At 52.5% G+C, this 115343-nt stretch carries 103 protein-coding genes, 16 tRNA genes, 2 rRNA genes, 2 pseudogenes and 1 riboswitch (1 of these 124 only partly in view); of the genes and pseudogenes, 90 read left to right on the top strand and 33 right to left on the bottom strand.

What is annotated here, in order from left to right:
• Positions 1 to 217: 217 nt before the first annotated feature.
• Positions 218 to 385, bottom strand: a complete 168-nt coding sequence (locus PBOR_RS36515; RefSeq protein ID WP_039309270.1) for a DUF1328 domain-containing protein — start codon at positions 383 to 385, stop codon at positions 218 to 220.
• Between the two features lie 187 nt (positions 386 to 572).
• Between PBOR_RS36515 and PBOR_RS30445 the strand changes: the two genes are divergently transcribed.
• From PBOR_RS30445 to PBOR_RS30400, 10 genes are all read left to right on the top strand, one after another.
• Positions 573 to 1079 carry a DUF948 domain-containing protein gene (locus tag PBOR_RS30445; RefSeq protein ID WP_042217670.1) on the top strand — a complete coding sequence of 169 codons (507 nt, stop codon included), beginning with the start codon at positions 573 to 575 and terminating at the stop codon, positions 1077 to 1079.
• 64 nt (positions 1080 to 1143) lie between these two features.
• Positions 1144 to 1680 (top strand): hypothetical protein, encoded by a 537-nt coding sequence (locus tag PBOR_RS30440; RefSeq protein ID WP_052429710.1) that lies wholly within the window; start codon positions 1144 to 1146, stop codon positions 1678 to 1680.
• A gap of 91 nt (positions 1681 to 1771) precedes the next feature.
• Complete coding sequence (locus PBOR_RS30435) at positions 1772 to 2119, top strand: YflT domain-containing protein (protein ID WP_042217668.1); 348 nt, start codon at positions 1772 to 1774, stop codon at positions 2117 to 2119.
• A gap of 217 nt (positions 2120 to 2336) precedes the next feature.
• On the top strand, positions 2337 to 3509 hold the full coding sequence (locus tag PBOR_RS30430; protein ID WP_042217666.1) for a SpoIIE family protein phosphatase: 1173 nt from the start codon (positions 2337 to 2339) through the stop codon (positions 3507 to 3509).
• Positions 3506 to 7174: a response regulator gene (locus PBOR_RS30425; protein WP_042217665.1), complete on the top strand. Its 3669-nt coding sequence runs from the start codon at positions 3506 to 3508 to the stop codon at positions 7172 to 7174. Before PBOR_RS30430 ends, PBOR_RS30425 begins: the two co-directional genes overlap by 4 nt.
• An 82-nt stretch (positions 7175 to 7256) precedes the next feature.
• A complete protein-coding gene (locus PBOR_RS30420; RefSeq protein ID WP_042217664.1) occupies positions 7257 to 8126 on the top strand; it encodes a CheR family methyltransferase in 870 nt (289 codons plus the stop codon).
• Positions 8127 to 8143: 17 nt separating this feature from the next.
• Positions 8144 to 9814 (top strand): response regulator, encoded by a 1671-nt coding sequence (locus PBOR_RS30415; protein ID WP_042217663.1) that lies wholly within the window; start codon positions 8144 to 8146, stop codon positions 9812 to 9814.
• Between the two features lie 96 nt (positions 9815 to 9910).
• Positions 9911 to 10249: an STAS domain-containing protein gene (locus PBOR_RS30410; RefSeq protein WP_042217661.1), complete on the top strand. Its 339-nt coding sequence runs from the start codon at positions 9911 to 9913 to the stop codon at positions 10247 to 10249.
• Positions 10250 to 10267: 18 nt separating this feature from the next.
• Positions 10268 to 10720, top strand: a complete 453-nt coding sequence (rsbW, locus tag PBOR_RS30405) for an anti-sigma B factor RsbW (protein WP_042217660.1) — start codon at positions 10268 to 10270, stop codon at positions 10718 to 10720.
• Positions 10717 to 11487 (top strand): sigma-70 family RNA polymerase sigma factor, encoded by a 771-nt coding sequence (locus tag PBOR_RS30400; RefSeq protein WP_042217658.1) that lies wholly within the window; start codon positions 10717 to 10719, stop codon positions 11485 to 11487. Before rsbW ends, PBOR_RS30400 begins: the two co-directional genes overlap by 4 nt.
• A gap of 168 nt (positions 11488 to 11655) precedes the next feature.
• On the opposite strand, the gene PBOR_RS30395 is transcribed toward PBOR_RS30400, so the two are convergent.
• Both PBOR_RS30395 and PBOR_RS30390 read right to left on the bottom strand, forming a co-directional pair.
• The gene (locus PBOR_RS30395; protein ID WP_042217656.1) at positions 11656 to 11988 is read right to left on the bottom strand and encodes a DUF5665 domain-containing protein; all 333 of its coding nucleotides are present in this window, start codon (positions 11986 to 11988) and stop codon (positions 11656 to 11658) included.
• Between the two features lie 258 nt (positions 11989 to 12246).
• Positions 12247 to 12702, bottom strand: a pseudogene (locus PBOR_RS30390) (YtxH domain-containing protein); the annotation flags it as partial.
• A 359-nt stretch (positions 12703 to 13061) separates the two neighbouring features.
• On the opposite strand from PBOR_RS30390, the gene PBOR_RS30385 reads away from it, so the two are divergent.
• On the top strand, positions 13062 to 13781 hold the full coding sequence (locus tag PBOR_RS30385; protein WP_042217654.1) for a pirin family protein: 720 nt from the start codon (positions 13062 to 13064) through the stop codon (positions 13779 to 13781).
• 120 nt (positions 13782 to 13901) lie between these two features.
• Here the strand turns inward: PBOR_RS30385 and PBOR_RS30380 are convergent, their stop codons facing one another.
• Positions 13902 to 14126, bottom strand: coding sequence for a DUF1128 domain-containing protein (locus tag PBOR_RS30380; RefSeq protein ID WP_042217652.1), 225 nt, complete (start codon positions 14124 to 14126; stop codon positions 13902 to 13904).
• Between the two features lie 123 nt (positions 14127 to 14249).
• Between PBOR_RS30380 and yyaC the strand changes: the two genes are divergently transcribed.
• Positions 14250 to 14801, top strand: a complete 552-nt coding sequence (gene yyaC, locus PBOR_RS30375; protein WP_052429709.1) for a spore protease YyaC — start codon at positions 14250 to 14252, stop codon at positions 14799 to 14801.
• An 87-nt stretch (positions 14802 to 14888) separates the two neighbouring features.
• Positions 14889 to 15674, top strand: coding sequence for an alpha/beta fold hydrolase (locus PBOR_RS30370; protein WP_042217650.1), 786 nt, complete (start codon positions 14889 to 14891; stop codon positions 15672 to 15674).
• 76 nt (positions 15675 to 15750) lie between these two features.
• On the opposite strand, the gene PBOR_RS30365 is transcribed toward PBOR_RS30370, so the two are convergent.
• Together PBOR_RS30365 and PBOR_RS30360 are read right to left on the bottom strand one after the other, a co-directional pair.
• On the bottom strand, positions 15751 to 17058 hold the full coding sequence (locus PBOR_RS30365) for an MFS transporter (RefSeq protein ID WP_052429708.1): 1308 nt from the start codon (positions 17056 to 17058) through the stop codon (positions 15751 to 15753).
• Positions 17059 to 17625: an ArsR/SmtB family transcription factor gene (locus tag PBOR_RS30360; RefSeq protein WP_052429707.1), complete on the bottom strand. Its 567-nt coding sequence runs from the start codon at positions 17623 to 17625 to the stop codon at positions 17059 to 17061.
• A 328-nt stretch (positions 17626 to 17953) separates the two neighbouring features.
• Between PBOR_RS30360 and PBOR_RS30355 the strand changes: the two genes are divergently transcribed.
• From PBOR_RS30355 to PBOR_RS30345, 3 genes are all read left to right on the top strand, one after another.
• Positions 17954 to 18616 (top strand): DUF6483 family protein, encoded by a 663-nt coding sequence (locus tag PBOR_RS30355; RefSeq protein ID WP_042217649.1) that lies wholly within the window; start codon positions 17954 to 17956, stop codon positions 18614 to 18616.
• A gap of 46 nt (positions 18617 to 18662) precedes the next feature.
• A complete protein-coding gene (locus PBOR_RS30350; protein ID WP_042217647.1) occupies positions 18663 to 19856 on the top strand; it encodes a class I SAM-dependent methyltransferase in 1194 nt (397 codons plus the stop codon).
• A 979-nt stretch (positions 19857 to 20835) separates the two neighbouring features.
• On the top strand, positions 20836 to 23532 hold the full coding sequence (locus tag PBOR_RS30345) for an O-antigen ligase family protein (RefSeq protein ID WP_052429706.1): 2697 nt from the start codon (positions 20836 to 20838) through the stop codon (positions 23530 to 23532).
• Between the two features lie 104 nt (positions 23533 to 23636).
• Here PBOR_RS30345 and PBOR_RS30340 read toward each other — a convergent pair whose 3' ends face one another.
• Positions 23637 to 24293 (bottom strand): SdpI family protein, encoded by a 657-nt coding sequence (locus tag PBOR_RS30340; RefSeq protein WP_042217646.1) that lies wholly within the window; start codon positions 24291 to 24293, stop codon positions 23637 to 23639.
• 128 nt (positions 24294 to 24421) lie between these two features.
• Positions 24422 to 24694, bottom strand: a pseudogene (locus PBOR_RS30335) (autorepressor SdpR family transcription factor); the annotation flags it as partial.
• Between the two features lie 253 nt (positions 24695 to 24947).
• Here PBOR_RS30335 and uptA point away from each other — a divergent pair.
• The 18 genes from uptA (at position 24948) to PBOR_RS30245 (ending at position 39687) form a co-directional block, all read left to right on the top strand.
• On the top strand, positions 24948 to 25562 hold the full coding sequence (uptA, locus tag PBOR_RS30330) for an undecaprenyl phosphate transporter UptA (RefSeq protein ID WP_042217644.1): 615 nt from the start codon (positions 24948 to 24950) through the stop codon (positions 25560 to 25562).
• Complete coding sequence (locus PBOR_RS30325; protein ID WP_042217642.1) at positions 25559 to 26125, top strand: thioredoxin family protein; 567 nt, start codon at positions 25559 to 25561, stop codon at positions 26123 to 26125. The genes uptA and PBOR_RS30325 overlap by 4 nt, the downstream gene beginning before the upstream one ends.
• A 5-nt stretch (positions 26126 to 26130) precedes the next feature.
• Positions 26131 to 26760, top strand: a complete 630-nt coding sequence (locus PBOR_RS30320; RefSeq protein ID WP_042220091.1) for an MBL fold metallo-hydrolase — start codon at positions 26131 to 26133, stop codon at positions 26758 to 26760.
• Positions 26761 to 26943: 183 nt separating this feature from the next.
• Entirely contained in the window at positions 26944 to 27150 is a 207-nt protein-coding gene (locus PBOR_RS30315; RefSeq protein ID WP_042217640.1) for a hypothetical protein, read from the top strand.
• A 56-nt stretch (positions 27151 to 27206) separates the two neighbouring features.
• Positions 27207 to 27749 (top strand): RNA polymerase sigma factor SigY, encoded by a 543-nt coding sequence (gene sigY, locus PBOR_RS30310; protein WP_042217639.1) that lies wholly within the window; start codon positions 27207 to 27209, stop codon positions 27747 to 27749.
• Positions 27739 to 28065, top strand: a complete 327-nt coding sequence (locus tag PBOR_RS30305; protein ID WP_042217637.1) for a YxlC family protein — start codon at positions 27739 to 27741, stop codon at positions 28063 to 28065. Before sigY ends, PBOR_RS30305 begins: the two co-directional genes overlap by 11 nt.
• Positions 28062 to 28289 (top strand): hypothetical protein, encoded by a 228-nt coding sequence (locus tag PBOR_RS30300; protein ID WP_042217635.1) that lies wholly within the window; start codon positions 28062 to 28064, stop codon positions 28287 to 28289. Before PBOR_RS30305 ends, PBOR_RS30300 begins: the two co-directional genes overlap by 4 nt.
• A 48-nt stretch (positions 28290 to 28337) precedes the next feature.
• Complete coding sequence (locus PBOR_RS30295; protein WP_042217633.1) at positions 28338 to 28529, top strand: PLD nuclease N-terminal domain-containing protein; 192 nt, start codon at positions 28338 to 28340, stop codon at positions 28527 to 28529.
• On the top strand, positions 28529 to 29443 hold the full coding sequence (locus PBOR_RS30290; protein ID WP_042217631.1) for an ABC transporter ATP-binding protein: 915 nt from the start codon (positions 28529 to 28531) through the stop codon (positions 29441 to 29443). Before PBOR_RS30295 ends, PBOR_RS30290 begins: the two co-directional genes overlap by 1 nt.
• Positions 29440 to 30210, top strand: a complete 771-nt coding sequence (locus PBOR_RS30285; RefSeq protein WP_042217629.1) for an ABC transporter permease subunit — start codon at positions 29440 to 29442, stop codon at positions 30208 to 30210. Before PBOR_RS30290 ends, PBOR_RS30285 begins: the two co-directional genes overlap by 4 nt.
• 154 nt (positions 30211 to 30364) lie before the next feature.
• Complete coding sequence (locus PBOR_RS30280; RefSeq protein ID WP_042217628.1) at positions 30365 to 30748, top strand: hypothetical protein; 384 nt, start codon at positions 30365 to 30367, stop codon at positions 30746 to 30748.
• 630 nt (positions 30749 to 31378) lie between these two features.
• Positions 31379 to 31666, top strand: a complete 288-nt coding sequence (gene gatC / locus PBOR_RS30275) for an Asp-tRNA(Asn)/Glu-tRNA(Gln) amidotransferase subunit GatC (protein ID WP_042217626.1) — start codon at positions 31379 to 31381, stop codon at positions 31664 to 31666.
• Between the two features lie 25 nt (positions 31667 to 31691).
• A complete protein-coding gene (gene gatA, locus PBOR_RS30270; protein ID WP_042217624.1) occupies positions 31692 to 33149 on the top strand; it encodes an Asp-tRNA(Asn)/Glu-tRNA(Gln) amidotransferase subunit GatA in 1458 nt (485 codons plus the stop codon).
• Between the two features lie 95 nt (positions 33150 to 33244).
• Positions 33245 to 34690 carry an Asp-tRNA(Asn)/Glu-tRNA(Gln) amidotransferase subunit GatB gene (gatB, locus tag PBOR_RS30265; protein ID WP_042217621.1) on the top strand — a complete coding sequence of 482 codons (1446 nt, stop codon included), beginning with the start codon at positions 33245 to 33247 and terminating at the stop codon, positions 34688 to 34690.
• 102 nt (positions 34691 to 34792) lie between these two features.
• Positions 34793 to 35266, top strand: a complete 474-nt coding sequence (locus tag PBOR_RS30260; protein ID WP_042217620.1) for a GNAT family N-acetyltransferase — start codon at positions 34793 to 34795, stop codon at positions 35264 to 35266.
• A 37-nt stretch (positions 35267 to 35303) separates the two neighbouring features.
• Positions 35304 to 37229 (top strand): DUF4097 family beta strand repeat-containing protein, encoded by a 1926-nt coding sequence (locus tag PBOR_RS30255; RefSeq protein ID WP_245647947.1) that lies wholly within the window; start codon positions 35304 to 35306, stop codon positions 37227 to 37229.
• 125 nt (positions 37230 to 37354) lie between these two features.
• Positions 37355 to 37786 (top strand): peroxide-responsive transcriptional repressor PerR, encoded by a 432-nt coding sequence (perR, locus tag PBOR_RS30250; protein WP_042217618.1) that lies wholly within the window; start codon positions 37355 to 37357, stop codon positions 37784 to 37786.
• 179 nt (positions 37787 to 37965) lie between these two features.
• Positions 37966 to 39687, top strand: coding sequence for a glycosyl hydrolase family 18 protein (locus tag PBOR_RS30245; RefSeq protein WP_042217616.1), 1722 nt, complete (start codon positions 37966 to 37968; stop codon positions 39685 to 39687).
• Between the two features lie 109 nt (positions 39688 to 39796).
• Here PBOR_RS30245 and PBOR_RS30240 read toward each other — a convergent pair whose 3' ends face one another.
• Positions 39797 to 40162: a DUF2614 family zinc ribbon-containing protein gene (locus PBOR_RS30240; RefSeq protein ID WP_042217614.1), complete on the bottom strand. Its 366-nt coding sequence runs from the start codon at positions 40160 to 40162 to the stop codon at positions 39797 to 39799.
• Positions 40163 to 40293: 131 nt separating this feature from the next.
• On the opposite strand from PBOR_RS30240, the gene PBOR_RS30235 reads away from it, so the two are divergent.
• From PBOR_RS30235 to PBOR_RS30145, 19 genes are all read left to right on the top strand, one after another.
• Positions 40294 to 41169, top strand: coding sequence for a nucleotidyltransferase-like protein (locus tag PBOR_RS30235; RefSeq protein ID WP_042217612.1), 876 nt, complete (start codon positions 40294 to 40296; stop codon positions 41167 to 41169).
• A 437-nt stretch (positions 41170 to 41606) separates the two neighbouring features.
• Positions 41607 to 43164: ribosomal RNA gene (locus PBOR_RS30230) — 16S ribosomal RNA — on the top strand.
• 335 nt (positions 43165 to 43499) lie between these two features.
• A 23S ribosomal RNA gene (locus PBOR_RS30225) occupies positions 43500 to 46425 on the top strand.
• Together the 16S and 23S rRNA genes with 16 tRNA genes alongside form the textbook arrangement of a ribosomal RNA operon.
• Before the next feature lie 62 nt (positions 46426 to 46487).
• Positions 46488 to 46563: transfer RNA gene (locus PBOR_RS30220), tRNA-Asn, on the top strand.
• A gap of 3 nt (positions 46564 to 46566) precedes the next feature.
• Positions 46567 to 46656, top strand: a tRNA-Ser gene (locus tag PBOR_RS30215).
• 51 nt (positions 46657 to 46707) lie between these two features.
• A tRNA-Glu gene (locus PBOR_RS30210) sits at positions 46708 to 46779 on the top strand.
• Between the two features lie 5 nt (positions 46780 to 46784).
• Positions 46785 to 46860 (top strand) — tRNA-Val (locus PBOR_RS30205).
• Positions 46861 to 46893: 33 nt separating this feature from the next.
• Positions 46894 to 46970 (top strand) — tRNA-Met (locus PBOR_RS30200).
• A 4-nt stretch (positions 46971 to 46974) separates the two neighbouring features.
• A tRNA-Asp gene (locus tag PBOR_RS30195) sits at positions 46975 to 47052 on the top strand.
• Between the two features lie 128 nt (positions 47053 to 47180).
• Positions 47181 to 47256: transfer RNA gene (locus tag PBOR_RS30190), tRNA-Phe, on the top strand.
• Between the two features lie 20 nt (positions 47257 to 47276).
• A tRNA-Thr gene (locus PBOR_RS30185) sits at positions 47277 to 47352 on the top strand.
• A gap of 5 nt (positions 47353 to 47357) precedes the next feature.
• Positions 47358 to 47443, top strand: a tRNA-Tyr gene (locus tag PBOR_RS30180).
• Positions 47444 to 47448: 5 nt separating this feature from the next.
• Positions 47449 to 47522 (top strand) — tRNA-Trp (locus PBOR_RS30175).
• A 27-nt stretch (positions 47523 to 47549) separates the two neighbouring features.
• A tRNA-His gene (locus PBOR_RS30170) sits at positions 47550 to 47625 on the top strand.
• Between the two features lie 48 nt (positions 47626 to 47673).
• Positions 47674 to 47749: transfer RNA gene (locus tag PBOR_RS30165), tRNA-His, on the top strand.
• An 18-nt stretch (positions 47750 to 47767) separates the two neighbouring features.
• A tRNA-Gln gene (locus PBOR_RS30160) sits at positions 47768 to 47842 on the top strand.
• 6 nt (positions 47843 to 47848) lie between these two features.
• Positions 47849 to 47923: transfer RNA gene (locus tag PBOR_RS30155), tRNA-Gly, on the top strand.
• Between the two features lie 10 nt (positions 47924 to 47933).
• Positions 47934 to 48007: transfer RNA gene (locus tag PBOR_RS30150), tRNA-Cys, on the top strand.
• 36 nt (positions 48008 to 48043) lie between these two features.
• Positions 48044 to 48122: transfer RNA gene (locus PBOR_RS30145), tRNA-Leu, on the top strand.
• Positions 48123 to 48277: 155 nt separating this feature from the next.
• Here PBOR_RS30145 and PBOR_RS30140 read toward each other — a convergent pair.
• Positions 48278 to 49198, bottom strand: coding sequence for an aldo/keto reductase (locus PBOR_RS30140; protein WP_042217611.1), 921 nt, complete (start codon positions 49196 to 49198; stop codon positions 48278 to 48280).
• A gap of 155 nt (positions 49199 to 49353) precedes the next feature.
• On the opposite strand from PBOR_RS30140, the gene PBOR_RS30135 reads away from it, so the two are divergent.
• The 4 genes from PBOR_RS30135 (at position 49354) to lacZ (ending at position 55853) form a co-directional block, all read left to right on the top strand.
• Positions 49354 to 49734 carry a MerR family transcriptional regulator gene (locus PBOR_RS30135; protein WP_042217610.1) on the top strand — a complete coding sequence of 127 codons (381 nt, stop codon included), beginning with the start codon at positions 49354 to 49356 and terminating at the stop codon, positions 49732 to 49734.
• Positions 49735 to 50152: 418 nt separating this feature from the next.
• A riboswitch (purine riboswitch) is annotated at positions 50153 to 50256 on the top strand.
• A 159-nt stretch (positions 50257 to 50415) separates the two neighbouring features.
• Positions 50416 to 51828, top strand: coding sequence for an allantoinase AllB (gene allB, locus PBOR_RS30130; RefSeq protein WP_042217608.1), 1413 nt, complete (start codon positions 50416 to 50418; stop codon positions 51826 to 51828).
• A 19-nt stretch (positions 51829 to 51847) separates the two neighbouring features.
• Entirely contained in the window at positions 51848 to 52408 is a 561-nt protein-coding gene (locus tag PBOR_RS30125; RefSeq protein ID WP_042217607.1) for a cysteine hydrolase family protein, read from the top strand.
• A gap of 379 nt (positions 52409 to 52787) precedes the next feature.
• Complete coding sequence (gene lacZ, locus PBOR_RS30120) at positions 52788 to 55853, top strand: beta-galactosidase, LacZ type (RefSeq protein ID WP_042217605.1); 3066 nt, start codon at positions 52788 to 52790, stop codon at positions 55851 to 55853.
• Positions 55854 to 55900: 47 nt separating this feature from the next.
• On the opposite strand, the gene PBOR_RS30115 is transcribed toward lacZ, so the two are convergent.
• The gene (locus PBOR_RS30115) at positions 55901 to 56782 is read right to left on the bottom strand and encodes a helix-turn-helix domain-containing protein (protein WP_042217602.1); all 882 of its coding nucleotides are present in this window, start codon (positions 56780 to 56782) and stop codon (positions 55901 to 55903) included.
• Between the two features lie 171 nt (positions 56783 to 56953).
• On the opposite strand from PBOR_RS30115, the gene PBOR_RS30110 reads away from it, so the two are divergent.
• The 4 genes from PBOR_RS30110 to PBOR_RS30095 all read left to right on the top strand — a co-directional run bounded on the left by PBOR_RS30110 (position 56954) and on the right by PBOR_RS30095 (position 62293).
• Positions 56954 to 58342 carry an MATE family efflux transporter gene (locus PBOR_RS30110; protein WP_042217601.1) on the top strand — a complete coding sequence of 463 codons (1389 nt, stop codon included), beginning with the start codon at positions 56954 to 56956 and terminating at the stop codon, positions 58340 to 58342.
• A gap of 458 nt (positions 58343 to 58800) precedes the next feature.
• On the top strand, positions 58801 to 59667 hold the full coding sequence (locus PBOR_RS30105) for an ABC transporter permease (RefSeq protein WP_425415555.1): 867 nt from the start codon (positions 58801 to 58803) through the stop codon (positions 59665 to 59667).
• Positions 59668 to 59682: 15 nt separating this feature from the next.
• Entirely contained in the window at positions 59683 to 60576 is an 894-nt protein-coding gene (locus tag PBOR_RS30100) for a carbohydrate ABC transporter permease (RefSeq protein ID WP_042217600.1), read from the top strand.
• Between the two features lie 115 nt (positions 60577 to 60691).
• On the top strand, positions 60692 to 62293 hold the full coding sequence (locus PBOR_RS30095; RefSeq protein WP_042217599.1) for an extracellular solute-binding protein: 1602 nt from the start codon (positions 60692 to 60694) through the stop codon (positions 62291 to 62293).
• 936 nt (positions 62294 to 63229) lie between these two features.
• Here PBOR_RS30095 and PBOR_RS30090 read toward each other — a convergent pair.
• From PBOR_RS30090 to PBOR_RS37845, 9 genes are all read right to left on the bottom strand, one after another.
• On the bottom strand, positions 63230 to 65461 hold the full coding sequence (locus PBOR_RS30090; protein WP_042217597.1) for a helix-turn-helix domain-containing protein: 2232 nt from the start codon (positions 65459 to 65461) through the stop codon (positions 63230 to 63232).
• A 186-nt stretch (positions 65462 to 65647) separates the two neighbouring features.
• Positions 65648 to 66298, bottom strand: a complete 651-nt coding sequence (locus PBOR_RS30085; protein WP_042217595.1) for a DUF1989 domain-containing protein — start codon at positions 66296 to 66298, stop codon at positions 65648 to 65650.
• Between the two features lie 24 nt (positions 66299 to 66322).
• Positions 66323 to 67006 carry a cyclase family protein gene (locus tag PBOR_RS30080; protein ID WP_042217593.1) on the bottom strand — a complete coding sequence of 228 codons (684 nt, stop codon included), beginning with the start codon at positions 67004 to 67006 and terminating at the stop codon, positions 66323 to 66325.
• A 33-nt stretch (positions 67007 to 67039) separates the two neighbouring features.
• Positions 67040 to 68854, bottom strand: a complete 1815-nt coding sequence (locus PBOR_RS30075) for an adenine deaminase (RefSeq protein WP_042217591.1) — start codon at positions 68852 to 68854, stop codon at positions 67040 to 67042.
• A gap of 3 nt (positions 68855 to 68857) precedes the next feature.
• On the bottom strand, positions 68858 to 69139 hold the full coding sequence (locus tag PBOR_RS30070; RefSeq protein ID WP_042217589.1) for a EutN/CcmL family microcompartment protein: 282 nt from the start codon (positions 69137 to 69139) through the stop codon (positions 68858 to 68860).
• Positions 69140 to 69155: 16 nt separating this feature from the next.
• Positions 69156 to 69908 (bottom strand): hypothetical protein, encoded by a 753-nt coding sequence (locus tag PBOR_RS30065; protein WP_042217586.1) that lies wholly within the window; start codon positions 69906 to 69908, stop codon positions 69156 to 69158.
• 8 nt (positions 69909 to 69916) lie between these two features.
• Positions 69917 to 70198, bottom strand: a complete 282-nt coding sequence (locus PBOR_RS30060) for a BMC domain-containing protein (protein WP_019908484.1) — start codon at positions 70196 to 70198, stop codon at positions 69917 to 69919.
• A 240-nt stretch (positions 70199 to 70438) separates the two neighbouring features.
• Positions 70439 to 70867: a BMC domain-containing protein gene (locus PBOR_RS38670; RefSeq protein WP_081972253.1), complete on the bottom strand. Its 429-nt coding sequence runs from the start codon at positions 70865 to 70867 to the stop codon at positions 70439 to 70441.
• 67 nt (positions 70868 to 70934) lie between these two features.
• The gene (locus tag PBOR_RS37845) at positions 70935 to 71657 is read right to left on the bottom strand and encodes a hypothetical protein (RefSeq protein WP_042217584.1); all 723 of its coding nucleotides are present in this window, start codon (positions 71655 to 71657) and stop codon (positions 70935 to 70937) included.
• 59 nt (positions 71658 to 71716) lie between these two features.
• On the opposite strand from PBOR_RS37845, the gene PBOR_RS37840 reads away from it, so the two are divergent.
• Positions 71717 to 71983, top strand: coding sequence for a hypothetical protein (locus PBOR_RS37840; protein ID WP_157764168.1), 267 nt, complete (start codon positions 71717 to 71719; stop codon positions 71981 to 71983).
• 44 nt (positions 71984 to 72027) lie between these two features.
• Positions 72028 to 72327: a hypothetical protein gene (locus tag PBOR_RS37835; RefSeq protein WP_042217581.1), complete on the top strand. Its 300-nt coding sequence runs from the start codon at positions 72028 to 72030 to the stop codon at positions 72325 to 72327.
• Between the two features lie 714 nt (positions 72328 to 73041).
• On the opposite strand, the gene PBOR_RS30040 is transcribed toward PBOR_RS37835, so the two are convergent.
• The 3 genes from PBOR_RS30040 to PBOR_RS30030 form a co-directional block, all read right to left on the bottom strand.
• Positions 73042 to 73308 carry a BMC domain-containing protein gene (locus PBOR_RS30040; RefSeq protein ID WP_042217579.1) on the bottom strand — a complete coding sequence of 89 codons (267 nt, stop codon included), beginning with the start codon at positions 73306 to 73308 and terminating at the stop codon, positions 73042 to 73044.
• A gap of 51 nt (positions 73309 to 73359) precedes the next feature.
• On the bottom strand, positions 73360 to 74703 hold the full coding sequence (locus tag PBOR_RS30035) for a UbiD family decarboxylase (RefSeq protein WP_042217577.1): 1344 nt from the start codon (positions 74701 to 74703) through the stop codon (positions 73360 to 73362).
• 293 nt (positions 74704 to 74996) lie between these two features.
• Complete coding sequence (locus PBOR_RS30030) at positions 74997 to 75752, bottom strand: helix-turn-helix domain-containing protein (protein ID WP_042217576.1); 756 nt, start codon at positions 75750 to 75752, stop codon at positions 74997 to 74999.
• A gap of 327 nt (positions 75753 to 76079) precedes the next feature.
• Here PBOR_RS30030 and PBOR_RS30025 point away from each other — a divergent pair, with 327 nt between their 5' ends.
• The 6 genes from PBOR_RS30025 to PBOR_RS30000 all read left to right on the top strand — a co-directional run bounded on the left by PBOR_RS30025 (position 76080) and on the right by PBOR_RS30000 (position 83340).
• On the top strand, positions 76080 to 77216 hold the full coding sequence (locus tag PBOR_RS30025) for a BMP family ABC transporter substrate-binding protein (protein ID WP_042217575.1): 1137 nt from the start codon (positions 76080 to 76082) through the stop codon (positions 77214 to 77216).
• 132 nt (positions 77217 to 77348) lie between these two features.
• Positions 77349 to 78911, top strand: coding sequence for an ABC transporter ATP-binding protein (locus PBOR_RS30020; RefSeq protein ID WP_042217573.1), 1563 nt, complete (start codon positions 77349 to 77351; stop codon positions 78909 to 78911).
• Positions 78904 to 79950 carry an ABC transporter permease gene (locus tag PBOR_RS30015; protein WP_042217571.1) on the top strand — a complete coding sequence of 349 codons (1047 nt, stop codon included), beginning with the start codon at positions 78904 to 78906 and terminating at the stop codon, positions 79948 to 79950. The genes PBOR_RS30020 and PBOR_RS30015 overlap by 8 nt, the downstream gene beginning before the upstream one ends.
• A complete protein-coding gene (locus tag PBOR_RS30010; protein ID WP_039307290.1) occupies positions 79947 to 80882 on the top strand; it encodes an ABC transporter permease in 936 nt (311 codons plus the stop codon). The genes PBOR_RS30015 and PBOR_RS30010 overlap by 4 nt, the downstream gene beginning before the upstream one ends.
• A 100-nt stretch (positions 80883 to 80982) precedes the next feature.
• On the top strand, positions 80983 to 81939 hold the full coding sequence (locus tag PBOR_RS30005; RefSeq protein ID WP_042217569.1) for a nucleoside hydrolase: 957 nt from the start codon (positions 80983 to 80985) through the stop codon (positions 81937 to 81939).
• Positions 81940 to 81942: 3 nt separating this feature from the next.
• Complete coding sequence (locus PBOR_RS30000; protein ID WP_042217567.1) at positions 81943 to 83340, top strand: ADP-ribosylglycohydrolase family protein; 1398 nt, start codon at positions 81943 to 81945, stop codon at positions 83338 to 83340.
• Between the two features lie 104 nt (positions 83341 to 83444).
• Here the strand turns inward: PBOR_RS30000 and PBOR_RS29995 are convergent, their stop codons facing one another.
• Both PBOR_RS29995 and PBOR_RS29990 read right to left on the bottom strand, forming a co-directional pair.
• Positions 83445 to 83999, bottom strand: coding sequence for a UbiX family flavin prenyltransferase (locus PBOR_RS29995; protein ID WP_042217565.1), 555 nt, complete (start codon positions 83997 to 83999; stop codon positions 83445 to 83447).
• A gap of 192 nt (positions 84000 to 84191) precedes the next feature.
• Positions 84192 to 84542, bottom strand: coding sequence for a hypothetical protein (locus tag PBOR_RS29990; RefSeq protein WP_081972252.1), 351 nt, complete (start codon positions 84540 to 84542; stop codon positions 84192 to 84194).
• Between the two features lie 210 nt (positions 84543 to 84752).
• Between PBOR_RS29990 and PBOR_RS29985 the strand changes: the two genes are divergently transcribed.
• The 11 genes from PBOR_RS29985 to PBOR_RS29940 all read left to right on the top strand — a co-directional run bounded on the left by PBOR_RS29985 (position 84753) and on the right by PBOR_RS29940 (position 97302).
• Positions 84753 to 86294, top strand: a complete 1542-nt coding sequence (locus PBOR_RS29985; RefSeq protein WP_042217562.1) for a response regulator transcription factor — start codon at positions 84753 to 84755, stop codon at positions 86292 to 86294.
• A 108-nt stretch (positions 86295 to 86402) separates the two neighbouring features.
• Positions 86403 to 88220 (top strand): cache domain-containing sensor histidine kinase, encoded by a 1818-nt coding sequence (locus tag PBOR_RS29980; RefSeq protein WP_042217560.1) that lies wholly within the window; start codon positions 86403 to 86405, stop codon positions 88218 to 88220.
• 3 nt (positions 88221 to 88223) lie between these two features.
• On the top strand, positions 88224 to 89768 hold the full coding sequence (locus PBOR_RS29975; protein ID WP_042217558.1) for a response regulator: 1545 nt from the start codon (positions 88224 to 88226) through the stop codon (positions 89766 to 89768).
• Between the two features lie 114 nt (positions 89769 to 89882).
• A complete protein-coding gene (locus PBOR_RS29970; protein ID WP_042217556.1) occupies positions 89883 to 91574 on the top strand; it encodes a type 2 periplasmic-binding domain-containing protein in 1692 nt (563 codons plus the stop codon).
• 91 nt (positions 91575 to 91665) lie between these two features.
• Positions 91666 to 92643, top strand: a complete 978-nt coding sequence (locus tag PBOR_RS29965) for an ABC transporter permease (protein WP_042217554.1) — start codon at positions 91666 to 91668, stop codon at positions 92641 to 92643.
• Positions 92644 to 92690: 47 nt separating this feature from the next.
• The gene (locus PBOR_RS29960; RefSeq protein ID WP_042217552.1) at positions 92691 to 93605 is read left to right on the top strand and encodes a carbohydrate ABC transporter permease; all 915 of its coding nucleotides are present in this window, start codon (positions 92691 to 92693) and stop codon (positions 93603 to 93605) included.
• A gap of 63 nt (positions 93606 to 93668) precedes the next feature.
• Positions 93669 to 94685, top strand: coding sequence for an endo-1,4-beta-xylanase (locus PBOR_RS29955; RefSeq protein ID WP_042217550.1), 1017 nt, complete (start codon positions 93669 to 93671; stop codon positions 94683 to 94685).
• A 113-nt stretch (positions 94686 to 94798) separates the two neighbouring features.
• A complete protein-coding gene (locus tag PBOR_RS37235) occupies positions 94799 to 94996 on the top strand; it encodes a hypothetical protein (protein ID WP_157764167.1) in 198 nt (65 codons plus the stop codon).
• Positions 94974 to 95735, top strand: a complete 762-nt coding sequence (locus PBOR_RS29950; protein ID WP_081972250.1) for a methionine ABC transporter ATP-binding protein — start codon at positions 94974 to 94976, stop codon at positions 95733 to 95735. The genes PBOR_RS37235 and PBOR_RS29950 overlap by 23 nt, the downstream gene beginning before the upstream one ends.
• A complete protein-coding gene (locus PBOR_RS29945; RefSeq protein ID WP_042217548.1) occupies positions 95728 to 96390 on the top strand; it encodes a methionine ABC transporter permease in 663 nt (220 codons plus the stop codon). The genes PBOR_RS29950 and PBOR_RS29945 overlap by 8 nt, the downstream gene beginning before the upstream one ends.
• 87 nt (positions 96391 to 96477) lie before the next feature.
• Positions 96478 to 97302: a MetQ/NlpA family ABC transporter substrate-binding protein gene (locus PBOR_RS29940; protein WP_042220086.1), complete on the top strand. Its 825-nt coding sequence runs from the start codon at positions 96478 to 96480 to the stop codon at positions 97300 to 97302.
• A gap of 103 nt (positions 97303 to 97405) precedes the next feature.
• On the opposite strand, the gene PBOR_RS29935 is transcribed toward PBOR_RS29940, so the two are convergent.
• The 6 genes from PBOR_RS29935 to PBOR_RS29910 all read right to left on the bottom strand — a co-directional run bounded on the left by PBOR_RS29935 (position 97406) and on the right by PBOR_RS29910 (position 102949).
• Positions 97406 to 98437, bottom strand: a complete 1032-nt coding sequence (locus PBOR_RS29935; RefSeq protein ID WP_042217546.1) for a metallophosphoesterase family protein — start codon at positions 98435 to 98437, stop codon at positions 97406 to 97408.
• A 41-nt stretch (positions 98438 to 98478) separates the two neighbouring features.
• Positions 98479 to 98820, bottom strand: coding sequence for a DMT family transporter (locus PBOR_RS29930; protein WP_042217545.1), 342 nt, complete (start codon positions 98818 to 98820; stop codon positions 98479 to 98481).
• A complete protein-coding gene (locus tag PBOR_RS29925; protein WP_052429704.1) occupies positions 98817 to 99725 on the bottom strand; it encodes an HAD family hydrolase in 909 nt (302 codons plus the stop codon). The genes PBOR_RS29930 and PBOR_RS29925 overlap by 4 nt, the downstream gene beginning before the upstream one ends.
• Positions 99726 to 99786: 61 nt before the next feature.
• Complete coding sequence (locus tag PBOR_RS29920) at positions 99787 to 101133, bottom strand: ABC transporter substrate-binding protein (RefSeq protein ID WP_042217543.1); 1347 nt, start codon at positions 101131 to 101133, stop codon at positions 99787 to 99789.
• Positions 101134 to 101167: 34 nt separating this feature from the next.
• Positions 101168 to 102004, bottom strand: coding sequence for a carbohydrate ABC transporter permease (locus PBOR_RS29915; RefSeq protein ID WP_042220084.1), 837 nt, complete (start codon positions 102002 to 102004; stop codon positions 101168 to 101170).
• Positions 102005 to 102043: 39 nt separating this feature from the next.
• Positions 102044 to 102949 (bottom strand): carbohydrate ABC transporter permease, encoded by a 906-nt coding sequence (locus PBOR_RS29910; RefSeq protein WP_174479835.1) that lies wholly within the window; start codon positions 102947 to 102949, stop codon positions 102044 to 102046.
• Positions 102950 to 103147: 198 nt separating this feature from the next.
• Here PBOR_RS29910 and PBOR_RS29905 point away from each other — a divergent pair, with 198 nt between their 5' ends.
• The 4 genes from PBOR_RS29905 (at position 103148) to PBOR_RS35840 (ending at position 106597) form a co-directional block, all read left to right on the top strand.
• Positions 103148 to 103711, top strand: coding sequence for a GbsR/MarR family transcriptional regulator (locus PBOR_RS29905; RefSeq protein ID WP_042217540.1), 564 nt, complete (start codon positions 103148 to 103150; stop codon positions 103709 to 103711).
• Between the two features lie 644 nt (positions 103712 to 104355).
• Positions 104356 to 104808, top strand: coding sequence for an Lrp/AsnC family transcriptional regulator (locus tag PBOR_RS29900; RefSeq protein WP_042217538.1), 453 nt, complete (start codon positions 104356 to 104358; stop codon positions 104806 to 104808).
• Between the two features lie 4 nt (positions 104809 to 104812).
• Positions 104813 to 105784 carry an EamA family transporter gene (locus PBOR_RS29895; RefSeq protein ID WP_042217536.1) on the top strand — a complete coding sequence of 324 codons (972 nt, stop codon included), beginning with the start codon at positions 104813 to 104815 and terminating at the stop codon, positions 105782 to 105784.
• Between the two features lie 27 nt (positions 105785 to 105811).
• Complete coding sequence (locus PBOR_RS35840; RefSeq protein ID WP_052429703.1) at positions 105812 to 106597, top strand: helix-turn-helix domain-containing protein; 786 nt, start codon at positions 105812 to 105814, stop codon at positions 106595 to 106597.
• A 306-nt stretch (positions 106598 to 106903) separates the two neighbouring features.
• Here the strand turns inward: PBOR_RS35840 and PBOR_RS35835 are convergent, their stop codons facing one another.
• Positions 106904 to 109228 carry an exosporium glycoprotein BclB-related protein gene (locus tag PBOR_RS35835; RefSeq protein WP_052429702.1) on the bottom strand — a complete coding sequence of 775 codons (2325 nt, stop codon included), beginning with the start codon at positions 109226 to 109228 and terminating at the stop codon, positions 106904 to 106906.
• Complete coding sequence (locus tag PBOR_RS36500) at positions 109225 to 111078, bottom strand: glycosyltransferase (RefSeq protein ID WP_081972249.1); 1854 nt, start codon at positions 111076 to 111078, stop codon at positions 109225 to 109227. The genes PBOR_RS35835 and PBOR_RS36500 overlap by 4 nt, the downstream gene beginning before the upstream one ends.
• A 290-nt stretch (positions 111079 to 111368) precedes the next feature.
• On the opposite strand from PBOR_RS36500, the gene PBOR_RS29875 reads away from it, so the two are divergent.
• The 6 genes from PBOR_RS29875 to PBOR_RS29850 form a co-directional block, all read left to right on the top strand.
• Positions 111369 to 111668, top strand: a complete 300-nt coding sequence (locus tag PBOR_RS29875; RefSeq protein ID WP_042217534.1) for a LiaF transmembrane domain-containing protein — start codon at positions 111369 to 111371, stop codon at positions 111666 to 111668.
• A 47-nt stretch (positions 111669 to 111715) separates the two neighbouring features.
• Positions 111716 to 112393 (top strand): PspA/IM30 family protein, encoded by a 678-nt coding sequence (locus tag PBOR_RS29870; protein WP_042217531.1) that lies wholly within the window; start codon positions 111716 to 111718, stop codon positions 112391 to 112393.
• Positions 112374 to 112874 carry a PspC domain-containing protein gene (locus PBOR_RS29865; RefSeq protein WP_245647945.1) on the top strand — a complete coding sequence of 167 codons (501 nt, stop codon included), beginning with the start codon at positions 112374 to 112376 and terminating at the stop codon, positions 112872 to 112874. Before PBOR_RS29870 ends, PBOR_RS29865 begins: the two co-directional genes overlap by 20 nt.
• 3 nt (positions 112875 to 112877) lie before the next feature.
• A complete protein-coding gene (locus tag PBOR_RS29860) occupies positions 112878 to 113585 on the top strand; it encodes a PspA/IM30 family protein (protein WP_042217526.1) in 708 nt (235 codons plus the stop codon).
• Positions 113586 to 113780: 195 nt separating this feature from the next.
• Positions 113781 to 114428, top strand: coding sequence for a cell wall-active antibiotics response protein LiaF (liaF, locus tag PBOR_RS29855; RefSeq protein ID WP_039307347.1), 648 nt, complete (start codon positions 113781 to 113783; stop codon positions 114426 to 114428).
• Between the two features lie 46 nt (positions 114429 to 114474).
• Positions 114475 to 115343: the 5' portion of a sensor histidine kinase gene (locus tag PBOR_RS29850; protein ID WP_042217523.1), read on the top strand. The gene runs 166 nt beyond the window's last position; only the first 869 of its 1035 coding nucleotides appear in the window; the start codon lies at positions 114475 to 114477; its stop codon lies beyond the right edge, outside the window.

Below are 115343 nucleotides of genomic sequence, written 5' to 3'. Positions count from 1 at the left end.
GTCCGGATGAAATATTTTAATTTTGTTTTATGCCAGACTGCACATTGCTCTGATTCTGAGGCAAGTGACAACCTGAGAGGAAAGGCCTATACTTTCTGAAGGGTGAATAGGATATATCAAGCGGAGTAATGTGCAGACATGGAAATAAGCCCGGGGCTTCTCGTGGAAGCTCCAGGCTTAGCAGCACCGCTTGGGCTAAAGTTGGCTGAATGAAAGGCTACATTGACCGTCCCCTGCGTCCCATAAAGAGCGAAACAACGAAGAGAATCAGGAAGATGTAGAACAATACTTTGGCGATGCCTACAGCGGCCGCCACAATATTGAAGAAACCGAAGATACCGGCAATCAGAGCAACTACCAGCAGAATTACTGACCATCTTAACATGAGATGTCATCCTTTCTGTGTGGTGATGTAGTCATTGTTTAAACGGTGCCTATCATTTTGAAACAAATAGAAGGGGATGGTCATTAAGGCGCTTGACAATTTGTTTCGGCCTAATTCCGTAAGGGTAACTATGCAGTAACAGGCAGAGCCAAACGACATTATAAGACATTCGGAAGGGGTTATGGAAATGATCATTGAACTTAGCGTAGCACTAGTTGCTGTTGCATTCGCAGTCCTCGTATTCTTCTTAATTAAAACCTTGAAATCAGCGAAGGAATCCCTCGATAAGGTCAGTCAGACTCTGCAGGAAGTGCAAAAGACCATTGATGAGCTTACCTATGAAGTGAAAACAACGGTCAGACATGCCAACGATATCACTGCCGATGTTCAGGGCAAGATTCAGAAGATTGATCCTATTGTCGATTCTGTGAAGAACCTCGGTGACGTGATGAATGAACTGACACTGACCGTGAAGCAGGTTTCGGTAACCGTCATTGAGAAATTCCGCAAATCGCGTGAACTTAAGGATAAGGCCAAAGCTGTATCCATTGAAGAAGTTCCGCTTACTCCGTCCGAAGAAAGAACAATTCAATCCTATGATGCGGTAAATGCAAGCAAGTCCAAGGGTAAAATAGCAACAGCGCTTAAGGGCGTGGATGCTGCAGCCGCCATCTGGCAGAAGTTCCGCCATTAATCAGGTTAAGTAGCGCAGGGTTCAGGCCAAGGGCAATTACAGCTTATGAGAGGCGGGAGTTCACATGAAAATCGTTATTCTTTTGCTTAGTCTGCTTTCTCCCTTTATCACCATTCCGCCGCAAGCTGAGACTGTCCCTGCCGCTTCTTTCACTGCCGTGCAGCCACCGGTAGTACTCGCTTTCGAGCATAGTTTCAATACAGTTCCTTACATAAGCAGCTTTGAATCTCTGGCCGGGGTTACTCTATACATGCCGGAAGAAGCGCTGCTGCAGACCAAAGGTACCCCGCTGGAGATTACTCCGGACCCTTGGGGAGATTGCCTGGAATATCAATACGCTGACGTCTCCGCCGGTGTATGTGAGGGCATAGTCCTCTATGTACATGCTTCACCTTCCCAGGCAGAACAGTTCGGCCTGAATCTTAACGGCCAGGAGCTGAATCCCGTGACAACCAGCCTGCAAGAGACATTGGGGGCACCGGATTTTGAAGCCGAGGACGGCGATGTATATATAAGAGGAAGCGCTGCGCTTAAAGTCTACCGCAATATGAACACCGGAGAATGGGATGGTATTGATTTATTTGACGGAAATTCTTTCTGAGGCTGTTTCAAGGGCGGCAATTCAGGTTAATGAATGCTCAGTCATCTTTTATCTGCGTTGCCCTCTTAAACAATACAAGGAGAGTGATTTCATGGATTCAATCGGTACACAGGCGTATGCCAAGTTGCTGGAGAATGGTGTTCAGGCGATAGAAGAAGTGAATCGGCTGCGTAGCAGCGGTTATACAAGAGATGACCTCTACGTGATTAGTCACGATGAAGACCGCGAAGGCCGTATCGTGGATGCTGCAGACGTAAATGAGGTCGGGCTCAGCGAGGAAGGATTATTTGGCGCGATTGCCAACCTTTTCCGTTCACGCGGCGACGCCCTCCGTTTCAAGATTACTTCGCTGGGCTTCAGCGCGGCGGAAGCGGCATTTTATGAGAAAGAGCTCGATTTGGGTAAAGTTCTCGTTATTGCCAAAAGAAATCCGAAATAATTGCCGGTCAGCCTTGTTGGGTGACCTCTATAGTCCAATAGCGTAACCTCCAGCCCCACTACAAGCAGTGGGGCTGGAGGTTACTTTGTTGAAGACGAGGGCCTGATTCTCTTCCAATATCTTGATATATGGAAACAGGCTGTTCAAATATCGTATGATAGAGTGATAGAATTGCAGATTTTACGGTCCTAATACTATTCGTGTGAGGTGAGGGAGCTTGAGAATTTTAATCGTAGATGACAATCCGACCAATGTAATCATTATCCGTGAAATCCTGAAAAAAGAAGATTACCGGAATTTTATAACGGCCTCGTCCGCTAAAGATATGTTGAAGCTGCTCGGTGTGGGTTCAGGAGCGGATGTGAAGCATCCCAAGCAGTCGGATGTGGATTTAATACTGCTGGATATGATGATGCCGGAGATGGATGGCATTGAGGCTTGCCGTGTGGTTCAACAATACGAGCATCTGAAGGACATTCCTATTATTATGGTTACCGCTGTCGGAGACTCCAAGAAGCTCGCAGAGGCACTTGATGCTGGTGCTGTAGATTATGTTACTAAACCGATTAACAAAGTAGAACTGATGGCCCGCATCCGTCTGGCGCTGCGGCTGAAACGCGAGAAGGACTGGCATAAGGAGCGGGATCAGCGCATCCAGGATGAGCTGAAGCTCGCTGCCTTAGTGCAGAATGCAGTACTCAGCTTACCGCTTACGGATGAGACGTTTGAGGTGCATGCTATTTATCAGCCTTCCTTTGAGCTGGCCGGTGATTTATACGCCTGGTACCCGCTGGGTGACGGGCGTTATGCCGTCATTCTGCTGGACATGATGGGACACGGCATCTCTTCATCGCTGTTCTGTATGTTCCTGGCTTCGGTATTGAAGGATACTGTGACTACCTATGTTGAGCCGGAAAAGGTTATTCAGGAACTCAACAGGCGCTTCAACCAGCTCTATATTGAGAAGCAGCTGGTCCAATATTACTTTACGGCAATCTATCTTGTGATTGATACGCGGATGAAGCGGATTGATTATGTGAATGCCGGGCACCCGCCGGCGCTGTTGTTCGAAGGAGAAGCTACAACTCCTGTTCTCCTGGAGAGCAATTGCCACCCTGTAGGGCTGTTTGACCGGATTGATATTCAGCCGCAGAGCCTCAGCTATGAGGAAGAAGGTCATCTGGTGCTGTTTACGGACGGCTTGCTGGAGATGGTTGAGGGAGAGCAGGCAGAACAGCTCGATTTCATGATCGGGCATTTGAATGCCGGCCATGACTGGCAGGAAGAGGTTATGCGCACTGCTTTCCTGAATGAGCCTGTTAATCAGGAGCGCGATGACGATAAGTGTCTGGTATGGATCACGCTGAAGAAAGGAACAGATCGGGAATGAAGATAAAGGCTAAACTGCTAATCGGCTTCAGTGCCATGCTGGCCATTATGCTGGCTCTTACCATGATCGGGTATGACCGGCTTCATTATATGAGCGGCCAGCTTGACAGCTTCCAGGAGAGATACAGCAAAGGCCGTTCCTCTTCAGGGCTTCGCGGTGAAGTGAATGATATGGCGCGGATATTAACCACTTCGATGCTTAACGCGGATACGCTCTCTGTGGATGCCCAGAAGGCGGAAATTAACAGCAAGGTTCTTAAAGCTGAGGAACACCTGAAGAATATACAGGACTCCATGAAGACTACAGAAGAATTGCAGATGTTATCGCGGATTGAGGCTTCTTATTCGGCGTATAAGAATTATCAGAATAAAGTGCTGGAGATGCTCACTGCCGGGTACTTCCAGAATGCCAATACTTACCGTAATACAGAAGGACAAGATATACAGAACGAGGTACTGAACAGTCTGAATGCACTTTCCGATTATAATGCCTTCCGGATGACGGATGAGACCGCCAAAGCCAAGGAGGCTTCCGAACGTTCGATTCAGATGGTAACCCTGATTATGATTGTGGGACTGCTGCTGGGACTTGGGGTGATCCTGTGGGTCATCCCGAGTATTACGCGCGGTCTGAGTGTCGTATCCATGATGATTACCAGCTTTGGCAACGGCAAGATGCGGGCTATCCGGCGGATCAAGGTCAAATCCAAGGATGAGATTGGGGATGTAGCCCGCGTGTTCCAGCGGATGGCCGAGGATATTGAACAGAAGCAGCAGCTTGAAAGATCGTATGCCCAGGCGCAGAGTGATCAGGCTTGGCTGAATGCGAACATAGCCCGGGTAACAGAACTGCTGCGCGGTGTCAGTTCACTGGATCAGGTGTCACAGACTTTTATCAGTGAGTTCACACCGGTGCTTGGAGCCCAGTACGGTGCTGTGTATTTGAAAGACCAGAATAACCCGAATCTGCTGGTCAGCAGCGCTTTCTATGCCGGTGAGGAGGGCGTCAAACCGAAGGAGAGCTTTGAAATCGGTCAGGGACTGGTTGGCCAAAGCGCCTTGGATAAGCTGCCGATTAGGCTGACGGAGGCTCCTGATAATTATATTTCAATTTCCTCCGGATTCGGGGAATCACATCCGAGTTACATTTCTATCCATCCGCTTTTATTTGAAGATGAGCTTATGGGGGTAGTGGAATTCGCCTCCTTTACTCCTTTTTCGGTGCTGCAGAATGAGCTGCTCCATCAGCTTTCGAATAATCTGGGTATCATTCTGAATAATATCGGCCGCAGGCTTGTCGTTGAAGATTTGCTGCGGGAATCGCAGGCGCTTACCGAAGAACTGCAATGCCAATCTGAGGAGCTGCAGACCCAGCAGGAAGAACTCCGCCGTTCCAACGAGAATCTGGAGGAACAGACGGATGCGCTTAAGCGTTCCGAGGAGCTGCTTCAGCGGCAGCAGGGGGAACTGGAGCATTATAATACAGAGCTGGTGGCCAAGACCAATGCCCTGCAGGATCAGGTGCAGGAGGTCGAAGAGAAGAAGGATGAGATTGAGCATGCACGTCTCCAGCTTGAGAAGCAGGCGATGCAGCTTGCCGTCACCAGCAAATATAAATCCGAGTTCCTCGCGAATATGTCCCATGAGCTGCGGACTCCGCTGAACAGCCTGTTAATCCTGTCCCAGCTTCTTACGGAGAATAAAGAAGGGAATCTGACTGACAAGCAGGTGGAGTTTGCCCATACCATCTATATGTCCGGTGCGGATCTGCTCAAGATGATTGATGAGATTCTTGATCTGTCCAAGGTGGATGCCGGCAAAATGGAGCTTAATTATGAAGAGATTCCGCTTACGGAGCTAAAGACCTTCGTGAAGCAGAACTTTGCTCCGCTGGCCAGTCAAAAAGGCCTGTCGCTAAGGCTCTCCTTCGAAGAGCCGCTGCCGGACAATGTGTTCACAGACAGCCACAGACTGAAGCAGGTGCTGCGCAATCTGTTGTCCAATGCCTTCAAGTTTACCAGCGAAGGACATGTGGAATTCTCTGTCAGCCGGGCGGACACCAAACAGCTGCCTTCCTATCTGCCGCATGAATTTGAGTACATTGCACTGTCCGTTAAGGACAGCGGAATTGGCATTCCGTCCGACAAGATGGATATTGTCTTTGAGGCCTTCCAGCAGGTCGACGGGACAACCAGCCGTAAGTATGGCGGTACAGGGCTCGGGCTGTCCATCAGCCGCGAGCTGGCCCGTCTGATGGGCGGAGCGATTGGACTGGAGTCGCGTGAAGGACAAGGAAGCATATTCACTCTGTATTTGCCGATCAAAGGGAATTACAGCCTGCTGCCGGGAGTAGCAGAGGCAGCCGCCGCACGGGATACCCTGACGCTTGAAGAGTACCGGGAGGAACGTTCATGGGATGAATCCGGCGATGTGGCACCTACGCCTCCCGTGCCGGTTGTTGTGGAAGACGACCGTGAATCACTGGCTGCCGGCGACAAGGTTCTGCTCATTATTGAAGATGACGAGAGCTTTGCCAAAATACTGCTCGGCATGGCCCGCGGCCGCGGCTTCAAGGGACTGGTCGCTCTTCAGGGGGATATCGGCCTGCAGATGGCCAAGATCTATTTGCCGGACGCGATTATTCTCGACATTCAGCTGCCGGTAATGGACGGCTGGTCGATACTCAGGGAACTTAAGGGTGCTTCCCAGACCCGTCATATCCCTGTGCATGTGATCTCCGTGAACGATGAGATTAAGCAGGGCCTAATGATGGGTGCGATGGCCTACTTAAGAAAGCCGTCTTCTCGTGAGGCGCTGGAACGGGCATTCTCGCAGATTGAGAACTACACCGCCAGTACCTTGAAGCATCTGCTCATCGTAGAAGACGATGATGTACAGCGCCGCTCGATCATGGAACTCATCGGACATGACGATGTAGCCATCACTGCGGTTTCCACCGGACATGAGGCGCTCAGCGAACTGCGCAAGCAAAGATATGACTGCATGGTTCTCGACCTTATGCTGGATGATATGACCGGGTTCGAGCTGCTGGATCAGATCCGCGATGATGAAGAGCTGAATGATCTGCCGATCATTATTTATACCGGTAAGGATCTGGACAGCAAAGAAGAGACGCAGCTGCGTAAATATGCTGAATCAATCATTATCAAGGATGTCCGCTCCCCGGAACGCCTGCTGGATGAAACTACGCTGTTCCTGCACCGGGTAGAGGCTAATCTTCCGGAAGATAAGCGTAAAATTCTGCAAAAGCTGCACAATAAAGAAGAATTGTTCGACGGCAAGAAAATATTGCTCGTCGATGATGATATCCGCAATGTCTTTGCCCTCTCCAGTGTTCTCGAAGGATATCACATGGAAGTGAAATTCGCCGAGAATGGCCGGGAAGCGATTGATATGCTGGTGGAGCAGACGGATTATGATCTGGTGCTGATGGATATGATGATGCCGGAAATGGATGGATATGAAGCGATGCGCCGTATCCGGCAGATGCCGCAGTATCAGAAATTGCCAATTATTGCCCTTACCGCCAAAGCGATGAAGGAGGACCGGGCGAAGTGTATTGAGGCCGGAGCCTCCGATTATATGAAGAAACCGATCAGTACAGATCAGCTTCTTTCTTTAATGCGTGTCTGGTTGTATTCGTAAAGGTGATTTCGGGGTAATAGCTATACAGTACCATTTGGAACGAGTCCGGAAATAAGGCTTATGCAAGGGAGTATTGATAACAATGACAGCTATGGAACGCGGATATGAGGAGCAGGTTATTCAGGCAGGAAGCAAACAGGAGCTTGAACAGATTGAAATTGAGCTGCTTCTTAACGGGGTACACCGTCTATATGGATATGACTTCAGGAATTATGCGCTGCCTTCACTGAAACGGCGCATCTGGCACCATGTCCATGCCGAGAATGTGCCCAGCATATCCGCCCTGCAGGAGAAGGTGCTGCATGACCGTGCCTGCTTTGAAAGGTTTGTGTACAGTCTCTCGATCCCTGTAACGGAAATGTTCCGCGATCCGGGACTCTTCCTGACCTTCAGGCAGAAGGTCATCCCGCTGCTGAGGACCTATCCCTATATCCGGATCTGGCATGCCGGCTGTTCGACAGGCGAAGAGGTATACTCCATGGCTATTATGCTGCATGAGGAAGGGCTCTACGATAAAGCGCGGATTTATGCAACAGATATGAACGCCCGATCGCTGCAGCAGGCCAAAGAAGGCGTGTACGAGATCGGGAAGATGAAGCAATATACCAAGAATTATCTGGAGGCGGGTGGTACACGCGCGTTCTCCGAATACTACACAGCGAAGTATAATTCAGTGATTCTGCAGCCTTACCTGCGCAAGAACATCATTTTTGCAGAGCATAATCTGGCGACAGACACTTCTTTTAATGAATTCAATGTTATTTTTTGCCGCAACGTAATGATCTATTTCAACGATGAGCTCCGCGATCATGTGCATGGCTTGTTTCACGAAAGTCTCAGCCGTTTCGGAGTGCTGGTCCTTGGTTCCAAGGAATCCATTCATTTCACGAGATACAGTGACAGCTATGAGGCTCTGGACAGGGTAGAAAAAATATACCGCAAGAATAAGTAGCGGGTAAGGAGGGGCCTATGGGGGTTCAGGAACCGATTCATATACTGCTGGTTGACGACCGTCCCGAGAATCTGCTGGCACTGGAAGCAGTGCTTGAGAGTCAGCATTACAAGCTTGTCAAAGCCAATTCTGGTGAAGAAGCACTGCGGTGCTTATTAAGATATGAGTTTGCAGTTATCGTACTGGACGTGCAGATGCCGGGTATGGACGGAATCGAAACCGCCAAATTAATCAAAGCCAGAGAGAAAACCAAGGATATTCCGATCATTTTTATCTCTGCCAACAGCAAAGAGGCGGAGCATCTGTTCGCGGGTTATTCTGCCGGTGCGATTGATTATATGGTCAAACCATTTATTCCGCAGATTCTGAAGTCCAAGATCGAAGGCTTTGTAAATATGTATCTGACCAGCAAGAAGCAGCAGCTCCAGTCAATGCTTCTGCAGCAGAAGACGCAGGAACTCGAGAGAATTAACGGGGAACTGATCAAGGCCAAGGAAGAGGCGGAGATTGCCGCTAATGCCAAGACCGAATTCCTGGCGATGATGAGCCATGAGATCCGTACGCCGATGAACGGGGTAGTGGGTATGATCGATCTTCTGATGGAGACGGAGCTTGCTCCTGAGCAGAAGGAGTACACGGAGATCATCCGTAAAAGTGCAGATACTCTGATTACGGTCATTAACGATATCCTTGATTTCACCAAGATGGAATCGGGCAAAATGGAAATGGAAGAGCAATTGTTTGAGCTACAAACCACCATCCAGGAGGTATTTAGCTTATTTTCTGCGGAAGCAGGCAAAAAGAACCTGGAGCTGGCCTATTTTATCGACCAGAAGCTGCCGAAGCTCATTTACGGGGATATGGCCCGTTTACGCCAGGTGTTAATCAATCTGGTGGCCAATGCGGTCAAATTTACCAACCAGGGCGGCGTATATTTGGTTGCGTCCAGCCTGCCTACAGCTGATAATAAACTGGTAGTAGAATTTACTGTTAAAGATACAGGCATTGGGATTTCGCCGGAGAAATGTGACCGGCTGTTCCAGCCATTCTCCCAGCTTGATTCCTCCATGACCCGCAAATACGGAGGGACGGGCCTTGGGCTCGCCATCTGCAAATCGCTTGTCGGGATGATGGGCGGAGATATCCGTGTGGAGTCGATGGAAGAGAAGGGGGCTACATTTGTATTCACGATACAGGTAGCTGTCCCGGAGGATGAACTGGCAGGCGGTTGCCAGGAGGAACAATGTACGGGTAAAGTGATAGACCGCCATTGGCGGAGCAAGGTGCTTGTTGTAGATGACCACCCGATCAACCAGCGCCTGATGGTAAGCATGCTGGACAAGCTGGGCTATAATGCTGAGGTGGCCGAGGATGGGAGCCAGGCTGTAGAGATGGCACGTAAATCTGCTTATGATTTTATTTTCATGGATCTGCAGATGCCAGTGATGGACGGGCTTGCAGCGACCTCCCGGATCCGCGAGAACAGCGTTGGTTCACCCGACAAGACTATTATCATTGCTATGACTGCAAATGTCATGGAAGGCATTCAGAACCGCTGCTCTGCTGCCGGAATGGATGGCTATATCAGCAAACCGCTCAAGCTAAGCAGCATCAAACAGATTATTTCCCGTTATTCAGTCAAGGATAACCCCGCTGAACAGCGGAATACATCACTTTTCAATGCTTGATCCATTAATTACCATAGTCGCGAAGTCCCGTTTATTGTTTCAACAGTGTGCCATTAGGGTTATTGGTAAAGAAAACATTTATCAGGAGAGTTGTCTATGAATACACATAAAAGCGAAAAGTTCCACGCAAAAACCGAAACAGAAGGCACAGTATGTACCGTTTATCTGATTGGAGAGCTTGATTTGTCTGTGGCTCCTGATTTCCGTCTGGTCATGGAACCGCTGGTGGGAGATACGGGACTTGATCTCGTGATTAATCTTAAGGATTTGAGATATATTGACAGCACAGGAATCGGGATTTTGTTGTCGATTCTCAAAGCAAGACATGGAATGGATGTTAAATTTGCCGTCGAGGAAGTTCCTCCACAAATACAGAAATTGTTTGACATGACCGGCATTTCCAAGTTTTTTGCCCCCCAAGAGAATTCCCACTAGGAAAGGATCGAACTAAGGATGAGTGATGACGTGCAAAGAGTAGTTCTTCAGTTACCCGCCAGTGCAGAGTATGTCGATATCGTCAGACTTAATTTATATGGCATTGCCTCTAAGATGGGTTTCACGTATGAAGATATTGAGGATATGAAGGTAGCGGTCTCGGAAGCCTGTAACAACTCCGTGCTTTACGCTTACGGGCAGGAAGACGGTTTGGTTGATGTAATCTTTGAAGTAGGATCAAGTGCCTTGTCCATTACTGTCAAAGATGAGGGGGAGAGCTTTGACGGTTTGGATTCGTCCGATGAACGTATGACGCTGCATGACAAGGAGCTGAATGATGTTCAGGTGGGCGGACTGGGATTTTATCTAATGCAGGCGCTTATGGATGACGTTAGCGTCATCAGCGAAGCAGGGAAAGGGACAGTCGTTACCCTGACTAAGCGGCTTAATTTCAGCGAGGAGAAAGTATGAACGACAAAGTGACTCCCCCAGAGTCCATGAATGAAGCAGTAACCCTGATCTGGGAATACCAGCAGAGTAAAGACAATGAAATAGCTACAGTGCTTATCCGTAAATACGAGCCTATGGTGAAGATGGCAGCCGGCAAAATTGCCCGTAACCGTCCGGATCTCTATGAGGATCTGTACCAGGTAGGGCAAATGGCGCTGATCCGGTTATTGCAGCAGTATGATATCAGCCTCGGGATACCTTTTGAGCCTTATGCGATGAAAAGCATGATCGGACATATGAAGAATTTCCTGCGTGATAAATCCTGGTACATACAGGTTCCAAGACGGATCAAAGAGAAGGGCGCACTTGTACAGCAGGCCATTGATGAGCTAACCATTAGATTGGAACGTTCCCCTGCGGTGGAGGAAATTGCCCACTATCTGGATCTTACTGTGGAAGAAACCGTGGAAGTACTGGCCGGCAGGGAATGTTATCATTATGTTTCCCTTGATTCACCGCTCTCCCAAGAAGAGACGGGGGCTACACTTGGCGAATTAATCAGCTCAGATGCCAATGATTATGAGACTGTGGAGAAGCGAATGGATCTCCAGCAGGCGCTGGGACAACTCAAGGAACAGGAGCAGCAGGTACTGCTGCTGGCGTTCCAGGATGGCCAGTCACAGCGTGCCATTGCCCAGAAGCTCGGAGTATCGCAGATGAGTGTTTCCCGTATACAGAAGCGTGCTACCGAGAAGCTGAAGCAGATTATGGCGAATTCCTCTTATTAAGCTAAACGCATGCCCATATATTGAACAGCAGGACAAGCCCTTCCCCGCCGGGATAGGGCTTGTTTTGTTGCAGGCCCGGCGAATTTACCTTTGATTCCACGAGCAACACCCCTCCTGCAGTCTATTCTGGAGGGAGTAGGCTGCAGGAGGGGTGAGCGGGAAATTTATTTAGCTGTTGGCATCAATGTATTTTTTGATTTCTCCAAGATATTCCCCGATAACCGGTACATTAAGAAACAAACTGAGTATATAACCCAGTAAACCGAGGATAACGAAAGTGCCAAGGGAAAGCCCGAGGCCTCTGGATATCCCGGCCATCAGATTGGTAATGATCCGCTTCTTGGGGTCCGTATAATTCTCCAGGATATCCTTGAATTCAGATTTTTCGAGTGATTCTGCGATTTTGTCGAGCCGTGCATTCAGGCGTTTGACCTCATGCCGCAGCTCGAAGGGATGCTCATCAACTTCATAAGCTTTGGTTCTGCTGTCCGCTTCTCCCATAAGGCGTACCTGCTTTCTATAGCCTGGAACAGGCTTTATTGAGAATATAAGGGTATGATCCATTCCGGCGTAATGTGGAGGTAGAAGCCTAAAAAAGGCATGCATAAATAGAGAGCAGCCAGCTACGGCGAGCTGGCTGCTCTCTTTACTGCCTGTTCAGGCCGTATATCGCCGTGTTTAATAACTGGATTTGTAAGAGGATTTAACTTCCTCTTTAGCATCCTTGGCCTCGTCAGCTACGTCTTTGGAAGCATCCTTAGCCTTATCGGCTACCTCTTTTGAGGTGTCCTTGGCTTCATCAGCCACATCTTTAGAGGCATCTTTAACGTCGTTAGCTACATCTTTGGAGGCATCACTAACGGTTTCTCCAATCTTTTTGCCTGTTTCCGACAGGGTGGCCGCAATTTGTTGTTTGCTGTCACTGACTGTTGTGAAGATGTCGGAGGCTTTAGCAGATACTGTACCTGCCAGATCGGTCGCTTTTTCGCTGACTGTAGTTGCCAGCGTTTTAGTCTTGTCTGTTACAGCTCCTGCTACCTCTTTGGTTTTATCAGTGGCAATCGAGAGCTTGTCCGACAAATCACTGCGCATTTCACGACCGGGTTTCGGTGCGAACAACAGTGCCGCCGCTGCTCCGAGCAGACCGCCTATGAAAATTCCTTTGAAAAATGTGCCGCCGCTTTCTACTGGATATTCCGTTTCTGCCTTATTCATCACCAATCACTCCTCATTAGATTATTGTGATTTGAACTCCGGCTGCTATGCTGCCTGCCGTCATTCAAATTCAGGATAGCCTGAAGTATCTTACTTCGTATATAAACGTAGGGGTATGTACTGAAACAGTTGGAGAGCATGGGAAAGATTGCCGGAGTATAGGGAAGCATCCGGGCAATAAAGGGTCTTTTCTATATATAAACGGCCACATTCACGGCTTTACAAACGGTTGATTGATGAAGAATGGAAGGGGGTAAGAGATACTAAATCACAGCGCCTATATACATCTCATATAAGGAGCATTTATCCCCTGTTTAAGATATGGAGAAGGTTCCAACATCTATGGAGGTGCAAAGTTTATGATAAAAGTAGTTACAGCAGCAGAGCGTCATACTTCGAATAGAGAATGGATACACAGTGAATTCAGCTTTTCTTTTGCCGATTACGATGACCCCAGCAATGCCCACTTTGGCGCGCTGCTGGCCCATAATGACAATGAATTGAAGCCGGAGCAAGGCATGCATGAGCATCCGCATCATGATCTGGAGATTATCACTTATGTAGTTTCCGGAGTCCTGAAGCATCAGGATGATCTGGGTAATCATGCCGATCTGCAGGCCGGAAGTGTACAAATGATGAGCGCGGGTACAGGCATCAATCATTCGGAGACGAACCCGTCCCTAAGCTCGGATGTGCGTTTTCTGCAAATCTGGCTGCTGCCGGACCGTCCGGGAATGACGCCGAGATGGGATGCCAGATTCTTTCCGGAAGAGCTTAAGCTGAACAACCTGCTTCCTGTTGCTTCCGGATCAGCGGACAAGGGAGCGCTGAAGCTGGGCGAGGATGTTACGGTCTATTTGTCCCTTCTGCAGACGAACCGGGAGCTGCATTACCCGCAGCAAGAGGAGCGCCGCACCCATATTTATCTGATTTCCGGCAATCTGGAGATTAGCTGCTCAGACGGCGTGTTTCAGCTTCAGCAGGGAGATGCGGCGCGTATCCGCAAGAGCTGTGATCTGACCATTAAAGGGACAAGCAATGGCGGAGATGCAGAGTTCATCCTGATTGATCTGCCGTAAATACCTGACGCAGCAGTCACGCCGATAACGGAGCAATGACGCACAAAAGCCCTTCATCTCCACTGTCCATTCCTGCGGACGGTTGAGAGAGAAGGGCTTTTATCATGCCGGCTGGCTGGATTACTTCTTGCGCAGGCGTCCAAGTTCAGAGACAAGCGCCTCCACCTGTGAGATGCTGAGCCTGTCGCTGCCCATGGCAACCTCATAAATATCCAGAATGTCCTCGTAATGCTCCACCGAGAAAGCCGAGGCCTGCATAGCCGCAGCACTGGCCATTTTCAGCTTATTTTTGATACCTTCAATCATATACTCCACATTTTCCTGGCTTGGGTTCGATAAATCCATGAGGTATAACAGTCCTCCCTAAGTGATAGTTCAAGTATTTTATCATGTTTGGATAGTGAAAGACCATTTTTTTGTCCGCATCACAGAAAACATGTTAAATTAAAGGGAATAAATCGCAGATAAATGAATGGAGGGGGAGAGAAGGCTTTGGCAATCAGAGAAGAAGAGAGCAGAAAACGCCGCAAAATGGATGCTGACGGGCTGGCTTCTTTCTTCCGGGAAATCGCCGCCTTGCATCCGGCAGAGCAGCTGACTTTTCTGTGCATCGGAACGGACCGTTCCACAGGTGATGCCCTGGGACCGCTTACTGGCAGCCGGCTGCAGGAATATGGTTTCCCCCATGTTACCGGTACGCTGCCGGCGCCATGCGATGCTAATAATCTGGTCCAGCGGATAGCAGAGATTCCGGAAGGGCAGATTATTATCGCTGTGGATGCCTGTCTGGGGCCTTCCGCGGCGCTTGGGTATTACTTCACGGCTGCAGAGCCGCTGCGTCCTGCACAGTCCGTCGGGCTGTTCCTGCCTGCGGTCGGAAACTACAGTCTGGCAGCGATTGTCGATGTGAACAGTCCCCGGCCTTACCGTACACTGCAGACCACGCCGCTGCATAGGGTGATCATAATGGCTGAGCAGATTGCCCGCGCTGCCGCGCAGGGATTCGGACTCACGGGCTGAGAGCGTTTCAAAGGTACCTGTTCTAGCTTAATAATAAAGACAAGCCGCGTCTTCAACCGGATACTACATAGAAAGAAGGAAGCAGCCATGGAAAATGTTCGATGCGAAGGAAGCAACATTTGTTACAGTGATCAGGGTAAAGGTGATGTAATTGTGCTGCTGCATGGATTCTGCGGAAGCTCTGAATATTTCGAGAAGGTTATTCCGGGCTTAATTGCCAATTACCGGGTCATTGCCCCTGATTTGCGCGGACACGGATCTTCAGATGCTCCGCTCGGTGCATACACGATCGAACAAATGGCCGATGATGTTCTTTCGCTGCTGAATGCACTGGAGATTCCTGAATGCTATTTGCTTGGACATTCCCTGGGAGGCTATATTACCTTATCTTTTGCCCAGCGCCATGCCTCCAGGCTGAAGGGCTTCGGACTGATTCATTCCTCCGGTTACCCGGATAGTGAGGAAGCCAGAGAGAACCGGCTGAAAAGCGTGAGCACTATCCAGAATGAAGGGATCTTTGCTTTTGTGGATCAGCTGGTACCCGGACTCTTTGCTCCTGGAGCAGCACCACAGCTTCTGGAACGTGCGAAGGAGATTGGCTACAAGACGCCTCCGCAAGGAGCAGTAGGTGCAGCCATGGCTATGCGTGAGCGTCCGGACCGCCGGGATGTCATCTCCGCAACGGCGCTGCCGGTGCTGCTGGTGGCCGGAGCGGAGGATTCGAAGGTGACTCCAGAGCGGACCTTCACCTCGGATAATCCGAATATCACCAAGGTAACGATATCGGGTGTGGGCCATATGAGCATGTTCGAAGCACCGGAGCAATTGTCACAGATTATTAAGGATTTCGTACACGCGCCTGTGCAGAAATAATTCATATCGCATAGAAAGAGGCAGCAACCGCCGGATAGCGGAGTGCTGCCTCTTTCTATTGGCCGCGCAGCGGCTTTTACTGAAATTTGCGGATAGCCGGAACGCAGAGCACGAGAGCGACACAGGTCAGTCCCAGACTGGAGAAGATAATTATGGTCGGAACCCCGCCAATCAGGTCGGCCAGCCAGCCGACAAAGATATAGCCGACCGGCAGGAGGGCGAAGGAGCCGAATAAATCCAGACTGGCGACCCGGCCGAAGGCTTCCTTCGGAACCAGCTCCTGCAGGCTGATCTCCCAGATCAGTCCGAAGATCATCAGCCCGAAGCCTTCGAGGGCAAAGAAACCGATGGCTGCAGCCGGACTGCCCGCAAACGGCATCAGCAGCAGAGCCACACCACCCAGCATAGCGCCGCCGTAGGCCATAATACCGCGATTTTTCCATTTCGGCCGCAGTCCGAACAACAGGCCCGCGATAATAGCGCCTACTCCCGAGAAAGTGACGGCAAGCCCGTAGACATAAGGAGGCCAGCCGTGATGGATTTTGAAGAGCCAGGGAAGAAGTACACTGCTGATCCCTGCATAACAGATGTTGATGAAGCAGAAGGCCAGGATCGTAATCCACAGCCAGGGGTGGCTGCGCAGAACGGAGATTCCCTCGATGAAATCATCTTTCCAGTTAGGCGTGTCAGAGGTTTCCGGTACAGGCATAACGGAGGCTGCGGAATCTGCGGCGGGTCCGGGCAGCAATTTGCCAATCAGTACTCTGCGCAGGTAGACAAGGCAGATTAGGGAGATCAGATAAGTGAAGGCATCAAGACCGAAGCCGACACCTGCGGACAGGCGGGTGATCAGCAGACCTCCTAGCGCGGGACCGATCAGACGTACCGACTGGGTAGTAATTTGGGTCAGTGAGTTCGCAGCTACCCGGATGTCTGAAGTGAATACTGTAGCCCGGACTGCAGCATAGGCAGGCTGAAATAAGCCGTCGAGCAGTCCATAGAAAGCTACTAGAACATAAAGCAGCGGAATGCTGAGAATTCCGGTCAGCGCCAGAACTGCCGTTATCATCATAACGGCGAAGCGGGCGATATCGGCCAGCATCATAATCCGCACACGGTCGTAACGGTCCACGATATGTCCGGATACCGGAAGCATGACTACATTTGGCAGCATATAGGCGGCCATGACCAGACCCATCGTGGTGGTTGATCCGGTTAGGGAATAGACAAGGACGGGCAGAATGACCATCGTCACCGAACTGCCGAGGAACGAAATTAAATGTCCCAGCCACAAATAGGGGAAGGCGCGTGACTGGACAAAGGGAGCAGCGAAACCCTGCAGCGGATTGCGCCTTTCTTGTCCGGAAGGAGCGGCGGTATTCATCTAGTCCTGTACCTCCGTATCTGTATCCGGCTCCGGTGCAGGATCAGCAGGCTGCAGACGTCCCATCACGATCTCAACACCATATTCGTCACCGGCAGTAACTTTGGATTCCCAGGCGGTGATCAGCTCCAGCATCTCCTGATGGAATTTCGCAAGCTCCGGAGGAGAGAGGGTGAGTCTGGTAATGAAATGCTCCACCTGGTCTTCTTTGCGGAAGTGGAAGCTGCTAAGCTGTTCCGAACGGAACATCGTCCCTTTGGAGCGGTAGAATTTCTGGATGATGCCCCCTGCTGCTTCGGTGCGGACAAGCTCCAGAAGCCCGCCCTCATACAGCTTGACAATGTGGTAGTGGATGTTCCCCGGTGTCTTGTTCAGCTTCCCGGCAACCTGCTTGGACGTGAGGGGTTCCCCCGACAGCGTATGCATGATCTTAATCCGCAAGGCGCTTTCCAGCAGCTTATCCTGTTCCGGGGTGACCTTCAAAGGCTGGATGTTTTCTTCTAGTTGGGACTTGCTTGAAGCAGCTGCTTCAAGCGGGCTTTGCCCGGGGTCAGCGGGTTGTGACATAGAATTTCCTCCAATATGTAATTTAGATTAACGGATATTATCAATAGTAATTCCATGGATAATGTATTTTCAGGAGCCATTCGATCTGCATAATAGTATGATCTGGATTACAGATCGAGTATTTGTATTGTATTCGGGCCGGCTCTTTTATGTCAAGGATTATTGATTGCAGGCATAGCAGAGATGGGCTGATGTTCTGGTACTGAACAAGGTGGCGCTGCCGCATGAAATGGCTTAAGATTAGTCCAAAGACTATAGACTTAGACGATGGCCAGCTTTTGGCGGGATTGTAATAAATGTGGGTGCGGATACGAAAGGGTGAGCAAACATGTTCCGGAGAGATTATATCGTACGCATGATCGAGGATATGACGGCAATGGTTGCCAAGGTAATGACCTTGAAGCAGGATAAAAAAACAACAGAAGCCCTGTGGGAAGTGGACGAGCTGCTGATGCGGCATTTCCGCATAAATTCCCGTCTGCTCAATTCGCTGTCCGTAGAGGACATTATTGATATGTTTCGTCTCGGCGGTGTGCTGGAGTCCGATAAGCTGCAAGGGGTAGCCCGGCTGCTGAAGGAGGAAGGCGGTATTTACGCGGCAAAAGGGGATCAGGATCAAGCCCTGTTCAGGGCGATGCGGTCCTTGCATCTGTTCTTGTATGCGGATCTGCATGGTGCTGGCCGTGAGCTGCTGAACATGACGGAAGATATCAAGGAGCTATTGGAAGAAGTAGAGCCTTACCGCCTTCCGGCCAAAACGGAACGTCTGCTGATGGCCTACCAGGAATCCTTGGGGCATTATGCCAAAGCGGAGGACAGTCTGTACCGGCTATGGGAGCAAGGGGAGGATGTTGCGGCAGAGGGCAGGGAGCTGTACGGGCGGCTGCTGCTGTTGAGTCCGGAGCTGTTAACCCAGGGTGGTCTTCCACTAGAGGAAGTGCAGCAGGGCGGGGAAGAATGGAGCAAGCTTACTGTTAATGCTATAATATAACGATATTCAGGAGACAGCGTGCTCTATTTATAAATTCGAAAGTGAGATGTACCCAGTGGAATCTTTGAAAGCATTGCTCGAACAAGTCATTACCGGCCGTACGCTGATTACGGCTACACTAAGCCAGCTGCGCAGCAAAGGTGGGGTCACCTACAGCAAAGTGCAGATCAAACCTGTTGAATTAAAAGGCAAGCTGCACTATCAGTTCGCCTACTATATCGGCCCCAAGGTCGAACACCGCAATATTCCGGCAGAGGATGCCGCTGAAGAAATGCTGACTTTGCTGAGAGAGACCTTCCGCCAAGGCCTGCTCTGTACCGCCAGTGCCGACTACCAGGTGCTAATCAGCAAAAAATACAAGGTGTCCATTCTGACCAAGTCCGCCAGCAAACAGGAAGCGCCGGACCTGGCGCATAACCGCCGGAAGCAGTATGTCCTGGACGAAGGGGAGCCGGTGCCGTTTCTCGTAGAGCTGGGCATTATGAACAGCGAAGGCAAAGTGCTGGCGAAGAAATACGATAAATTCCGCCAGATCAACCGGTTCCTTGAGATGGTCCAGGATGTGCTCGGTGATCTTCCGGCAGGCCGTCCGCTGACGATTGTTGATTTCGGCTGCGGCAAATCCTATCTGACCTTTGCCCTGTACCATTATCTGGCCGTCCGTGAGCAGCGGGAGCTGAATATTGTCGGTCTAGACCTGAAGGCTGATGTCATTGCGCACTGCGGTGCGCTCGCTGCCAAGCTGGGCTACGACCGTCTGCGGTTCCTGGTCGGCGATATCGCGGACTATAATGAACTGGATCAGGTGGACATGGTCGTTACGCTGCATGCCTGTGATACAGCGACAGATGCCGCTCTGGAGAAGGCGGTACGCTGGGGCGCATCAGTCATCCTCTCGGTGCCTTGCTGCCAGCATGAGCTGTTTGCGCAGGTGCAGAGCGATGTGCTGAGCCCGCTGCTGTCGCACGGAATCCTGAAGGAACGGTTCTCGGCCCTGGCCACGGATGCGATCCGGGCCAAGTTGCTCGATCTGATGGGCTACCGCAGCCAGCTGCTGGAATTCATCGACATGGAGCATACGCCGAAGAACATTCTAATCCGTGCCGTGCGGAGCGACAGCGGCGACAACGCCGCCAAATGGCGCGAGTACAGCGCGTTCCGCGATTTTCTCGGCGCGGAGCCTTATCTGGAGCGCGTCTGCTCCGATCTGCTGACGGCGGGACAACCGGAGCTTAGTTAATCCGATTAATAGTTCAGGGTTTGACAAGACAGCTGCTTCCTGCGGGAGGCAGCTGTTTTTTGTGCGGATATAAAAATTTATATGTTCCACATGATAACTTATCCTTTAAAAGGACGGTAATGACGTTCCGCTTGGGATTGCATTTGGAAGCTTCGGCCGCTATTGAGGTGCTGCTGTGGTGGTGATGTGGTGCTGGTGTGGTGCTGACTGTGGTGCTGATGTGGTGCTGATTGAGTGCTGATGTAGTGTAGCTGTGGTGCTGACTGTGATGCTGATGTAATGCTGCTGTAGTGGTGATGTGGTGCAGCTGTGGTGCTGGTGTGGTGCTGATTGAGTGCTGAAGTAGTGTAGCTATGGTGCTGACTGTGATGCTGATGTGGTGGTGCTGTAGTGGTGATGTGGTGCTGGTGTGGTGCAGACTGTGTTGCTGGTGTGGTGGTGCTGTAGCGGTGATGTGGTGCAGCTGTGGTGCTGATGGAGTGCTGACTGTGTTGCTGATGTTGCTGGTGTGCGTGGTGCTGATGGAGTGCTGATGTGGTGCAGCTGTGGTGCTAATGTGCTGCTGGAGTGAATTCGTATTGTTAGTGCTATTTTAGTGCTGCTTTCGTGCTGTTTTCGTGCTATTGCAGGGCCTTCTGTGATGCCCTGAATTAAAATCCTGCACCAAATACAACATTTCCTTCATTCCGCTGCCTCTAATCGGAAATTGTTGTACAAAAGGCAACATTCCCCCTCCTCCAAGCCGATTTATGGAACTAATCTTGTATTTTGTACAACAATCCATCCAAACACCCAAGTATTTCTGAAGCAAAGTTGTAATACTTACAACATTTTGAACGATCACGTTTGACCACCAGCCATTCTTCGGTTATTTAGCTGATTGCAGTCTTAGTGGTTCATGTTTATATATCTATTTTCTTTTGCTTTGCGATAGATATGGGAAGAATGTTAAGCAACAAGAGGAATAGGGGATTTAGGAATGCGGATGAATCGGGTTCAGCGGTACGGGGAATCGGCGGTAGGTGTGGTTAGCGGCTTGGCATTAATTGCGGCGGCAGCAGCGGCATGTGTGCTGAGAGGATTCTTTTTTGCCGGAGAGATGTATCTCTTCCTGACCGTATGGTTTGTACTGTGCGGGGTTCTGGCGATAGCGGGACTTGTCCTGTATGCCACCTCCGGCTGGGGGAAGAGGCCGAAGCTGGTGGCGGCGCTGCCGGGGAGTGCGGCGAAAGCGCTGGCGTTGCCTGGAGGCGTCCTGAAGAATGCGTCAGCGGAGGGTGCAGTTGAGGCGATGACGGGAAGCGGCCGGTTGATGACTGGTGATGCTGGGAAGAGTGAGGTAGCGGAGGCGGCAGTAGGGGAGTTGACGGGGAGTGTCCGGTTAATGAGTGGTGATGTTCTGATGGTTGCGGTAGCGGAGAAGGCAGTAGGGGAGTTGCCGGGAAGCGGCCGATTGATGACTGGTGATGCTGGGGAAGGTGCCATAGCCGAGGCGGCAGTTGGGAAGTTGACGGGAAGTGGCTGGTTGAAGACTGGTGATGCTGGGGAGATTGTAGCAGCGGAGGCGGCAGTAGGGGAGTTGCCGGGAAGCGGCCGATTGATGACTGGTGAAGCTGGGGAAGGTGCCATAGCCGAGGCAGCAGTTGTGGAGTTGCGGGGAAGCAGCCGGTTGATGACTGGTGAGGCAGGGATGGGTGCAGTTGAGGTAGTGTCCTGGAGCGGAGTGTTGGCTGGCAGAAGCCTAATGGTGAAAGCGGCTATTTTGATGTTGCCCGGCTTCAGCGTTGTAATCTTTATCCTGTATGGTATTCATGCGCTACGTCAGCCTATATCCTCGCAAGGTACGCTGAATGAGTTGCTGCGCTGGGGATTGTATGACAGCTTTGCATTGTTTGCCTTGCTTGCGGCCGGAGCCCGCCGGGGAGGGGCCATTCTTGCAGCAGTCTGGCATCTTCTGGGTCTCGTGATCAGCCTGTCTGCCTTATTGGCAGTATGCGGAGGCCTGCCTATTCCCTATGCGGTATCCTACAGCCAGTCGCCTGAGGTCAGTGCCACTGGGGCCCGGCTGGCCGGACTGCTCCAGTATCCGAATACCTTTGGTGCGGTGATGGCTGTGTTTCTGCTGGAGCGGTTATTTGCGGCTGCTTATGAACCAGAGCTGAAGGAGGGAAAAGGAGCAGAACCTGCGGGGAGCGGACCCGCAGGGCTCTGGCTAACAGCGGCGCGCTTGCTGCCGCTGTTCCCGTATGCGGCCGCGCTGTTGCTCAGCGAGTCGCGCGGCGCATGGCTGGCTGCGGCTGCCGCCGGCGCCGCAGCCCTGCTCTGGAAGCGGCAGCTGTCCGCGCCGCTTCTGCTGGCCGGCGCCGCGCCCGTGGCCGCCGCGGCGCTCCTGTACCGCCAGCTGGCCCGCACCGGGCTGGCGGTAGAGCCCTTGCCCGGCCTGCTGCTGCTGGCCGGGTTCTGGGCCGGCGCGCTGCTAGCCGGCCTATGGCTTCACCGCCGCAGCAGCCGCGCGGCGGGCTGGCACCGCGCCGCCATGCTGGCGCTGGCGGCGGGGGCCTGGACGGCGGCGGCCAGCGCCGTCCTCCTGCAGGTACGCGCGCGGATTACCGGGCCGTCACCGACGGCCGCCGCGCGCGGGCTCTTCTACCGCGATGCCTGGAAGCTCGCGGCAGAGGCGCCCTGGCTGGGGCGCGGGGGGGAGACCTGGCGGCATGCGTACCTCGCCGCCCAGTCCCGCCCCTATGTAGGCAGCCAGGTGCACAGCGGTTATCTCGACATCCTGCTCAATCTGGGGACAGCCGGTCTGGCAGCTGTCCTCCTGCTGCTGCTGTCCGCAGGCTGGCTCGTATTCAAGGCGTCACCAAGGCTGCTTCCGCCTCTGCTCGTCATCCTTCTGCATAGCGCAGTTGATTTTGATTGGAGCTACGGATTGATATGGCTGCTGCTCCTGCTGCTGCCTGCATGGGCTCTTGCTGAAACCATAGATCAGCCAGTGGCGGAGGATACCGCCATCCTTACAAGGCTGCGGCGATCATGGCCGTATGCAGGAATCGCCGTTCTCTGCGCCTTGACCCTCATGCTCAGCATCCTTTCATTTCAGATGACGAGAGGAGCCGATTTGTACAAGGAGGCCGCCCGCGTAAGCGGTGATCCTGCTGCACAAACTGCACTGCTGCAGCAATCGCTGGAGTGGAATCCAAGAGAGCCGCAGACCGCCGTCGCTTTGTCCCGGCTGCTTGCACAGGAGCAGGGGACTGACTTATTGCAGCGCAGTTTGAAATATTCACCGGGGAGTGCTGCGCTGCACTGGGAGCTTGCAGGACGTTATCTGCAAGGCAGCGATCCTGGAGAGGCGCTGTACTGGGTCCGCCGCAGTCTGCAGGCGGATATATTTAACGCCGCCAAAAGAATGGCGGCGATAGAAGGGATGCTTAAAATGGCCGAACGCGGTTTGGCGGAAGGGGACCGGCAGAGGTCGGCAGACAGCGCGGCTGCCGGACTGGAGCTGCTGCGGCAATACAGCCTGCTTGCCGGTAAAGAGCTTAGCATAGGAAGGCAGCACAATGACCGCGGCTTCAGAATCAATAAAGAAGCCGAAGCTGCTTACCTTCGGCTGAGAACTTTGCAGGCACTGGCCATACTGGAGGAGCTGCTGAAGCTAGTGGCCCGCTGAACGCTGAAGCTCTAAGCAGGCACTCTTTCCGGCGGGATTCATTGCATGTGCATCTCCAATAGCGTTTTTTCTGAATTTCGGTGCAGGGCTGCGGCCGGTTTCATTCAGGCCTTGATCCCCCGCGAGATCAGCCACGAATACACATAGGGCACGATAGTAGCGATGACCAGGGCGGTAATGATCATGCTGATGGACAGAGCTTTTGGCATAAAAGCTCCAAGCGCAATCAGCAATCCGCCAATTACCCACATGATCCCGGAGAGACGGTGGGTCTTCCGCCACACCTCAGGGTTAGCCAGCGTCCAAGGCGTGCGCACTCCGGTGAAATAGTTGTCCCTGATCTGCGGCATGAAGTTTCCGATTACTATGAACAGCAGCCCGAGACTTACAGTAGCCCACTTCCCGGCGGCAAAATGCTCATTGAGACCGTAAGTGACCGACAGCACAAGTGCAGCATCGCATATAATGCCCACTGCCAGGCGGATCATTTTATAAGCGCTTTGAAACTTATTGTAGTTCTCTCTTTTGGGATCGATTTTACGCATGAACTGCATGGCCAAAGGGAAAATAGTTCCCATAAAAAAGAGTAAGGCAATGACCGAGTTCTTGCCCCAGTACGTGTTGACCTTGCCTGTAATGCTGAATTGGGCAGGCAGCTGATCCGGCAGCCTGCCGTAATTAAGCAGTGCGTAGCCGAGTGAGAACAATCCCAGAATCACAATCAGCGTGTCCTGCCACTTCCATTGGAAATCCTTCATCATGATTCACCCTCCGTGTCAAAATATCGCTCCCGGCCCCTGTTATCCTGTGAACTTTCGCCAGTTGAGCCGGATTCCTTCGAATTTGCAGCATCTTCAGCCGTTTCATCCGCAGCCGCATTACGTTCCGTACCGTCCTTGCCCTTACCCGTGCCGGTCAATTCCAGGAACCAGCCCAGCACCTCTTCGAGCACCGTGGAATCCAACGAATATAGAATAAACTGGCCTTTCCGTTCGTCCTGGACCAATCCCGCATGCTTCAGTGCATTCAGATGGTGGGAGATGCTGGGTTTGGACATATTGAAAAAATCGGCAATTTCTCCGGCGGTCCGGTCCTTTTCCCGCAGCAGGCGGAGAATCTGTCTCCGGGTCGGATCGGCCAGCGCCTTGAAGGATTCATTCAACTCCGCAACCTCCTTTCGATATTTAAATAATTATCTAAATGTATAATAGATCCCGATTCCACACTTTGTCAATGCTGGAATTCATACATTCAATACGGAGAGAAAGGAATGTCCATTTGCCATAAGTAGAAGTCGTAAGCCCGCATATGCTAGAATAGGCTAAGAGAAGCTGGATACATAGAGCGGACGAGGCTTTGGATTCTGCCAGCAGAGTGCCAGGCTGATTACGCAATACACGGGAGGAGAGCTGCAATTGCATTTTATATCTGAGCTGATTTCGCATTTATTTGAATGGATTCAGAGCCTGGGTTACTTCGGGATTATGATCGGCCTGATGATTGAAGTCATACCAAGTGAGATAGTATTGGCTTTTGGCGGTTATCTAGTTTCGCAAGGGGATATTAATTTTTTTGGCGCAGTTCTGTTTGGTACGGTTGGCGGTGTAGTCGCCCAGATTTTCGTATATTGGATCGGCCGTTACGGCGGCAGACCCGTACTGGAGAAGTACGGCAAGTATATTTTTATCAAAAAGAAGCATATTGACCATTCCGAAGAATGGTTCCAGAAATACGGGACCGGCGTTATCTTCACCGCCCGTTTTATCCCGGTTGTCCGCCATGCGATCTCTGTTCCCGCTGGTATTTCGCGCATGCCGCTGGCTAAGTTCACTATGCTGACCACGCTGGCTGTTATTCCGTGGAGTGCACTGTTTGTATATCTAGGATACACTCTCGGCGATAAATGGGAGACTATTGATGAAGTCGCAGCTAAGTATACGCATGAAATCATTCTTGCCGCACTTGCAGTTATTGTTCTGTATTTCCTGTTCAAGTGGTACAAATCCAAGAAGAAAGGTAGTGCAGTATGAAACAGAATGTAGCTTCTAAATTTGGCCAGGGATTGACCCCGCGCCAGTTCGTGGAAGGCATGACGAAGAACCAGCAGGCTTTTGAATCCTGGTATGAGAAGTTTGCCTGGGCAGATGAGAGTGACCGGGAATATTTCGAGAGCTTGAATCACCGGGATGATCTGCGGGTGCTGATTCTGGCTGCTGACTGGTGCGGAGATGTGGTACGTAATGTCCCCGTTGTGTTCCGCATCCTGGAGACGGCAGGCATTAAGACTGAAGTGCTGATTCTGGAAGAGAACCAGGATGTTATGGACAACTTCCTGACCATGGGCGGACGTTCGGTTCCGATCGTGATTTTTGCCGATACCGGCGGCTATGTGCTGGGCCATTGGGGACCGCGTCCGGAGCATGTGCAGTCACTGATGAGACAGTTTAAGCAGGAGAACCCGGACCGCGAAGCAGCGGATTACGAGGGCAAAATCACCGAAGTGCGCAAAGCCATGGGCCAAGCCTACGGAGAAGGAACGGAATCACACGCGGTTATTGCCAAAGAGCTGCGCAGTCTGATCTCCGGATTCTAATGCCGATGCTTAATATAAGGTCTTATAATCTTGGACCGCTTCAGACGAACGCTTATCTCCTGACAGGAGCCGACCCTGCCAAGGGGGTAATTATCGATCCCGGTGCGAATCCGGCTGCTCTTCTCCGTGCTGCTGAAGGCATGGAAATAGAGGCAATACTGCTGACTCACGCCCACTTTGATCATATTGCCGGACTGGATGAAGTCCGCAAGGCCAAGAAGTGCCCTGTGTATATACATGCTCTGGAGAGTGAGTGGCTGGGCAGTCCCAAGCTGAACGGCTCGCTGATGTGGCCTGAATCCTCTCCTCCGGTCAGTACAGATCCGGCAGAATACGATTTGGCCGAGGGCCAGATTCTGAAGCTGCTCGGACTAACCTTCCGGGTGCTGCATACACCTGGACATTCCCCGGGAAGTGTCAGCTTCCTGTGCGGAAATGATCTGTTCTCAGGCGATGTATTGTTCAAAATGGGAGTAGGACGCACCGACCTGCCCGGCGGCAGAGAACGTGACCTGTTCGACTCGATCCGCGGTAAGCTGTACCGGCTGGATGAAGAAGTGAAGGTTTATCCCGGACATGGACCTCGCACATCCATCGGGTTTGAGAAGCTGCACAACCCATATGTTCCTATGTAACGACGTGTTTATGCCCGATATGACATAAATCGGGAAATTAGAGATGGACAAGAAGATACAGAGTTGCTACAATAATATTAATTAAATGTAACATTTACCTCGCGAAGCACGCAGACTGTGGAATAATCCCGGTTTGCGTTCTTTTTTTTGTCTATATATCTCTAATTTCATGGGAGGAAGCCAATGAAGGAAGATATGCATTACCAACTGGACTATGGAGAACTGAGGGTGGATGGAGACGGCGTAGCGGAGCAGAATTCAGCAGAATACACTGCGGAGAATGGGGATAATAAGATTTCTCTGTTCTGGCGTTTCCCCAGAGGGAAGGGAGCCGTCCAGCCATGGAGGCGCAGGCTGTGGGAATTGCAGAATAATTCAGACCATGAATGAACGAACTACAATACATAACCGTATTACAGGTGTGAGGAAGAGAAAGAGGAGGGGCTATGGGCGACGGGATGCTGGAGAAGATCAGACTGGCGCAGCAGGGGGATGCTACAGCGATGGCCATGCTGCTGCGGGAGCATTATCCCTTTCTATACAAGTATCTGATTAAGGCCACAATGGATCCTTCGCTTGCAGAAGAGCTGGCCCAGGATACGATGGTCAGATGCATGGAGAAGATCGGGAGTTACAATGGAACCTCTGCATTTTCCTCTTGGCTGATTACGATTGCCAGCCGTCTTTACATCGACCGCAAGCGGCGGTGGAAGCGTGAGTTGAAGTGGCAGAAGGAGCAGACTCAGGAGCAGGGGAGCCGCAGTATCCGCTGGAGGTTCGAAAGCCGGAATATGGAATGGAGCGAAGTGCTGGATGCTTTGTCCCGGCTGTCTTCGGCCCAGAGAATGGCTGTACTGCTGAAGCATTATTACGGATATGGTTACGATGAAATCGGCGTGATGCTGCAGATCCCATCAGGCACGGCGAAATCGCGTGTAGCCTCGGGACTTAATCAACTGCGGAAGGAGCTGGACGAGGATGAGGTTTAACAGTGATGAAGAGCTGCTGAATAAGCTGTCAGCGGAATTGGAGAGTCTGGATCTGCAGTATGCCGATGTTACTTCTCCCTCTTTGCCGGAACTGGAGCAGCTTATTGCTGCAGAAGCAATCCGCCGTATGAAGCGGCAGCGTAAGGAGCTGCTGATATTCTGCCTGGTTGCTCTAGTACTGCTAAGCATAGTGCTGTCTATTCTTAGCTCTGCGCCAGCGCTGTATTGGGGCTTGCAGGCGTTGATTCCTCTGGCAGCGCTGGTCAGTATGGGAGCGGCGCGGATCAGGCTGCGGCGGGAGGAGGCGGAAGAGTGAAGGAACTGCAGGAGGCGCCTTTTTGGCTGTGGATTTTAGTGCCGGCTATACTGATGCTTCAGGGAACCTTGCTGTTCCGCAACGCTCAGGGCAGAGGTAAAGGGAAGATGGCCTGGTTCTGGGGAATCTGGGGTCTCACGGGTGCCCCCACACCGGCAGTTTGTTACCTGCTGTTTGTAATTCTCCCTGACAGACGGAAGGCCCGGAAGAAGTTTGCGCAGTAATTTGGAAGAGGGCTTAGACAAAAAAACTGGACTTTGGAGGCTGCAGGAATGGATAAAGTAAACTGGGGTTTGGTTTGGCCACTGCTGGCGCTGCAGATTCTGCTGGCGGTTGTGGGCCTGATTTCGCTGGCCAGGACAGAGCAGGTTCGCGGGCCCAAATGGATGTGGGTGCTGCTCCTGGTATTTGGCAACCTGCTCGGGAGTGTGGCTTATTTCACGCTGGGAAGGAAAGAACTCTGATGCCGCTGCTTGAGGTTACGGATCTGCGCAAGAGCTTTGGCGGTCATCTCTCCGTGGATGGCATTAGCTTCGGGACTGAAGCCGGGCGCTGCGTCGCTTTGCTGGGGCCCAACGGAGCAGGCAAAACCACCACACTGCGCATGCTTGCCGGTCTTCTGCCGCCCACTGGCGGGAGCATTTCCTTTGGCGGTGCTCCTCCCGGAACGGATTACCGCCGGCAGCTTGGTTATCTGCCGCAGTCTCCGGCTTTTTACAGCTGGATGAGCGGACTAGAATATATGGTCTTCGCCGCCAAGCTGAGCGGTATGGGCGCCAAAGAAGCTGCAGCGGTGTCGGGCGCGGTGCTGGAGCGCGTCGGGCTTGGTTCCGCGGCGCGCCGCAAGATCGGCGGATATTCCGGCGGTATGAAGCAGCGCCTGGGGCTGGCTCAGGCCTTGGTGCACCGCCCGCGTCTGCTGCTGCTTGACGAGCCGGTCTCCGCGCTTGATCCTATCGGGCGCCGGGAAGTGATGGAACTCCTGCGGGAGATGCGGGAAGAGACAACCGTAATTTTCTCAACCCATGTCCTGCATGATGCCGAAGAGATATGCGATGATGTCATATTGATGAACCAGGGGACAATTGCTGTGCAAGGAACCTTGGCCCGCCTCCGGGCAGAGTACAGTCTCCCGATTATCAGAATAACCACAGCGAAGGAAGACAAAGCGGCCCGGTGGCTGGAGGAACTTAGGCACAAAGCTTTTATTGAAGAGGCAAGAATTTCGGATGGCACTGCAGTCTTTAACGTAAGTGATGTCGGGCTCGCGCGCCGGGCGATTCTGCAGGAAGCGGCGGAGCTGGATATTCCGCTGGTGCAATTTGAAGCAGGTTCATCGACGCTGGAGGACCTGTTTATGAAGGTGGTGGGAACATGAGGAATCTCTGGACCCTATATTCAAAAGAGATGCTGGAGGCTATGCGCAGTTATAAGCTGATCTGGATACCTGTAGTGTTCATTATTCTGGGAATCATGCAGCCGCTGGTCACCTTTTACATGGCGGATATACTTGCAGCTTCTTCTAATGTTCCGGCAGGGTTTATGGACAGCTACGAGATGCCCGGCGCCGCTGCGGTAATGGCCCAGGCTCTGGGCCAATACGGAACGATTGGCATACTAATTCTGGCGCTGGGGACAATGAACAGTCTGGCCGGAGAGCGGGGCAGCGGTACAGCCGAGTTACTGATGGCCAGACCCGTCTCCCCTGTGTCCATCATTGTTGCTAAATGGGCGGCGAATTTCACAGTGCTGGTAATTGCACTGGTGCTGGGTGCTGCGGGAGCCGCTTATTATACGGTGCAGCTTATGGGGGATCTAGCTTGGAGCGCTGTTGCGGCAGCATCCGGACTCTATGCGCTTTGGCTGCTATGCGCGGTGTCTCTTACGCTGCTCTTCAGCGCCTGGCTTCGCGGACCAGCAGCAGCGGCTTTTGCTCTTCTGCTGGCAGCGGGAATGAGTCTCGTCCACAGCCTGCTGCCTTCAAGGACTAATTGGCTACCTGCAGCTCTGCCTGGAATGTCTGCCGGCGTGCTTGCAGAAGGCAGAGCAGCCAGCGGGCCGATGATCTCAGCAGCGGTGCTGATTATTATTTGTATTGCCGGAGCTTCGCTGCTCATTGGCAGGAAAAAGTTGCCAAATGGATGAAATTGCAATAGAATAGCACGTTTTCAAGAATTTTCAGAGTATTTTCTGCGAAAATTCATTGGACTACTCTCCTGCGGCTGGACAGCTCTATCTTTTTTTAGTAGACTGTTGAAACAAGCAGAACCATGATAGATTTTGGTCAGGAGGTAGGACGATGCTGCGTTTAGGAGAGAAGATTGTCATTGTCGCGGACGCTTTTGAGCAGAGTCTTCCTATCGGAGACTACGGCTACCTAATTGCTTACGACCGCAATCCAGATAATGCGTTTGATTATGTCATTCGTGTTCCCGAGGCCAATAGAAATTTCTATGTTACGGCAGAGGATATTGAGGCCGAAGAGCAATTGCTGGTACTAGAAGCTGAAAGAGCCACGCACGAAGCTTTGATAGATTATGCTCTATCGACGTACAACGAGAAGCTGTTCCATCATTTGATGAACGGTGAGGAAGTTGAAGCGGAAGAGCTGGAGACTACATCCAAAGAAGGTTTGTCCCAGGCGGATTTCATCAAACAGGTGAATCTACGCGCTTGGATTTAAGTAGAGCCGGCGAAAGCCGGCTTTTTGTTTTGTTATTAAGAGAATTATGGTATTCCAGGAATCCCTCTGATTTCGCCGGAAGTGGGCGGTATGGGGGAAATCAAAGGGAAAAATCCCTCTGATTTTCCTGGACGTTGACCCCGTTGGAGCAAATCAGGTGCAAAAGTGCCCCTGATATCCCCCAACTGCGGGCCGCATAAGCTCCGGCTGGATTCATCCTTCAGGGCGACTGGGTCCTGTCTACGGTCTGAAACGTTATGCGGACTGTAGACCTTGTACTTCGCGGATCCATACTTTTCGACTCCAATGTTCTCCGCTATCCGGCACTCTGCTCTACCCAAACTTCCCAGCACGCCGTTCCCGCCTTATCCGCACCCATCGCCACCCGTCCTGCACGATCCCAACGTCCCCAATCTCCGCCAACCAGGCTAAGCTCAGTTTAGCTCACCCGTACCGATGATTTATCTAACATAAGGCTTTAATAGGCCGTCTATAGTCACTCCATAAATTTCTCTCTACTTCATATATCTCCCTTCAATCGACAAGCGCATTGAATTGTAAGGCCGTCTACAATATAATTAAAAACGTTATCCGGGCGCTTTAGCCCTTTAAACAGGAGGGATATTCATTATGAGCATCACCGTCAAAGATGTGCAGCATGTGGCCAAGCTGGCCCGTCTGCAATTAAGCCCGGAAGAAGAGGCTACCTTCACCGAACAAATGAATGCTATTTTACAATATGCCGAGAAATTGAATGAACTCGATACTGAGAATGTTCAGCCGACCACTCATGTGCTGCAGGTCAGTAATGTGATGCGTGACGATGTGGTGAAGGAGAGCCTGTCCCAGGAGGAAGCTCTGCTTAACGCACCGGAAGATGAAGAAGGACATTTCAAGGTTCCCGCTGTTCTGGAATAACTAAAGCCTGAGAGGAGGAAGCAAGTTGAGCCTGTTTCAATATCGATTACCGGAAGTACATAACATGCTGCACAGTAAAGCGGTCTCGGTCAGTGAGCTGACTGAAAGCTCGCTGTCTGCCATTGCGGAGCATGACAGTAAGGTTCATGCTTTTTTGACGCTGAATGAAGAGGGGGCGCGTGCCACTGCACGCGTACTAGATGATAAGCTGGCGTCTGGAGCCGCGCGCGGTCTGCTGTTCGGACTTCCTGCCGGGATCAAGGATAATATTGTCACCAAAGGTCTGCGCACCACCTGTGCCAGCCAGTTCCTGACCAATTTCCAGCCGATTTACGATGCCACAGTAGTTTCCAAGCTGCGCCAGGCCGATGCCGTAACGATCGGCAAGCTGAACATGGACGAGTTCGCCATGGGCGGGTCCAATGAGAATTCCAGCTTCGGCGCTGTACGCAATCCATGGGATCTGGAGCGTGTTCCCGGCGGTTCGAGCGGCGGTTCGGCAGCGGCGGTTGCGGCCGGAGAGGTATTCTTTACCCTTGGTTCCGATACCGGCGGCTCGATCCGCCAGCCGGCTTCCTATTGCGGAGTGGTCGGCCTTAAGCCGACGTACGGGCTAGTGTCGCGTTATGGTCTGGTGGCATTTGCTTCCTCGCTGGATCAGATTGGCCCGATCACCCGCACCGTTGAAGATTCCGCATATGTACTTCAGGCTATTGCCGGCTATGATGCCCAGGACTCCACCTCGGCCAAGGTTAGCATTCCGGATTACCTGAGCTCGCTGACCGGCGATATCTCCGGTTTGCGTATTGCAGTGCCGAAGGAATATATCGGCGAAGGCGTAGACGCTTCGGTCCGCGAATCTGTGCTGTCTGCACTTTCAGTTCTGGAGGGTCTTGGCGCCGTATGGGAAGAAGTTTCTCTTCCGCATACTGAATATGCCGTGGCCGCATATTATCTGCTCTCCTCTTCGGAGGCTTCATCCAACCTGGCACGCTTTGACGGTGTCCGTTACGGTGTTCGTGTGGATGAAGGAGGCGGTTTGCTTGATCTGTACCATAACTCCCGCAGCCAAGGCTTCGGACCTGAAGTCAAGCGGCGGATTATGCTCGGTACCTATGCGCTGAGCTCCGGATATTATGATGCTTATTATTTGAAGGCGCAGAAGGTCCGCACCCTGATTAAGCAGGATTTTGATGAAGTGTTCAAGAAATATGATGTCGTTATCGGTCCGACTGCGCCAACCACAGCCTTTAAGCTGGGCTCGCAAACTGAAGATCCGCTGACAATGTATCTGAATGATATCCTCACCATTCCAGTCAGTCTGGCTGGTATTCCTGCCATCAGCATTCCTTGCGGCTTCGCTGAAGGTCTGCCTGTCGGCCTGCAGATTATCGGCAAGGAGTTTGACGAGAGTACGGTACTGCGCGTTGCGCATGCCTTTGAACAACATACAGAGCACCACACAGCACGCCCGCAATTGTAATATCTGATGGCGCTTGCGGATGTCTGCGGGCTTCCGCAAGCGAGTTTTGCACGAAGAACCTCCGTTTGAGTATATGCCCACAAAACTTTTAAGGGATGAGATTATCTATGTCTAAATATGAAACGGTCATCGGGCTGGAAGTTCATGTGGAGCTTCATACCAAGTCCAAAATCTTCTGCGGCTGCTCCACGGAATTCGGCGCTCCGCCCAACACTCATACCTGTCCGGTCTGTCTCGGCCACCCCGGCGTATTGCCGGTTCTAAACCGCCAGGCTGTAGAGTACGCCATGAAAGCGGCGATGGCGCTTAATTGTACGATCGGTGATGTCAGCAAATTTGACCGCAAAAACTATTTTTATCCCGATTCACCAAAAGCGTACCAGATTTCGCAATATGACCAGCCTATCGGCCTGAACGGCTGGATTGATATTGAAGTGAACGGAGAGACCAAACGGATCGGCATCACCCGCCTTCATCTGGAGGAAGATGCCGGGAAGCTGACCCATGTGGATGGCGGCTTTGCTTCACTTGTGGACTTTAACAGGGTCGGAACACCGCTGATTGAGATCGTCTCTGAGCCCGATCTGCGTTCGCCGGAGGAAGCGCGTGCTTATCTGGAGAAGATCCGTGCCATTATGCAGTATTGCGATGTATCCGATGTGAAGATGGAAGAGGGCTCGATGCGCTGCGATGCCAATATCAGCCTGCGGCCGGAAGGCCAGGAGGAATTCGGTATCCGGGCAGAGCTGAAGAACATGAACTCCTTCCGTGGCGTACTCCGCGGTTTGGAGTATGAGCAATTCCGTCAAGGCGAGATTCTGGACGACGGAGGTATCGTTGTCCAGGAGACCCGCCGCTGGGATGAAGCCCAGGGGAAGACATTGTCCATGCGCGGCAAGGAAGAAGCCCATGACTACCGTTATTTCCCCGACCCGGATCTTATTGTGCTGCACATTAGCGATGCCTGGAAGGAAGATATCCGCGCGACCATTCCTGAGCTTCCGGATGCGCGGCAGGCGCGTTACAGTGAAGAATACGGCCTGACCGCCTATGATGCCGGTGTACTTACCTCATCCAAGCCGCTCGCAGATTTCTTTGAAGGCAGTCTGGCCTATACACAGGATGCCAAGGCTGTAGCCAACTGGATGATGGGAGACCTGCTGGGGTATCTGAACGGCAGTAATCTGGAATTATCCCAGGTGAAGATTACGCCGCAGGGGCTGGGTGAGATGATCGGCCTGATCGCAGGCGGAACCATCAGCAGCAAAATTGCCAAGACCGTGTTCAAAGAAATGCTGGAGAGCGGCAAGCTGCCTGCAGTTATCGTTGAAGAACAAGGCCTGGTTCAGATCAGCGATGAAGGAGCGATCAAGAAGATAGTGCAGGATGTGGTCGCTGCTAATCCGCAGTCTGTCGAAGACTATAAGGCCGGCAAGAAACAAGCAATCGGCTTCCTCGTAGGCCAGGTTATGAAAGAAAGCAAAGGGAAAGCAAACCCCGGTCTGGTAAATACACTGCTCGCTGAGGTCCTGAACGGCTAGGGCTGCTTTTGGGCAATAGATTGGGTAATAAGTCATAGAATCATGAGCACAGGGCTTGTCGGCAACGGCAGGCCCTGTGCAGCATATAAGGGGATTGTACGGATGGATACAATTGTGAAGCTGAATCTGCAGGATGAGACAACGCTGGATGAGCTCTGGAGCCTTCAGCATAAGGCGTACCGCCTGGAAGCGGAGATCATAGGGTTCCGTGACATCCCGCCGCTGCTGGAGACGAGAGACATGCTGAGCCGGGTTAAAGAGGACTTCTATGGCTGTTTCGACGACACTGAAGAGCTCATGGGTGCTGTTGCGGTGATGGAGGAGGCTCCCGGCAAGCTGACCGTTACACGCATGATGGTAAATCCTGATTATTTTCGCCAGGGGGTGGCGGGCAGAATGTTAGAATTTATCTTTGCCCGTTATGCGGGAATGGAACAGTTTATCGTATCTACAGGGAAGCTGAATGTTCCTGCAGTCACGCTCTATACCAAACACGGATTTGTTCCCGTAGGCGTTGAAGAGGTAGCCACGGGTGTGGAACTGATAGAATTCCACCGGAGCGGCCAGGTTGAGTGATAAGAGAAGCAAACGTTCAGAAAGGAGAAGTGCCGAGATGAATTCAGGTCAATACGATCATGAGAATAATCCCGTGCAGGATGATGAGAAAGAAGCTGCATTGCAGGAAGCTGAAGCCGGCGGAGATACCAAGGCCCCTTATATTCCTCCCCGCCAGAAGCGCCGTCCCCGCAAACGCAAATTTATAGCCGGCCTGCTGGCTGCCGTTATTCCCGGCACGGGACATCTGTATCTCGGGCTGCTCCGCAAAGGAATTTCGTTCATCTTTCTTATTCTGCTGGATATTGTGGCGCTGCTGTATTTCTCATCCATTGGCATGCAGATCAATGTGCCGCTGCTAATTTTGCTGGCGCTCCTGATCCCGGCATTGTATTTCTATAATGTGTTTGATGTGCTCCAGTCAGCAGACCGGATATTGCGGTTTCCTGAAGAGTATGACCCTGAACTATCAGTTATTAAGGATTCTGCTAAGACTGCTGAGCGCCGGGTAAAAATCAGCGAGCCGGGGGTTTCCTTTGGTCTGCTGCTGCTCTTTGGCGGGGCGCTGCTCTTCCTCTTCCGCCAGAAGCCGCCTTGGCTTCAGGTGTTCATTGAGAATTCCGCCGGTGCAACCATAGCGGTAATACTGATGATGCTGGGCTTGCTTCTGGGCGTACGGGAGATTGCAAAGGATTCGTCTGCACGTCTAAGCAAGGAACGGCGGAGCCGGCGTGTAGGCAGATATACTGCCTCCGCAGTGCTGATTAGTGTCGGAGTTCTGTTGCTCGTGGATTGGCGTGAAGGAACTGATTATATGATGCTGTTGCTCAAATGGTGGCCGGTTATTCCGGTATTATGGGGAGTGGAGTATCTGCTGATCCACTTCTTTTCCCGCCGCCGCAGCCAGAACGTCACTACTGCCAGAGCCCGTATGGACCTGCGCGGACTGTTCTCGGCCATCCTGCTCTCGGCATGCGTATTTATCGTAACGGAGCAGGAGCATTATCTGCATCTGTGGAACCGGGTCAGTCTTAATTTGACTGTAGCAGCAGTTGATTATGGGGAAGCAGAAGGAAGCCGTTATGAGAAGCCTCCGCTTATCGTTCCAGTCGAACTGAATACTTCCGGAATCAATATTGATGCGATCAACGGAGATATTCTGATCCACCGGGCTGCTGTGGAGGATATTGAAATTACAGCAACAGTCTGGGTGGATCAGCTGGACGGGGTACTTGCCGAATCCATAGCGGACCAGTCCTTTGTCGATGTGACTGAAGACACGACGATCAAGATCACTCCCCAGGGGAAGGCATATGGTGAATCCGGCAAACGCCAGCCGCGGATAGATCTGGACATTTCCCTGCCCGAGGACCGCAGGTTTGATCTGGTGGTCCGCACAATGAACGGCGGCATTACTTTGCAGAATGTGGAGGCCATTGCAGACATTTCTCTGGAGACGGGGAACGGAGAGCTTATCCTCCACCGTATCTACGGTAATGTAAAAGGCAAAACCCTCAATGGTGCAGTGCGCGCCCGAAACGTACAGGGAAGTGTTGAACTGACTACAAGCGGCGGTGATATGGGGGCCTGGGAGGTTACCGGGGCGCTGAAGCTGTCTTCGGCAGTTGGTAATATATCGGCAACGGATAGCGGAGATGCGCTGGAACTGTCCACGAAGAACGGCAACGTGGAGGTAGCCGGAGCCAGATCGAAGCTGCATGCGGAATCTTTGAACGGCAGAATCAGCATTCGTTCGAATGACTTTGGCGGAGACTGGGATATCTACAGTGCTGTCGGAGATATTGATCTCTACTTGCCGCTCACGGGTAATTATACGGTGGAGGGCTCAAGCGGATACGGGGATATCGTAACGGATCTGCCGGGACTTGTGATCGACAAAAAAATCCTATCCGGCCAAATGGGAACCGGGGAGTTCAAGCTTCGTGTGGATGGAAACAGCAATCTAAATGTGAGCAAATTTTGAATTAAGTAATTTTTATTATATAATAATAAATATAATGTAAGGACTTCGTTGACAACATTGAAAGCCCGGTCTTACAATTACATTAGAGTTATTATTAAGTTGTATAATTAAAGGCGGTGGCATGGATGGGTAGTGGCGTACAGCATGCATTGGAGCAACTGAAGACAACCGGTGTCCGTATTACGCCTCAGCGTCATGCGATTCTTACGTATCTGATGGAAGCGATGAATCATCCTACGGCAGACGATATTTACCGAGCGCTTGAACCTCAGTTTCCAAGTATGAGTGTGGCAACGGTGTATAACAATCTTAAGATGTTTATGGAAGCGGGTATGGTCCGCGAGCTGACCTACGGTGACAATTCCAGCCGTTTCGATGCCAATGTGTCTGATCATTATCATGTCATCTGCCAGGATTGCGGTAAGATTGAGGATTTCAGCTATTCTTCTCTCCATGAGGTAGAGGAGCGTGCCGAACTGGCTACAGGCTTTAAGATTCATGGATTACGTATGGAGCTGTATGGTGTTTGCAAATGCTGCAGCGAGAAGCAGCACTAAAATAAGATTGCAGGCGTGTAGAATCCGAATGCGGATTTTACACGTCTTTTTTCTATGAATCTGTTACAAAAATACAAAGCTTCCAGCAGATTGCCGCAACCAATAGGGCCGGCATGTCGTATACTTAACAGAAGAGCTACCTGCTTTTTAAATTCAGCATACTGTTTGGAGGATATATTTTGGACAGAAGACAGAGACAAAGACGCGTCAACAAGCGTGGAAGTCTTTTTCGCCGCTTATTGGGACTTGTCATTATAGCTGCCGCAGCCTTTTGGGTTGTTTATTATGTATTACCGAACCGTCAGCATCTGGATCCGGATTGGAAGGGGCTGGAGAAGCCTGTTTTTGTTAAGGGAGAGCTTACCGGATACTCAGCCTCAGGGACAGGGGACAGCCTGCTATTACCACTGCCGCTATTACAGGAATACGTAGATTCATCTATCCGTTACGAGGAAAAGAGCAAGTCTGTGATTCTGTCGACAGACAGCAGTCTTTTATATATGCAGGAAGATTCAACAGCAGCAAGTTTGAACAATGAGCCCCTGCAGCTTCGTCTTGCGCCTGAAGAGAAGGAAGGGGTGACATATCTTCCGGCAGATACACTGGAGGACTTATATGGCTTTGAGGTAGACGAGGATAGCAGTACAGGTGCCGTTCTGTTAATGACTGCCGGCGAAACGGTGCCGTTAGGTAAAGTGAAGGGTAAGGAAGGCGGACGGACCAGAGCGCTCCGCAGCGGAGCCTCCGTACATGCGCCAATCCTTGCTGATATGCCGCCGGGAGCCACAGTGAGAATCTGGAATTCAGACATCCAAGGCTGGCTGTATGTGCAGATGGAGAGCGGATATACAGGCTTCGTCAAGGCGGATGATATTATAGCTAACGGGGATAGAACAGTAGTGCAGCAGCCGGCGGCTCCTACCCGTGCTGAGCGCAGCTGGAAAGGGAAACCCGTTAATATGTTCTGGGAGGCAGTTTACGAACGTAAGCCGAATCCTGCGAAATTCGCGGATCTGCCAGGAATTAATGTGGTCAGTCCGACCTGGTTCAGCATTATCGATGTTAATGGCAATGTACGCAGCCAGGCTGACAGCGCCTATGTGGAGTGGGCTCACACTCAGGGCATGGAGGTATGGGGGCTGCTCAGCAACAGCTTTGAAGCGGACCTGACTACGGAGGCTCTATCCACGTATGACAAACGGATGAATACTATCGTGCAGATGCTGAAGTATGCGGATTTGTACAATCTGGACGGAATTAATATCGACTTTGAGAATGTATACACCAAGGATGGACCTAATGTTACCCAGTTCATGCGTGAGCTGAAGCCGATGGCCCAGAGCCGGAATCTGATTGTTTCTATTGATGTAACACCGAAATCAAACAGTGAAATGTGGTCCTTATTCCTGGACCGCCGGGCGCTTGGAGCCGTGTCGGATTTCCTGATCGTAATGGCTTATGATGAGCATTGGGCGGCCAGTCCGGTTGCCGGTTCTGTAGCTTCCCTGCCGTGGGTTAAGAATTCTATAAACCGGATTATTGAAGAAGATGAAGTGCCTGCCGAGAAGCTGATTCTGGGGGTGCCGCTGTATACCCGTATCTGGACTGAAACAACCGAGAAAGGCGAAACCAAAGTGAGTTCCAAGGCCGTCAGTATGAATGCGGTCCAGGAAATACTTGCCGAGAAGAAGCTGACACCGGTTTTTGATAAGGAAGCAGGACAGAATTATGTGGAATATAAAGAAGAAGATGTTCTGCGTAAAATATGGATTGAGGATAAAGTTTCGCTGGCAGCCAGAGTCGATCTGGCGCAGTCCTTCGGACTTGGCGGTGTAGCCTCGTGGAATCGCAGCTTCGCCAATCCGGAGGCATGGGAAGCGCTCAAGGCAATTATTGAATAATTGAATAGGTGGAATTAAATATAAAACGGGTGTCGTCCATTAGAGGACAACACCCGTTTTTGTTTGTATCCGGTAGGGATAATTTCTGTAAACACTCATCTGAAACGGATTATTGCTTCACTTGCTGGTTTTCTAGCTCTTCAGCGGTAATTGTAGCTTGTGCAGGGTCCATTGTGAGAATCGTGTGGCAGAACATACAGCGGTCCGTTTTGCCAAGCATTTTGGTCAGCTTATGGCATTCGGGACATTCCACCTGGACAGCGCTGGTTGAGAGCATTCCCGCCCAGAAGTAGATGGCCAGACTGGCCATCATGGAGACTAAACCAATGACGAGACCTATAGCAGCGACAACCTTACCTGCAGACCCCCAGAATACAATGCCTGCGGTTCCCATGATCATAAGACCCATACCCAGCATCGTAAGAAGCAGTCCCCAGGTGCGAAAAGCATTGATTTTGGCCGATTTAAATTTCATGAGTATTATCTCCTAACTGAAATATAGTTCGGTTGTCCAGGAGGAACTGACATGAATATGTAGAATATCATTTATGTAAAGAGAATTATAACTGACTGGATGCAAAATCGCCAAATTTGATGGAGGGAAGTATGGAACTGTCCAATTTGACCCTATTAAGTGGGGAGACATTTGATGAGAATGTTCTTGGAGCCGTTGCTTTGCGGCAAAGAGGCAATGCCACATTTCAGAGTGCGCTGCTGCACGATTTTGATATGGTGGTGCTCATGCTGCATGAGGAACAGGAGACAGAGCGAATCATAACCCACACCATTGCCGGGGACCGGCGGACGCAATCGGTGCATGTGGGTCTATCTGCTTTGGAACGCGCTGTGATGGCAGGGGACAATAATGAACTTCTTACCAGCTTAATGTCCGGTGAGGTGATCTGGGACCCAAAGGGGATATTGGCGGAGATGCGGAAGGAACTTATTCAGTTTCAAGGTCCGCTGAAAGAGCGGGTACTGTTTATGGAATTCTCCCGTTTTTTACATATGTATGTGAAGTCGAAACGATACCTTGAAGCAAGCTGTACTATGGATGCGTATAATTGCGTGCTGATCGCTCTGTATCATTGGGCGCGGATAGAAGTGAGTGAGGCAGGATATTTTCCGGAACCCGCAGTTTGGGGACAGGTCAAGAATTTGAATTCTCCGGTTCATAAGTTATATGAAGAGCTGACAGTAAGTACGGAGACGCTGGAGCAGAGAGTCGAGCTGATTCTGCTGGCCTGCGAGTTTGCCATAATGTCAAAAATGTCGGATTGTTGCACCATGCTGCTCCATATCCTGAGCAGCCGCAAGGAGGCGTGGAGTATTAAAGAACTTCTGCAGCATTCAGGGCTTAGTCAGCTCCAGGCGGAGCTGCCGCTTGTTCTGCGCAAGCTTGTATCGCGTTCATTAATTAGAGAAATTACTTCTTGGGCTGTAGAGGCCGGGGATGGACATGCAATCCGTTATACCCTTTAGTTACGAGATATGTCCACGGGTAAGAATAAACCTATAATAGATAAAGTAAGCAGGAGGACGGAGAGAGGTTGTGTACTCTCTTTTTTTATTTGTCCTGTTCTGCATGAGCGGTAAAAATCAGGGGAATATTTAGGGTTGACTAGGGCGCAACTTATGTGATAAATTATAACTCGTCCCTCTGACATAACGATGCGCTGCAAAGCAGTCGTAAATCAGCCGAAAAAAGAAGTTGAAAAAAAGGTTGACTAAAACGAGGACGCTGTGATATATTATAAAGGTCGCTGCTGAAACAAACGTCGGCGACGAAACATGAGACATTGATCTTTGAAAACTGAACAACGAGTGAGTATCGGAGATCGCTTCGGCGAGATCCAAAGTAGAGAATATAACAATTCTCGTCAGATGTTTCAAAATGAGCAATCGCTCTTTCTAAATACAATTTGGAGAGTTTGATCCTGGCTCAGGACGAACGCTGGCGGCGTGCCTAATACATGCAAGTCGAGCGGAGTTTGAATGGAAGCTTGCTTCCATTCATGCTTAGCGGCGGACGGGTGAGTAACACGTAGGCAACCTGCCCTCAAGACTGGGATAACTACCGGAAACGGTAGCTAATACCGGATAATTTCTTTCCTCTCCTGAAGAGAGAATGAAAGGCGGAGCAATCTGCCGCTTGGGGATGGGCCTGCGGCGCATTAGCTAGTTGGTGGGGTAACGGCTCACCAAGGCGACGATGCGTAGCCGACCTGAGAGGGTGAACGGCCACACTGGGACTGAGACACGGCCCAGACTCCTACGGGAGGCAGCAGTAGGGAATCTTCCGCAATGGGCGAAAGCCTGACGGAGCAACGCCGCGTGAGTGATGAAGGTTTTCGGATCGTAAAGCTCTGTTGCCAGGGAAGAACGTCCGGTAGAGTAACTGCTGCCGGAGTGACGGTACCTGAGAAGAAAGCCCCGGCTAACTACGTGCCAGCAGCCGCGGTAATACGTAGGGGGCAAGCGTTGTCCGGAATTATTGGGCGTAAAGCGCGCGCAGGCGGTCATTTAAGTCTGGTGTTTAAACCTTGGGCTCAACCTGAGGTCGCACTGGAAACTGGGTGACTTGAGTACAGAAGAGGAAAGTGGAATTCCACGTGTAGCGGTGAAATGCGTAGATATGTGGAGGAACACCAGTGGCGAAGGCGACTTTCTGGGCTGTAACTGACGCTGAGGCGCGAAAGCGTGGGGAGCAAACAGGATTAGATACCCTGGTAGTCCACGCCGTAAACGATGAGTGCTAGGTGTTAGGGGTTTCGATACCCTTGGTGCCGAAGTTAACACAGTAAGCACTCCGCCTGGGGAGTACGGTCGCAAGACTGAAACTCAAAGGAATTGACGGGGACCCGCACAAGCAGTGGAGTATGTGGTTTAATTCGAAGCAACGCGAAGAACCTTACCAGGTCTTGACATCCCTCTGAATCCGCTAGAGATAGCGGCGGCCTTCGGGACAGAGGAGACAGGTGGTGCATGGTTGTCGTCAGCTCGTGTCGTGAGATGTTGGGTTAAGTCCCGCAACGAGCGCAACCCTTGACTTTAGTTGCCAGCAGGTCGAGCTGGGCACTCTAGAGTGACTGCCGGTGACAAACCGGAGGAAGGTGGGGATGACGTCAAATCATCATGCCCCTTATGACCTGGGCTACACACGTACTACAATGGCCGGTACAACGGGAAGCGAAACCGCGAGGTGGAGCCAATCCCAGCAAAGCCGGTCTCAGTTCGGATTGCAGGCTGCAACTCGCCTGCATGAAGTCGGAATTGCTAGTAATCGCGGATCAGCATGCCGCGGTGAATACGTTCCCGGGTCTTGTACACACCGCCCGTCACACCACGAGAGTTTACAACACCCGAAGTCGGTGGGGTAACCCGCAAGGGAGCCAGCCGCCGAAGGTGGGGTAGATGATTGGGGTGAAGTCGTAACAAGGTAGCCGTATCGGAAGGTGCGGCTGGATCACCTCCTTTCTATGGAGAATCGTTTCCTGCAACGGAAACATTCAAATCGGAAGCTAAAGCTTCCAAAACTCAGGTTTAGGCCTGTTACTCACTCGTTGGTCAGTTTTGAGAGTTTAAGCTCTCATGTAAGAAACTTGATCCTTGAAAACTGGATACCGAAACGAATTTGCGTTTTAGAACATCTTTTAGCTGAAACTTGTGAAAGCAAGTTGAAATAGTTATTAGTGCAGAACGAAGGTTTTCGATTGTGCAGCGACCTTTGGCTTTGAATGTGTTGGTGAATGGAGCAATCCATGAGCAGCATTCAAAACAAGATGAGCAAACAAGCGAAACACCGGAGTGACGGTTAAGCTAATAAGAGCACACGGAGGATGCCTAGGCGCCAGGAGCCGACGAAGGACGTGGCGAACAACGAAACTGCCTCGGGGAGCTGTAAGCAAGCTTTGATCCGGGGGTGTCCGAATGGGGAAACCCAGCTGTGGTAATTCGCAGTTACTCATTTCTGAATACATAGGAAATGTAGAGGCAGACCAGGGGAACTGAAACATCTAAGTACCCTGAGGAAGAGAAAACAATAGTGATTCCGTCAGTAGCGGCGAGCGAACGCGGAACAGCCTAAACCAAGGGGCTTGCCTCTTGGGGTTGTGGGACGTCTCACATGGAGTTACAAAGGAATATGGTAGGTGAAGAGGTCTGGAAAGGCCCGCGATAGAGGTAAAAGCCCTGTAGCCTAAACTGTGTTCTCTCCGAGACGGATCCCGAGTAGTGCGGGGCACGTGAAACCCCGTATGAATCCAGCAGGACCATCTGCTAAGGCTAAATACTACCTGGCGACCGATAGTGAAACAGTACCGTGAGGGAAAGGTGAAAAGCACCCCGGAAGGGGAGTGAAATAGAACCTGAAACCGTGTGCTTACAAAAAGTCAGAGCCCGATCTATGGGTGATGGCGTGCCTTTTGTAGAATGAACCGGCGAGTTACGTTTAACATGCAAGGTTAAGGTGAGAAGCCGGAGCCGCAGCGAAAGCGAGTCTGAATAGGGCGACTGAGTATGTGGACGTAGACCCGAAACCGTGTGATCTACCCCTGTCCAGGGTGAAGGTGCGGTAACACGCACTGGAGGCCCGAACCCACGCATGTTGAAAAATGCGGGGATGAGGTGGGGGTAGCGGAGAAATTCCAATCGAACTCGGAGATAGCTGGTTCTCCCCGAAATAGCTTTAGGGCTAGCCTCGGTGAATGGAGTGGTGGAGGTAGAGCACTGATTGGGTGCGGGGCCCGCAAGGGTTACCAAGCTCAGTCAAACTCCGAATGCCATTAACTTCTTGCCGGGAGTCAGACAGTGAGTGCTAAGATCCATTGTCAAAAGGGAAACAGCCCAGACCATCAGCTAAGGTCCCCAAGTGTGTGTTAAGTGGGAAAGGATGTGGAGTTGCACAGACAACCAGGATGTTGGCTTAGAAGCAGCCACCATTGAAAGAGTGCGTAATAGCTCACTGGTCGAGTGACTCTGCGCCGAAAATGTAACGGGGCTAAACACACCACCGAAGCTATGGCTAGATGCTTTGCATCTGGGGTAGGGGAGCGTTGTATGTGGGTTGAAGGTGTACCGTAAGGAGCGCTGGACAGCATACAAGTGAGAATGCCGGTATGAGTAACGAAAAGATCAGTGAGAATCTGATCCGCCGAAAGCCCAAGGTTTCCTGAGGAAGGCTCGTCCGCTCAGGGTAAGTCGGGACCTAAGGCGAGGCCGAAAGGCGTAGTCGAAGGACAACAGTTTGAAATTACTGTACCACCGTAATCCGCTATGAGCGATGGGGTGACGCAGGAGGGTAGTGACGCGGACTGATGGATGTCCGTCTAAGCAGTGAGGCTGGTGTGTAGGCAAATCCGCACACCGTAAGGCTGGGCTGTGATGGGGAGCGAAAATTGTAGTAGCGAAGGTCATGATCTCACACTGCCAAGAAAAGCCTCTAGCCAGGAGAAGGTGCCCGTACCGCAAACCGACACAGGTAGGCGAGAAGAGAATTCTAAGGCGCGCGGAAGAACTCTCGTTAAGGAACTCGGCAAAATGACCTCGTAACTTCGGGAGAAGAGGTGCCTCGGTAGGGTGAATAGCCCGAGGGGGCCGCAGTGAAAAGGCCCAAGCGACTGTTTAGCAAAAACACAGGTCTGTGCGAAGCCGCAAGGCGAAGTATACGGGCTGACGCCTGCCCGGTGCTGGAAGGTTAAGGGGAGTGGTTAGGAGCAATCCGAAGCTGTGAACCGAAGCCCCAGTAAACGGCGGCCGTAACTATAACGGTCCTAAGGTAGCGAAATTCCTTGTCAGGTAAATTCTGACCCGCACGAATGGCGTAACGACTTGGGCGCTGTCTCAACGAGAGATCCGGTGAAATTTTAATACCTGTGAAGATGCAGGTTACCCGCGACAAGACGGAAAGACCCCATGGAGCTTTACTGCAGCTTGATATTGAATTTGGGTACGATCTGTACAGGATAGGTGGGAGCCGTTGAGGCAGGAGCGCAAGCTTCTGCGGAGGCGCCGTTGGGATACCACCCTGATCGTATCTAGGTTCTAACCTAGTACCCTAAGCGGGTACGGGGACCGTGTCAGGCGGGCAGTTTGACTGGGGCGGTCGCCTCCTAAAGAGTAACGGAGGCGTTCAAAGGTTCCCTCAGAATGGTTGGAAATCATTCGCAGAGTGCAAAGGCATAAGGGAGCTTGACTGCGAGACCTACAAGTCGAGCAGGGACGAAAGTCGGACTTAGTGATCCGGTGGTACCGCATGGAAGGGCCATCGCTCAACGGATAAAAGCTACCCTGGGGATAACAGGCTTATCTCCCCCAAGAGTCCACATCGACGGGGAGGTTTGGCACCTCGATGTCGGCTCATCGCATCCTGGGGCTGAAGTAGGTCCCAAGGGTTGGGCTGTTCGCCCATTAAAGCGGTACGCGAGCTGGGTTCAGAACGTCGTGAGACAGTTCGGTCCCTATCTGTCGTGGGCGCAGGAAATTTGAGAGGAGCTGTCCTTAGTACGAGAGGACCGGGATGGACGTACCGCTGGTGCATCAGTTGTTCCGCCAGGAGCATGGCTGAGTAGCTACGTACGGACGGGATAAGCGCTGAAAGCATCTAAGCGTGAAGCCCCCCTCAAGATGAGATTTCCCAATTAGTAAGACCCCTTGAAGACGACGAGGTAGATAGGTTGGAGGTGGAAGTGCAGTAATGCATGGAGCTGACCAATACTAATCGGTCGAGGGCTTATCCAAAAATCTACAACGCAGATTCGTTTCGGATTCAGTTTTCAGGCGATCAAGCCTGATATGTATATTCCCTGATAGCTCAGTTGGTAGAGCACTCGACTGTTAATCGAGTTGTCACAGGTTCGAGTCCTGTTCGGGGAGCCATCTGGAGAGGTGTCCGAGTTTGGCCGAAGGAGCACGATTGGAAATCGTGTAGGCGCCACAAGCGTCTCGAGGGTTCGAATCCCTCTCTCTCCGTAGCAATACCTTCCCTGTAAAGGGATGTGAAGTAGAATTATTTAATAGCATGGCTCGTTGGTCAAGGGGTTAAGACACTTCCCTTTCACGGAGGTAACATGGGTTCGAATCCCATACGAGTCATATATGGAGGCTTAGCTCAGCTGGGAGAGCATCTGCCTTACAAGCAGAGGGTCGGGGGTTCGAACCCCTCAGCCTCCACCATCTATCTTTAACAGAATAGATCTTTACCATTGACGCGGGGTGGAGCAGCCCGGTAGCTCGTCGGGCTCATAACCCGAAGGCCGCAGGTTCAAATCCTGCCCCCGCAACCAATTTGGAACCGTGGTGTAGTTGGCCTAACATGCCTGCCTGTCACGCAGGAGATCGCGGGTTCGAATCCCGTCGGTTCCGCCATCTTTATTGCTTCAGGGATGAGAATTCCCAGGGCTCGTTGAAGCATAGGCATCGTAAGGAATACATCGCAATCTCGTAACGGAGTGAAGAGTATCCCGTCGGTTCCGCCATTTTCATAAAAAGTGTTTGGCTCGGTAGCTCAGTCGGTAGAGCAAAGGACTGAAAATCCTTGTGTCGGGGGTTCGATTCCCTCCCGCGCCACCATATTTCTTACAACTTAATATGCCGGTGTAGCTCAATTGGTAGAGCAACTGACTTGTAATCAGTAGGTTGGGGGTTCAAGTCCTCTCGCCGGCACCATCCTCGGAGGCTTAGCGAAGTGGCCAAACGCATCAGACTGTAAATCTGCTCACGTACGTGTTCGGTGGTTCGAATCCATCAGCCTCCACCATTTTTAGGGGCATAGTTTAAAGGTAGAACAACGGTCTCCAAAACCGTTGGTGTGGGTTCAATTCCTGCTGCCCCTGCCAAGTAATATCATATAAAAGTATAATATGGCGACCGTGGCGAAGGGGTTAACGCACCGGATTGTGGTTCCGGCATTCGTGGGTTCGAGACCCATCGGTCGCCCCATTTCTTTTATAAGAGTTAGAAGGCATTGCACTACAATAGTATAATATGGCGACTGTGGCGAAGGGGTTAACGCACCGGATTGTGGTTCCGGCATTCGTGGGTTCGAGACCCATCAGTCGCCCCATTTTATTAAATCAAATGTTGGGGATTAGCCAAGCGGTAAGGCAACGGACTTTGACTCCGTCATTCATAGGTTCGATTCCTATATCCCCAGCCATTATATGCGGACGTGGCTCAGCGGTAGAGCATCGCCTTGCCAAGGCGAGGGTCGCGGGTTCGATTCCCGTCGTCCGCTCCATTTTTTATTTGGTGCCATAGCCAAGTGGTAAGGCAAAGCTCTGCAAAAGCTTTATCCCCAGTTCAAATCTGGGTGGCACCTCCATTATTTTTCTTAGAACTAATTCAATAGTTTGTATACGCCGGCGTGGCGGAATGGCAGACGCGCTCGACTCAAAATCGAGTGGGAAACCGTGGAGGTTCGAGTCCTCTCGCCGGTATTCAAATAAAAAGCTTGCAGGAGTGCTTAATAAAGCATTCTGCAGGCTTTTTTAATGTCATTGATATAACTACACCAAAGCTCCGGAACCCAAGGAAATGGATTCCGGAGCTGTATTACTTAGCTGAACGAGATAATGTTTAATACGATCTAGCCTTATGGAAGCACATTACCCGCAGCGCGGTAGATCTCGTACCATTCCTGGCGGCTGAGCGTAATATCCGAAGCTTTGGCGATGTCGAGCAAACGCTTAGTGTTGGTGGTGCCGACAATCGGCTGCATCTTAGCCGGATGGCGCAGAAGCCAGGCAATGGCAATAGCCGTATCGGCTACCCCTTTTTCCGCAGCCAGACGGTTAATGACTTCATTCAGCTCCGGGAACTTCTCGTTGCCGAGGAATACGCCTTCAAAGAAACCGTATTGGAATGGCGACCAAGGCTGAATGGTCATATCATGCAGGCGGCTGTATTCCAGGATGCCTCCATCATGGACTACGGATCCTGAGTTGGTCATATTGACGTTAATTCCGGAATCGATCATGCCGGTGACCATTACGCTGAGCTGAAGCTGGTTAAACAGCAGGGGCTGCTTCACGTTCTTTTTCAGCAATTCAATCTGCAGGGGATTCTGGTTGCTGACGCCGAAGTGTTTAACCAAACCTCTGCTCTCCAGCTGATCAAAGGCTTCTGCTACTTCCTCAGGCTCCATGAGGGTGTCCGGACGGTGCAGCAGCAGGACATCGACATAGTCGGTCTTCAGGCGCTTCAGACTGTTCTCTACCGAGTTTACAATATGCTCTTTGGAGAAGTCGAAGAAGCCGTTTCGGATCCCGCATTTGGTCTGAATCATCAGCTGATCCCGCATGCCGGGACTTGCGGCCAGCACGTCGCCGAACACTTCTTCAGCTTTACCGGCAGCATAAATGTCAGCGTGATCAAAAAAGTCTATACCGGCCTCGAGGGCGCTGTGAATATGTACATCAGCCTCTTGGGGAGACAAGTCAGCGATCCGCATGCAGCCCAGGGAAATTTCAGCGACCTCAAGCGCACCATTAGCAGCGTTAATTCTTTTTACCATTAATTATTCACTCCTTAAATGAAGGTACAGTGTTAAGCTTAGACCTTAGAGTTAGGTGTAAGTCAATAGATTTGTAGAGCGGCTTTTCATAGAAAGCGATTGGTGTTACCTTTAGAAGTGAAACCGATATCATCTGACTGAAGGGAGCTGCAATAATGGGATACAGCATAAAAACCATAGCACAAAAAAGCGGATTGAGCCAATATACGCTGCGTTACTACGAACGGGAGGGTGTATTGCCGGTTGTGGCAAGGGACGTTAACGGCAACCGGTGTTTTGACGATGAGGATCTGGAACTAATTTCATTAATCTGCTGTCTCAAGGATACAGGTATGGCCATTGCCGACATTAAGCAATTCATCGCTCTCTCCAAGGAAGGAGTAAGCGCATTACCCGATCAGCGCAGACTGCTGCAGGAGCATAAAGTGCATATTGATGAGAAGATCAAGTTCTTCCAGAGCTTTGCACAAAAGGTGGATCATAAAATTGCTTATTTTGCCTCACTGGAGAATGAAGCGAAAGCAGCCAGATCCTAATTCTGAGTGGCATGGCTATATGATTATTGTCGCTGCAATGAAGAATTGGAAATGCTGCAGACAGGACTCATACGCTTAATGGAACTGACCCGACAATGGGAAGAAATATGAACGTAGTAAGGCCGTAACTTAAGACGAAATCCTTGCAGGAACCGGGTTCCCGGGTTTTTATAAGCCGCGTATAGAGAGGCATCGGGATTACACGAAGATTGAGTAATGAGGCGAAGGCGGAATCCAGAGAATCTTTTATGTTATTTTATGTAACATGTATATTGACCATTTCTTGACAAAGCTGTTTGAAATCTTGACGCAGGGCCTCCTGATGATATGATAAAGGTACTTAAGGAAGCCGATACCGGATATTGCGTTATATAATATGACGCGAGTTTACCGGGGATGGTTACTTAGCAGATGGACTAATCAAATAAGCTCTTGCTCTTGTATAAGCTCAATAATCCGGTTTGAGCGTTTCGACCAGGCGACCGTAAATTGCCCCAGGCTACAGGAGGTATATGATAGGAATTGCTTTTCACTGTGCGGATCTGTCCGGGTGAGGCAGTGTTTACTATTATGTGCCTTTTGTACCCTGGGTTTTTTGTTGTGTACAGAAGCGGGGAGCTGATTTGCCGGGTCCGGCCAAAGCGAGGATTCATCCAAATCATAAAGAAGAGGTGTGTATTCATGGGTTATGAACTGATCATTAAAAATGCGAGCATTCCGCAAGGCGACAGACAGGTACTGACGGACATTCTGGTGAACAAAGGCGTTATCGTAGGGTTCGCTAAGGATATCGACGCGGAAGCAGATGCGATTATTGATGCACAGGGCAAATTGGTGCTGCCTGGAGTCATTGATTCGCACACCCACTTTAATGATCCGGGGTTCACTCACCGTGAAGACTTCGTTACCGGGACCAGCAGCGCGGCGGCGGGCGGGGTTACGATGATTGTAGATATGCCTTGCTGTAGCGTACCGTCTGTACGTTCGGTGGAGAACCTGCATAACAAGCTCAATGCACTTGAAGGCAAAGGGATCGTCGACTACGCGATGTGGGGAGGAATTACCGGCGAGGATGTACGTAATGATGTGCTGAACATTGTGAAGGAGCAGGCGGCTGAGGGTGTGGTTGCTTTTAAAGTATATATGACGCCATCCGTGCCGTCCTACCCGCGTGTGACCGATCCCGAGATGCTCGAAGCCTTCTACGCTGTAGCCGAAACTGGAATGCCAATCGGAATTCATGCCGAGAATTATGCCATCTGCGATTACTACACCCAGAAGCTGAAAAAAGAAGGACGGATGGATTACCCGGCATGGGCCGAAGCCCGTAAGATTCTCGCGGAAAAAGCGGCGATCCAGCTGGGCATCAGCTTCTCGGAGGAATCGGGAGCCCGTCTGCATATCGTGCATATGAGCACTGCGGCAGGCAATCAGCTGATCAAGGAAGCGAAGCTTAAAGGAGTGAAGGTGACAGCGGAATCCTGTCCGCATTACCTGACGCTGAACGCGGTGGATGCGATGACGGAGTTCGGGACTTTTGCCAAAATCGCACCTCCGTTGCGCCGTCCGGAAGATAATGAAGCGCTCTGGCAGGGACTGGTGGACGGAACGATCGACTTCATGGCTACCGACCATGCCCCTTATGAGATTGCTACGGAAAAGGATGCGCCAGGCATGGATGTCTGGACTTCCTTCCCGGGGATTCCGGGTGTAGAAACACTGGTACCGATTATGATCAGTGAAGGCTACAACAAAGGCAGACTGAGCCTTTCCCGCCTGGTGGAGCTGCTGTGCACGAACCCGGCTATCCACTATGGCCTGTATCCGAAGAAGGGCGCGCTGGAAATCGGCACCGATGCCGACTTCACGATTGTGGATCTGGAGAAGGAATGGACGCTCGACAAAGATAAAATGCACTGCAAACCGAAATACACCCCGTTCCACGGAATGAAGCTGAAGGGCAAGGTGGATAAAACCATTGTCAGAGGCACTCTGGTCTATGATGACGAGCTTGGTGTGGTCGGTAAACCGGGATATGGCGAGTTCGTGAAACGGCAGACGATCAGCGAGCTTCCGCGTTTGCTGAAATACTAGGAGAGGGAGAGTGAGCATAATGTCTAAACACGCAGTAGTAATTATAGATATGCTGAATGACTTCATTCATCCCGATGGAGCACTGACTTGCCCGAACGGTGCGGCAATCGTGCCTGCGATTCAGGAGCTGATTGAATTTAGCCACGAGAATGACATTCAGGTGATCTTCGTGCAGGAGGCGCACCGGCAGAATGATGCCGACTTCCGGGTTAGGCCGGTTCATGCGATTAAGGGTACCTGGGGATCGGACTTCATAACCGAACTGACCCCGCAGCCGGATAAAGGCGATTATATCGTGCAGAAAAGACGGCATAGCGCCTTTAGCTATACGGATATGGACCTGTTCCTCCGCGAGGAGGGGATTGATACGGTGGTGGTTACCGGAGTATGGACGAATGTCTGCGTCCGCTCTACAGCCTCTGATGCAATGTATCACACCTATAAGGTCAAGTGCATCAGCGACTGCTGCGCCTCCAAGGATGAGGAGATGCATGTCTCCGGTCTGCGGGATATCGGGATTTTTGGCGAGGTGCTGACTCTGGCCGAGTATAAAGAAGTTAATGCTGTTGTAAAAGGCTAATGTGACGAAAGGTTAGTGCGATAAAAGGCTAAACCCCTTACTTTAAAAGCTCCATGCTGCACGGCGGTTGCCGGTCAGCTGGGGCTTTTTATGATTATGTGCGTGAAAGCGGAGTGGGGGGTGTTCCTCTTAATTCAGATAAATAATCCAGCAAAAACGGTAAATATGCTATTCCATTTGCGGCTGCTAAAAGCTTAAGATGCAGTAAGAGGACAGGGTCAAATGCTCCAAAGTCAGCTATGTGCACCTTAGTTGCGATCCTGCACTATGAACCTGCGAAGGTCTTGGGTAAAATGAAGCTGGAACTGCTGACGCAGACGGTAAGGAATCATGGAAGTGAATAAAATCATTGTGAGAGAACATTAAGGAGGAAAATATAATGCCCAGCAACGAGCCAACTCTGAAGTGGTTAAGCGATGTTTCGGTATTTAAGGTGAACCGATTGGAAGCGCATTCGGACCACCGTTATTATAAGACGATGGAGGAGGCGGAGAGGCAGGCCCCAATGGAGCTGCGCCACTCACTGAACGGTGACTGGAAATTCAGCTATGCGGTCAATGCTGCCAGCCGGGTCCAGGAATTCTATAAGGCTGAATATGATACCAGAGGCTGGGGGGATATTCAGGTGCCCGGTCATATCCAGCTTCAGGGGTACGGCAAGCCGCAATATGCCAACACGATGTATCCATGGGATGGGCTTGATGCTGTGCGGCCGCCGGCGATTCCGGAGGAGAGCAATACGGTGGGAAGTTATGTGAAGTTCTTCGAGGTTCCGGCGAATATGGGGAACGGGCCGGTCTTTATTTCTTTTCAGGGAGTAGAGGCGGCCTGTTATGTCTGGCTCAATGGACATTTCGTGGGTTACAGTGAAGACAGCTTCACACCTGCGGAATTTGAGCTGACACCATATCTGCAGGAGGGTGCGAACAAGCTGGCCGTTGAGGTCTATCAGCGCTGCACGGGCAGCTGGCTGGAGGATCAGGATTTCTGGCGGTTCTCGGGTATCTTCCGCGGGGTGTATCTGTATACCGTGCCGGAGCTTCATGTGCAGGATCTGCGGATTAACGCGGGGCTGGATGCTGCCTACCAGCAAGGAACGTTAACGGCTGGACTCAGCATGGCAACGGCGGCGGATGCTTTGGTAAAGGTTGAGCTGAAGGATGAAGCAGGAATGGTTGTGGCAGAAGATGAGGTGCAGGCGGTAGGTGGAAAGGCGGCCTTTACCCTGCAAGCAGGTACGGTCTCCCTGTGGAGTGCTGAGAATCCGTATCTCTACAGCGTCTGCATCTCTGTATTTAATAATGGCGGAGAACTGGTGGAGGCGATTGTGCAACGGGCGGGATTCCGCACATTTGAACTGAAGGACAAGCTGATGCTGCTAAACGGCAAACGGATTATATTTAAAGGGGTTAACCGCCACGAGTTCAACAGCCGCAGAGGGCGGAACATTACCAAAGAAGATATGATCAGGGACATCATCATTCTGAAGCAGAATAATATCAATGCTGTGCGGACCTCGCATTATCCGAATCAGACGCTCTGGTATGAGCTGTGCGATGAGTACGGAGTGTATGTGATTGATGAGATGAATCTGGAATCCCACGGCTCGTGGCAAAAGATGGGCGCGGTTGAGCCGTCCTGGAACATTCCCGGTGATAAACCGGAGTGGCAGGATATTGTAATGGACCGTGCAGTGTCGATGCTGGAGCGTGATAAAAACCATCCGTCCATCCTCATCTGGTCCTGCGGCAACGAATCGTATGCGGGTGAGGTGATTCTGAATGTGTCCCATTATTTCCGCAAGACCGATCCGGGGCGGCTGGTGCACTATGAAGGGGTATTCCATAACCGTAAATATAATGACACCAGTGATATGGAGAGCCGGATGTACGCCAAGCCTGCGGATATTGCCGAATACCTGGAGAGCCAGCCGGATAAGCCGTACATCAGCTGCGAATATATGCATGCCATGGGTAACTCGGTAGGGGGACTCCATAAGTACATCGAGCTGGAGAGCCGGTATCCGCAGTATCAGGGCGGATTTATCTGGGATTATATCGACCAGGCACTGGTTACTAAAGACAGATATGGCGAGGAGTATCTGGCCTATGGCGGTGATTTTGATGACCGGCCGACGGATTACAGCTTCTGCGGCAACGGGATTGTCTACGCTGACCGGACTGTGACCCCGAAGATGCAGGAGGTGAAGTTCCTCTACCAGAACATCCGGCTTGTACCGGAACGGGATGCAGTGAAGATCATCAACGGTAATCTTTTCGCGGGGACGGAAGGGCTGCGGCTGGAGTACCGGCTGTACCGGGAAGGGCGGCAGATCTTCAAGGGGGAACAGGAGGTGGCGGTTGCGCCGCAGGCAGAGGGGAGGATTCCGCTTGCGCTGCCGGAGGTGTCAGGAGCTCCGGGAGAGTACACGCTGGCGGCAAGCCTGTTGCTGAAGGAAGCGGAGCTATGGGCTGAGGCGGGATTCGAGACAGCTTACGGGGAGCACGTCTTCTGGATAGAAAAGGCTGAGACTGCGGCGGATCAGGAGAAGGTTATGCTGCCTGCGGCTGGAGAGTTCAGGGTGATCGAGGGAGACGTGAACATTGGCGTAACCGGCCGCGGATTCGCTGCCCTGTTCTCCAAGCAGGCAGGTTCGCTGGTGTCGCTCTGCTACGGGGGGCGTGAGATGATTGCTACTCCGCCTGCTCCGCTGTTCTGGCGGGCAACCACGGACAATGACAAGGGAACTTCGCTTGCTTACCACGCAGGCGGCTGGTTCGCTGCCAGTCTTGCCCGCAGCTGCACGGCGGTAAGGCTTGAGACCGGGAAGGACCGGGCCACGGTGACCTTTGACTATGCATTCAGCATCAGCCGGGAGCTGAAGACCCGAATTGAGTATACGGTCTACGCAGACGGCAAACTGCGGGTCCGTATGGTCTATACCGGAGCGGCCGGCTTGCCGGATGTGCCGGTTGTGGCTGTGTCCTTCCGGATGTCCGCCGATTATGGAGAGTCGGACTGGTATGCCCGCGGGCCGGAAGAGAATTACAGTGACCGCGCGTATGGAGCGCGTCTGGGACGCTTCCGGCGTAAGGTGACGGAGCTGCCGTCACCTTATCTGGTGCCGCAGGAGTCCGGCAACCGTACTGGCGTACGCCAGGTACGCATTACGGACGAGCGCGGCTGCGGGCTGCAGATTCAGGCGGCTGCAGGAGAGCCGCTGGAATGTACGCTGTCGCCATACACAGCGTTCGAGCTGGAGCAGGCAGCGCATCCTTATGAGCTGCCTAAGGTGCACTACACGGTTGTCACCATTGCCGCGCAGCAAATGGGTGTCGGCGGTGATGACAGCTGGGGAGCGCCGGTACATCCGGAATACCGGATCCCTGCGGACCAGCAGCTGGAATTCGAGTTCTGGGTGACTGCGGCGGTGCCGGAGGCATAATGAAATGACAACAGGCCATCAGCGGGGGAACACGCTGATGGCCTGTTTCATGAGAACCGCTGGCGGTACTGGCGCGGTGACAGCCCCTCCAGCTTCATGAAGCTGGAGCTGAAATAAGGCGCCTGGTTGAAGCCGACCTCCTCGGCAATCCGGGCGATGGGGAAGCTGGTCTGCATCAGCAGCAGCTTGCTCTGATCGATCCGGTAGCGGAGGAGATACTCCATAGGCGAGCAGCCGTACTCTTTATTCATACAGCGGGCGATATAGACGGGATGAAAGTTAAGGCTGTCTCCCAGCATCGCCATAGTGATCTCTTCGCGGTAATGGGCACGGAGGAAGGAAGCGGCCTGCTCGGCACATACGGTGGACTGGGAGCTGCGGTTCTCCGGAGTCACAGAAGCGGCCAGCAGCTGCAGGATTTCCTGGAAGAGAATCTGCTGCCGGAAGCGGACCGATTCCAGGTGGGCAGTGGCTTGCAGCTGTCCCAGCTGGGCTAACAGCTCTTCGATCTTGGCCGGCTGCAGCAGGGTGACGAATTGCGAGAGTGCAAGATTAAACGAGCTGATATTGAAAAACGAAGCGGGCAGGCCCCCTACGGGCTCATTGGGGCTGCCGGAGTCAAGTCCGGAGCCGGGCAGTGCAGGCCAGTCATGGAAGGTTTGAAAATGAAGCCAATAGTAAGCAGTCTCCTCCCGGCAGCCCTCTGTTCCGAAGTGGTGGCAGTCCGGACGCAGGATCAAGGCGTCTCCTGCCTTCACCGTGAACCGCCGATCCTCTTCACCGATGTACAGGCAGCCCCTGAGAACGACGAGCAGATCGAATACTTTGATATGCTGGCGGTTCGGATGCTGATAGCCGGGAGAGTATTGATTGAAGCCGCTTGTAATATAATGCGGCAGCGGGGGGACGCGGAATAGGAGCGGATTCATTGTAACCTCCTGAAGGATGGTTTGGATATTGAAAGTTTAGGTTTGAGAATTGGTACATTTCCCAGAGTATATCACCTATAATTTATTTCTAGCAAGCTGGAAACGCAAGGCTTGATGCACAGAATTATAGCAGCCGCATATCGGCAGAGGAGGGTTTATTCAGTGAAACCCATGGGTGGGAAGAGCGGACTGTGGATGCTGGCCTGGCCTATTTTTATTGAAATATTTCTGCAAACGCTGCTCGGGACAGTAGATACCATCATGGTCAGCCGGATCTCTGATGATGCTGTTGCGGTTGTAGGCATTTCGAATCAATTATTTGGCGCTTTGATTACGCTGTTTACCACGTTCGCTGGAGGAGCCGGGATACTGATTGCCCAGCGGCTCGGCTCCGGCCGGAATGAAGAGGCACGTGCCATTGCCATCATGGGGGTAAGCGTCAGCACAATCCTGGGATTTGCCGTCAGTATCCTCCTGTTCTTCTATTCTGATCCCATTGCGCGGATGCTTCACATTACAGGAGAACTGATTCCGCTGTCGCATGTCTATCTCACTTATGTGGGCGGCGGACTGTTCCTGGTCGGAATGACTGCCTCCCTAGGCTCCGCTATCCGCAATACAGGCAATACGCAGGGGCCGATGTATACAGGAGTGGCCGTGAATGTTATTCATATCCTGCTCAATTATATTCTGATCTTCGGCATGTTCGGCCTGCCGGAGATGGGCCTCAGCGGTATTGCCGTCTCCACGATGATCAGCAGGCTGATCGGAGTGGCTGCACTGCTGTATATGTTCAGCAGTGCCTTTGAACGCAGGATCAGACTGCCTGATTTCCGGACCTTTCACCGCAAACTATTCGCGGAGATTGTCAGGATCAGCTGGCCGCTGGGATTGAACTCCTCTGCCTGGGTGCTGTCACAGCTGGTAATCTATTCTTTCCTTGCCATGCTGGGTGCCAAAGAGCTGGCTGCACGTACCTATCTGAACACGCTGGAGTCCTTCTGCTTCACCCTGGGCTATGCCATAGCGATGGCCGGGCAGATCCAGATTGCCCATCTCTTCGGCGCAAGACAGACGCAGGAAGCTTATCGCGGGGCTTACCGGACGCTATTCATCGGGCTGGCCATCGTCAGCGCCAATGTGCTGCTGCTCTATCTGTTTGGCCGGACGCTGCTCGGATTCTTCACTGCAGATCCGGAGATTGTGGCGCTCGGAGTATCGCTGCTGGCGTTGAATCTGCTGCTGCAGCCTGCCAAAATGCTGAATATGGCTATAGGCAATTCGCTTAATGCGATTGGAGACACCCGCTATACCATGGTGATCTCGATGATTTCTATGTCGCTGATTGGCGTAGGCGGCTCCTATCTGTTCGGCATCAGCAGCGGCTGGGGGCTGGTAGGTATTTACTGCTCTATGATTGCTGATGAAGCGGCAAGAGGGGGGCTGGTACTGCTGCGCTGGCGGAAGCGGAAGGTGCTGAAGCTGGCCGAAGGGCAGTCTGCCGGGCGGCAGCAGGGAGTGAGGGAGAAGCCGGGCAAGGCTTGTTCGATGGAGCTATAAGAGTATATATGAGGAAATAAGCGTGGGGCACGCGGAATAACACCCCCGGATTCTCTCCCGAAGGAGAGTGATCCGGGGCTTATTTGCGTTCAAGCTGCGGTTACTGCACAAAAGTATGAAATGTACACCATAGGATTGGCAATAAAATACAGGAATAGCTGTAAGCTTCACTGTTCAGCTGCAGGAGGCGTCTTCTATACTCAGGTCATTCATTGGACGAAGCCATACGGGCCTTGAGGGGCAGAGGCTTCGGAGCCAGTGTGCCGCCGCAACTTATATATAGGTATAGGAGAGTGAAGGCTTTGAGACACCGCAAGCGCAAGTCGGGTATGCCACTCGCCATCCAGCTTCCATTGAAAGGAACAGGCGGGCTGTCCCCGCAGATAGAGTCCGGCACCCGTAAGAGAAGGAAGAAGGGATTTCTGCATGAGCTGATTCATAACCGGATTCTTTTCCTCATGCTGCTGCCGGCCTTGCTGTTCTTCCTGGTGAATTCGTATTTCCCGATGGTCGGCGTGTATTATGCGTTTACCCAATTTGATTTCAATTCCGGCTTGTTCGATGCTCCATTCGTCGGTCTGAAGAACTTCGAGTTTCTCTGGAAATCAGGCACGCTGATCAAGCTGACGCTCAATACCATCGGCTACAATCTGGCTTTCATCCTGCTCGGCAACGTACTGGCAATTGTCTGTGCGATTCTGCTTAGCGAGCTGCGCCACAAATGGTTCAAGAAACTGACCCAGTCGATTATGTTCCTGCCGTATTTTGTTTCTTTCGTTATTCTGAGCGTCATCGTCTACAACGTGTTCAATTATGATAGCGGTTTCTTGAACACCTTGCTGGCCCGGTTCGGAGCGGGACCTGTGGATGTCTACAATAAGCCGCTAGTCTGGATCTTCCTGATTATCCTGTTCTATCTGTGGAAGAATCTCGGCTACAGCATGGTCATCTACCTGGCAGCCATCACAGGGATCAGCGATGAGTACTATGAAGCGGCCAAAATTGACGGAGCGCATATTTTTCAACGGATCTGGTATATCACGGTGCCGATGCTGAAGTCTACCTTCGTTGTGCTGCTGCTATTTTCACTCGGAAGCATTATGAAGGGGCAATTTGACCTCTTTTACCAGCTGATCGGCAATAACGGGGTGCTGTACAACACGACTGATATTCTGGATACGTACGTCTTCCGCTCCCTCAAGGTGACCTTTGATATCGGCATGGCGACAGCGGCAGGCCTGTATCAATCGCTGTTCGGCTTCATCCTGATCATGACGGTGAATTACATGATCCGCAAAATCAATGATGATTACGCATTGTTTTAGGAGGAGAGAAAGAGCATGCATATTAAAGACGATCACTATACCAGGCTGCTGCAGGGGCTGGCATACACGGTCATTATACTCGGCTCGCTGGCGTGTCTGATCCCGTTTCTGCTGATTATATCGGCATCGCTGACCTCCAATGATTCGATTATCAGGGACGGCTACCATCTGATCCCTGCGGAGTTCTCGCTGGAAGGGTATAAGACGGTGTTTACTTTTCCGGATGAGGTACTGCGCGCATATGGCGTTACTCTGTTTACTACACTTACGGGGACGACGCTGGGGTTGTTTTTCATGACTATGGCTGGTTATGTTCTGGCCCGCAAAGATTTCAAATACCGCAATACGTTCTCGTTCTATATCTATTTCACCACGCTGTTCGGCGGGGGGCTGGTGCCCTGGTACATTATGATGACCAAATATCTGCATCTGACCGACTCTTATGGAGCCTTAATTCTGCCGGGCCTGATGACACCGTTCCTGATTATTCTGATGAAGAATTTCATCCGTTCCGCTGTTCCTGAGGAGCTGTTCGAATCTGCCAAGATTGACGGAGCGGGTGATTTCAAAATATACTGGCGGATTGTGCTGCAGCTGTCGATGCCCGGCATTGCCACGGTTGGATTGTTTCTCGCGCTGACGTACTGGAACGACTGGTTCTCATCTTCGCTGTTCATTAATGACACGCACAAGTATCAGCTGCAGTTCCACCTGTACAATGTGATCAACTCGGCTTCGTTCATTGCTAACATGGGGGCGGGAACGGGCGTGAGTCTGGGGGCCGACCTGCCTACCGAGTCTACCAAAATGGCCATGGCCATCGTTGTCACCGGCCCCATTCTGTTTCTGTACCCGTTCATTCAGCGCTATTTCGTTAAAGGCCTGACGATCGGAGCGGTAAAAGGTTAGAACCGTATGGCAGAACTGCGCTGTCACAGGCAGCTGCTATTCGGCTAACATAGGTATTGTGAGGAGCTGAACCAGGAAGAAGTATCACCAAACAACATTTTTGGGAGGGTTCATAATGAGCAAGAATGCACGGAAAAAGCCGCTCGCAGTCCTGACTGCCCTGCTGGCAGTCTCGCTGCTCACTGCGGGATGCGGCGGCAGCAACGGCAACAATAAAGAGGCAGCGGGCAACACGGACAGCGGCACAAACAATACGGCAGCAGCAACAGAGGGCACTGCCACTGCTACAGCAGAACCCGGGATTGACACCTCCAAGAAAGTGGAGCTGCAATTCTACATGCTCGGCGATGCGCCAAAGGATCTGCCGGCGATTGAAGCGGAAGTCAATAAAATGGCAGCGGAGGAGCTTAATACAACGGTTAAATTCAACTATACGAGCTGGACGGACTGGGATCAGAAATACAAGCTGCTGCTCTCCTCGGGCCAGGCGATTGACCTGATCTTCACGGCAGACTGGACGCAATATGCTTCCTATGCGAAACGCGGCGCGTTCCTGGCTCTTGATGATCTGCTGCCTAAGGCTGCACCTGAGCTGCAGAAATTCGTTCCTGAGTCGATGTGGGAGGATGTTAAGGTAGACGGCAAAATCTATACAGTGCCTGCGACGTACAAAGAATACGTGACCAACGGTTTCGTCTGGCGTGAGGACCTGCGCAAGAAATACAATCTTCCCCAGCCTACGGATCTGGCCAGCTATGAGGCCTATATGGATGGAATCAGACAGAATGAACCGGATATGATGCCGGCTTCCCTGAACAGCGATATCGGCAATAATCTTCATTATATTTATACTGAGCTGAACAAGATGGTTGGCGCGCTGCCGTATGGCATGGGTGTGAAATACGAATCGCCTACTGAGGTGTACTCCTACTGGGGCTCCGATGAGCAAAAAGAAGAGCTGAAGGTCATGAAACGCTGGCAGGAAAAAGGCTTCATTCCCAAGAACGTGCTGAATATCAAGGATACGATGCAGGACCCGGTTACTTCCGGCAAAGCGGCGAGCATGTTCGGGGATAATCCGACACGGTTCAACGATATGGTCATGAAGATCAGCACCACACATCCCGAATGGGAGCTGGGGTATTATCCGTTCGGCAAGACAACGGGGTATGCTACTCCGGTGCATCCGGTTCATAATGGTTTTGCGATTCCGAAGAGCAGCAAGAATCCGGAGCGGGCGCTCGCTTTCTATGAAAAGCTGGTCCTGGACAAACGCTATAACCAGCTGACCGAATATGGGATTGAAGGCAAGAACTATACCGTGGAAGACGGCTATTACAAGCTGCTGGGAACCAGCCAGACCAACGGCTTCACACGGGAGGGCATGAACGGCTGGGCCTGGAGAAATCCGGAGTATATGCTGTTCGACAAAGGTTTTGACGGAGTGAAGGCGATCTTCGATGAACTCGACAAGATTCAGAAGCCGGATCTGTTCCTCGGGTTTGCAGAGGACTATTCTTCCTATCAGGCGGAAAAAGCGGCGCTGGAGCAGGTCGAGAAGCAGTATCTGTTCCCGCTGGAAGCGGGACTGGTGGAGGATATCGACAAAGGTCTGGAAACCTTCATGCAGAAGGCCAAGCAGGCCGGGCTTGAGAAGATCCAGGCGGAATGGACAAAGCAGTGGAATGCTTATACTGCGGAGAAAGGTATTAAGTAGAGGAGTGCCCCGGAAGCCGCATGGCTTTTGGGGCTTTTCTATGGGCAGATGGTGGGTGCGAGGTGCAGGCAGGTGCAGGGTGCAGGTACGGACGCAGGTGCGGGGTGCAGGTGCGGGGGCAGGTGCGAGGTGCAGGTGCGGGGCGCAACGCAGGCGCATTGGTGGACGCTCCGAAAACGGAATGATGTTCCGATCGCTGTTGTATCCGGATTTTATTTATTTTTACCTTAGCGGTGAAAATCCGTATACAAAGGCGACCGCTACCGCTTCTCCACATTCATTCCGTGTTCTCCGCTGTTTAAGCGGTAGCCAGACTTGCACACAGCACTCAAGAGCAAAAGCCACGTCAGACATCGTCTTCCGTGGCAGGGGAGGAGAGCAGAAAGCCAGTCTCCGTGTATATGGAGACTGGCCAAAGATGGAGACTGGCCAATGCGGAGGGACTTCTCCGTGTGGCTGGAGGCGGGCTTGGCGTTCCGCCAAAGCCTGGAGAACATTCGCCAAAGCAGAGGAGCTTCTACGTGTAACGGGGACGAATCCTGCACAAAATACAACATTCTCCTCATGATCTCGGCCATAAACGAGAATTGTTGTATGAAATGCAGCATTTCGCCTTATTTTAGCGGATAACCGGGAGGATTGTTGTATTTCATACAACAATCCTTAAGAATACCTTTGTATCTATGGCTACGAGTTGTAATATGTACAACATTTTGGGCTTGTCACAGCCAATTCCAATGGGAACTTGGCGGCCGGCTGGAACAGGAACTGGAGTTGAACTGGAACTGAAGTTGGAACTGGATTGGGACGAGAAATAGAACTAGGTTTGGACTGGAACGGGAGCTGGAGCTGGAGCTGGAATTGGAACTTACTATAGTAGAACTGCCGCAACTGCCAGCATTGCCGGAACTCCCGGAAAATTAATGAGTCAACTATCTAAGCATTCTTCGAACGCCGGTAATCGGTAGGGGTCGTACCGAAGCTGCGCTTGAACATCCGGTGCAGATAAGAGCTGCTGGTGAAGCCGCAGCGCTCGGCAATGGTAGTTACAGGGAGGTCGGTATTCTCCAGCAGAGCGCATACCTCACGCATCCGCACCTCCAGAATGACATCGACGATACTGTTCATGGTCTGCTGCTTATAGAGGCGGCTGATGTAGATCGGGGACATATCCAGCTCATCAGCAATCTGATTGAGGCTCAGATTCGGCTTCATATAATTCTCACTGATCTTGCTATTGATGAGGCAGATCAGATCATGCTGCTTAGAGTTTTTCTTCTCGGCCAGCTGCTCCCGCATGGACGTGAAAAGAGCGGAGAAGGCCTCCTCCAGCTCAGCAAGGGTCTCGATCGAATCCAAACAGGGCAGGCCGGCAGAACCGTCATTCTGTAAGCGATTACGCTTGTGAACGGCATTCACGATCTCCCTGACCGTCACGCTGAGTCTGGATACGGTTAACTGCACCGTCTGGAAGGGGAAGGCTTCCGTCTCCCGGATAATGCTGCTGAACTGCCCGGCAGCGTCCTCCAGCTTGCCGCTCAGCAGCGCATCGGCCAGCTTCTTCTCCTTGTCAGTAGGATAATGATACGTACTGGACTCAAGAGCACATATGTTCTGGGCGTTAATGATACAGCCATGTCCGTAGAACAGGCGGTGATTCGATGCTTCCCGAACCTGCATGTAGAGCTGGTGCAGCTGGCCCGCGTTACGGTCAATATGGCTGTAGGTGAGTGTCAGGCTTAGCTTCAGATAATCGGAGCAGGCCTGCTGGATCTGCCGGAGCAGCGCCTCGATCAGCCCGGTATCCGTATATTCCACGGGATCGATAATGTTCAGCAGCACAAGAATGCCGTCATCGTTCATATCCACCGTCTCGACCCGGTACGTCTGGCCGCAAATTTCCGAAGCGATGTTCATAATGGCAAATTTGGAGGCCAGCAGGTAGGAGGAACGGGCTTCCCTGAACTCTTTGTAGTGATCAATCCTCAGCAGGATCAGGCGGAAATCATCATTGAAGGTGAAGTGAATCCCGAGCTGGCGCAGCTTCTCTACCTGTTGAATAGATTCCAATGGCTTCAGGCCGAGAATCAGATCACGCAGTGTATTTTGCCGGATCATGAACATGCTGTCGCGCTTCTCCGTTTCGAGAATATTCATCTCGCTGACAATCCGGTCAATCGGCAGATATAGTCTTCTGGACATGATCCAGGAGAGGCCGATCCCCGCGACCAGTACAAGCGCTGCAATAAGCAGGGTGGCGTTACGGATATTATTGGTCTGCTTCGTGATGTAGTCATATGGCGTAATGCGCACATATTGCCAGCTTAAGTCATCCGGTGCAGTATAAGAAATTAGCGAATTTACCCCTCCGAAGGGCTCGATGAAATACCCCGCCTCCTTGCCCTTGATTCGCTGCTCAATCCATCCCGCTTCCTCCGGGGAGAGCTCCTGCTGCTGCAGGCTGTTGCCGGACAGGAAAGCCCCCTGATCGTCCAGAATGTAAGTGGCGCTGGCAGAATTAATAGGACTGGTGATTTCCTTGTTGATCCAGGGGGCAGAGATATTGACGATTACCGCAGAGTTGATAGCCCGGTCCCAGCCGATGGCATCCAGACACAAAAAAGTATAAGCACGAACCTGGTCATTCTCCCGCGCACCATTGGAATACACTCTGGGAATCGGTGTGAAAGCCTTATAGTCCTGATAATGGCCGAGGATATCCAGAATGGGGGTGTCCACCAGCTCTTGCTCAGTAAATACACCGTTCTGTCCGTGGGAAGAGGCGATGTACAGCTGTCCGCTTTTGGGATTATAGACATAGATAGACTCAATGTAAGGCATGGAGCTCAAGTAATTGCCCAGCTCGGACATGGCGGCTGTGACATCATAGATATCAGGCTTGTCGTAGAACACAATTTTGGAGATCGTACTGTTGCGGTAGATTTGAAAAGAAAGCGATTGCGCAGCATCGGTCATGTTGACGACTTCCCTGCTGGTCTGCGTGAGGTTGCCGAGGTCGGATTGGAAGGCTTGTGTCTTTTCCACACCGATATAGTAGTTGTAATAGATGATGGTGGAAACGAGAAAGGTTAAGGAGACGCAAAGTGTAATACTGACTAATAATCTGCTGTACAGTGCTCTTTTATTGCCGATTTTGTTCAGTCTCATAAACAGCCCCCTGATTCACTGTGTACTCTGGCGGTACCGGCCTTATCTATATTGTTCATAGTACGATTATAAGCTTCATACCCTGAACGGGACAGTAGAGCAAGGTTACAACAGTGAACAGGATGGAGAATCCGGCAGTGAACAAATGCAAGATTTGTGTACAAAAGCTACCAGAGAAACGGATGTTTAGCGGTAGGGAACGTCACGGTGAGACGGATGTACAGCCGGAGCTGGTTCAGTAATCTGCATCATCAGCGGGGTGACCTTGAAGCCGTTGACAGGAGCCAGATCCTGCGAGCAGGAAGAGAGGGCGACGATCACATCGGTCAGCGCCAGGAGGGCAACATAATCACCGGGCCGGGAGAGCGGCTCTTCAATGACATAGTCGAGATGCTCATCCAGCGCATTGTTCATGAACCAGTTGATGGGATCGGGCAGCTCCTTGTGGCCCAGCTGATATTTATGCAGCGCCTTCTGCAGGTTGTCATGGCAGTTCGGATGTTCCTCCAGCCCGAAGTCGATCTTATAGCGGTAATAGTCGCATGCCGGGAAAAAGAAATCATGCTTGCCCACGGTATCCTTCGTCAGCTGCATAAGCGGTCTGCGGCGGTTGCTGTAGAGGCCGTCACCGACCTTGAGCCGGATGCTGCTGAGCGAGGATCTCATGTGTACGGGGGAGACATGCTCATCAGGGTCCTCAGCATTGAAGCAGACGAAATCGCCCACCTGCTTGCCCTCGGTATCGATGATGTAGAGCGTTTGGCCTTTGCGTACCCGCGCGCTTCTTCCCTCATAGGCCGGTACGAGGATTTCTTCAATAACCTTGTCTGTGGTCACGGTACATTCACCTGCCTTATCTGCTTATTCTATGAATACTGCGACGGCACGGACAGGGGAACCGGTACCTCGGCGGATGCGGAGCGGAAGTCCGAAATACAGGAAACGCCTCTGGGCGATCAGATGCAGATTGCAGAGATTCTCGGTATTGGTCATCTGGTATTCCCGGCAGATCAGATGTCCGGAGAACTGCGGGTCCAGCGGATTGTCGATAGAAGGCGCATCAATGCCGATGTTGATAATTCCCTGCTTCGCCAGCCATCCGGCCGCTTCGTAATCGAGGCCGGTGTAGCGGGTAAGCCATTCTTCGGTGCCGTAGGCGCGGTTATAATGCCCGGTGTACAGCAGCACAATATCGCCTGTATCCAGATGGAGATGGTCCTTGCGCAGCGCCTGTTCCAGATCAGGCCGGGTAATGTAGGCATCCGGTGAAATATGGGACAGGTCCAGGCAGACAGCCGGTCCGTAAAAATACTCCAGCGGCATCTCATCAATCGTCGGTCCGTGCGGATCATATTCATAAATCGCATCGCTGTGGGTAGGGCCGTGCTCGTTAATCAGCAAGTTGTTCGTGGCGAACTCGAAGCCGAGCTTGTTCTTACTCTCTTCATGGCTCATATTGGGAAAAATCATCGTCTTCTGATGCGGCGGAAAGACGGGCATTCCCTGATAGATTTCCTGCGAGAGATCAATCACTTGAATCCCCATGGGGCGCACTCCTTTCATTTAGTAATGCCGGCTTTAGGCGAGCGGCGGCAGCACGGTGAAGGCATCGGCGTCGATCAGGCCGACGTCGGTGATTTTCCAGGCCGGGCTGGTGACCAGCGACAGGAAGGAGAGATGCATGAACGGAACATGCAGTGTACAGCCCAGCTCCTCGCGGGCCAGCCGGTGCAGCTCGGTAATTCTTGCGCTCATCTCTTTGCCGGTCAGCTCATCTGTCATCAGTCCGCCGATGCGCAGCGGCAGATCGCCGACCACCTTGCCGCCTTCAATCATGGCGATGCCGCCGTCCATAGCGATGACCCGGTTGACCGCAGTCACCATATCGGCGTAATTGGTGCCGGTGACGATAATATTATGGGTGTCATGCGCCACGCTTTCGGCGATGGCGCCGGTCTTCAGCTTCATGCCGCGGACGAAGGTTTTGCCGATCTTGCCGCTGCGGCCATGCCGTTCTACGACGAGCAAGGGCAGCAGATCGTCCTGGACCGAGGGCTGCACCACGCCATCCTTCACAGCGGTGGTATAGATGCCGGAGCCGGTCAGATTCTGGTCGGGGATGACCTCGATGGCGCGGACCCGGACGGTTCCTTGAGCGCCTTCGGCGGAGAGGTATAGATCTTCCGGCTTAACCGGTTTGCGCTTCACAGACTTTTTAACGGAGTCCGGATAGATATAGGAGGGGATCTCGCGCGTCAGCTCGCCATCACTGGCAACCTTGGCTCCGCTGATATAGACCTCGGCAATGGTCATGTTCGTCAGGTCGCTGATGACGGCGATATCGGCCTTCTTGCCTGGAGCCAGCACACCGATATCCTGGAACCCGAAATGGGTAGCCGGATTGATCGTGGCCATCTGAATGGCCTCAACCGGATCAATGCCGACCGCGATCGTCCGGCGTACGATATCATTCATATGACCGTGCTTCAAAAGATCCTCGGGCACCATATCGTCGGAGACCAGGATGGCCCTACGAGAGTCCATTCCTTCCTCCGTGATCGCCCGGATGCACTCCGCCATATTGCGCTGTGAGGAGCCTTCGCGCATAAATACACTGACCCCGTAGCGCAGCTTCTCCATCATTTCTTCCTTGGTTGTTGTCTCATGGCAGGAGACATGGCCTCCACCGCAGATGATGTGGGCAGCCAGCTCCGGGCCGGAGAGGCCGGGGGCGTTGCCCTCAATGCTTTTGCCGATGGATTTGGCATAGGACACGGAAGCGAGCAAATCATCGATCAGGTAAGGGGCGTTGCGGTATACGGGATGGACATTGCTGAACCCCTGCAGCTCACCGATTCCCTGAACATAGTCGTCATTCAGCAGCTCCTGCATATCCTTGGAGCCGATATCTGCACCTGCGGTTTCAAGGCCGGGCACATCGGGTGTAAGGCAGGGAACGGTGAACAGCACGCGGTTCGGCAGAGTCTTCGCTTCTTCAATCATCGCTTTCATGCCGGGTACGCCCAGGACATTGCCAATCTCATGAGGATCGGCGACCAGCGTAGTTGTTCCTGTTGGAATCGACAGCTTGGAGAACTCCGTAACCGTCAGCATCGCACTTTCAAAATGCATATGTGAATCGATAAAGCCCGGACTGATGAATTTGCCGCGCATATCCTCTACTACTGTGGACGGCCCGATCAGCTTATCGGCCTGGCCGACAAGCAGAATCCGGTCGCCTTTAATAGCTACATCCCCGGGGTAGATCTCCCGGGTGATTACGTTGATAATGTAGCCGCCCTTCAGTACCAGGTCGGCATGAAGCTGCCCTGAGAGCAGCACATCAATCATCCGCCGCCGCTGAATCGCATCTTTGATATCTGTAGTCAGCATAATCTACAAGCCTCCCGCTCTGGGACAATCCACACTATCCACGATTCCGACAATCGCGGCATCTACAGGAGCATTCGGATGCATCGTCGCCCTTGAAGCCACGCTGCCCACTGCATAGATAATGGTCTCTCCGATGCCTGCCCCTACAGTATCAACCGCAATAACCGGCTGCCCCGCAGGAGTATTATCGGGAAGAATGGGCTGCACGATCAGCAGCTTGGCACCGACGAGATTCTCATCTTTGCGCGTAGCTACGACGTGTCCTGTAATGATTCCCAGCTTCATGTGATCGTCACCTCTTCTATTCAAATCCTGCATGGATAATCTCAATTCCGTATTGCCGGGCCGTGTCCCTGGCCAGTGGGGTAATCACTGCCGGACCATTCAGAGTGATGGAGGTTCTGGCCAGCTTGACAGCCTCAAGGATATCCTCCTCAGTTAACACCTGCTTCCTGGGCGGTACAGCACTGGAAGACAGCCAGCTTCCGGGATCGGCCGGAGACAGCAGCTTAATCCCGTATCCGGATAGGGTGGCTACCATACTGCGCATATTCTCTTTCAGCAGCGGACTGGCCTGAGATAAACCCTGCTCGCTCCAGCGGTAATGCTCCGGCTCCGCTCCGAGCGTAAGCGCGCCCACCGGCTTGCCGGCACATAGGTTCTCGACAATCAGTCTCACGAAGGGATGTCCGGTATCCAGCTGAACGAGCCGGGACAGGAGCGACAGCGATAGTACAGGGATCAACAAGGCGTCAGCATCGGCAGGGGAGAGTTTATGGACCTGCCCGGGGGGGATCAGGTCATCTACTCCGGTACAGCGTGCCAGTTCTCCGGCGCTTCTTGTCGAGAGCAGATGATCTTCCGCCCATAAGCGCAGCCTGAAGTTACCTGTGCTTAAGCCCCGCACCGCAGCGTAACCTTCCTCCATACCGATAAAATGGCCGGCCAGCAGCACCAGCACCCGGGGATACGCTTCATTCAGCGCTGCTGATCTGGACCGGTAAGACAATCCCAGCAGGGCATTCTCCGCAACTGTGCTATGCCGGCTGTCCATAGGGGGACTTATTCAATGCCTTTGGAGAGCAATGCACGTTCCACTTCACTGTGCGGGCGGGGAATGACATGAACGGACACCAGTTCTCCGACCCGTTTGGCGGCGGCGGCTCCCGCATCCGTAGCGGCTTTTACCGCACCGACATCACCGCGCACCATAACAGTAACGAGTCCGAACCCGATTTTTTCATACCCGCAGATTTCTACGTTTGCTGCTTTAACCATTGCATCCGCTGCTTCAATTGCGCCTACCAGACCTTTAGTTTCGATCAATCCAAGTGATTCTCCCATTATAAAAACCTCCAATAATTTAGTTGTATTTCAGAAATGTCCTGTGGTAAACGAGACGTGCAGCGAGGGGATAAGACAGATAAACAGATAAGCAGATAAACAGATAAACAGATAAACGAATAGTTCGACAGAGGGATAGATGGATGACACATAGATATAGGGATGTGATGGATAGATTGATGAATGGATAGACAGACACACACAGATGGATAATTAGACAGATAGATCGACAGTTAGTGCTTACTCACGTTCTGGCAGATCCGGGGCAGTGGTGTTCGCCCCTCCGGTTATGTCAGTTTGATCAGCTTCAGCAGGGTTGGCAGGTTCGCTTCCGTCAGACTTAGTTCCGGCGTCTGTCGTCTTGGTGTTTGCCGGCAGGCCCGGCAGGAATCTGGCCAGTATTTTGTTGTTCACATCTTCGTGGGCCTTGGCGATGACATGAGCGGAAATGACTGTGCCTATCCGCCGGGCTTCGGCTTTGCCTGCATCTACCGCCGCACCGACCGCAGCAACATCACCGCTTAAGTGAATGGTTACACCGAGTGAACCGCCGACGCCGATAACCTTCTCGACGGCAATCAGCTGCACATCCGCCGCTTTCAGGGCCGCATCTGCGGCGGAGACGGCAGTGGTATATCCGAGAGTCTCTATCAATCCGAGTGCCTGCATCTCCGGCACCTCCTTTGTTAGTTCAGGGGTTTAGTCTTTAGAGTCACTTGGCGACATGACTGCTATTTCAAAGTTGCTGCTGGTCTGCAAGGCGCGTTAACCCAGGCAGTACGCTTGCCAGCTGAGCGGAGGTTCCGCTGATTATGCAGTAGCTGCGCTCGGCGCGGAGGCTAAGGCCGGCATCCGGGTAACGGCTAAGCAGCCGTTCCGCGAGGCCGATACTGCTCCAGCGTGAAGCGGCATCGATTACGGCAATGGCATCCTGCTGGCCTGCAGCCAGATGCCGCCGCAGCAGCGGACCGGGCTGCAGGCTGGTGTATACCCGGACCCGCCGGGCGGAATCCCGCTGCAGGATCCCGGTCAGCTCCGTCAGCAAGCGGGCCAGCTTGGCGGGATCGTTGCTGAACAGCTTAAGCTCAAATCCGCTGCCGGCAGGGTGCCAGCTGATGTCTGCCTCAAGTGCAGAGTCACCCCCCAGCAGCTCTTCCGCGGCGAACAGCTGGCCCGGAAGGCTGACTGGAATGCTCAGCACACCTGCCGAGCTGTAGCTGCGGCCGTCAGTGCCGAGCATTCCGCGAAGCCTGCTGCTGATTACCGGGAACAGCCAGGCATCCATATTGTCATCCCGGAAGAGAGAGACCGGGGTGTCCGGCGAATCAGTATTCCGGTCATATGGCATTTCCGGTGAATCCTTGATCTGAATGGGGCCGGCCCCGGGGATACCGCCAGACCGGCAGGGAGAATTTCCGGCTGAATACTTGCCCGAATGCTGGGCGCCGGCTGGAATCAAAGACTGCCCACTCCCGGAAGATTGCCTGCTCCCGGCAGGCAGGGTGCGCAAGAGCAGAGGTGAGAGGCAGCGTTCAGCGAAACTCTGCGGCTCCCCCCGGACAGTTCCTGCCGGAGATCGTACGGTATCCGCGTAAGCAGCAGGCTGTTTCTGCGATTGGTTACCGTTGCGTTGCTGTGCAGCCTCATCCGGCAAACGGGCTGGTGTATGCGGTGCGCCGGAGTGTCCTGGTGATCCCTGTGACTCTGGTGATACCGATGACTCTGGTGAGCCGGGCAGGCCGAGCCATTCGAGCCGTTTCCCTGCTTGGGCCTTCTGATAATTGATCCGCTTGAACCCGCCGGGAGGCTTCGGGCATTCCCGGATACTTGTGCAAGTATCCGGGCAGCCCGCCTGCTTGCTTGCAGAACAGGAAGAGCCGGCTGAATCAGCAGCCGGAGCAGAAGACGCAGCAGAAGCAGAAGCCGGAGCAGAAGAAGCAACAGGAGCAGCAGGAGCAGCCGTAGTAGTCGGAGCAAAAGAAGCAGCAGGAGTAGCCGTAGCGGAAGAAACAGAAGCCGGAGCGGGAGCAAAGACAGAAGCAAGTGCCGGAGCTGGAATAGGAACGGTAACGGGTGAAGTAACGGTAACAAGTGGAGCAACGGAAGTGAGAGCAGGAGGAGCAGGGTGATTTCGCTCCAGAACCTCGGCAACAATGCTCTTCATGAAATCGGACACGGGTAATCACCTCCTAAACTAAGTATTAATGCAGTGCAGTATAAGTCTACTTAAGTCAACTCATCAGACAATTCTTCAAACAACTTGGTTCGTGTTGTTCTCACGCAGAGAAGTGCTGCCAAGTGGAAAATGCACACTAATTACGGGAAGAATCCTATATATATAGGCTGTATAAGTTTATAAGCTGAACTTGAGGCACTAACGAAAATCCTGTACGAAATACAACATTTCCCTCGTGAAATCGAGCTTAATCCGAAATTGTTGTATAAAAGGCAACAATCTTCCCATATTCAAGCTGCCAAGCGGACAATTGTTGTATTTCATACAACAATCCTTAGAAATTCCCTAGTATCGAGGTATCAAAGTTGTAAAACGTACAACTTTTAGGCCTGTGCTTAAGGATGTGCTTACAGATGTGCTTAGAGTTGTACTTAAGTTAGCTCGCTCGGCTGCCGGGCGGCGGGCCGGAGAGCAGAGCGTAGTCCTCCGGTGGAGTACCACATGTATAAACAGCGTATCTTCACCGTTATTTGCATTCAGCCGCAGAACGTTTCGGGCAGTCCATGCTACCCGCCCTTTATAACCAAGGCTTGCTCCGGTCACCGCTGATTTGCAGCCTGTTTAGCCATAGTCTTAGGTGCATGCATAGTTATATAGTTCAATCTATCTACAGCAGCATCCGCGCCAGATCCGGGTGCGGCCGCGGAATCACGTTGGAGGAAATCAGCTGCCCTCCGGCCCGCGGGCAGGCGGCGATGCCGGCTTCCACGGCTGCCTGGACTGCGGCGACATCCCCTTCGACGATAACCGTTATAAGTCCGGAGCCGACGCGTTTGAAGTCGACGAGCTTCACATTTGCTGCCTTGCACATCGCATCCAGTGCTTCGAGGGCCGGGGTTAGCCCCCGGGTCTCGATCAATCCAATCGCTTGCATAATCCACCTCCTGTTAAGCTAAATTGTGTCTCGATGATCCGGCTTCTTCGTCTATAAATAACTGGCCAGTTCAATTTCCTCCTGGCCGGGGATGGAGGTCCGCCGGTAATGCTCCGCTTCAGCCAGCGGGAAGGTGGCGTCGATGCCCATTTTGGCGGTGACGCCACGCAGGTTGTGCGAGGGCTCAAGCGGCGAACCCTTCGCTCCAGTGACAATGAAGGTGTCCAGGTCAGCCTGGACACGGGTGGCGATCGCCCACTCCACATCAAGCGGATCCAGCAGGTTGACGTCCTCGTCGACAACGACCACATGCTTGAGATCTTTGTCGCCGGCGAAGGCGGCGAGCAGGGCGGTTTTGCCGTCGCCTTCCTGCACCTTCCGGATGCGGATGACCGCATGATAACGCCCGACGCCGCCCATCGTGATGTGAACATCTTTGACACCGGGCACTACCTGGCGTACTGAGCCCAGCAGGGCAATCTCGCGTGCAATCGCCATCGGCAGCTTCTCCTCATAGCTGGCCGGGAGAATGGTCTGCCAGACCGGATTGTTCCGGTAGGTGACAGCGGAGAATTCGACGACCGGCTGCTCGGTGCGCGGGCCGTAGTAACCGCCGAGTTCGCCGAACGGACCTTCCGGTTCACGGACCCGGGGGAGAATCCGGCCCTCGAATACAACCTCGGCCTCCGCCAGTACTTCAAGATCGACCGTCTTGCAGCGGACCACCTCCAACTGCTGGCCGAGCAGAGCGGAGGCGACCTCCAGCTTATCGGCATGGAACAGATGAGTGCTCACCTGGGAGGCGAGTACCACTGCCGGGACGATGCCGAACATAAAGGCCGCTTCCATCGCCGCGCCGCGCTCCTCGAATTCCCGGTACTGCTGGAATAATTCAGGGGAGGAGATCAGGATGCTGGTGCGGTTGCCGTCCAGCAGCTGCATCCGCCGGATGGAGGTATAACGCTTCTGGCCGTCTGCGCCTTTAACGACCATCACCCCGGAGACATAATAAGCTCCGCTGTCCAAGGCGTTATAGGTACAGACCGGAAACAGCTCGCGCAGGTTAATCCGGCTCGTAATTACGTTCTCCTGTACCGGAGCCTGTTCACGGTTCTTCGTCGCCAGCGGATGAACGACGGCCTCGATCAGCCGTGGCAGCAGGTCTTCAGGCTGCATGCCCATACTCTCGGCGAGCAGCTCTTTGGAGCCGCCAAGACCGGCAGCCATCGGGACGGAATAGCCTTTTACCTTCTGGAAGACCATAGGCTGGCGGCCCTTTACTGCCTTAATAACGGCTCCGAGCTCGAACTTGGGGTCCACCTCCTTGCGGATCCTCAGCAGTCTGCCGCTGCGTTCCCAGTGCTCCAGCAATTGCCGCATATTCATGAACGCCATCCAGGCTGCACCTCCTTCACCTCGTTAATTGTTGTACTGCACACCGTTGTAAGCTTCAGCGTGCCTTGACTTGCAAACCTTCCAAAAAGTGAATAAAAAAAGAAGCCGCAGACATAGAGAAAAAAGATTCTCTAAATCGCGGCTTCCTTCATTCTGTGAACAGAAATGGGGCAAACCTTATATTGGGGCAGCGGATCTGGATATAATCGGGATCAGCCGGTATAAGTCATCATCACGTAAGCTTAAATTCCATTATAGTGAAAAAAAGCGAAAAGTAAATGACTAATGTTATATTACATGACTCTGCTTCTGATGCGGAAAGTACGCGGTGAGAGTCCGCTCTCTCTTTTGAACATATTGCAGAATTGGGCATCATTGACGAATCCGGCAGCGGAAGAGACCTCGGAAATATGCATTTGGGTATGCAGCAGCAGAGATTTGGCATAATCCAGGCGCTTCAGTACAAGATAACGGTGCGGAGAATGTCCAAATCTTTCCTTGAACAGATGCCGGAAGCGGTCGTAGCTATAACCGGACATTTCTGCCAGAGAGGTCACGGAGAGCTTATGGCGGTAATGCTCATTCATATAATTCAGCACGTACTGCATCTGATCCTCTGCCGGGGAATGGAAATCTGAGGCGGCGAGCAGTCGCTGCAGATACACGGTAATTTCGCTCATTTGCAGATTCAGCAGCTCGGCGAACCCGTCGCGCTTGCGCTTGAATTCCGCATTCATCCGCTGCAGGGTCTGCAGTACGGTATGCTCCTTATCATCGTCAAAAACACCGGATAGTGTATTGATAATGGGGTTGCCGCAGTGGAAGCCGACGAACAGCACCTCCGGGCTGGGCTGATGATTCTCGTCATGCTTGAAGCCCGCCGGAATCAGGCCAAAGGTGAAGGGCCGGAAATGATAGCTGCGCGGTCCAATGCTGCAGGTCCCATGACCATGGATATAATACACAAGCTCGAAACATTCATGTTGATGCGGGGGGATATACGTATTTGCTTCATGCTCTGCATTTACAATATATAGAACACGGTCCATGATGAGCCTCCCTTTATCGTCATTTAGCCGAATCGTACAAAAAGATGACCGAAAATATATAAATATTTATCTTTTCTTTTGTTATGATCTTATCAATTAAACCGAAGATTCTCAACTGGACTGGCCATCTTGTTCGGATTTATGCGGTTTTTTCGAGAAATGTAACATGAAATGTTTGGTTTTCAAGGTAAATTGCTTGTTTTCAGAATTTCAACCGACTTTTATTCATGCTGCCCGATGCTACCCGTTAGACAAAACGTGTAATTGGAACTTTATGCTATTTTATCAGCGTTGATCTATTACAAAACAGGGGTGTGAACTTAGAAAATGAAAAAGAAGATGCTCGCTTTATTGCTGATGGCGGTTATGGTACTGGTCACTGCATGCGGAAACAACACGTCCGGCAATGGGAATGCGGTCAACTCAGGAACAAATGCTGAAGGCGGAGAGGCTGCTGCAGGGGACAAGCTCAAGGTTGTGCTGCTTATTCCGGGAACGCTGGGCGACAAGTCGTTTTTTGATGCGGCGAACAGCGGCCTGCAAAAAGTGAAGGACGAGCTCGGCGCCGAAACGAAAGTGGTTGAAATGGGCGCAGACAAGACGAAATGGGAACCTACCTTTAATGATATTGCTGCTGAAGATTGGGATGTTGTCATCTCGGGCGGCTCGGAAATTACGGAAATGTTCAATGCAACGGCTGAGGCGAATCCGGATAAAAAATTCATCAATTACGATACCGATATCGATGAAGCGCCCGAAAATATGTACAACATGTCGTATTCGACCAATGAGGTCTCTTTCCTGGCAGGAGCAGCAGCCGCACTTGCGACACAGTCTGATATGCCGAATGCCAACCCGGAGAATGTGATCGGGTTCCTGGGCGGGATGGATATCCCGGGCATTAATGCTTTTCTGGTGGGCTACATCCAGGGTGCACAGTATGTTGATCCGGATGTGAAGGTAGCGGTATCCTATGCCGGAGATTTCGTTAACCCTGCCAAAGGCAAGGAATTGTCGCTGATCCAGTACAACTCCGGGGTGGATATTATTTTCAATGTAGCCGGTGGTACGGGACTGGGAATCTTTGATGCAGCTAAGGAAAAGACAAAGTATGCTATCGGTGTCGATTCGGACCAGGCGCTGCTGCTGAAAGATACGGATAGTGAAAAAGCAAACCTGATTATCACTTCCGCGATTAAAAAGATCGACACGGCCATTCTCGGCGCAGTGAAAAAACTGCAGGACGGGACGCTTGAGATGGGCAAACGCGATGTACTCGGCTTCGTTGAAGACGGCGTAGGCATTGCTGAGAATGATATCTACAAAGAGGTATTCCCGGCGGATCTCCAGGCCAAGGTGGAAGAAGTGAAGCAGAAGCTGATCAATAAGGAAATTACCGTCGACAATGCGATGGGTATGGAAACCGCTGAAGTTGAAGCGATCCGCAATGCCGTGAAACCTTAAGACCATCTATTAAAGATAGCTTTATACAATGATATTGGCTTATGCAGCTCCGCAGTTGGAGGCTCTTCTCTTAGGGAGAGCTCCAGCTGCCTATTTTTGCAGACCACCTAAGTTGAAAGGCGTTGATGACCCATGGCAAATGCTCTGCTGGAAATGCGGGGAATCACCAAAGTATACCCGAACGGCGTTGTTGCCAATAAGGACGTCGAATTCTCCCTGCGGGAGGGCGAAATCCATGCGGTTGCGGGAGAGAATGGAGCCGGTAAATCGACTCTGATGAAGATCATGTTTGGGATGGAGGAGCCGAGTGAAGGCGCGGTCTATATCCGGGGAGAACAAGTGAAGCTGCAGTCCCCGCAGGACGCAATTGACCGCGGCATCGGCATGGTTCATCAGCATTTCATGCTGGTGCCTTCTTTTACTGTGGCCGAAAATATGGTGCTGGGCATGGAGCCGCGAAAAGGTGTGGGCTTCGATGCTGGCGAAGCGGTGCGTCTGACGGAGGAGACAGCGCGCAAATATAACCTCTCGGTAAACGCCAGGGCTAAGGTGGAGGATCTGTCGGTCGGCATGAAGCAGAAGGTGGAAATTCTGAAGGCTCTGGTTCGCGGGGCCAAAATCCTCATCCTCGACGAGCCGACCGCCGTGCTGACTCCGCAGGAAACAGAGGAGCTGTTCCATGAGCTGCAGCAGCTTAAGGAGCAGGGGCACACCATCGTATTTATCTCGCACAAGCTGAAGGAAGTTAAAGCGATCTGTGACCGGATTACCATTATGCGCGGAGGCAGGAGCGAAGGGGTCTTCCAGACCCGCGAAGTGACGGAGCAGGAAATTTCACGGCTGATGGTCGGCCGCGATGTCGTGCTGAAGTACGACAAGGACAGCATTCCGCACGGCAAGCCGGTGCTTAGGGTTGAGCAGCTGGCTATTTCGGACAGCCAGGGCAAAGCACTCCTTGCGGAGATAAGCTTCTCGGTCCGCGAAGGCCAGATTGTCGGCATCGCCGGCGTCGAAGGAAACGGGCAGACGCAGCTGATTGAAGCGCTGACCGGCGGTCTGCGCGGCGTCTCCGGCAGTGGGGCGGTAAGTGTACAAGGGACGGATATCCGCGGGCTGGATATTCTGGGCATCCGCAGCCTGGGCGTGTCTTATATCCCGGAGGACCGGATGCGGCAGGGCTCCGCCGGAGACGCCAGCATTGCCGACAACCTGATCTCTACGCGGTACCGTTCGAAGGACATGAATAAGGGGCCTTTTCTCCACAGCTCTAGAATTGCTGCTCTGGCGTCATCGCTGGTAGAAGAATTCAAAGTGCGCTGTTCCGGCACCCGGCAGCCGGTCGGCATGCTGTCCGGCGGCAATATGCAGAAGGTGGTCGTTGCAAGGGAGTGCTCCACGAATCCGCAGCTGCTGATCGCCGAGCAGCCAACCCGGGGCGTGGATATCGGGGCCGCGCAATTCATTCATCAGAAGCTGCTGGAGCTGCGCTCGGGCAAATGCGCCATAGTTCTGGTATCGGCAGATCTGAATGAAATTCTGGAGCTGAGCGACAGTCTTCTTGTGATGTACGAGGGGCAGATCGTTGCGTATTTCGATAATCCTTCTGCCGTGAGCGAGGAAGAGCTGGGACTCTATATGCTGGGAATTAACCGGCAGGACAAAGAGCAGACCGGGAGGGCCTTAAATCATGTTTAGAGTAAAATATTTTGAGGCGGTCCGGACGGCAGCGGTTATTGTCATTGCGCTGATTATCGCATTCCTGATCATCTCGCTGGTCAGTGACCAGCCGCTCAAGACGATTGGCATTTTCCTGCTGGAGCCGTTCTCCACCAAGGGGCATATCGGCAATGTCATTGAGATGGCCATTCCGCTGATGTTCACCGGCCTTGCCGTCTCGCTGCTGTTCCGGGCCAATATGTTCAACCTGGGTGCGGAGGGGATCTTTTATTTCTCCGGTGTCGTGGCCTCTGTACTGGCGATTCATCTCAGCCTGAACAGCTGGCTGCATCCGCTGGTGGCGATATTGGCAGGCTCTCTCACAGGGGCGCTGCTGTCAGCCATTCCCGGAATTCTCAAAGCGAAGTGGAATGCCAATGAATTGGTAACTTCGCTGATGTTCAATAACATCCTGTTCGGGGTGGGGCTATACCTGCTGAACTATCATCTGCGGGATGCCAAGGCCTTCGCCAACGTTTCGTTTAAATTCGAGAAAACTGCGCAGCTGAGCAAGCTTTTTGCAGGCACACGGATTCATACCGGACTTATTATTGTATTGGTGCTGATCGTACTGGCCCATCTGTTCCTCTACCGGACCAAGTGGGGCTATGAGCTGCGGATGACAGGCGTCAACCGGGAATTTGCCCGTTACTCGGGCATGAAGACCGCCAAGGTTATCATTCTCGTGCATCTGATCGCCGGGTTTATTGCCGGGATGGGCGGCTCGGTGGAAGTGCTCGGGATGTACAGCCGCTTTCAGTGGACGTCTTTGCCGGGCTACGGCCTGGATGGTGCCCTGGTGGCGATGCTGGCCAAGAACAATCCGCTTTCTGTCATTGTCTCTGCGCTCTTCCTGGCCTATATCCGCATTGGAGCCGATCTGATGGCGCGGCTGTCCGACGTACCGTCCGAGATGATCTCGATCATTCAGGCTGTGATCATCCTGCTGATTTCGGCTGAGCAGTTCCTCAAGTTCTGGAAGAACCGCATGCTGCTGAAGGAGGCGAAGGAAGCATGAACAGTCTGCTGGATGTCATTCTGACGACGGATTTTGCCTTCTCTGTACTGCGTGTGACAACGCCTATCCTGTTCGCTGCACTGGGAGCGCTCATCTCGAACCGTGCCGGAATCATCAACATCGGGATGGAAGGGATTATGCTGGTCTCGGCTCTGGCCGGTGTTATTGTCAGCGCCTATACGCATAGCGCCTGGGTCGGGCTGCTGGGTGCGGTATTGTCGGGAACGCTGATTGCCGGGATTTTGGCTTTTTTCACCTTGAAATTCAAGACGCATATCATTCTCGGCGGTGTGGCGATTAATATGTTCGCTTCAGGCGGAACGGTGTTTATTCTGTATCTGCTCAGCGGGGACAAGGGTTCATCGACCTCCCTGGCGAGCAAAGTACTGCCGAGTGTGCAGATTCCGCTGCTGAAGGATATTCCGGTGCTGGGTCCGATTCTGTCGGGGCATCACATTCTGACTTATTTCTCGATTCTGTCTGTGCTTGTGGTCTATTATCTGCTGAACCGCACCCCGCTGGGGCTACGTATCCGCTCGGTAGGCGAGAATCCGCATGCTGCCCAATCGGTTGGAGTCAGCGTGGTCCGGATCCAGTACACGGCGCTGCTGCTCAGCGGCTTCTTTGCCAGTCTGGGCGGAGCGTATATGTCGATGGGCTATTTGTCGCTGTTCACCCGGGATATGGTGGCCGGCCGGGGCTGGATTGCGATTGCTGCAGAATCGATGGGGCGGAGCACAACCGTAGGAACAGCGCTGACTTCCCTGTTGTTCGGCGCGGCCGATGCGCTCTCCAATGCCCTGCAGGTGCTGAAGATTCCGGCGGAGCTGATCGCTACGCTTCCTTACGTGGCGACGGTAGTGGGGCTGATTATATACGCGGTCTCGGAGACAAGGAAGAAGAACAAGAAGCTTAAGACGACTGTCAAATAGATAGCTCTATAAGAAGCACTAAAGAAATTAGCGAAAAGCAAAAAGAAGCGTAAGGCTACCTTCGGCTTTTCAATATTAAACATACAAGGGAGCGACAACGATGCCAACACCTATCATAATCGACTGCGATCCGGGGCATGATGACGCGATTGCCATTCTGCTTGCACTGGCTCATCCGGAGCAATTAGAAATCCGGGGCATTACTACGGTTGGCGGCAACCAGGTTCTTGATAAAATCACCGATAATGCACTCAAGGTGCTTAGCTTTGTAAATGCCGATATTCCCGTAGCCAAGGGAGCGGCGGCTCCGCTGCTTGGCAAGCTGGTAACCGGAGAAGCAGCACATGGGGAGTCCGGCATGGACGGCCCCGCGCTTCCGGCCAGCCGCTTCAAGCCGGTGGAGCAGGGGGCAGTAGAATTCATGCTGGAGATTATCCGCGCATCCAAAGAGAAGATTACCCTGGTGCCTACAGCTCCGCTAACGAATATCGCCTTGCTGATTACCGCTTATCCGGAAGTGAAGGACAGGATCGAGAAGATCTCCCTGATGGGCGGCGGGCTCGCCTATGGAAATGTGACCCGGACGGCGGAGTTTAATATATATGTCGACCCGGAGGCAGCGCGGATTGTCTTTGAATCCGGGATTCCCATTGTAATGAGCGGACTGGATGTAACGGATAAGGCGGCGATTTTTGAAGAGGAGATTCAGGAACTGAAAACACGGGGACCCGTATCCGTAATGGTCGGAGAGCTGCTGGATTTCTATTCGATCTACGGCAAAAAGATGGGTTATATCGGCAATGCGCTGCATGACCCGTGCGCGATTGCCTGGCTGCTGCATCCGGAGCTCTTCGAATCGGAGCATCTGCATGTAACAGTGGAAACCGAAGGCAAGCTAACCCGGGGCATGACTGTTGCCGACCGGCGCAAGAAGCCGGAGAAGCCTGCCAATACGGAAGTTCTGCTTGGCGTAGACCGTGAAGCCTTTATTAAGCTGCTGTTTGATTCACTGGAGCGGTTAGACCGCAGGCCTCAGCCTGCGGCGGGAGAATTGTAGCGGATGGCAGGCTGGGAACGTCTGCAGGAGACGGTGCGGCTGGAGCTGCAGCAGCGGATAGAGGAAGGCTGCCAGCCTGGCCGTCTGGCAGAGAAGCTGGCTGCTGCCGGCAGTGATGAGGGCAAGCTCATGGAGGTGTACCGGGAGCTGATGGAGCTTCCCGTGGCCGCTGACTTTCCTTACGAGGAGCCCTCGGATCTGGCGTCGATCAGACGGCTGCGCCCCGGAGGTCCGCGTAAGCTTGTGGTGAATTGGACGCCGGAAGAGTGGAGGGACAGGTTCTATGGAGCGTGGCTTGGCCGGAGTGTAGGCTGTGCGCTGGGCAAGCCGCTGGAATACTGGGATTATCTGTACGGGAAGGACGGCCGTACCGGCTGGGAGAACATTGAATTGTGGTTCCGCGGCGCGGATGCCTGGCCGATTACAGGGTATACACCTGAGTATTCTACGGCCCGGGCGGAATACGGTCTGGGATTAAGCGACTGGTCATTCACCAGTACCCGGGAGAAGATCAGCTACATGGAGAGTGACGACGATATCCGTTATACGGTCCTCGGTCTGATGCTGCTGGAGCAGAAAGGGCTGGACTGGGATTCCTGGGATATCGGCAAGCTGTGGCACGGGCATCTGACCTACAGCCAGGTATGTACAGCAGAAACACAGGCCTATATGAACTTTGCCGGCGAAACCTCCCATCTGCACGGTGAGAAGCCGGAGGATTGGCTGCTGCGGCAGGAGCGGGTGCGCATGCATCTGAATCCGTACCGGGAATGGATTGGGGCGGCCATCCGTGCGGACGCCTTGGCCTATGGAGCGGCCGGGAACCCCGAGCTTGCGGCAGAGCTGGGCTGGCGGGATGCCTCCTTCTCCCATGTGAAGAACGGGATCTACGGCGAAATGTTCAATGCTGCGATGATCTCTGCTGCGTTCGCGGGCCTTGATAACGAGCGGATTGTGGAGATTGGGCTCAGCGAAATTCCGCAGACGAGCAGACTGGCCGGGGATGTGCGGACCGGAATAGCTATTGCACAGGAAGCGGGCAGCGAGCGGGAGCTTGTCAGCAGGCTATGGGACCGGTTCAGCCATTATGACCCGGTGCATACCAATAACAACGCCGCTATCGTCGCAGCTTCGCTTATATACGGCGGCAATGACTTTGAGAAAGCCGTGGTTACCTCTGTCTCTGCCGGGATGGATACAGACTGCAACGGTGCCACAGTCGGCTCCATTATGGGAGCGAAGCTGGGCGCAGCCCGGCTTCCCGCCAGCTGGACCGCACCGCTGAATGATCTGCTGTACGCGGATCTGCCAGGTTTCCACCCGATTGCGATTTCGGACGTTGCCGAACGGAGCTATCAGGTGTTCCTGAAGATCCGTGCGGAGCTGGGGGAGCAGGATTAGCCTGGCTTTCATACATTATTTATCTTAAAAGAACAGGGAAGCCCGCAGCCATGCCACACAGGCTGCGGGCTTCCCTGTTTCGGTAGAAGGCCGGCACAGCCCTCCTAAGCTTCCCCCCAGCGCTTCATCAGCTGATGGTCAATCCCCAGCGCGTCAAGGACGCGGGCATTCATGAAGTTCACCAGCTCCCAGATCTCGGTCGGATGGTTGTAAAAGCCCGGCGAAGCGGGCATGATATCCGCCCCCGCACGGGCAATCCGCAGCATATTCTCCAGATGGATCAGATGGAGCGGGGTTTCGCGCGGAACGATAATCAGCCGCCGCTTCTCCTTGAGCACCACGCTGGCTGCCCGGCTAAGCAGGGTGTCCCCCATGCCGTTAGCGATAGCTCCCAGCGTATTCATTGAACAGGGGATAATGACCATCCCGTCTGTCTTGAAGGATCCGCTGGCCACGGGTGCGAACAGATCCGTATTGGACAGCACGGTGGCGTATCCGGCCAGCTCCTGCATATCAGCACCGCACTCGTATTTCATCACATTCTCTCCGGCGCCGGTGGCAATTACATAAGTTTCGATTCCAAGCTGATGCAGGCTGCGGATCAGGGAATAGGCGTAAATAGAGCCGCTTGCTCCGGTAATGCCGACGATAATTTTCATGGCGGAAGCTCCTTTGAAATGCAGTATTTGTCTGACAATTTAAGTCCCGCCTGCAACAAAAAAAAGCCGCTGAACTAGAGAGACTCCCCCTCTAATCAACGGCTTCCTTCAGTCTGTAAACAGAAATCGGGCGAGCCATAGGCATATTCAGCGCACCCAGAATACAATCCGGATGCCGCCGTGTTCTACTTGTTATTCACTGATTATAATCGTGCTGGCCCAGCCTGTGCCCGGGTCATAGTCACGGAGTACACCGGTCACGGGCAAATTCAATTCATCGGTCAGCTTCTTCCGGAAGATCCGCTTGAACTCCTGATGGAGCGCAGCATCAACGGACTGCTTCAGCTCGGGATAGTTCTCTTCCAGCGCCCGCAGGGCAGTTACACGCTGATGCTTCACGAGGAAGAGGATCATTGATTCGCCGGCGGCGTCAATTCTCAGCTGCGTAACCCCGACCCCATACAGTTCCCTGTGCACTTCATTGTAGCAGCGGGAGAGGCGCTTCTTGAATTCATTAGAGGATAAAAGATGGTTGACCGTCAAGAATATCACTTCCCTGTGTTAGATAATGCCGGGTAATCATAAAATTAACCCTAATTATAGAGAAAATACGCAAAAAGTAAATGATCAATGTTACTTTATATGACTTCAATATTGGATCAAGTTGTAATTCACATCATTGAACTTGTATGTTAGCATTGTTTGTAATTAATCAGCTGACAAAATTTAGATTGGAAGATTGGAGCGGGGTTCATGCTGAAGGTCATGATTGTTGACGATGAACCGTGGGTTCTGGAAGGGCTTAGGACGATGGTTGACTGGGAGAAATCCGGTTACGAGGTCTGCGCCGAAGCGCTCAGCGCTGTGGAGGCACTCCGGATCATTCAGGAGCATAAGCCGGACTTGCTGCTTACGGATATTAACCTTCCCGTAATGAGCGGACTCGAGCTGATCGCTGCCGTGAAGGAAGTGATGGACCCGCCGCCCAGATTCGTTATTCTGAGCGGATATGACGATTTCAACTATGCCCGGACTGCGCTGCGCCAGAAGGTGGACGGCTATCTGCTGAAGCCGGTTGATGATGAGGAGATCGAGGCGCTGCTGTTAAAGGTCAAAGCGATCATTCAAAATGAAATCGCTTCCAGGGATGAGGGCCGTAAGAAGCACAACCTACTGGTGAATAATCTGATCAACCGGTTCATTCAGGGGGAATGGAGCGAAGAGCTGGAGCGTGCAGCGGATAAGCTGATGGAGCTTCAGCCGGGCACGGAGCTGCAATGCATTCTTGCCGCAGCAGTGTCAAGCACAATGGGTCAGAATGAAGGGGATGGGGAAGGGTTCCCCGGTGAGCTTGGTTATGTCTTTCAGGACCCAACGGGCAGACCGGGGCTTATTGTGCGGTGTGCAGGGATGTCCTCCGAAGCGATTGAGGCAGCGGCGGTTCAGGTGCAGAAGACACAGTCGGAGAAGCTTGGAGTTCCAGTGGCTGTAATGATCAGCGGAAGGAGGACAGGGGCGCGTTCCATCCGGGAATTGTACACACAGACTCTTGAGGTCTGGGGGGTGAAATACCGCAGGGAGAAGGGCGGGATTTTCTACTACAATGACCTGAGAAACATGGGCCAAGCTCTGGAATTCGCCGAAGGGCACTTCACGCGTGTATTGGAGAAGGTTAAGGCAGGTGAGTCTGAACAGATTCAGAACTGTGTCAGGGAAGCCTTCGCTGCCATTACGGCCATGCCGCTGAAGATCGATGCCGCCCGGGCTGAGGTAGCCCATCTGGAGATGACCTTATGCCGGAGCATAGCGGAAATGCAGGGAGATCCCGACCGGATCATGAATGCGATGCGGATGGAGTATGGCCCTCTGGGCGGAATGGAGGATTATTACAGGCTGAGCCTGTATGTGGATAGGCTCTGCCTCCAGGCAGCGGCTTATCTGGCTGAACTGCGGGCGGGCAACGAGGGGAATACGATCTATAATGTCATCCAATACGTGGATCTTGAATTCCGTAACAAGCTGCAGCTTCAGGATATCGCCAGGCAGTTTCATATGAACTCGGCCTATTTGGGCCAGCTGTTCCGTAAGGAGACGGGGCGCAGCTTCAGCGATTATCTGAATGAGAAACGGATTGAAGCGGCCAAGGGCCTGCTTAAGCGCACCCAGCTCAAGATATCGGATATCGCGCTGCAGGTGGGCTTTTCGAATACGGATTATTTTATCGACAAGTTCAAAGCGAGGGTGGGTTCTTCACCTTCAGTCTACAAGAATGCCAATAAGAACAAGCAGCTATGAGATAACCCCACAAAGTGGGGCTTTGGCTTCGAAGGTTACTCAGGTACTTTGCGGGGACCCCGAAATCTTATAAATTTTATAATGATAAGAAAGCCGGGTGCATAAGGCATGTGGAGAAAAAGATTTAAATTCACGACAATTGTTAACGATATCCCGCTTAATTATAAGTTCTACCTTATCTACATTGTAGGTGTGCTGCTGCCAATAATGGTGCTCAATTTAGTATTTCTGGACCGGATTACGGATCTCATTAAATCCAGAGAACAGCAGAACCTGGAGATTTCCCTGGAGCGGGCGCGCAAGGATATTCATGATTTCATCGAAGGGGGGGTCTCCGTCGGCTACGCCCTGTCTACGGATAAGAACCTGTATGAATTGCTGGACCGCACCTACACGGACTCCATAGAATTCTATAGCATGTTCGACGAACAGCTGCGGGACCGGATGAACAGCTACATGCCTGTCAACAACCAGCTGGAACGGATCAGCATTTACACAGATAACCGCACCATTGTGTCCGGCGGGAACTATCAGGTCATGAACGATAAGGTATGGGCAAGCGACTGGTACAGGCAGGCCAAGAAAGCAGAAACCCAGGTGTTTGTTACCGCTTACCGGACGAGTGAGAATAAGAACCTGGCGTCATCGATCCCTACGCTAAGCGTTGTTGAAACGATGGATAATTACAGCAGTTTGAATAAGTATGAGAAGGTGCTGCGGATTGATCTGGACCTGAACGAAATCTATGACATTATTGTGCGCGAAAAAGATTACTTAAGCCTCTACCTCATCAATGAGCAGAACAAGATTGTCATGGCAGCAGACAGCGGCTATCAGCGGCTCACCGAGGAGCCTTATCCCGTATTCGATCAGCTGGGCGACGGTCAGAGGGAGGATGTGCAGGTAGTGCCTGTGGGCACGGCCAACTATCTCAAGGGCTGGAGAATTGTCGGAATCACCCAGGGGGAACGGATCACGCAGGCCATTCTGGATATACGCCTGTACGCGGCTGCGCTGGCAACAACGATTACGCTGCTGACCAGCGGGTTCATCTACATTATGCTGCGCTCCTATAATTACCGGGTGAAACGTCTGTCGCGGCATATGCAGAAGGTGTCTAACGAGAAGTTTGAGCTGATCGCCATCGATGAGGGGCGGGATGAAATCGGCGGACTGATCCGTAATTTCAACGGGATGACCTCCACAATCCACTCGCTGATCAACGATGTGTACAAGCTGGAGATCCAGAGCAAGAACCTGGAGATGGAGCGCGTCAGGGCGGAGCTGAACTTCCTGCAGAGCCAGATGAACCCCCATTTCCTGTTCAACACGCTGAATGCGATTCTGGTGGTCTGCACCAAGAACAAATATACCGATGTTACGGATATTGTGAAAAGCCTGTCGAAGCTGCTGCGCAGGCTGCTCAGCTGGAAGGAGGATCTGGTGTCGGTGCAGGAGGAGATCACCTTCATCGAGATGTATCTCAAAATTGAGAAATTCAGGTTCAGGGATAAATTCGACTACGTATTTGAGATTGATGAGCAGTCCCTGAAATATAAAATCCCGAAGCTGAGCATGCAGCCGCTGGTTGAGAACTCCTGCAAGCATGGCCTGCAGACGGTCGAAGGGCTGGGCATCATCCGGGTGACAACGGCAGTGCTGGACAACCGGCTGCAGATCACTGTATCGGATAACGGCAAAGGCATCGAACCGGATAAGCTTAAGGAGCTGCTGTTTGCCATCCGCAATGAGAATTCCTCAGGGGCCAATATCGGGATCCGTAACGTATACCGCAGGCTGGAGCTGTATTATGCGGATCAGGTGCGCTTCGAGATATCCAGCACACCGGGGCTGGGGACCGTGGTCACCTTTGGCATTCCCCTCAGGCTGCTTGAGCTGAATCATCCCTTGGAAGGCGAGGTGTAACCCGTGAAATACAAAGTATTATTGATTGATGATGAGCCGAGTGCCCTTGAAGGCATGCAGCTGTGGATTGATTGGGAGGAACTCGGCTTCGAATTGTGCGGAACCTGCGGCAACGGCCGGGAGGGGCTGCGGCTGATGAAGCAGCTGCAGCCGGATCTGGTAATTACAGATGTGAATATGCCGCTTATGAATGGTCTGGAGATGATAGAGGCCTGGCAGCAGCAGGATGCAGTCAGACCCAAGTTCGTGATTCTGAGCGGCTACAGTGAATTTGAATATGCCCGCACAGCCATCAGCTACGGAATCAGCCACTATCTGCTAAAGCCGGTCTTTCCGGAGGAGGCGGCCGAGGAGTTGCGGGAAATTCATCAGGAGCTGGAACAGGAGGAGAGCCGCAGAACGATTCATGAGATTGCCTCTGAAGAGGAGGTGGCGGTCTTGATTAGAGCACTGCTGTACGGCAAAAAAGCCGAACCGGTGCTTCAGGAGCTGCTGGATGGCCTGCCTGGCTTTCAGGGAATCGGCGCCTGGAACCTTTGTCTGATTCAGACTGCCCCGGAGCTGTATGCAGAGCTGCGGGGCAGGGCGGCTGCGCTGCTGACTGCGTATCTGGCCATGGTGATGATGGATCTGGAAGCGGGCATGCTCGGGATTGTATATGGTATACCGGCAGACAGCCGTGATGGCAGTGCAATAGAAGGGGGGCTGAAAAGCCTCCGGCAGGAGTATAGCAGTGGACAGATCTATATGGCAATTGGAGCACCGGAGACCTCCTTGCCGGATATCGCGGAGAGTTACCGCAGTGCCAAAGAGGCTTTACTGCATTTCTTTTATCATCCTGAGCATGCCGGGGTTATGGTTTACCGGGAGATAGAGGGCAATCCCTTCAGCTATCATTATGACCACATCCGTCTGATGGATGCCCTGCTGGATTCTGTTAATCTGCTGGATGCGGACAGTTACCGTAAGGCGCTGGAGGAAGCGGAGCACAGCTTCCGTGCACAGCATGTGGCGCCGGAGGTGGTGAAGAAATTTGTGATTCATCTCATGTACCGGATCTCCGAACTCGCGGCCGGGGCGGAAGATAGTGGTGTAGAGCAGGGGGCTGCAGTCTTTGGAATTCCGGAGATCCAGCAGGCGATGCTTCCGCTGAATGCTTTGCTCAGCCACTTATTATCCTGTGGCGAAATGGCAATAGACCTCCTGATACGTGAGCAGAATCAAAAATCGCATGGCATTGTGCAGGAGATTAACGAGTATATCGGTGCGCATTTTCAGGAGAGTCTGAGCATTCAGAAGCTTGCAGAGGTCTTCTTCCTGCATCCCGTCTATCTGGGGCAATTACTGATTAAGAAGAACGGCATGACTTTCAATGAGCAGCTGCATCATCTGCGGATTCAGGAGGCGGCGGTTCTGCTGCGCGGCAGCAAGCTGAAGCTCTCGGAGATAGCTGAACGTGTAGGCTATGTCAATTACGGCCAGTTTTTGAAACGGTTTGAAAAGGAGATGCACATGGGCCCGAACGAGTACCGCCATGCAAAGTTCTAAACTTTTATGGGGGTATACCTTTAATTCGGTCGTATTTTAGCAGGGTGATCACCTCTATAATTCATATATGTAAGTGCTTACAAATTAAAGACCAACACATTATGGAGGTGCTTTATGGGGGGCAAGTCGAAAGCGATGTACAAGGTTTCCCTGATTGTTCTGTTATCCCTAAGCTTCGCGCTATCCGGCTGCGGGGGCAACAACAACAATACCGCAGGCAAAGCTGAAGAGACAGCTGCGGCAGGAACCGCTTCAGCTAACACGGAAGGCAAGATAGAACCGTTCAACGTAAGCGTATTTATCGGCGCGGCCGGACAACAGCCGACACCGGACAACAAGATCTACAAGAAGATCAAGGAAGAAACAGGAGCCACCTTCGATATGGAATTCCTGGCAGGCGACATTAACCAGAAGCTGGGCGTTATGATTGCCGGCCAGGATTACCCGGACCTCATGACCGGGAATACCAAGCTTACAGCAGCAGGGGCTTATATTCCGCTGGAAGACCTGATTGAAGAGTACGCGCCAAATTTGAAAGCGCATTATGCGGATTACTGGAACATGATGAAGGACCCGAATGACGGTCATATTTATATCCTGCCTAACTACGGTGTATACAATGGTAAGGTCAACAGCTCATGGTATTCGGGACCTGCCTTCTGGATTCAAAAAGCAGTCCTCAAGGAATTCAATTATCCGCAGGTGAAGACACTGGATCAATACTTTGACCTGATTGAGCAGTATAAGGCGAAATATCCGAAGATCGACGGAAGCCCGACGATAGGATTCGAAATTCTGAACTATGACTGGAAAAACTGGGGTCTGTTCAATGCGCCGCAGCATCTGATCGGCCATCCCAATGATGGCGGAGTGGTTGTAAATGACGGCGTAGCTGAGATTTTTGCAGACAAAGATTATGCGAAGCAATACTACCAGAAGCTGAATGAAATCAACCAGAAGGGTCTGATCGATAAAGAGACCTTTGTACAGAACTATGACCAGTATATGGCGAAGCTGTCCAGCGGTACCGTTCTGGGGATGTTCGACCAGCACTGGAACTTCAACGCTGCTGAGGATTCACTGACTACCCAAGGTAAAATTGAACGTACCTATGTAGGCCTTCCGCTCGTATATGACGAGTCGACCAAAGACTACTACCGCGATCTTGCGGTTCTGAACCTTAACAATGGCTTCGGCATCAGTATCAATGCCAAAAACGCCGTGCAGATTATCAAGCTGCTCGACACCCTGATCCAGGAAGACTGGCAGAAAACCTTCTCCTGGGGTGTTGAAGGCGAAGATTATATCGTGGAGAACGGCAGATTTATGAGAACCCAGGAACAGCGTGACAATGCAGCGGATGCCACCTGGCAGCTGGCCAACAAAGCCAAAGCGATGTTTGACTACCTGCCAAAAACAGAGGGAAGCTTCAGTGACGGCAACTCAACCGATGCCGCTGCACAGCCTGAAGAATACAAAGCGGGCCTGAAGCCTTTCGATAAGGAAGTGCTTGATGCGTATGGATATGACTCTTACGTGGACTTCTTCAGCGAACCGCCGGCCAACCCTGTCTATTATCCTGCCTGGTCCATCGACCTGATTGAAGGCTCGGATGCCAAAATAGCCAGTACTAAACTAAATGAGCTGCAGACCAAGTTCCTGCCTAAAGCCATTCTTGCCGACCCGGCTGACTTCGATTCCGTATGGACCGACTATACCGGACAGATCCAAAAGGCTAATGTGAAGGCTTATGAAGACAAGATCAATGAGCAGATTAAGTGGAGAATTGAGAACTGGAGTAAATAACGGAGCGTCTGTTTCCGGGATCAGGAGGTGGAGGGCCGGGTACCGGCCTTCCACCTGCTAAATTAATTTGATGGAGTAGGAGACAACGAATATGGATGAGACCCTAGAAATAGATACTGTCGTCCGGCATCCGAAGAAGAACCGAAAAAAGAAAAAGCAGCCGGTTACCTGGCGTTTGATTAAAAACCAGAATCAGCTTATTTGGATGTCAGTGCCCCTGATGCTCTATATTATCCTCTTTGCCTATGTTCCCGTTTGGGGCTGGACCATGGCTTTTCAGAACTACAAGCCGGCTAAGTCCTTCGGGGAGCAGGAATGGGTAGGACTTAAGCAATTCAAGTTTCTGTTTACCGATGATAACTTCATTCGTGTCCTGCGCAATACGCTGGCGATGGGGCTCATCAATCTGATTCTCGGTTTTGTTACGGCCATCGTGCTTGCGCTGCTGCTGAATGAAATCAAGAAAGTATTCTGGAAAAGAACCGTGCAGACGATCTCTTATCTGCCCCACTTCTTGTCCTGGATTATCGTTACCGGCATTGTGGCCACCTCGCTGTCCATCAATGACGGGATTGTGAATATCGTTCTGATGAAGCTGCATCTGATTAAAGAGCCGATCCTATGGCTCAGTGAAGGAAAGTATTTCTGGGGAATTGTAGGGGCATCGCATGTGTGGAAGGAAGTGGGCTGGAACACCATTATTTATCTGGCGGCCATTGCCTCCATTGATCCTGCACTTTATGAAGCTGCCGAAATTGACGGCGCTAACCGCTACAAGAAGATGATGTTTGTAACCTTGCCTGGCATTAAAGCAACGATTGTAATTCTGATGATTATGTCCATAGGACATGTCCTGGAAGCGGGCTTTGAAGTGCAGTACCTGCTCGGCAACGGGCTTGTTGTAGACTGGGCGGAAACGATAGATATCTTCGTGCTTAAATACGGGCTTGCCCAAGGGAATTATTCACTCGCGACTGCTGGCGGGATTTTCAAAACGGTCGTCAGCGTAACATTGCTGCTTATGGCTAATGGAATTTCTAAGCGGCTTGGGGAAGAGAGGCTGTTATAGTTATGGATAACCGACAAATTAGCCCTGGGCAACAAGCAGGCTTTACGATGAAAAAGAGCTTAGGCACCGGAAGGCTTGAACCGATTCTGTTTACCTCCTTCAATACGGTCTTTATGATCTGTCTGGTGCTTGTGACATTATATCCATTCATCAATACGATTGCTGTTTCATTTAACGAAGGGAATGATACGATCCGCGGCGGCATTTACTTATGGCCGAGAGAATGGACCTTTCAGAACTACAAGGCAATCTTTGCCACCGGAACTATTTTCGATGCTTTCCTGGTTTCAGTAGCCCGTACAGTGATTTCTACGATTCTTAACATTTTTCTGACCACCATGCTCGCTTACACCTTAAGCCGGAGGGAATATGTATTCCGCCAGCCGATTACGGTTATCTTTGTGCTAACGATGTATTTCAGCGCCGGTCTGATCCCGAACTATTTCCTGATCAAGGATCTGCACCTGTTGAACAGCTTTTGGGTGTATATTTTCCCGTCGATGATCAGCGCATTCAATATGATCGTCATCCGTACCTATATCGGAACCATCCCGGAGAGCCTGCTGGAATCGGCCAAAATTGACGGCGCCGGGGATTTCAAAATATTCATGCGGGTGGTGTTTCCGCTCTGCAAGCCGGTGCTGGCTACCATCGCACTGTTTGTGGCTGTCGGCGCGTGGAACTCCTGGTTTGATGCCTTTATCTATACCTCATCCAGACAGAACCTCAGTACGCTGCAATATGAGCTGATGAAGCTGCTGTCCTCAACGATGAATTCCAACAGCAACCCTACTGTACAAAACGGGGTGGGGATGGATCAGAATTCAGCAAGAGCAATGGTGACGCCGCTCTCCATACGGGCAGCCATCACAGTCGTGGCCTCTGTGCCAATCCTTATGGTGTACCCGTTTATGCAGAAGTATTTTGTCGTTGGCCTCAATGTCGGCAGTGTGAAAGAATAGGCGGCCGGACTGGCGCCTGCTCTGCCTGATCCGGGCTAATGTGAATAAGGAGTGTTGTTAGCTGTGAGAGAAAGACCGGACTTCAAGGAGCCTGCACTGAAAGCGGTGTTCGCAGATGATTTCAAGATCGGCGCAGCGGTCAATCCGCGGATGATTGCTTCTCAGGAAACGCTGCTGGCCTATCATTTCAACAGCATTACTGCCGAGAATGAGATGAAATTCGAGAGTCTGCATCCGGCAGAAGAAATCTATCGTTTCGGGGCGGCGGATCAGCTGGCAGCCTTTGCCCGGAAGCATGGCATGGCGATGCGCGGGCACACCCTCGTATGGCATAATCAGACAACCGATTGGCTGTTTGAGGACAAAACGCACGGCGCAGTAGACAAGAATACGCTGCTGGCCCGGCTCAAGGGTCATATTGAGACCGTGGTCGGGCGATACCGGGGAGATATTTATGCCTGGGATGTGGTCAATGAAGCTATTGCCGATGAAGGCGGGGAGCTGCTGCGCCCATCCAAATGGCTGGAGATTGCCGGACCTGACTTCATTGCCGAAGCGTTTCGGTACGCGCATGAAGCGGACCCGCAGGCGCTGCTCTTCTACAATGACTATAATGAATCCGACCCGCAGAAGCGGGACAAAATTTACACGCTCATGAAGTCCCTGATTGAGAAGGAGGTACCGGTGCACGGTGTCGGCTTGCAGGCTCACTGGAATCTGTATGATCCGGGCCTGGATGAGATCCGCACCGCGATTGAGAAATATGCTTCGCTCGGTCTTCAGCTGCAGCTTACGGAGCTGGATATGTCGCTGTTCCGTTTCGAGGACAGACGCATGGATCTTAAGGCTCCCCCTGAGGAGCTGCTTGAGCTGCAGGCGGAGCGGTACGAAGCCGTGTTCCGGCTGCTGAAGGAATATCGCGGGGTCATCTCCTCTGTCACCTTCTGGGGTGCAGCCGATGATTACACCTGGCTGGATGATTTCCCGGTCCGGGGACGGAAGAACTGGCCGTTTCTGTTCGATGAGAAGCATCAGCCGAAGCCTGCGTATCACCGGATTGTGCCGGGGAACCTGCGCTGAGCGGGGGAGATTTTTCTTGTAAAATAGCAAAAAAGGATGGGGTCCTATGAGGGCCGCATCCTTTTTTGCGTATATATAAGAATAATCCCAAACAGCCCAGGGGCATCCTTATAATGGGTATACCATCCGGAGCGCTTATAAATCATTTTGAGAAAAATGATGACACAGCGGAAGAAATGCCTTATTATTTAAAGAGATTTTTAATAAAACAGTTTTTAAATAATTATAGTACAATACAGCCGAAGGTGGAGAGCTTTAGTTCAGGCAGTCTATTGAGGAGGGCTTCATATTCTATCGCTGAGTCAGGTTAGCAAAAGCTTCGCTCTGAAGGAAGGCCCTTATACTGCTGTGGACGATGTATCGCTTGAAGTGAAGGCGGGTGCCATCCACGGTATTATCGGGGCAAGCGGTGCCGGCAAATCCACGCTACTGCGGCTGATCAATCTGCTGGAACGGCCCGATACGGGAACGGTGACTGTAGACGGCAAGCGGCTTACAGAGCTTCCGGACAAGGAGCTGCGGCAGCAGCGGCAAAGAATCGGCATGATCTTTCAGCAGTTCAATCTTGTCGGCAATGCCACTGTCAGCCGCAATGTGGCGATTCCGCTGGAGCTTGCCGGAGTGCCGCGTGCCACACGGATGAAGCGGGTGCTGGAATGTCTGCAATTTGTCGGGCTGGCGGACAAAGCGGACCAATACCCTGCACAGCTCAGCGGCGGGCAGCGCCAGCGGGTGGCCATTGCCCGGGCATTGGCGAACAATCCAAAGCTGCTGCTGTGCGACGAGCCGACCTCTGCGCTTGACCCGGGTACCACGGCGGATATCCTGGGTGTGCTCCGTCACATCAATGATTCACTCGGTGTTACCGTCGTTATAGTTACCCATGAGCTGGATGTCGTCCGGAGCATCTGCTCAGAGGTGTCTGTGATGGAAGACGGACGGATAGTGGATTCCTTTTCCCGGGATGAGGGCGGCTTTCTCCCGCCGGGGAGCCATTCAGGTTCCTACCGGGAGAGAATTACCGGAAGAACGGGGGAACCCTATGTTTGAGAGCATGCTGAAGTACCAGGATCAGATGTGGCAGTCGATCGGAGAGACCTTTGTGATGGTCGGAATCTCCGTAGGTGCTGCGCTGTTGCTGGGGCTTCCGCTGGGAACACTGCTGTATTTTTGCCGCAAAGGCCAGCTGTATGAGAACAGAAGCCTGTCGCTGGTGCTGAACAGCATCGTGAATGTGGTGCGTTCGTTTCCGTTCCTGCTGCTGGTGGTGGCTCTGATTCCATTCACCCGCCTGGTGGTGGGTACGGCAATTGGTACGATGGCGGCAACAGTGCCGTTATCTATCGTCGCTATTGCCTATTATTCACGGCTGGTGGAGCAGTCGCTGCTGGAGGTTCCGAGAGGAACGATTGAAGCTGCGCTATCCATGGGTGCATCCAGGCTGGGAGTCATCTTTAAGTTTCTGTATGTAGAGGCACGGTCCGGACTGGTGCTGGGACTGACTGCATCTACGATCAGCTTTATTTCTTTTTCAACAGTAATGGGTGTGGTCGGCGGCGGAGGGGTAGGCGATTTCGCTATCCGCTACGGATATCAGCGGTTCGAGACGGAAGTGATGATCTATGCCATTCTCGTCATGATTGTGCTGGTGCAATTGATTCAGTTCACAGGAAGTACGCTGGCAAGACTGCTGGATAAACGCTGAGAAACTATATAACAATGGGGGCTGGAGATAACAATGAAGAAGACGATGACTGCAGGAAACGGAACGGTCAAGAGAACCGGAACAAGAATGAAAGCTACCTTCGGATTAACACTGCTTGCATTAGCACTCGCGCTTGCGGGCTGCGGAAACAACAAGGAAGCGGAAGAGACACCGGCTGCCGCCAGCACTGAACCTGTGAAGATCAAAGTAGCCTCGCTGATTCCGCCGATGACGGATATCCTTGATATTGTGAAGCCAATTCTGAAAGAAGAAGGGGTGGACATGGAGGTTGTGGTGCTGTCCGATAATGTGCAGCCGAACGAAGCGCTGGCGAACAAAGAGGTGGACGCGAACTTCTTCCAGCATGTGCCTTACATGGAGCAGTTCAATGCCAGCAAAGATGCGAAGCTCGTTGCGGTTCAACCGGTGTATGATGCCATTTATGGCGGTTACTCCAAGCGCTACAAGAGCATTGATGAACTGCCTGAGGGCGCAACCCTGGTGATGGCGAACGATCCTTCCAATATCGGGCGCTCCCTGCAAATGTTCGCAGATGCCGGACTGATCACGCTGAAGGATGGGGTAGGGATTCAGGCGACCCAGGCTGACATTACCGCCAATACCAAGAACTTTAAGTTCGAAGAGGTAGATCTCTTGATGCTGGCCCGGATGCTGGATGATGCAGATCTGGTAGCGATGACGCCTGCTTATGCCAGCCCGCTCGGCCTGACCCCTAAGAAGGATGCGCTGATTACCGAAGGTGAGGATTCCGCATTCACCATCACGCTTGTTGCCCGTGAGGACAACAAGGATTCCGAGGCGATCCAGAAGCTGGCCAAAGCGATCAGCGGCCCGGAAGTGAAGAAGTTCCTTGAGGATAATTACGCGGATATCGCGCTGCCTGCTTTTTGAGTGAGCTTAGATTGCATCCGCAAACCGGATGTTAGTGCTATTCAGCCTGTACGCACAGCAGCCTTCTCCATATAGACGGAGAAGGCTGTTTTTATTGCAGCTATTATAATGAAGCTTGGTTATTTAATATGGACTTTTCAGAAGATTGCCCAGGTACACTAACGGTGTTAACAACCTCATATTGCGCTGCTTCGATCCAGCTTCCCGTGGTGAAATCACGTCCCCGGATAAGCACTTTGTCAGCGTAGACCTCCACATAGAAGCCCTGGCTGCCAGTCTTGTGCTCATCCGCATTCGTCCAGAGATAGGCCACAGAAGCGGCATTGAACATAGTAGCTGTCTCCCCGTTGCCGGGGTGCATCGTATTATCGACCTCAAGCTCCCAGTGGGTATGCCCGGTGAAGAGCAGAGTCTGCGGATACTTCGCCAGAATGGAGCGCAGCTCCTTATCCTGTGTGACGCCATACCATTCCTGAGACTCCAATGAGCCGGCTACCGTATCCTTCAGCGGCTGATGCAGGAAGAGGAAGATAGGCCGTTCTGTAAGTGCTGCTGCGCCAGATTCCAGCTCCAGCTCCAGCTGCCCGTCAAGCTCATGAGCAACCGGAGGCTGCATGTAAATCTCCAGGTCATCCACCACCCGCGTTCCGGGGAACGGTCCGACAGCTGCTTTTTCCCCAAGCTTCCGGTCCAGCCACTTAAGCTGTTCGTCCGACAGATTGCAGAACGTGGGCAGACCCTCCTCAGTTCCAAGGAAGATGAAATGATAGCCGCCGATCCAATGGTCATGATAGGGACCAGGCATACCCATACGGGAGGTGTACATCGCAAGGCGTGATTCCCAGTGGCCGAGGCCCACATCATGGTTGCCCAGGGTGTAGAGGATCTCCGGCAGCGATGCCTGATGCAGCTGAAGAATACGGTGAACCTCCGCATATTCCTCCGCGAAGCCATGATCCGTGATATCCCCGATATGCATAATTCCGCTGCTGCCCTGCGCATGGACGGCCAAATCCTGCAGTGCCCGTCCGAAATTCAGATTGTATTCATGTGCCGGATCGGCCGTGACATGGGTGTCGGTAATAATCTGGAAGGTTAACAGCGGCGGTTGTCCGCCATGTCCGCTTGTGTTCATTCGCTGGGAGAGCCTCCTTTGATGATGTATGAATAATCTTCCTAATGTCCCTTGGCGCTAATGTTTAGGCCCACAATGCCGGCTACGATTACGGTCACCCACAAGAGTGAGGAGAAGGTCAACCGTTCTTCAAAGAACATAGCCCCCACAATCGAGATCAGGATGATGCCTGCCCCCGACCATACCGCATAAGCAACTCCAACTCTGATGGAGGTAAGGGCAACATTGAGCGAGGTGAAGCTGATCCCGTAGAACAGGAACATCAGCACGGAGGGCCAGGGCCGGGTGAAGCCGTGGGAGATTTTCATCGAAATGGTGCCGGAGAGCTCGAACACAATCGCCAGCGTGAGAAACACCCAAGCCAGCGCCCCTTCGGCCTTCATCGTACCATCCTTCCTATACCAAGCTCCGCATAAGACTGCACCAAACAATCCGCATCCGGCAAAAGACTGCGTACAGTCCGTGTAGCTGCCGTCCGGCTGCTTCCGGCAGCGGTGTCTGCGTGTGCGTTAGCCGCATTCACGTCTGTTGCGCTGCTGGCGGCAGCTGCAACTGCTCTAGTCGCCGCCGCAGCTGCCGGTCCGGCTGCCGCAGTGCCGGTAATCCCGATGGCCACAGCCGTCCCGGCGGCCTTGGCCATCCGCATATCGCCGTTCGTGTCGCCGATCACGGCAGCTTTGGCTGGCTGCACCCCCAGCCGCTCACAGGCCAGCAGCGCCATGTCGGGGAAGGGCTTGCCGCGCTCCACCTGATCCGTGCCGATCACGGCGTTGAAATATCCGCGGATGCCGATCCAGCGGAGGTGATTCTCCGCCGCTGCGGTTTCATCAGCAGTGACTACGGCCAGCGGAATTCCTTCGGCTGCGCACTCGTCGAGGAAATTCAGCAGGCCGGGGAGCGGGAGCACTGGCTTGCTCTGTTCCATTAACGCATCTGCTTCTTGCCGGCAGAGGTCGACCAGTTCCATCGATTCGGCCCAGGATAAGCCAAGTAGATAGCCCTGCCAGGACAGTATGGCATAGAGATCATTCATGGTGCCCATGGCCAGGGGGCCGTTGCGGTCATAATCAACAATTCTGCCGCTTGCATCGTGAACGGTACCGAGCAGCGAGGCCAGGTGTTGCACCGGAAATTCAAGGCCGTGCTGCTGGAGCTGCCGGGTGAACTGTGCGAGGAAACACTCGCCCCAGCTGCCCCAGAGTGAGACGAACTCCAGGAGGGTGCCATCCTTGTCGAACAGGATGGCGGATATGGAATGCTCCCCGTGCGGGGTAATGAGCGTAGGCATGCAGCTGTCCTCCTGTGTCTAATCGTTCATTTCATGAAATATTTAGATCATTAATTGCCGGTTATTTCAGTTTATCCAGCGCCGCCTGGGCGGTTTGCTGCGCTTCCTTAAGGGCTTCGGCTGCCGGAATATTCTCAATCTGCACCTTGTCCGCAGCGATTGTCAGGGCATCGTTGATTTTACCGCCGGTAGGGTCCTGGAAGGGAGCGGAGGCATGGGAGGCCTGCTGTAACGGGATTTTGATCTGCGGATTAGTCTCACTGAATGTGACGAATGCCGGATCTTCGAGTGCAGACTGGCGTACGGAAATATATCCGGTGTTAATGGACCAGAAGGCGGTATTCTCGGAGTTCGTGAAGTAGGTCAGCCATTTCATAGCGGCCTGCTGCTCAGCATCTCCGGCCTTGGCAGGAATACCGGCCATAATCGCCTGGGCTACAGGCTTGCCTTCGCCGACTCCGGCCCAGCCCGGCTGCTCCATCGCAGAGACGATGCTGAAGTCGAGATCGCCCTGGTCGCCGCTGGAGCCGGTGTATCCGGCCGCCTGGCCTTTCATTACATCGTCAATCGTCTTGTACCAGTACTCCCAGCCTTGTCCGCCGGAGTGAATGCGCATGGTCTTCTCTTCATGAATCGCCTGGCGGAAGAAGTCCCAGGTCTCGATCCATTCAGGGGAGTCGATCGTAACTGTCTTGCCATCCTCACTTAGAATGTTGCCGCCCTTACTGAGTACAGCGTCAATCATATTGCCCGAGCCCCACATCGGCTCCCAGCCGTAGAAGCTGGTTTTGCCGCCTTCTGTCACTGTCATTTTCTTGGCAGCTGCAGCGAGGTCTTCCCAGGTCTTAATCTGGCTGGCATCAATGCCGCTTTTCTCAAAAGCATCCTTACGGTAGTACATCACCTGTGTTGTTCCATACATCGGGAGGAAGTACTGCTTGCCGTCAACCTGGCCCTGGCTAAGGAAGGTCTGGACGAAATCCGCCTGATTGAAGTCCGGCTGCCCGGCAATCAGCTCATCCATCGCTGCGAAATAACCTTTGCGGGCCCAGTCTATATTGGAGGAGAGCACGGCTGCCGGAACCTGGCCGGTAGCGATAGCTGCCTGAAGCTTCTGTTCGGTTTCTGTATAATCTGCCTGCACAATGCCCTTGACGATGACCTCCTGCTGGGAGGCATTGAATTTCTGAATGAGCGATTCCATATTTTCACCGAGCTTGCCGCCGAGTCCATACCAGAATTCAATGGTTACCGGTGCGCTTGAAGCAGGAGCCGCATCAGCGGCAGGTACTGTGGCCGCACCGTCAGCTGCCGTAACATTACCCGAAGCAGAATTACCGCCACAAGCAGTGAGTACGGAAAGTCCGGCGATCATGGATACTGCAGACAATCTTTTGAATACGTTCATCATCATTCTCCTCTTTGTTTGGAAGTGTTAGATTTCAGCCTTTACTGGAGCCTGCGGTCATGTTGACACTTTGCATAATCGTTTTCTGCGCCAGCAGGAAGACAAGCAGCAGCGGGGCGATCGTGAAGGCGCTGGCGGCCATGATGAGCGGCCATTTCAGTCCGTATGCACCTCCTTCCACGAAGAAGCTGCGCAGACCGGCAGAGACGAGCTGCAGGCTGGGGTCCTTGGTAATCAGCATCGGCCAGAAATAGTTGTTGTACTGATCAATGAAGGTAATCAGCGCCAGCACGGCGAAGGATGACCGCGTTACCGGCACCAGCACCGTCCAGAGAATCCGCATATGCGAAGCACCATCCACTTCACCCGCCTCCACCAGTTCATGCGAGACCTGCAGGAAGGCTTGTCTGATCAGGAAGATCGAGAAGATACTTACACAATTAGAGAGAATCAGGCCGGCATAGGAGTTGAGCAGATGAAGCTCAGACAGTACCAGATATCCGGGCAGATAGACAGCTGTAGCCGGAACCATATAACCAAACAGGATGACTCCGGCAAAAACACCCTTCAGGCGGAATTTCATATGCGTCAGCGCATACGCCATCATCCCGGAATTGATCGTCTGGAGGATGACAATGGAGACAGCCACGAAGATGCTGTTGCCCATATATCTGGCGAAGGGCGCCTCGTTCCAGGCTGCGGCGAAATTCCCCCAGAGCGGCACCTCTGGCCAGAGCGTAGGCGGGGAGCGCCAGATTTCATCATTGGTTTTGAGTGCGCTGGTAACCATCCAGTAGAACGGAAAAGCCATCAGCAGAGCAAGCACGGCGAAAAAAATCTGGCGGGCCGGTCCGCTGAGACGTGTGAGCATACGCAAGCGGTGAGACCTCCTTGTGGAAAATATAAAGTTCTATTGATAATGGGTGGTCCGCTTGCTGATGCTGAAAGAAAACACGGACAGCAGCATGCAGAGGAAGACCAGGACGACAGCTACAGTGGAAGCCTCTCCGATCTGGAACGATTCGAAGGCGGACTGATAATACAGGTACAGCAGGGTGCGGGTTGAGCCGGACGGTCCGCCCTGCGTCAGTACATTGATCTGATCGTAGGACTGAAGTGCCGAGATGAGCTGCACCACGAACAGAAACAGGGTCGTTGGCGAGATCAGCGGCAGCGTGATGCGGAAGAACTTCTGCACCGCACTTGCCCCGTCAAGCTCCCCGGCTTCCAGCAGATCGGAAGGCACATTCCGCAGCGCCACCAGATAGAAGATCATCGCCCAGCCTACTGATTTCCAGATCGTTACGAGCAGCACGCCAATCAGCGCCCACTTGGGATCCTGCAGCCAGCCGATCGGCTCAAGGCCGAAGAAGCCAAGTACTGTATTGGCAAGCCCGACATCAGGCTCATAAATCCAGGACCAGACGATGGATACGGCAACCGTCGGCGTGACCCAAGGCGAGAACAGCAGCACCTGATAGAGTGCGGAGCCCTTCAGCTTGCGGTTCATCAGCAGGGCAAGGCCCAGTCCCAGCAGGATGATGGGCAGCACACTGCCGGCGCAGAAGAGCACGGTTACTCTTAATGCTTTGTAAAAAGCCGGATTGCTGAGCAGGTCGGTATAATTCTGCAGGCCGACGAAGGTCTTCTCCGGGCTCATGAAATCCCATTCCGTGAAGCTGAGATACAGCACATACAGCAGCGGGGCCAGCCAGAATAGGGCAAACGGGACCATTGCCGGCAGCGTGAACAGCACGGGCTTCAATCCGCTAATAAGCTTTGAACGTGTCATCTTCGTTCCAATACCCCATTCCATCTACATTGTTTTGTGCGTTATAATGCAGAGGACTGCTCCTCTGTTCAAAAAAAATTGTACACTCATGGGCGAGCCTTGTGGTCAAGCGGAAGTAAACATACTTCGGAATTTGTGTAAAATTTGTAGTAAGTCTGCCGCAAAGCTTCGGTTTTGTGTAATGTAGAGAGAATGATTCTATTCGAAAAGAGGTGCTACCTTATGAAACAGGCCGCATTTGGCGAGGACAACCCGCATCGTTCTCCACGGGAGCAGCTGCTCGGCCCGATGATTGATGCCATAGCGCAGACGATGGATTTGTATGGAGCGAATTATTCGTTCGGGCAGCTGTATGGAATTATGTTCTTTGAGGACAAGCCGATGACGCTGGAGGAAATGAAGCAGGTCATGAATATGAGCAAAAGCAATATGAGCTACGGTGTCCGCTCTCTGATCGCTTCGCGGATGGTTACGAAGCTGGAGGAGAAGCGTGAGCGGAAGGAGCTGTATGCGGCGGAGACGGATTTCTTCCAGGCCTTCCGGAACTTCTTCACGCTGAAGCTTCAGCGGGAGATTGATGTGATGCAGGAGGCGATGGGGACGGCTGTGCCTGAACTGCAGGCGCTGATCGATGCGGCGGACACTCCCGAAGAAGAGCGGCAGGCCTGCCTCAGGGATCTGGACAAGCTGAAGCATGCCGCTGAATATTATGTCTGGCTCCAGCAGTTCGTGTCGGGGCTTGCGGAAGGAACGGTGTTCGGCGGCGGATTACCGGGCAGGGAGTAGCTGCTGTGCTCGGGGAAGAAGTTGCCGCTGGGAACACAACTGTGGGGGAGACCGATATCCTGCGAAAACAGGAACCGGACTGACAATCCCCTATTTGGCGAAAATCTCCTGTTATTTTGCCTATGCGGACTCAGATTCCGCTAAATGTCTGAAGACCATCGTTTAGGCGTGTCTGGAAGTAAATAGAGGATTCTGAGTCCGTTTGCCCGGAAAAAGTTGTCCTTTTCGTAAAATAGGGTCCTCTCAATCCGGGTCAGTATGGTTTAGGTATGCCGAACGGGTTCAACCTAACCTAACCCAACCCAACCCAACCCAGTCTGTTTACTCATCGGCCAGCCAGTTACGTTACACTCTTGTCGTTCCGCCCCAGTCTGGAGTTCAGCTGCAAATAATTCTCCAGCATCATCCCGCTCAAGCAGTGGCCCAGACCAGCTTTTCCGGCTGGAGGGTCAAGACTTGAGTTTTTGGCGTGTTCAAACGCACCTACGATTCGTTATTCCTATGATGGATTTGAGCCGGTTCTGTAACGATTAAGGTGATTATTTCCCTTTAAGATTACGAATCGTTTGAGTTTTCTTTTGAACTCTAACGATTAGTCATTAATTGAAGGAATCATGCTATAATTTTGCCCAGGAGGCGGTCTTGTGGATGAACTCGATATCAGAATTCTAAAGTTGCTGGAAGAGAACGGGAGACTGTCCCATGAAGAGATCGGCAAGCTGCTGCATATCTCCCGGCCGTCGGTGCATCAGAGGGTCGGCAAGCTGGAGAAGAGCGGCGTGATCAAGGGCTACAGGGGAATTGTGGACTGGAGCAAGCTGGACCAGAAGATCAAAGTCATGATCTCCGTGAAGGTGGTCAGCCAGGGCTTTAAGGAGGCAGCAGACCAGATTATCCGCATACAAATCCCGGGAGTGAGCATCATCGAATGCCAGCGGCTGGCGGGAGAGTGGTGCATGTTGCTTAAGGTGAGGGTGACCTCGCCGGAAGAGCTTACGCTGCTGCTAGATGAAATTCTCCGTATTCCTGACATTAAGGAAACCTCGACTACTTTTATTTTATCTACTATATATGAAGACGGATTGAAGGGGGTATAGCAGCATGCGGGAGAAGAAGAAAGTGAATCCGGTGTACGTGGTTGGTATTGCGCTATTGTGCGTTTACTTGTTTTGGGGAGGCACCTATGTCGGCATGAAGATTGCGATTGAGACGATGCCGCCTTTTCTGATGGCTGGAGTGCGGTTTTTTGCAGCCGGCGCAGTGCTCTATATTATTGCCAGATTAAGCGGAGCGAAGCGTCCGGCAGGGCGCGAGTGGCGGTCTTCGGCGATTGTCGGCGCCTTGCTGCTGCTTGGAGGCAACGGTGTAGTGGCCTGGTCAGAGCAAAGAGTATCTTCATCTATCGCTTCACTGATCGTGGCGGCAGTGCCCGTCTGGATGATGCTGATGGGCTGGTTTGGCCGCGGCGGCAAACGTCCGAATACCGGTGTCATCGCCGGCATTGTACTGGGGCTGGTGGGCATCGCCGTGCTGGTCTTCCAGCCGGGGAAGGGGGATACGGGTACCGCCACCGATCTGATCGGGATTATCACCCTGCTGGCAGCTTCCATAAGCTGGGCAATAGGTTCCATGTATTCACGAAGCGCCGCAATGCCGGATTCCCCGCTGATGTCGACGGCAGCACAGATGCTGACGGGAGGCGCGCTGTTGATGGTTTTCTCCTATTTTACCGGCGACTGGTCCAGACTTGATATCTCCGGCATTTCTATGCGCTCGTACCTGGCTCTCGGGTATCTGATCATCTTCGGCTCTATCATCGGTTACACGGCCTATATCTGGCTGCTTAAGAATGCCGACGCTTCTCTGGTCTCAACCTATGCCTTCGTCAACCCGGTAGTGGCTGTGTTGCTTGGCTGGCTGCTGGTCGGTGAACAGCTTACCTTGAATACACTGACTGCAGCCGTAATTATTATTGCAGCGGTCGTCTTGGTGACTATTTTCCGCGGCAAGCCGCAGCGGGCGGCAACTCAAGCAGCGCTTGATATACAAAAACAGCAGCGTTCGGTACACTGAGAGCATCTTAGCCGAAGGGGTGGAAGCATGTTTGACATGTTGAAGGTGGGCAGGAATATCGTTAGATTGAGAGGAGCCGCCGGGCTTACGCAAATGGGGCTCGCAGATCAGCTGGGGATCAGCTATCAGGCAGTCAGCAACTGGGAGAGAGGCGCGAGTATGCCGGATATCTCCAAGCTTCCGGAGCTGGCGGAAATCTTTGGTGTCGGGATCGGCGAGATCCTCGGAGAAGGGCAGGGGCAAAGCTCCGGGATTATCGAAAGTGTGCTGGATCAGACCACGGGTGATTATTTCCAGCGGGGAGAAGGCACTGCACAAGAACTTTCGGACCTTGCGCCATTGCTGCAGAATGAACAGATCGGCGAAGCGTTTGAGCATGTGAAGGAGGGGGCGGCAGTAGACGATCTGTTGGCACTGGCTCCATTCTTGAGTGAAGAGACCCTGGATAAGTGCGCCAAGCAGGTGTTTGAACGGGAAGGGATGGAGTCGCTGCTGAAGCTGGCCCCGTTTGTCAGTGAAGAGGCACTTGACGAACTGGCAAAGACGGTCTTTATGAAAGAAGGCTCAAGAGCGCTGCCGCCGCTGGCCCCGTTTGTAAGCGAAGAGGCACTTGACGAACTGGCAAAGGCGGTCTTTACGAAAGAAGGCTCAAGAGCGCTGCCGCCGCTGGCCCCGTTTGTAAGTGAGGAGACGCTGGACGAATTAGCAGAGGCTATATTTAAAAAAGAAGGCTCGAAAGCGCTGCTGCCCCTGGCCCCGTTCCTCAGTGAGGAGATTCTGGACGAGCTTGTGCCGCAAGCTTTCACTAAATAACCACCTTCTGCTGACGGGTTCCGGTACGCTATGATTAAGCTGTATTTCATATCTTGTAACAACAGCCGGGGCTCTATTAGAGCATCCGGCTGTTTCTGCATGCCTTTATTCCATTTCACGCAGCCTTTCGATGATCGGGCTGCTGGCGATCACCCCGGTATGATGAAGCGTTATCTCAATATTATGGCCATGACTGGGTTATCCTGCAAGGGAGTATGATACCGTATAATTTGGAAGAGACAGTAAAAAAGCTGTTCCCCGGCAGAAATCTGCCAGGAAACAGCCTTTAATTAATAAAATGAATTATCAAGGAGGTGTTGGTACAGTTGCCGGCATTGAAATATTGAGGCCGCCGCTCATATATCCTTCAACGGTATTCATGAGGGAGAGACCTGCTGCGGATGCTGTATATACCATTAGCAAGCGTGTTTGTGCTGTAACCGGAATAGATAGACCTGTAATTACACCAGAAGAGATGGATCCAATGGCCAGTATTCCTGTCAGCGGGGGAGACAATGTCATTGCAGTTCCAGGTACAGGCACGAATGTGTTGTTGGGAGTTGTACTCGCGTACAGCTGGGCTGTAATAGTCACCGTACTTCCAACCAGAGTAAGTGCTTGTGTTGTACTGAAATATCCGCTTAGGGATGTAATGGTTCCGGCACTTGGTACAGAAAAGGCATAATTGAGATTTGTGCCGCTTGCTCCGGTTAAATCAATGGTTCCTGAGCTCACAGATACACCGCTTACTGAGTTTCCGAAGCCAATCAGCGCACCAGTGCCTGGCAAACCGCCTACTATCGTAGTTACAGTAGCAGGGTTTCCTGAAGAAAACGGGATATATGCGTTTGTGCTAGCCCCTGGAGCACCAGTGGCACCTGTAGCGCCAGTCGCTCCGGTAACGCCAGTAACACCAGTCGCACCAGTGGCACCTGTAGCGCCAGTTGCCCCGGTAGCGCCAGTCGCCCCGGTTGCTCCAGTAACGCCAATCTCTCCAGTGGCACCTGTAGCGCCAGTGACTCCCGATTCACCCGTTGCCCCGGTAACACCCGTAGCTCCGGTAGGACCCGTTGCCCCAGTCGCGCCGGTAACACCCGTCGCACCAGTTGAGCCTGTTTCCCCAGTTTCACCTACAGGGCCAGCAGGTCCCGTCGCACCCGTCGCGCCAGTGACACCGTCTTCACCGGCAGGCCCAGTAGCGCCGGTAGCGCCAGTGGCTCCATCTTCGCCGGTAGCACCTGTAGCACCCGTCGCGCCAGTGACACCGTCTTCGCCAGCAGGTCCCGTCGCACCCGTCGCGCCAGTGACACCGTCTTCGCCAGCAGGTCCCGTCGCACCCGTCGCGCCAGTGACACCGTCTTCACCGGCAGGTCCAGTGGCGCCGGTAGCGCCTGTAACGCCGACTTCACCGGCAGGCCCCGTAGCCCCGGTAGCGCCAGTTGCGCCCACTTCGCCCGCCGGCCCTGTTGCACCCGTCGCGCCAATATCACCAACGGGTCCTGCAGACCCGGTCGCACCCGTCGCCCCGATTGCTCCTTGGTTTCCTGAGGAGCCGGCACTGCCCGTTGCCCCGGTTGTACCCGTAGCGCCGGTAGCGCCCGTTGCCCCCGTAGCACCTACCAGGCCTGCTGCACCCGTCGCTCCGGTGTCGCCTTTTGGCGCCGGCAGTGTAATTTCTGCCTTGGTAATATCGGCGATTTCAATATATGATGCTGCACCGTTACTATAGATTGCCGTGATGGGTTGCCCGACTGCTATATCAGAAGTGGAAGCTCCGCTGGTGCCGAAGATCAGTGTTGTGCTGTCAATCTTCAGATTGACGACCTGACCGGCTTCTGTCAGTACACCAATCTGGCTGCCAGTCAGACTAACGATAGTGCCGCGGGCAACGGTGCCGGATTGGGCCGGAGCATATCTTTCCGCCAGGCTGAAAATCGCTGCCGCCTGGGCCCGGGTCACATCAGCGGTAGGTCTGAACGTTTTGTCCTCGAAGCCTTGGACTACTTTTAACTGGGAAGCTGCATTGATATAGCCCGTGGCCCAAGCAGAAATTTGATTCTCATCATTGAAGGGGAGCGGTTCGCTGGCCAGGGCGAGCGCTTCATTCTCCTTGTCGAGTAGACGGATTACGAGCTTAGTGAGCCACTCGCGGCTGGCATTCTGGGTTCCCCAGCCCGAAGCGGTTTCCTCTTCAGCTTTGATTAATCCTTCATTAATAGCTGTCTGCACCCAGGCGCTTGCCCAATCACTTACTTCAAGCGGGGAAGAAGCGGCGGCAGCGGCAGGGTCCTCAATACCAAGGAAACGGACAGCCATAATTGCAGCTTCCTGGTGAGTCAGCGGCGCCTTTGGATTGAAGTTCCCGGTAGTATCTCCCTCAGCAAACCCCAAAGCGGCGATTTTCATTACATATTTGTACATCCACGAGCTGCTGCTTACATCATTGAAGCCTTTCTTTTCAGCTGCTGAGGCAATGCCTGTACCGCCGAATCCGGCACTTGGCAGTACGGCGGCCACCTGGCTAAGCACCATAACTGCCATGGAGGTTTTTACTAAAGCGGGTTTGATATCCTTTTTGGAGTTTTCGCTGCCATGGGCGATTTCTATATAGCGGGTTTTTGCTTTTTTCATCGAGTAGTTCCCCCTAAAGTATATGTTTGTCTTGCAACGCCCAGGCCGGTGAAGTAGGCTCTGTTCGCCAGCACTTTGCTGTCAAAAGGAATGTGTTCTGCAGCCATTTCGTTATGGGCACTGGCCCGTTCGTACTGGCCGATGCGGTCATAACAGACACAGAGCTGCAGATGCGGCAGCCAGCTCCAGCAGGCATGCTGGAGAATGGCGTAATTGTCCAGCGGCTTCGTTAATTCGCTCGCCATTTTGTACCAGAAGATGGCTTTGCTGAAGTCGTTCTCCAGCATGTACAAGCTTCCAAGCCGGCAGCAATTTTCTGCGCGGGGCAGATCATAAGAGAAGGATTGGAGCGCTTTAGCTTTGGCCTGCTGTTCATTGCCAAGCTCCCGGTAGCAGTCGGAGAGGCTTCCGCAGGTATTGATCCGGTCCTCGATCCAGCTGTCTACCTGCTGCAGGAACATTTCATAGAAAGAAATAGCTTTGCCCCATTGCTTATGTTCCCTCAGCTCATTGGCGAAGTAGAACAGATCCCGGCTGGAGAAAATCTCCCCGGACGCATGACGGCTCTCGTAGATATTCAGGTTGCGGTCAGAATTCCCGTGGACTCTGCCATGGGTGATGGAAATATCCGAACGGTGCACCTTGCCGCTGACCTCCAGGTATTCATGGACTATACCGATCCAGCGGAAGCCGTTCTCCCGCTTAACCAGGCGGTTGCGTGTAAGGCTGGAGGTTACATTGCCGTGCTCGTCAAAGGCCAGGTTGTAATTCATGGATACCGCATCCGTATTCCATTCCAAGGCGCTCTTCAATGTGCTGAACTTCTCAGCATCTGCAGGAAGCAGAATATCATCAGCATCCATCCAGAGCAGGTATTCCTGTGTCGCCAGGCTGAAGGCATAATTCCGCGCTTTGGCAAAATCGTTGACCCAAGTGAAATCAGCTACCTTGTCCGTGTAGCGGAGGGCAATTTCCCTGGTGCGGTCTGTTGACCCGGTATCCACAATGATGATCTCATCCACCAGTCCTGAGACGCTATCCAAACAGCGTTCAAGTGTAGCTTCCTCGTTCTTGACAATCATGCAGAGACTCACGGTGACGCTGCGTTTCATTTCATATAGAGCATTTGTAATGTCGATGCCCCATTTCTTACGGGCTTTCTCTTTATTGGCTATCAGCTGTGCATTGTACCACCCGGGATGTTCCGGAAATAACGGGGGAGGCTGGATATAGCGAACGAAGCAGTCCAGGGCAATATGCAGACTGTATCCTGCCTGGAGTGCACGATAGCACAGGTCATCATCCTCGTAGCATTCCAGCCCGAATTGTTCATCGAAGCCGCCAAGCAGATCGAAGGCGTCATGGCGCATAAGCAGCAGATGGCTTAGCAGCCGGGTTGTGGACTTGGCTTGTCCGGCTTTGGAGAGTGCGAACGATCTGGCGATATGGTCCAGCTGCTCCATCTCTGTGCAGATTACCGGAAGGCGCTGCGGGCCGCTAACATCATTGCTGACAGGGCCGATCATCGCTGCCTGCGGGTGCTGCCGGGCACAGCCGGTCAGGCTGGACAGCCATTCTTCAGACACAATCATATGGTCACGCATGAATACAAGGTATTCACCAGCCGCAAAGGAAGCGCCCAGATTGTAACCTGCCGATACGCCGATACGTTCCTTAGACGTGAAGGAGCGCGCTTTTTTATGGAGAGATAAATAGCTGCTGATCTCTTCACCGCCGCCATCGTTAATCACAATCAGCTCATAGGGGGCTTCCGTAAATAACTCAATACTGGCCAGGCATGATTTAAGTAATCGAAGATGCTGGGCCAGAATGATGATGGATACTTGCATTTAATCCCTCCATTTGATTCGAAAATGATATATATCACACTCTATCACAGTAAAGTGGACATATTCTGGACATTATCCGACAAAAGTCTTCATTATAATGTAGCATCCAACAATAGTTGTGTACCTTTATGCAAGTTGATTTATTTCCCGGATCCCCGCAGTCTGCGGTCGTGTATAGTTCCCCGACTAAGGTCCAGTACATAAAACCGTCCACAGTCTGTTTTGAAAATCTGCGGATTACCCTAGAATAAGGTTATAAGAAAGAGATCAGCGAAAGGCGGTGAGAAAAAATGCAAAGAAAAGGTAACGGACTTGCGATTGTACTGATTGCAATTGGAGCGGTAATGCTGCTGGGAATTCTTCCTCAACTGATTCACGGCATCTTCGGCATCCTGTTCCCGGTATTGCTGGTGGTTCTCGGATACTACGGAATTAAGAGCGGACACAAGATTATCGGCTGGGTGGTAATGTTTATCGGTATCATGTCCCTGCTCTCCAAGCTTTCCTGGATTATCGGACCGCTGCTCGGAGTGGCTCTGGTAGTGTGGGGCATCTCGGTACTCCGGGGTAAGCGGAGCAGAACATACTAAGAGTTAGAACATTTACTTAATAAGATGCAGGGAGGGAACAGGAAATCATGAGTGTTTTTCGCAGAATGAGGGATATCACCGTAGCCAATTTAAATGAACGCCTGGAGCAGAGCCAGGATCCCGTGAAGCTGATTGATCAATTTCTACATTCTACCCGTGAGGAAATAGGGGAAGCTGAAAGACTGTACCAGCAGTACGCTTCCCATACGAAGCAATTGCAGCAGCAGGTGAATCAGGCAACCGCCATGAGAAACAAACGTGAAGAGCAGGCACTCCTCGCGCTCAAGGCCGGCGAAGATCATCTTGCCAAACTGGCCTTGCAGGAGAAAATTATCCACGAGGAAAAGCTGGAGCAATACAGCGGGCTGCTGGAAACCAGCCGGCAATCACTCTTCGAGCTTGAAAGCCAGTTGAATGAACTCAAAATCGAGTATCAGACGGTATACAGCAAACGCCAGTTCTATGCAGCACGGATGGAATCACTGCGACTGCAGCAGCGCATGAATCAAAGAGCTAGTGCTTACGGCGGCGGTGATGTTCCCAAGATGTTCGGCCGTCTGGAGGACAAGATGACCGATTGGGAGCTGGAAGCCAAGAGCCTGAGCGATTTGCGCCGGATGGGACAGGAATACGCAGTGCAGGCCGGTGAGACGGTGGCGACCGTGCTCGAAAGAGAAATGGCCCGCCTGAAGGAGAAGCTGAACAATGATGGCAGAAAGGAGTAGTACTATGACCCGATTGTACCGTTCAACCAGAGACAGGGTAATGACAGGGCTGGCAGGCGGATTGTCCGAGACACTCGGCATCGACTCCACACTGTTCAGAATTCTGCTGGTGGTCAGCATTCCTTTTAGCGGAGGAGCCACCATCCTGGTGTACCTTATCGCAGCAATGGTAATTCCCAAGGAGCCTACCCAGTACAATCCCTTCGGACCTGGACCCGGTGCGCCGGGCGGCCCATATGGCGGTCCTTACTCAGGCAGACCTGAGCATGGCCACGGACCGCAGGGACCTCAGGGACAACAAGGATATGGCCCATACGGCGGACAGCCGGGCTATAATCCCGGTTATGACAAAGCTGGCGCTTACACGGCTCCGGATTCCGGTCTGGATGCCATGATGAAGGATATTGAGAAGAAGGCACTGCAAAAAGAAGTAGAAGAGCTCAAACAAAAACTGTCTAAATACGAGAAGGGAGAAGTGTAAATCATGGGAGTATTCAAACGGATTAAAGATATGACTAAAGCGTCGGTAAACGACATGTTGGATAAGGTAGAGGACCCAATCGTAATGCTGAATCAGTATCTGCGCGATATGGAGGCTGAGATTCATGAGGCTGAAGTAACGGTAGCGAAGCAGATGGCTAATGAACGCCGCATGAAGCAGCGTGTGGACGAAGCCGCTAAGGTATCCGGACAACGTGCAGCACAAGCGGAACTTGCCCTCAAGAACGGCCAGGAGGAAGTTACCCGCAAGCTGCTGGAGGAGAAGATTTATTTCGACCAGAAGTATGCTGAATACAGCGAGCTTCACGCCCAGGCTGAAGTTCAAGCCAAGGAACTGGTGCAGCAGCTTCATGATATGAAGGATGAGTTCTACAAGCTGCGCAACAAACGTAATGAACTGGTCTCCCGCGCTCAAATGGCTAAAGCCAAGAAGCAAATGTCCCAGATCAGCAGTGTACATTCCATCGAAAGCGGAAGTGCATCCCTTGGATTTCACCGTATGGAAGAAAAGATCATGCAGCTGGAAGCGGAAGCAGATGTTCTGCGTGCTCCGTATAGCCCTTCGGCAACCGCATATGCTAAGCCGGTAGATCCTGAGAAGCAGCTCAAAGTGGAAGAACAGCTCGCAGCTCTCAAGAGCAAGCTGAATTCTGCTCCGGCAGCTCCTTCACTTGATAAAAAAGAAGAATAATGCCTGTTCCTAAAGAATAGGCAGATATGATATGCTGAACAAGGTAAAGCCATACGGTATGGATTCTCCATACCGGTATGGCTTTTGTAGCGGGAAGCGGTTATAGCTGCAGATAAGCTGATGCTTACGAAGTCAGCTTCGCAAAATATGCTTACGAAGTCAGTTTTGCTTCGCAAAACTTTTAGGAGGTGCGGAATGGATAAACGGAACCGTTTGATTGCCATCGGACTGATTGGCGTCGGCTGCTTGATGATTTTTGGCAAATGGATCGGCTTCTTCTCCATTGTCGCACTCCTGTTCCTGCTGCTGGGGATTTACCGGACAACGTCAGGCAAGGTGAAGCAGGGGTATAAGCTTCTGGGGATCGGAGCAGTGCTGCTGCTGCTGGACCATCTGCTGCTGGTGCTCGGAATCTGCCTGATTTCGCTGGGAATGTTCTTTGTCAAATCCAAAAGAATGCAGCGCAAGGCCGGGTTTATGCAGAAGCAAAGCTTCTCTTCCAGGTTCGACTGGGATCTCTCGCCGTGGGTCATGCGCAGCTTGAGCGCCTGGCATGTGCTTGGTGAGGCGGACGTGGATCTGTCGCTGGCAATGGCGGAAGAACAAGAGACGATTATGCTGTTCCAGGGTATTTTTGGCGATGTGGATATTCTTATGTCTGAGGATTACGGGGTAGAGATCGAGGCCTTCGTGCTGTTCGGCTCCATTGAATCCGGCAGTCACCGGGATACAGGGATGCTGAACCGGCTGAACTGGAAGTCACCCAACTACGACAGCAGCGAGCATAAAGTGAAATTCAATATCTCTTATCTGATGGGTGATCTCGACATACGGTTTCCCTGATGGATACGGCATATGAGCAGAGAGAAGGAAGGGAGGGCTCCCGGGCATGGGCAAAAAAAGCAGTAACATGGTAACGCGCAGTATGGGCGAGGGGGCTCTGTTCTCTTTGATCATGCTGCTCGTGATTACATACATTATGTATACATATGGATTATTACAGCCGTTTGAGGACTGGAAGGTCGGCGTGAGAACGGCAATGACTCTGATTCTGCTGCCGATGGCCTTCGGCATCGGGTACGGATTCTACCAAGGCTTCCGCAGCAAGCGCAAGCTGGAGCTGCTGCGGGCGACGCTGGTAGCCTGGGAGAAGGGTAACCTCACGCCGGTAATGCCGGATCTGGGCCATGATGAGCTGGGCCGTCTGGGGGAACAGCTCGGACGGATCGGCGGCAAGTGGGAGAATCAGGTGAATACGCTGCAGCGTCTCTCCACCAATAATGCCAAGCTTGCCGAGCAAGCCCGGGTGACGGCGATTATCGAGGAACGTCAGCGGCTGGCACGCGAGCTGCATGATGCCGTATCCCAGCAGCTGTTCGCGATCTCGATGACGGCAACGGCTGTAGGCCGGACGCTGGAGAAGGATTTCGACAAGGCGCAGCGGCAAATTGCGCTGATTGAGGAAATGTCCGCCGTAGCCCAGTCGGAGATGCGGGCACTGCTGCTGCACCTGAGGCCGGTATATCTGGAAGGCAAGGGGCTGGAGCAGGGGCTGCAGGAGCTGATCAAGGAACTGAAGATCAAGGTTCCGATTGATATTGTGTTCGAGATGGATCAGGGCGTGCAGCTGCTCAAAGGCGTCGAGAACCACTTGTTCCGCATTGTGCAGGAGGCGATTTCGAATACGCTGCGCCATGCCAAAGCGGAGAAGTTGGAGATCCGCTTGCACCGCCGCGGCGATACGGTCCGTCTGACGCT

This window comes from Paenibacillus borealis, from assembly GCF_000758665.1.
Lineage (GTDB): Bacteria > Bacillota > Bacilli > Paenibacillales > Paenibacillaceae > Paenibacillus_AQ > Paenibacillus_AQ borealis.
Note: the sequence above shows the minus strand (reverse complement) of the source record. Positions and strands in the feature narration are given on the sequence as shown.

Excerpts from the sequence above, each read along its gene's own strand:
- PBOR_RS30020 (WP_042217573.1), top strand. The coding sequence starts at position 77,349 with ATGGCAAATGCTCTGCTGGAAATGCGGGGAATCACCAAAGTATACCCG.
- PBOR_RS30285 (WP_042217629.1), top strand. The coding sequence starts at position 29,440 with ATGAGGAATCTCTGGACCCTATATTCAAAAGAGATGCTGGAGGCTATG.
- PBOR_RS30115 (WP_042217602.1), bottom strand. The coding sequence starts at position 56,782 with ATGAATCCGCTCCTATTCCGCGTCCCCCCGCTGCCGCATTATATTACA.
- PBOR_RS29910 (WP_174479835.1), bottom strand. The coding sequence starts at position 102,949 with ATGGAATGGGGTATTGGAACGAAGATGACACGTTCAAAGCTTATTAGC.
- PBOR_RS29970 (WP_042217556.1), top strand. The coding sequence starts at position 89,883 with ATGGGGGGCAAGTCGAAAGCGATGTACAAGGTTTCCCTGATTGTTCTG.
- gatB (WP_042217621.1), top strand. The coding sequence starts at position 33,245 with ATGAGATTATCTATGTCTAAATATGAAACGGTCATCGGGCTGGAAGTT.
- PBOR_RS29875 (WP_042217534.1), top strand. The coding sequence starts at position 111,369 with ATGCAAAGAAAAGGTAACGGACTTGCGATTGTACTGATTGCAATTGGA.
- PBOR_RS30340 (WP_042217646.1), bottom strand. The coding sequence starts at position 24,293 with ATGATGAAGGATTTCCAATGGAAGTGGCAGGACACGCTGATTGTGATT.
- PBOR_RS29960 (WP_042217552.1), top strand. The coding sequence starts at position 92,691 with ATGAAAAAGAGCTTAGGCACCGGAAGGCTTGAACCGATTCTGTTTACC.
- PBOR_RS30060 (WP_019908484.1), bottom strand. The coding sequence starts at position 70,198 with ATGGGAGAATCACTTGGATTGATCGAAACTAAAGGTCTGGTAGGCGCA.
- lacZ (WP_042217605.1), top strand. The coding sequence starts at position 52,788 with ATGCCCAGCAACGAGCCAACTCTGAAGTGGTTAAGCGATGTTTCGGTA.
- PBOR_RS37235 (WP_157764167.1), top strand. The coding sequence starts at position 94,799 with ATGGGTATACCATCCGGAGCGCTTATAAATCATTTTGAGAAAAATGAT.
- PBOR_RS29980 (WP_042217560.1), top strand. The coding sequence starts at position 86,403 with ATGTGGAGAAAAAGATTTAAATTCACGACAATTGTTAACGATATCCCG.
- PBOR_RS30100 (WP_042217600.1), top strand. The coding sequence starts at position 59,683 with ATGCATATTAAAGACGATCACTATACCAGGCTGCTGCAGGGGCTGGCA.
- PBOR_RS29930 (WP_042217545.1), bottom strand. The coding sequence starts at position 98,820 with ATGAAGGCCGAAGGGGCGCTGGCTTGGGTGTTTCTCACGCTGGCGATT.
- PBOR_RS30385 (WP_042217654.1), top strand. The coding sequence starts at position 13,062 with ATGATAAAAGTAGTTACAGCAGCAGAGCGTCATACTTCGAATAGAGAA.
- yyaC (WP_052429709.1), top strand. The coding sequence starts at position 14,250 with ATGAATGGAGGGGGAGAGAAGGCTTTGGCAATCAGAGAAGAAGAGAGC.
- PBOR_RS30420 (WP_042217664.1), top strand. The coding sequence starts at position 7,257 with ATGACAGCTATGGAACGCGGATATGAGGAGCAGGTTATTCAGGCAGGA.
- PBOR_RS30090 (WP_042217597.1), bottom strand. The coding sequence starts at position 65,461 with ATGAGACTGAACAAAATCGGCAATAAAAGAGCACTGTACAGCAGATTA.
- PBOR_RS30425 (WP_042217665.1), top strand. The coding sequence starts at position 3,506 with ATGAAGATAAAGGCTAAACTGCTAATCGGCTTCAGTGCCATGCTGGCC.
- PBOR_RS30075 (WP_042217591.1), bottom strand. The coding sequence starts at position 68,854 with ATGCTGACTACAGATATCAAAGATGCGATTCAGCGGCGGCGGATGATT.
- PBOR_RS30015 (WP_042217571.1), top strand. The coding sequence starts at position 78,904 with ATGTTTAGAGTAAAATATTTTGAGGCGGTCCGGACGGCAGCGGTTATT.
- PBOR_RS30070 (WP_042217589.1), bottom strand. The coding sequence starts at position 69,139 with ATGAAGCTGGGAATCATTACAGGACACGTCGTAGCTACGCGCAAAGAT.
- PBOR_RS30080 (WP_042217593.1), bottom strand. The coding sequence starts at position 67,006 with ATGGGGATTCAAGTGATTGATCTCTCGCAGGAAATCTATCAGGGAATG.
- PBOR_RS29995 (WP_042217565.1), bottom strand. The coding sequence starts at position 83,999 with ATGAAAATTATCGTCGGCATTACCGGAGCAAGCGGCTCTATTTACGCC.
- PBOR_RS30000 (WP_042217567.1), top strand. The coding sequence starts at position 81,943 with ATGGCAGGCTGGGAACGTCTGCAGGAGACGGTGCGGCTGGAGCTGCAG.
- PBOR_RS30305 (WP_042217637.1), top strand. The coding sequence starts at position 27,739 with ATGAGGTTTAACAGTGATGAAGAGCTGCTGAATAAGCTGTCAGCGGAA.
- PBOR_RS30260 (WP_042217620.1), top strand. The coding sequence starts at position 34,793 with ATGGATACAATTGTGAAGCTGAATCTGCAGGATGAGACAACGCTGGAT.
- PBOR_RS30350 (WP_042217647.1), top strand. The coding sequence starts at position 18,663 with ATGTACCCAGTGGAATCTTTGAAAGCATTGCTCGAACAAGTCATTACC.
- PBOR_RS30360 (WP_052429707.1), bottom strand. The coding sequence starts at position 17,625 with ATGTCACAACCCGCTGACCCCGGGCAAAGCCCGCTTGAAGCAGCTGCT.
- PBOR_RS30325 (WP_042217642.1), top strand. The coding sequence starts at position 25,559 with ATGAAACAGAATGTAGCTTCTAAATTTGGCCAGGGATTGACCCCGCGC.
- PBOR_RS30365 (WP_052429708.1), bottom strand. The coding sequence starts at position 17,058 with ATGAATACCGCCGCTCCTTCCGGACAAGAAAGGCGCAATCCGCTGCAG.
- PBOR_RS30440 (WP_052429710.1), top strand. The coding sequence starts at position 1,144 with ATGAAAATCGTTATTCTTTTGCTTAGTCTGCTTTCTCCCTTTATCACC.
- PBOR_RS30435 (WP_042217668.1), top strand. The coding sequence starts at position 1,772 with ATGGATTCAATCGGTACACAGGCGTATGCCAAGTTGCTGGAGAATGGT.
- PBOR_RS30290 (WP_042217631.1), top strand. The coding sequence starts at position 28,529 with ATGCCGCTGCTTGAGGTTACGGATCTGCGCAAGAGCTTTGGCGGTCAT.
- PBOR_RS36500 (WP_081972249.1), bottom strand. The coding sequence starts at position 111,078 with ATGCAAGTATCCATCATCATTCTGGCCCAGCATCTTCGATTACTTAAA.
- PBOR_RS30095 (WP_042217599.1), top strand. The coding sequence starts at position 60,692 with ATGAGCAAGAATGCACGGAAAAAGCCGCTCGCAGTCCTGACTGCCCTG.
- PBOR_RS30445 (WP_042217670.1), top strand. The coding sequence starts at position 573 with ATGATCATTGAACTTAGCGTAGCACTAGTTGCTGTTGCATTCGCAGTC.
- PBOR_RS30240 (WP_042217614.1), bottom strand. The coding sequence starts at position 40,162 with ATGAAATTTAAATCGGCCAAAATCAATGCTTTTCGCACCTGGGGACTG.
- PBOR_RS30105 (WP_425415555.1), top strand. The coding sequence starts at position 58,801 with ATGCTGCTGCCGGCCTTGCTGTTCTTCCTGGTGAATTCGTATTTCCCG.
- PBOR_RS30255 (WP_245647947.1), top strand. The coding sequence starts at position 35,304 with ATGAATTCAGGTCAATACGATCATGAGAATAATCCCGTGCAGGATGAT.
- sigY (WP_042217639.1), top strand. The coding sequence starts at position 27,207 with ATGGGCGACGGGATGCTGGAGAAGATCAGACTGGCGCAGCAGGGGGAT.
- perR (WP_042217618.1), top strand. The coding sequence starts at position 37,355 with ATGGGTAGTGGCGTACAGCATGCATTGGAGCAACTGAAGACAACCGGT.
- PBOR_RS30125 (WP_042217607.1), top strand. The coding sequence starts at position 51,848 with ATGTCTAAACACGCAGTAGTAATTATAGATATGCTGAATGACTTCATT.
- PBOR_RS30025 (WP_042217575.1), top strand. The coding sequence starts at position 76,080 with ATGAAAAAGAAGATGCTCGCTTTATTGCTGATGGCGGTTATGGTACTG.
- PBOR_RS30030 (WP_042217576.1), bottom strand. The coding sequence starts at position 75,752 with ATGGACCGTGTTCTATATATTGTAAATGCAGAGCATGAAGCAAATACG.
- PBOR_RS29915 (WP_042220084.1), bottom strand. The coding sequence starts at position 102,004 with ATGCTCACACGTCTCAGCGGACCGGCCCGCCAGATTTTTTTCGCCGTG.
- PBOR_RS29965 (WP_042217554.1), top strand. The coding sequence starts at position 91,666 with ATGGATGAGACCCTAGAAATAGATACTGTCGTCCGGCATCCGAAGAAG.
- PBOR_RS29920 (WP_042217543.1), bottom strand. The coding sequence starts at position 101,133 with ATGAACGTATTCAAAAGATTGTCTGCAGTATCCATGATCGCCGGACTT.
- PBOR_RS30410 (WP_042217661.1), top strand. The coding sequence starts at position 9,911 with ATGAATACACATAAAAGCGAAAAGTTCCACGCAAAAACCGAAACAGAA.
- PBOR_RS30235 (WP_042217612.1), top strand. The coding sequence starts at position 40,294 with ATGGAACTGTCCAATTTGACCCTATTAAGTGGGGAGACATTTGATGAG.
- PBOR_RS35840 (WP_052429703.1), top strand. The coding sequence starts at position 105,812 with ATGTTTGACATGTTGAAGGTGGGCAGGAATATCGTTAGATTGAGAGGA.
- PBOR_RS30135 (WP_042217610.1), top strand. The coding sequence starts at position 49,354 with ATGGGATACAGCATAAAAACCATAGCACAAAAAAGCGGATTGAGCCAA.
- PBOR_RS30040 (WP_042217579.1), bottom strand. The coding sequence starts at position 73,308 with ATGCAAGCGATTGGATTGATCGAGACCCGGGGGCTAACCCCGGCCCTC.
- PBOR_RS30315 (WP_042217640.1), top strand. The coding sequence starts at position 26,944 with ATGAAGGAAGATATGCATTACCAACTGGACTATGGAGAACTGAGGGTG.
- allB (WP_042217608.1), top strand. The coding sequence starts at position 50,416 with ATGGGTTATGAACTGATCATTAAAAATGCGAGCATTCCGCAAGGCGAC.
- PBOR_RS30320 (WP_042220091.1), top strand. The coding sequence starts at position 26,131 with ATGCTTAATATAAGGTCTTATAATCTTGGACCGCTTCAGACGAACGCT.
- PBOR_RS29870 (WP_042217531.1), top strand. The coding sequence starts at position 111,716 with ATGAGTGTTTTTCGCAGAATGAGGGATATCACCGTAGCCAATTTAAAT.
- PBOR_RS29985 (WP_042217562.1), top strand. The coding sequence starts at position 84,753 with ATGCTGAAGGTCATGATTGTTGACGATGAACCGTGGGTTCTGGAAGGG.
- gatC (WP_042217626.1), top strand. The coding sequence starts at position 31,379 with ATGAGCATCACCGTCAAAGATGTGCAGCATGTGGCCAAGCTGGCCCGT.
- PBOR_RS29925 (WP_052429704.1), bottom strand. The coding sequence starts at position 99,725 with ATGCCTACGCTCATTACCCCGCACGGGGAGCATTCCATATCCGCCATC.
- PBOR_RS30295 (WP_042217633.1), top strand. The coding sequence starts at position 28,338 with ATGGATAAAGTAAACTGGGGTTTGGTTTGGCCACTGCTGGCGCTGCAG.
- PBOR_RS29865 (WP_245647945.1), top strand. The coding sequence starts at position 112,374 with ATGATGGCAGAAAGGAGTAGTACTATGACCCGATTGTACCGTTCAACC.
- PBOR_RS30395 (WP_042217656.1), bottom strand. The coding sequence starts at position 11,988 with ATGGGAGAAGCGGACAGCAGAACCAAAGCTTATGAAGTTGATGAGCAT.
- PBOR_RS30005 (WP_042217569.1), top strand. The coding sequence starts at position 80,983 with ATGCCAACACCTATCATAATCGACTGCGATCCGGGGCATGATGACGCG.
- PBOR_RS29905 (WP_042217540.1), top strand. The coding sequence starts at position 103,148 with ATGAAACAGGCCGCATTTGGCGAGGACAACCCGCATCGTTCTCCACGG.
- PBOR_RS30400 (WP_042217658.1), top strand. The coding sequence starts at position 10,717 with ATGAACGACAAAGTGACTCCCCCAGAGTCCATGAATGAAGCAGTAACC.
- PBOR_RS30280 (WP_042217628.1), top strand. The coding sequence starts at position 30,365 with ATGCTGCGTTTAGGAGAGAAGATTGTCATTGTCGCGGACGCTTTTGAG.
- PBOR_RS30380 (WP_042217652.1), bottom strand. The coding sequence starts at position 14,126 with ATGGATTTATCGAACCCAAGCCAGGAAAATGTGGAGTATATGATTGAA.
- rsbW (WP_042217660.1), top strand. The coding sequence starts at position 10,268 with ATGAGTGATGACGTGCAAAGAGTAGTTCTTCAGTTACCCGCCAGTGCA.
- PBOR_RS36515 (WP_039309270.1), bottom strand. The coding sequence starts at position 385 with ATGTTAAGATGGTCAGTAATTCTGCTGGTAGTTGCTCTGATTGCCGGT.
- PBOR_RS30140 (WP_042217611.1), bottom strand. The coding sequence starts at position 49,198 with ATGGTAAAAAGAATTAACGCTGCTAATGGTGCGCTTGAGGTCGCTGAA.
- PBOR_RS29895 (WP_042217536.1), top strand. The coding sequence starts at position 104,813 with ATGCGGGAGAAGAAGAAAGTGAATCCGGTGTACGTGGTTGGTATTGCG.
- PBOR_RS30065 (WP_042217586.1), bottom strand. The coding sequence starts at position 69,908 with ATGGACAGCCGGCATAGCACAGTTGCGGAGAATGCCCTGCTGGGATTG.
- PBOR_RS38670 (WP_081972253.1), bottom strand. The coding sequence starts at position 70,867 with ATGCAGGCACTCGGATTGATAGAGACTCTCGGATATACCACTGCCGTC.
- PBOR_RS30010 (WP_039307290.1), top strand. The coding sequence starts at position 79,947 with ATGAACAGTCTGCTGGATGTCATTCTGACGACGGATTTTGCCTTCTCT.
- liaF (WP_039307347.1), top strand. The coding sequence starts at position 113,781 with ATGGATAAACGGAACCGTTTGATTGCCATCGGACTGATTGGCGTCGGC.
- PBOR_RS35835 (WP_052429702.1), bottom strand. The coding sequence starts at position 109,228 with ATGAAAAAAGCAAAAACCCGCTATATAGAAATCGCCCATGGCAGCGAA.
- PBOR_RS30370 (WP_042217650.1), top strand. The coding sequence starts at position 14,889 with ATGGAAAATGTTCGATGCGAAGGAAGCAACATTTGTTACAGTGATCAG.
- PBOR_RS30355 (WP_042217649.1), top strand. The coding sequence starts at position 17,954 with ATGTTCCGGAGAGATTATATCGTACGCATGATCGAGGATATGACGGCA.
- PBOR_RS29945 (WP_042217548.1), top strand. The coding sequence starts at position 95,728 with ATGTTTGAGAGCATGCTGAAGTACCAGGATCAGATGTGGCAGTCGATC.
- PBOR_RS30110 (WP_042217601.1), top strand. The coding sequence starts at position 56,954 with ATGGGTGGGAAGAGCGGACTGTGGATGCTGGCCTGGCCTATTTTTATT.
- PBOR_RS30415 (WP_042217663.1), top strand. The coding sequence starts at position 8,144 with ATGGGGGTTCAGGAACCGATTCATATACTGCTGGTTGACGACCGTCCC.
- PBOR_RS29935 (WP_042217546.1), bottom strand. The coding sequence starts at position 98,437 with ATGAACACAAGCGGACATGGCGGACAACCGCCGCTGTTAACCTTCCAG.
- PBOR_RS29940 (WP_042220086.1), top strand. The coding sequence starts at position 96,478 with ATGAAAGCTACCTTCGGATTAACACTGCTTGCATTAGCACTCGCGCTT.
- PBOR_RS30035 (WP_042217577.1), bottom strand. The coding sequence starts at position 74,703 with ATGGCGTTCATGAATATGCGGCAATTGCTGGAGCACTGGGAACGCAGC.
- PBOR_RS30345 (WP_052429706.1), top strand. The coding sequence starts at position 20,836 with ATGCGGATGAATCGGGTTCAGCGGTACGGGGAATCGGCGGTAGGTGTG.
- PBOR_RS29860 (WP_042217526.1), top strand. The coding sequence starts at position 112,878 with ATGGGAGTATTCAAACGGATTAAAGATATGACTAAAGCGTCGGTAAAC.